This window comes from Acidovorax radicis, from assembly GCF_020510705.1.
GTDB classification, from domain to species: domain Bacteria; phylum Pseudomonadota; class Gammaproteobacteria; order Burkholderiales; family Burkholderiaceae_C; genus Acidovorax; species Acidovorax radicis_A.
This window is the reverse complement of sequence record NZ_CP075184.1, coordinates 4,669,166-4,780,268: the sequence shown is the minus strand read 5'-3', so window position 1 is coordinate 4,780,268 and position 111,103 is coordinate 4,669,166. Positions and strand designations below refer to the sequence as shown.

Annotated in this window: 110 protein-coding genes and 1 pseudogene (1 of these 111 only partly in view); 65 read left to right on the top strand and 46 right to left on the bottom strand. The window is 65.7% G+C overall.

Annotation, left to right across the window (positions count from 1 at the left end; translation table 11 throughout):
• On the top strand, positions 1–176 hold the final stretch of the coding sequence (locus KI609_RS21945; RefSeq protein ID WP_226445638.1) for a MarR family winged helix-turn-helix transcriptional regulator. The gene continues 331 nt to the left of window position 1, outside the view; 176 of the gene's 507 nt are visible here — the last part of the coding sequence; its start codon lies off the left edge, out of view; the stop codon is at positions 174–176.
• 87 nt (positions 177–263) lie between these two features.
• Here the strand turns inward: KI609_RS21945 and KI609_RS21940 are convergent, their stop codons facing one another.
• Positions 264–629, bottom strand: a complete 366-nt coding sequence (locus KI609_RS21940) for a DUF4148 domain-containing protein (RefSeq protein WP_226445637.1) — start codon at positions 627–629, stop codon at positions 264–266.
• 148 nt (positions 630–777) lie between these two features.
• Positions 778–2,466, bottom strand: a complete 1,689-nt coding sequence (locus KI609_RS21935; protein ID WP_226445636.1) for an adenylate/guanylate cyclase domain-containing protein — start codon at positions 2,464–2,466, stop codon at positions 778–780.
• 229 nt (positions 2,467–2,695) lie between these two features.
• On the opposite strand from KI609_RS21935, the gene KI609_RS21930 reads away from it, so the two are divergent.
• A complete protein-coding gene (locus KI609_RS21930) occupies positions 2,696–3,412 on the top strand; it encodes a Crp/Fnr family transcriptional regulator (protein WP_226445635.1) in 717 nt (238 codons plus the stop codon).
• A 118-nt stretch (positions 3,413–3,530) separates the two neighbouring features.
• Here the strand turns inward: KI609_RS21930 and KI609_RS21925 are convergent, their stop codons facing one another.
• Positions 3,531–4,511, bottom strand: coding sequence for a LysR substrate-binding domain-containing protein (locus tag KI609_RS21925; protein ID WP_226445634.1), 981 nt, complete (start codon positions 4,509–4,511; stop codon positions 3,531–3,533).
• A gap of 107 nt (positions 4,512–4,618) precedes the next feature.
• On the opposite strand from KI609_RS21925, the gene KI609_RS21920 reads away from it, so the two are divergent.
• The 4 genes from KI609_RS21920 (at position 4,619) to KI609_RS21905 (ending at position 9,136) form a co-directional block, all read left to right on the top strand.
• Positions 4,619–5,584, top strand: a complete 966-nt coding sequence (locus KI609_RS21920) for a tripartite tricarboxylate transporter substrate binding protein BugE (protein WP_226445633.1) — start codon at positions 4,619–4,621, stop codon at positions 5,582–5,584.
• 196 nt (positions 5,585–5,780) lie between these two features.
• Positions 5,781–6,716: an N-formylglutamate amidohydrolase gene (locus KI609_RS21915; protein WP_226445632.1), complete on the top strand. Its 936-nt coding sequence runs from the start codon at positions 5,781–5,783 to the stop codon at positions 6,714–6,716.
• Between the two features lie 226 nt (positions 6,717–6,942).
• A complete protein-coding gene (locus tag KI609_RS21910; protein WP_226445631.1) occupies positions 6,943–7,617 on the top strand; it encodes a response regulator transcription factor in 675 nt (224 codons plus the stop codon).
• 64 nt (positions 7,618–7,681) lie between these two features.
• Positions 7,682–9,136, top strand: coding sequence for a sensor histidine kinase (locus KI609_RS21905; RefSeq protein WP_226445630.1), 1,455 nt, complete (start codon positions 7,682–7,684; stop codon positions 9,134–9,136).
• A gap of 60 nt (positions 9,137–9,196) precedes the next feature.
• Here the strand turns inward: KI609_RS21905 and KI609_RS21900 are convergent, their stop codons facing one another.
• The 3 genes from KI609_RS21900 to KI609_RS21890 all read right to left on the bottom strand — a co-directional run bounded on the left by KI609_RS21900 (position 9,197) and on the right by KI609_RS21890 (position 11,570).
• The gene (locus KI609_RS21900) at positions 9,197–9,910 is read right to left on the bottom strand and encodes an SPOR domain-containing protein (protein WP_226445629.1); all 714 of its coding nucleotides are present in this window, start codon (positions 9,908–9,910) and stop codon (positions 9,197–9,199) included.
• A gap of 80 nt (positions 9,911–9,990) precedes the next feature.
• Positions 9,991–10,911 (bottom strand): biotin--[acetyl-CoA-carboxylase] ligase, encoded by a 921-nt coding sequence (locus KI609_RS21895; RefSeq protein WP_226445628.1) that lies wholly within the window; start codon positions 10,909–10,911, stop codon positions 9,991–9,993.
• Positions 10,908–11,570, bottom strand: a complete 663-nt coding sequence (locus KI609_RS21890; RefSeq protein ID WP_226445627.1) for an SET domain-containing protein — start codon at positions 11,568–11,570, stop codon at positions 10,908–10,910. Before KI609_RS21890 ends, KI609_RS21895 begins: the two co-directional genes overlap by 4 nt.
• A gap of 157 nt (positions 11,571–11,727) precedes the next feature.
• Here KI609_RS21890 and KI609_RS21885 point away from each other — a divergent pair, with 157 nt between their 5' ends.
• From KI609_RS21885 to KI609_RS21865, 5 genes are all read left to right on the top strand, one after another.
• Complete coding sequence (locus KI609_RS21885; protein ID WP_226445626.1) at positions 11,728–14,649, top strand: DNA topoisomerase III; 2,922 nt, start codon at positions 11,728–11,730, stop codon at positions 14,647–14,649.
• The gene (locus tag KI609_RS21880) at positions 14,649–14,894 is read left to right on the top strand and encodes a hypothetical protein (RefSeq protein WP_226450564.1); all 246 of its coding nucleotides are present in this window, start codon (positions 14,649–14,651) and stop codon (positions 14,892–14,894) included. Before KI609_RS21885 ends, KI609_RS21880 begins: the two co-directional genes overlap by 1 nt.
• A gap of 90 nt (positions 14,895–14,984) precedes the next feature.
• On the top strand, positions 14,985–15,338 hold the full coding sequence (locus KI609_RS21875) for a DUF4124 domain-containing protein (RefSeq protein ID WP_226445625.1): 354 nt from the start codon (positions 14,985–14,987) through the stop codon (positions 15,336–15,338).
• A gap of 92 nt (positions 15,339–15,430) precedes the next feature.
• Positions 15,431–16,414, top strand: coding sequence for a glycerophosphodiester phosphodiesterase family protein (locus KI609_RS21870; protein ID WP_226445624.1), 984 nt, complete (start codon positions 15,431–15,433; stop codon positions 16,412–16,414).
• A gap of 288 nt (positions 16,415–16,702) precedes the next feature.
• Positions 16,703–17,035, top strand: coding sequence for a DUF2834 domain-containing protein (locus tag KI609_RS21865; RefSeq protein WP_226445623.1), 333 nt, complete (start codon positions 16,703–16,705; stop codon positions 17,033–17,035).
• On the opposite strand, the gene KI609_RS21860 is transcribed toward KI609_RS21865, so the two are convergent.
• On the bottom strand, positions 16,996–17,943 hold the full coding sequence (locus KI609_RS21860; RefSeq protein ID WP_226445622.1) for an AraC family transcriptional regulator: 948 nt from the start codon (positions 17,941–17,943) through the stop codon (positions 16,996–16,998). The two genes, KI609_RS21865 and KI609_RS21860, sit on opposite strands and share 40 nt — an antisense overlap.
• Positions 17,944–18,053: 110 nt before the next feature.
• Here KI609_RS21860 and KI609_RS21855 point away from each other — a divergent pair, with 110 nt between their 5' ends.
• From KI609_RS21855 to KI609_RS21825, 7 genes and pseudogenes are all read left to right on the top strand, one after another.
• The gene (locus KI609_RS21855) at positions 18,054–18,815 is read left to right on the top strand and encodes a tyrosine-protein phosphatase (RefSeq protein WP_226445621.1); all 762 of its coding nucleotides are present in this window, start codon (positions 18,054–18,056) and stop codon (positions 18,813–18,815) included.
• Between the two features lie 411 nt (positions 18,816–19,226).
• The gene (locus tag KI609_RS21850; RefSeq protein ID WP_226445620.1) at positions 19,227–20,207 is read left to right on the top strand and encodes a tripartite tricarboxylate transporter substrate binding protein; all 981 of its coding nucleotides are present in this window, start codon (positions 19,227–19,229) and stop codon (positions 20,205–20,207) included.
• Between the two features lie 113 nt (positions 20,208–20,320).
• Positions 20,321–21,082, top strand: a complete 762-nt coding sequence (locus KI609_RS21845; RefSeq protein ID WP_226445619.1) for a 3-oxoacyl-ACP reductase — start codon at positions 20,321–20,323, stop codon at positions 21,080–21,082.
• A 330-nt stretch (positions 21,083–21,412) separates the two neighbouring features.
• Positions 21,413–21,946, top strand: a complete 534-nt coding sequence (locus tag KI609_RS21840) for a GNAT family N-acetyltransferase (protein WP_226445618.1) — start codon at positions 21,413–21,415, stop codon at positions 21,944–21,946.
• 430 nt (positions 21,947–22,376) lie between these two features.
• Positions 22,377–22,988, top strand: a complete 612-nt coding sequence (locus KI609_RS21835) for a type I restriction enzyme HsdR N-terminal domain-containing protein (protein WP_226445617.1) — start codon at positions 22,377–22,379, stop codon at positions 22,986–22,988.
• Between the two features lie 34 nt (positions 22,989–23,022).
• Entirely contained in the window at positions 23,023–23,985 is a 963-nt protein-coding gene (locus KI609_RS21830) for an IS5 family transposase (protein ID WP_226450145.1), read from the top strand.
• Between the two features lie 262 nt (positions 23,986–24,247).
• Positions 24,248–25,021: pseudogene (locus tag KI609_RS21825) on the top strand (class I SAM-dependent DNA methyltransferase); the annotation flags it as partial.
• A gap of 20 nt (positions 25,022–25,041) precedes the next feature.
• Here the strand turns inward: KI609_RS21825 and KI609_RS22980 are convergent.
• From KI609_RS22980 to KI609_RS21770, 11 genes are all read right to left on the bottom strand, one after another.
• Positions 25,042–26,961 (bottom strand): AAA family ATPase, encoded by a 1,920-nt coding sequence (locus tag KI609_RS22980; RefSeq protein ID WP_226445616.1) that lies wholly within the window; start codon positions 26,959–26,961, stop codon positions 25,042–25,044.
• Positions 26,958–28,187 (bottom strand): exonuclease subunit SbcD, encoded by a 1,230-nt coding sequence (gene sbcD / locus KI609_RS21815; RefSeq protein ID WP_226445615.1) that lies wholly within the window; start codon positions 28,185–28,187, stop codon positions 26,958–26,960. The genes KI609_RS22980 and sbcD overlap by 4 nt, the downstream gene beginning before the upstream one ends.
• Before the next feature lie 129 nt (positions 28,188–28,316).
• Entirely contained in the window at positions 28,317–29,432 is a 1,116-nt protein-coding gene (locus KI609_RS21810; RefSeq protein WP_226445614.1) for a PDDEXK nuclease domain-containing protein, read from the bottom strand.
• 134 nt (positions 29,433–29,566) lie between these two features.
• On the bottom strand, positions 29,567–30,160 hold the full coding sequence (locus KI609_RS21805; RefSeq protein WP_226445613.1) for a flavin reductase family protein: 594 nt from the start codon (positions 30,158–30,160) through the stop codon (positions 29,567–29,569).
• A 43-nt stretch (positions 30,161–30,203) separates the two neighbouring features.
• Entirely contained in the window at positions 30,204–31,226 is a 1,023-nt protein-coding gene (locus KI609_RS21800; RefSeq protein WP_413463448.1) for a M20 family metallopeptidase, read from the bottom strand.
• A gap of 140 nt (positions 31,227–31,366) precedes the next feature.
• Positions 31,367–32,305, bottom strand: a complete 939-nt coding sequence (locus KI609_RS21795; RefSeq protein WP_413463350.1) for an alpha/beta hydrolase — start codon at positions 32,303–32,305, stop codon at positions 31,367–31,369.
• Positions 32,302–33,312: an ABC transporter ATP-binding protein gene (locus KI609_RS21790; RefSeq protein ID WP_226445610.1), complete on the bottom strand. Its 1,011-nt coding sequence runs from the start codon at positions 33,310–33,312 to the stop codon at positions 32,302–32,304. Before KI609_RS21790 ends, KI609_RS21795 begins: the two co-directional genes overlap by 4 nt.
• Entirely contained in the window at positions 33,309–34,298 is a 990-nt protein-coding gene (locus tag KI609_RS21785) for an ABC transporter ATP-binding protein (protein ID WP_226445609.1), read from the bottom strand. The genes KI609_RS21790 and KI609_RS21785 overlap by 4 nt, the downstream gene beginning before the upstream one ends.
• Positions 34,298–35,215 (bottom strand): ABC transporter permease, encoded by a 918-nt coding sequence (locus KI609_RS21780; protein WP_226445608.1) that lies wholly within the window; start codon positions 35,213–35,215, stop codon positions 34,298–34,300. The genes KI609_RS21785 and KI609_RS21780 overlap by 1 nt, the downstream gene beginning before the upstream one ends.
• A 35-nt stretch (positions 35,216–35,250) precedes the next feature.
• Complete coding sequence (locus tag KI609_RS21775; RefSeq protein WP_226445607.1) at positions 35,251–36,225, bottom strand: ABC transporter permease; 975 nt, start codon at positions 36,223–36,225, stop codon at positions 35,251–35,253.
• A 166-nt stretch (positions 36,226–36,391) separates the two neighbouring features.
• Positions 36,392–37,978, bottom strand: a complete 1,587-nt coding sequence (locus KI609_RS21770) for an ABC transporter substrate-binding protein (RefSeq protein WP_413463447.1) — start codon at positions 37,976–37,978, stop codon at positions 36,392–36,394.
• Between the two features lie 571 nt (positions 37,979–38,549).
• Between KI609_RS21770 and KI609_RS21765 the strand changes: the two genes are divergently transcribed.
• The 7 genes from KI609_RS21765 (at position 38,550) to KI609_RS21735 (ending at position 43,625) form a co-directional block, all read left to right on the top strand.
• The gene (locus KI609_RS21765; RefSeq protein ID WP_226445605.1) at positions 38,550–38,936 is read left to right on the top strand and encodes a VOC family protein; all 387 of its coding nucleotides are present in this window, start codon (positions 38,550–38,552) and stop codon (positions 38,934–38,936) included.
• Between the two features lie 284 nt (positions 38,937–39,220).
• Entirely contained in the window at positions 39,221–39,829 is a 609-nt protein-coding gene (locus KI609_RS21760; protein WP_226445604.1) for a class I SAM-dependent methyltransferase, read from the top strand.
• 8 nt (positions 39,830–39,837) lie between these two features.
• Positions 39,838–40,638, top strand: a complete 801-nt coding sequence (locus KI609_RS21755; protein WP_226445603.1) for a tRNA-uridine aminocarboxypropyltransferase — start codon at positions 39,838–39,840, stop codon at positions 40,636–40,638.
• A 68-nt stretch (positions 40,639–40,706) separates the two neighbouring features.
• Positions 40,707–41,582: a PA4780 family RIO1-like protein kinase gene (locus KI609_RS21750; protein ID WP_226445602.1), complete on the top strand. Its 876-nt coding sequence runs from the start codon at positions 40,707–40,709 to the stop codon at positions 41,580–41,582.
• 165 nt (positions 41,583–41,747) lie between these two features.
• The gene (locus KI609_RS21745) at positions 41,748–42,260 is read left to right on the top strand and encodes a GNAT family N-acetyltransferase (RefSeq protein WP_226445601.1); all 513 of its coding nucleotides are present in this window, start codon (positions 41,748–41,750) and stop codon (positions 42,258–42,260) included.
• 162 nt (positions 42,261–42,422) lie between these two features.
• The gene (locus KI609_RS21740; protein ID WP_226445600.1) at positions 42,423–42,674 is read left to right on the top strand and encodes a hypothetical protein; all 252 of its coding nucleotides are present in this window, start codon (positions 42,423–42,425) and stop codon (positions 42,672–42,674) included.
• A gap of 375 nt (positions 42,675–43,049) precedes the next feature.
• Positions 43,050–43,625: a DUF1439 domain-containing protein gene (locus KI609_RS21735; protein ID WP_226445599.1), complete on the top strand. Its 576-nt coding sequence runs from the start codon at positions 43,050–43,052 to the stop codon at positions 43,623–43,625.
• A gap of 80 nt (positions 43,626–43,705) precedes the next feature.
• Here the strand turns inward: KI609_RS21735 and KI609_RS21730 are convergent, their stop codons facing one another.
• Both KI609_RS21730 and KI609_RS21725 read right to left on the bottom strand, forming a co-directional pair.
• A complete protein-coding gene (locus tag KI609_RS21730; protein ID WP_226445598.1) occupies positions 43,706–44,407 on the bottom strand; it encodes an aspartate/glutamate racemase family protein in 702 nt (233 codons plus the stop codon).
• Positions 44,408–44,553: 146 nt separating this feature from the next.
• The gene (locus KI609_RS21725) at positions 44,554–45,477 is read right to left on the bottom strand and encodes a LysR family transcriptional regulator (protein ID WP_226445597.1); all 924 of its coding nucleotides are present in this window, start codon (positions 45,475–45,477) and stop codon (positions 44,554–44,556) included.
• A 147-nt stretch (positions 45,478–45,624) separates the two neighbouring features.
• Between KI609_RS21725 and KI609_RS21720 the strand changes: the two genes are divergently transcribed.
• Positions 45,625–46,455, top strand: a complete 831-nt coding sequence (locus tag KI609_RS21720; RefSeq protein ID WP_226445596.1) for an SDR family oxidoreductase — start codon at positions 45,625–45,627, stop codon at positions 46,453–46,455.
• 16 nt (positions 46,456–46,471) lie between these two features.
• Here KI609_RS21720 and KI609_RS21715 read toward each other — a convergent pair whose 3' ends face one another.
• Positions 46,472–47,455, bottom strand: coding sequence for a LysR family transcriptional regulator (locus tag KI609_RS21715; protein ID WP_226445595.1), 984 nt, complete (start codon positions 47,453–47,455; stop codon positions 46,472–46,474).
• A 158-nt stretch (positions 47,456–47,613) separates the two neighbouring features.
• Between KI609_RS21715 and KI609_RS21710 the strand changes: the two genes are divergently transcribed.
• The gene (locus KI609_RS21710) at positions 47,614–48,525 is read left to right on the top strand and encodes an oxidoreductase (protein WP_226445594.1); all 912 of its coding nucleotides are present in this window, start codon (positions 47,614–47,616) and stop codon (positions 48,523–48,525) included.
• Between the two features lie 105 nt (positions 48,526–48,630).
• Here KI609_RS21710 and KI609_RS21705 read toward each other — a convergent pair whose 3' ends face one another.
• The 3 genes from KI609_RS21705 to KI609_RS21695 all read right to left on the bottom strand — a co-directional run bounded on the left by KI609_RS21705 (position 48,631) and on the right by KI609_RS21695 (position 50,578).
• Complete coding sequence (locus tag KI609_RS21705) at positions 48,631–49,047, bottom strand: hypothetical protein (RefSeq protein WP_226445593.1); 417 nt, start codon at positions 49,045–49,047, stop codon at positions 48,631–48,633.
• A gap of 96 nt (positions 49,048–49,143) precedes the next feature.
• Positions 49,144–49,812: a glutathione S-transferase family protein gene (locus KI609_RS21700; protein WP_226445592.1), complete on the bottom strand. Its 669-nt coding sequence runs from the start codon at positions 49,810–49,812 to the stop codon at positions 49,144–49,146.
• On the bottom strand, positions 49,805–50,578 hold the full coding sequence (locus tag KI609_RS21695) for an NIPSNAP family protein (protein WP_226445591.1): 774 nt from the start codon (positions 50,576–50,578) through the stop codon (positions 49,805–49,807). Before KI609_RS21695 ends, KI609_RS21700 begins: the two co-directional genes overlap by 8 nt.
• Before the next feature lie 141 nt (positions 50,579–50,719).
• Here KI609_RS21695 and KI609_RS21690 point away from each other — a divergent pair, with 141 nt between their 5' ends.
• On the top strand, positions 50,720–51,721 hold the full coding sequence (locus tag KI609_RS21690; RefSeq protein ID WP_226445590.1) for a helix-turn-helix transcriptional regulator: 1,002 nt from the start codon (positions 50,720–50,722) through the stop codon (positions 51,719–51,721).
• 11 nt (positions 51,722–51,732) lie between these two features.
• On the opposite strand, the gene KI609_RS21685 is transcribed toward KI609_RS21690, so the two are convergent.
• Both KI609_RS21685 and KI609_RS21680 read right to left on the bottom strand, forming a co-directional pair.
• Positions 51,733–53,415: a methyl-accepting chemotaxis protein gene (locus KI609_RS21685; RefSeq protein WP_226445589.1), complete on the bottom strand. Its 1,683-nt coding sequence runs from the start codon at positions 53,413–53,415 to the stop codon at positions 51,733–51,735.
• A 356-nt stretch (positions 53,416–53,771) separates the two neighbouring features.
• On the bottom strand, positions 53,772–54,446 hold the full coding sequence (locus tag KI609_RS21680) for a TetR/AcrR family transcriptional regulator (protein WP_226445588.1): 675 nt from the start codon (positions 54,444–54,446) through the stop codon (positions 53,772–53,774).
• Positions 54,447–54,557: 111 nt separating this feature from the next.
• Between KI609_RS21680 and KI609_RS21675 the strand changes: the two genes are divergently transcribed.
• The 5 genes from KI609_RS21675 (at position 54,558) to KI609_RS21655 (ending at position 59,151) form a co-directional block, all read left to right on the top strand.
• The gene (locus tag KI609_RS21675) at positions 54,558–54,986 is read left to right on the top strand and encodes a VOC family protein (RefSeq protein ID WP_226445587.1); all 429 of its coding nucleotides are present in this window, start codon (positions 54,558–54,560) and stop codon (positions 54,984–54,986) included.
• Positions 54,987–55,033: 47 nt separating this feature from the next.
• Positions 55,034–55,693 carry a glutathione S-transferase family protein gene (locus KI609_RS21670; protein WP_226445586.1) on the top strand — a complete coding sequence of 220 codons (660 nt, stop codon included), beginning with the start codon at positions 55,034–55,036 and terminating at the stop codon, positions 55,691–55,693.
• Positions 55,694–55,727: 34 nt separating this feature from the next.
• The gene (locus KI609_RS21665; RefSeq protein WP_226445585.1) at positions 55,728–56,216 is read left to right on the top strand and encodes a DUF1579 domain-containing protein; all 489 of its coding nucleotides are present in this window, start codon (positions 55,728–55,730) and stop codon (positions 56,214–56,216) included.
• A gap of 150 nt (positions 56,217–56,366) precedes the next feature.
• Positions 56,367–57,806, top strand: coding sequence for an MFS transporter (locus KI609_RS21660; protein ID WP_226445584.1), 1,440 nt, complete (start codon positions 56,367–56,369; stop codon positions 57,804–57,806).
• 262 nt (positions 57,807–58,068) lie between these two features.
• Positions 58,069–59,151: a pirin family protein gene (locus tag KI609_RS21655; RefSeq protein ID WP_226445583.1), complete on the top strand. Its 1,083-nt coding sequence runs from the start codon at positions 58,069–58,071 to the stop codon at positions 59,149–59,151.
• Between the two features lie 476 nt (positions 59,152–59,627).
• On the opposite strand, the gene KI609_RS21650 is transcribed toward KI609_RS21655, so the two are convergent.
• Positions 59,628–60,092 carry a universal stress protein gene (locus KI609_RS21650; RefSeq protein WP_226445582.1) on the bottom strand — a complete coding sequence of 155 codons (465 nt, stop codon included), beginning with the start codon at positions 60,090–60,092 and terminating at the stop codon, positions 59,628–59,630.
• Between the two features lie 311 nt (positions 60,093–60,403).
• Here KI609_RS21650 and KI609_RS21645 point away from each other — a divergent pair, with 311 nt between their 5' ends.
• Positions 60,404–60,874 (top strand): FKBP-type peptidyl-prolyl cis-trans isomerase, encoded by a 471-nt coding sequence (locus KI609_RS21645; protein WP_226445581.1) that lies wholly within the window; start codon positions 60,404–60,406, stop codon positions 60,872–60,874.
• A gap of 13 nt (positions 60,875–60,887) precedes the next feature.
• Here the strand turns inward: KI609_RS21645 and KI609_RS21640 are convergent, their stop codons facing one another.
• Both KI609_RS21640 and KI609_RS21635 read right to left on the bottom strand, forming a co-directional pair.
• A complete protein-coding gene (locus KI609_RS21640) occupies positions 60,888–62,021 on the bottom strand; it encodes a thiolase family protein (protein ID WP_226445580.1) in 1,134 nt (377 codons plus the stop codon).
• A gap of 51 nt (positions 62,022–62,072) precedes the next feature.
• Positions 62,073–62,909: an SDR family NAD(P)-dependent oxidoreductase gene (locus KI609_RS21635; protein ID WP_226445579.1), complete on the bottom strand. Its 837-nt coding sequence runs from the start codon at positions 62,907–62,909 to the stop codon at positions 62,073–62,075.
• Positions 62,910–63,044: 135 nt separating this feature from the next.
• Here KI609_RS21635 and KI609_RS21630 point away from each other — a divergent pair, with 135 nt between their 5' ends.
• Positions 63,045–63,638, top strand: coding sequence for a TetR/AcrR family transcriptional regulator (locus tag KI609_RS21630; RefSeq protein WP_226445578.1), 594 nt, complete (start codon positions 63,045–63,047; stop codon positions 63,636–63,638).
• 73 nt (positions 63,639–63,711) lie between these two features.
• Here KI609_RS21630 and KI609_RS21625 read toward each other — a convergent pair whose 3' ends face one another.
• Positions 63,712–64,281 (bottom strand): response regulator, encoded by a 570-nt coding sequence (locus tag KI609_RS21625; RefSeq protein ID WP_226445577.1) that lies wholly within the window; start codon positions 64,279–64,281, stop codon positions 63,712–63,714.
• Between the two features lie 474 nt (positions 64,282–64,755).
• A complete protein-coding gene (locus tag KI609_RS21620; protein ID WP_226445576.1) occupies positions 64,756–65,625 on the bottom strand; it encodes a gamma-glutamyl-gamma-aminobutyrate hydrolase family protein in 870 nt (289 codons plus the stop codon).
• Between the two features lie 307 nt (positions 65,626–65,932).
• Between KI609_RS21620 and KI609_RS21615 the strand changes: the two genes are divergently transcribed.
• Both KI609_RS21615 and KI609_RS21610 read left to right on the top strand, forming a co-directional pair.
• Complete coding sequence (locus tag KI609_RS21615) at positions 65,933–66,283, top strand: HPF/RaiA family ribosome-associated protein (protein WP_226445575.1); 351 nt, start codon at positions 65,933–65,935, stop codon at positions 66,281–66,283.
• Between the two features lie 158 nt (positions 66,284–66,441).
• Complete coding sequence (locus KI609_RS21610) at positions 66,442–67,758, top strand: IS4 family transposase (protein WP_226445574.1); 1,317 nt, start codon at positions 66,442–66,444, stop codon at positions 67,756–67,758.
• Between the two features lie 151 nt (positions 67,759–67,909).
• Here KI609_RS21610 and KI609_RS21605 read toward each other — a convergent pair whose 3' ends face one another.
• Positions 67,910–68,908, bottom strand: a complete 999-nt coding sequence (locus KI609_RS21605) for a ChbG/HpnK family deacetylase (RefSeq protein WP_226445573.1) — start codon at positions 68,906–68,908, stop codon at positions 67,910–67,912.
• Positions 68,909–68,923: 15 nt separating this feature from the next.
• Here KI609_RS21605 and KI609_RS21600 point away from each other — a divergent pair, with 15 nt between their 5' ends.
• The gene (locus KI609_RS21600) at positions 68,924–69,238 is read left to right on the top strand and encodes a GtrA family protein (RefSeq protein ID WP_319003118.1); all 315 of its coding nucleotides are present in this window, start codon (positions 68,924–68,926) and stop codon (positions 69,236–69,238) included.
• Here the strand turns inward: KI609_RS21600 and KI609_RS21595 are convergent.
• The 5 genes from KI609_RS21595 to KI609_RS21575 form a co-directional block, all read right to left on the bottom strand.
• The gene (locus KI609_RS21595; RefSeq protein WP_226445571.1) at positions 69,216–70,769 is read right to left on the bottom strand and encodes an ArnT family glycosyltransferase; all 1,554 of its coding nucleotides are present in this window, start codon (positions 70,767–70,769) and stop codon (positions 69,216–69,218) included. The two genes, KI609_RS21600 and KI609_RS21595, sit on opposite strands and share 23 nt — an antisense overlap.
• Entirely contained in the window at positions 70,769–71,860 is a 1,092-nt protein-coding gene (locus tag KI609_RS21590) for a glycosyltransferase family 2 protein (RefSeq protein ID WP_226445570.1), read from the bottom strand. The genes KI609_RS21595 and KI609_RS21590 overlap by 1 nt, the downstream gene beginning before the upstream one ends.
• Positions 71,857–72,411 carry a phosphatase PAP2 family protein gene (locus tag KI609_RS21585; RefSeq protein ID WP_226445569.1) on the bottom strand — a complete coding sequence of 185 codons (555 nt, stop codon included), beginning with the start codon at positions 72,409–72,411 and terminating at the stop codon, positions 71,857–71,859. The genes KI609_RS21590 and KI609_RS21585 overlap by 4 nt, the downstream gene beginning before the upstream one ends.
• Before the next feature lie 297 nt (positions 72,412–72,708).
• Positions 72,709–73,674 carry a PDR/VanB family oxidoreductase gene (locus KI609_RS21580; protein ID WP_226445568.1) on the bottom strand — a complete coding sequence of 322 codons (966 nt, stop codon included), beginning with the start codon at positions 73,672–73,674 and terminating at the stop codon, positions 72,709–72,711.
• On the bottom strand, positions 73,671–74,726 hold the full coding sequence (locus KI609_RS21575) for an aromatic ring-hydroxylating oxygenase subunit alpha (protein WP_226445567.1): 1,056 nt from the start codon (positions 74,724–74,726) through the stop codon (positions 73,671–73,673). Before KI609_RS21575 ends, KI609_RS21580 begins: the two co-directional genes overlap by 4 nt.
• Positions 74,727–75,022: 296 nt before the next feature.
• Here KI609_RS21575 and KI609_RS21570 point away from each other — a divergent pair, with 296 nt between their 5' ends.
• The 7 genes from KI609_RS21570 (at position 75,023) to KI609_RS21540 (ending at position 82,081) form a co-directional block, all read left to right on the top strand.
• On the top strand, positions 75,023–75,790 hold the full coding sequence (locus KI609_RS21570) for a GntR family transcriptional regulator (protein WP_226445566.1): 768 nt from the start codon (positions 75,023–75,025) through the stop codon (positions 75,788–75,790).
• 152 nt (positions 75,791–75,942) lie between these two features.
• Positions 75,943–77,127: an ABC transporter substrate-binding protein gene (locus KI609_RS21565; protein ID WP_226445565.1), complete on the top strand. Its 1,185-nt coding sequence runs from the start codon at positions 75,943–75,945 to the stop codon at positions 77,125–77,127.
• A gap of 241 nt (positions 77,128–77,368) precedes the next feature.
• Entirely contained in the window at positions 77,369–78,241 is an 873-nt protein-coding gene (locus tag KI609_RS21560) for a branched-chain amino acid ABC transporter permease (RefSeq protein WP_226445564.1), read from the top strand.
• Between the two features lie 129 nt (positions 78,242–78,370).
• Positions 78,371–79,342 carry a branched-chain amino acid ABC transporter permease gene (locus KI609_RS21555; protein WP_226445563.1) on the top strand — a complete coding sequence of 324 codons (972 nt, stop codon included), beginning with the start codon at positions 78,371–78,373 and terminating at the stop codon, positions 79,340–79,342.
• Positions 79,343–79,508: 166 nt separating this feature from the next.
• Positions 79,509–80,369, top strand: coding sequence for an ABC transporter ATP-binding protein (locus tag KI609_RS21550; RefSeq protein ID WP_226445562.1), 861 nt, complete (start codon positions 79,509–79,511; stop codon positions 80,367–80,369).
• Positions 80,362–81,093, top strand: coding sequence for an ABC transporter ATP-binding protein (locus tag KI609_RS21545; RefSeq protein ID WP_226445561.1), 732 nt, complete (start codon positions 80,362–80,364; stop codon positions 81,091–81,093). The genes KI609_RS21550 and KI609_RS21545 overlap by 8 nt, the downstream gene beginning before the upstream one ends.
• Before the next feature lie 4 nt (positions 81,094–81,097).
• Complete coding sequence (locus KI609_RS21540) at positions 81,098–82,081, top strand: tripartite tricarboxylate transporter substrate binding protein (RefSeq protein WP_226445560.1); 984 nt, start codon at positions 81,098–81,100, stop codon at positions 82,079–82,081.
• An 86-nt stretch (positions 82,082–82,167) separates the two neighbouring features.
• Here KI609_RS21540 and KI609_RS21535 read toward each other — a convergent pair whose 3' ends face one another.
• Positions 82,168–83,100, bottom strand: coding sequence for a LysR substrate-binding domain-containing protein (locus tag KI609_RS21535; protein ID WP_226445559.1), 933 nt, complete (start codon positions 83,098–83,100; stop codon positions 82,168–82,170).
• 293 nt (positions 83,101–83,393) lie between these two features.
• Here KI609_RS21535 and KI609_RS21530 point away from each other — a divergent pair, with 293 nt between their 5' ends.
• The 8 genes from KI609_RS21530 (at position 83,394) to KI609_RS21495 (ending at position 90,141) form a co-directional block, all read left to right on the top strand.
• Positions 83,394–84,053, top strand: a complete 660-nt coding sequence (locus KI609_RS21530) for a substrate-binding domain-containing protein (RefSeq protein ID WP_226445558.1) — start codon at positions 83,394–83,396, stop codon at positions 84,051–84,053.
• 34 nt (positions 84,054–84,087) lie between these two features.
• On the top strand, positions 84,088–85,122 hold the full coding sequence (locus KI609_RS21525; protein ID WP_226445557.1) for an amidohydrolase family protein: 1,035 nt from the start codon (positions 84,088–84,090) through the stop codon (positions 85,120–85,122).
• Between the two features lies 1 nt (position 85,123).
• Positions 85,124–85,807 carry a 4-carboxy-4-hydroxy-2-oxoadipate aldolase/oxaloacetate decarboxylase gene (gene ligK / locus KI609_RS21520; protein WP_226445556.1) on the top strand — a complete coding sequence of 228 codons (684 nt, stop codon included), beginning with the start codon at positions 85,124–85,126 and terminating at the stop codon, positions 85,805–85,807.
• An 86-nt stretch (positions 85,808–85,893) separates the two neighbouring features.
• A complete protein-coding gene (locus KI609_RS21515; protein ID WP_226445555.1) occupies positions 85,894–86,898 on the top strand; it encodes a Bug family tripartite tricarboxylate transporter substrate binding protein in 1,005 nt (334 codons plus the stop codon).
• Between the two features lie 33 nt (positions 86,899–86,931).
• On the top strand, positions 86,932–87,861 hold the full coding sequence (locus KI609_RS21510; RefSeq protein WP_226445554.1) for an amidohydrolase family protein: 930 nt from the start codon (positions 86,932–86,934) through the stop codon (positions 87,859–87,861).
• Between the two features lie 4 nt (positions 87,862–87,865).
• Positions 87,866–88,306, top strand: coding sequence for a protocatechuate 4,5-dioxygenase subunit alpha (gene ligA / locus KI609_RS21505; protein ID WP_226445553.1), 441 nt, complete (start codon positions 87,866–87,868; stop codon positions 88,304–88,306).
• A 2-nt stretch (positions 88,307–88,308) separates the two neighbouring features.
• A complete protein-coding gene (locus KI609_RS21500) occupies positions 88,309–89,175 on the top strand; it encodes a class III extradiol dioxygenase subunit beta (protein WP_226445552.1) in 867 nt (288 codons plus the stop codon).
• Positions 89,176–89,187: 12 nt separating this feature from the next.
• Positions 89,188–90,141: a Gfo/Idh/MocA family oxidoreductase gene (locus KI609_RS21495; protein ID WP_226445551.1), complete on the top strand. Its 954-nt coding sequence runs from the start codon at positions 89,188–89,190 to the stop codon at positions 90,139–90,141.
• Positions 90,142–90,219: 78 nt separating this feature from the next.
• On the opposite strand, the gene KI609_RS21490 is transcribed toward KI609_RS21495, so the two are convergent.
• Together KI609_RS21490 and KI609_RS21485 are read right to left on the bottom strand one after the other, a co-directional pair.
• Positions 90,220–90,825 (bottom strand): ATP-dependent Clp protease proteolytic subunit, encoded by a 606-nt coding sequence (locus KI609_RS21490; protein ID WP_226445550.1) that lies wholly within the window; start codon positions 90,823–90,825, stop codon positions 90,220–90,222.
• 134 nt (positions 90,826–90,959) lie between these two features.
• On the bottom strand, positions 90,960–92,273 hold the full coding sequence (locus KI609_RS21485; RefSeq protein ID WP_226445549.1) for a flavin-dependent oxidoreductase: 1,314 nt from the start codon (positions 92,271–92,273) through the stop codon (positions 90,960–90,962).
• Between the two features lie 254 nt (positions 92,274–92,527).
• Here KI609_RS21485 and KI609_RS21480 point away from each other — a divergent pair, with 254 nt between their 5' ends.
• From KI609_RS21480 to KI609_RS21470, 3 genes are all read left to right on the top strand, one after another.
• Complete coding sequence (locus tag KI609_RS21480) at positions 92,528–92,773, top strand: hypothetical protein (protein ID WP_226445548.1); 246 nt, start codon at positions 92,528–92,530, stop codon at positions 92,771–92,773.
• A 158-nt stretch (positions 92,774–92,931) separates the two neighbouring features.
• Entirely contained in the window at positions 92,932–93,543 is a 612-nt protein-coding gene (locus KI609_RS21475; protein ID WP_226445547.1) for a YdeI/OmpD-associated family protein, read from the top strand.
• Between the two features lie 64 nt (positions 93,544–93,607).
• Positions 93,608–94,627, top strand: coding sequence for an aldo/keto reductase (locus KI609_RS21470; protein ID WP_226445546.1), 1,020 nt, complete (start codon positions 93,608–93,610; stop codon positions 94,625–94,627).
• Between the two features lie 170 nt (positions 94,628–94,797).
• Here KI609_RS21470 and KI609_RS21465 read toward each other — a convergent pair whose 3' ends face one another.
• Positions 94,798–95,739, bottom strand: coding sequence for an OmpA family protein (locus KI609_RS21465; RefSeq protein WP_226445545.1), 942 nt, complete (start codon positions 95,737–95,739; stop codon positions 94,798–94,800).
• Between the two features lie 60 nt (positions 95,740–95,799).
• On the bottom strand, positions 95,800–96,177 hold the full coding sequence (locus KI609_RS21460; RefSeq protein WP_226445544.1) for a DUF4398 domain-containing protein: 378 nt from the start codon (positions 96,175–96,177) through the stop codon (positions 95,800–95,802).
• Between the two features lie 670 nt (positions 96,178–96,847).
• Here KI609_RS21460 and KI609_RS21455 point away from each other — a divergent pair.
• Positions 96,848–98,005, top strand: a complete 1,158-nt coding sequence (locus tag KI609_RS21455) for a mechanosensitive ion channel family protein (protein ID WP_226445543.1) — start codon at positions 96,848–96,850, stop codon at positions 98,003–98,005.
• 184 nt (positions 98,006–98,189) lie between these two features.
• Here the strand turns inward: KI609_RS21455 and gap are convergent, their stop codons facing one another.
• Together gap and tkt are read right to left on the bottom strand one after the other, a co-directional pair.
• Positions 98,190–99,188: a type I glyceraldehyde-3-phosphate dehydrogenase gene (gene gap, locus KI609_RS21450; protein ID WP_226445542.1), complete on the bottom strand. Its 999-nt coding sequence runs from the start codon at positions 99,186–99,188 to the stop codon at positions 98,190–98,192.
• A gap of 88 nt (positions 99,189–99,276) precedes the next feature.
• On the bottom strand, positions 99,277–101,370 hold the full coding sequence (gene tkt / locus KI609_RS21445) for a transketolase (protein ID WP_226445541.1): 2,094 nt from the start codon (positions 101,368–101,370) through the stop codon (positions 99,277–99,279).
• Positions 101,371–101,495: 125 nt separating this feature from the next.
• Between tkt and KI609_RS21440 the strand changes: the two genes are divergently transcribed.
• The 5 genes from KI609_RS21440 to pyk all read left to right on the top strand — a co-directional run bounded on the left by KI609_RS21440 (position 101,496) and on the right by pyk (position 106,493).
• On the top strand, positions 101,496–101,870 hold the full coding sequence (locus tag KI609_RS21440; protein ID WP_226445540.1) for an S-adenosylmethionine decarboxylase family protein: 375 nt from the start codon (positions 101,496–101,498) through the stop codon (positions 101,868–101,870).
• Positions 101,871–102,004: 134 nt separating this feature from the next.
• Positions 102,005–102,751 carry a nucleotidyltransferase family protein gene (locus KI609_RS21435; protein WP_319003146.1) on the top strand — a complete coding sequence of 249 codons (747 nt, stop codon included), beginning with the start codon at positions 102,005–102,007 and terminating at the stop codon, positions 102,749–102,751.
• Positions 102,748–104,145, top strand: a complete 1,398-nt coding sequence (locus tag KI609_RS21430) for an aminopeptidase P N-terminal domain-containing protein (RefSeq protein WP_226445539.1) — start codon at positions 102,748–102,750, stop codon at positions 104,143–104,145. Before KI609_RS21435 ends, KI609_RS21430 begins: the two co-directional genes overlap by 4 nt.
• Positions 104,146–104,159: 14 nt before the next feature.
• Positions 104,160–104,945 carry a CPBP family intramembrane glutamic endopeptidase gene (locus KI609_RS21425; RefSeq protein WP_226445538.1) on the top strand — a complete coding sequence of 262 codons (786 nt, stop codon included), beginning with the start codon at positions 104,160–104,162 and terminating at the stop codon, positions 104,943–104,945.
• A 111-nt stretch (positions 104,946–105,056) separates the two neighbouring features.
• Positions 105,057–106,493, top strand: a complete 1,437-nt coding sequence (pyk, locus tag KI609_RS21420; RefSeq protein WP_226445537.1) for a pyruvate kinase — start codon at positions 105,057–105,059, stop codon at positions 106,491–106,493.
• Here the strand turns inward: pyk and KI609_RS21415 are convergent.
• Both KI609_RS21415 and KI609_RS21410 read right to left on the bottom strand, forming a co-directional pair.
• On the bottom strand, positions 106,426–107,028 hold the full coding sequence (locus tag KI609_RS21415) for a phosphatase PAP2 family protein (RefSeq protein WP_226445536.1): 603 nt from the start codon (positions 107,026–107,028) through the stop codon (positions 106,426–106,428). The genes pyk and KI609_RS21415 overlap by 68 nt on opposite strands.
• Complete coding sequence (locus KI609_RS21410; protein ID WP_226445535.1) at positions 107,015–107,764, bottom strand: phosphatase PAP2 family protein; 750 nt, start codon at positions 107,762–107,764, stop codon at positions 107,015–107,017. Before KI609_RS21410 ends, KI609_RS21415 begins: the two co-directional genes overlap by 14 nt.
• A gap of 79 nt (positions 107,765–107,843) precedes the next feature.
• On the opposite strand from KI609_RS21410, the gene KI609_RS21405 reads away from it, so the two are divergent.
• From KI609_RS21405 to fba, 3 genes are all read left to right on the top strand, one after another.
• Positions 107,844–108,548 (top strand): response regulator transcription factor, encoded by a 705-nt coding sequence (locus tag KI609_RS21405; protein ID WP_226445534.1) that lies wholly within the window; start codon positions 107,844–107,846, stop codon positions 108,546–108,548.
• Positions 108,545–109,933, top strand: coding sequence for a histidine kinase dimerization/phospho-acceptor domain-containing protein (locus tag KI609_RS21400; RefSeq protein WP_226445533.1), 1,389 nt, complete (start codon positions 108,545–108,547; stop codon positions 109,931–109,933). Before KI609_RS21405 ends, KI609_RS21400 begins: the two co-directional genes overlap by 4 nt.
• 78 nt (positions 109,934–110,011) lie before the next feature.
• Positions 110,012–111,076, top strand: a complete 1,065-nt coding sequence (gene fba / locus KI609_RS21395; protein ID WP_226445532.1) for a class II fructose-bisphosphate aldolase — start codon at positions 110,012–110,014, stop codon at positions 111,074–111,076.
• The last annotated feature ends 27 nt before the right edge of the window (positions 111,077–111,103 follow it).

The window sequence follows — 111,103 nt, the reverse complement described above, 5'->3', positions numbered from 1 at the left end:
GCGATGCACGCGCGCGCCGTGTGTGTTTCACACAGACCGGTCTGGCGTGGCTACAGGGATTTCGGGAGGCCGTGACGCAGGCCGAAGCGGAGTTTCGCGCCGAGGTGGGCGACGAAGTGGCCACCGTGGTGGCCATTGGGCTGGAGGCCTATGCAGGCGGTAACGATGGTGCCTGAGATCGTGAACACGCTTTGAGGGCCTGACGGGCTCCGCGTCGGCCACTGGCCGAGGGCGCTCATCATGGGCCGTGCGGTCTCTTCGCTTCAGTTGGCCGTGTTGACGGCACGTGCACCGGCCAGGGTGCTGGTGTCGCCACCGAGGCGGCGCACTTCTGCCTGGAACTCAGCGCCACTGCGTGCGCGTTGGTACTGGGCCAGGCGTGCCGCGTAGTCGGAGTTGGTGTCCGCATAGCCTTCGCCCGTGTTCATGCCGCTCAGGCCAGCACGGTTCCACAGGTTCAGGTCGGCTTGCACTTCAGCGCGACTCAGGCTCGGGCCTTGGGCCACCAGCTCGGGGCCCACCCATTCTTCGGTCAAAGGGCGGGCGGTGGCGGCAGAGGCAGCGCCTGCAAAAGTGGCAGCAGCCACAGCGGCGATGGTGAACAGGGTTTTGGTAGATGTCTTGGTCATGGCAGTACTTCCTTGGGAGTGATTCCTGCAGTGCGAGATTGCGTTCTGCATGGGGGGAAGTTTGTGCTTTTGACGACCGCGCGTATGTGCCAAAACGCACAGGTTTTGCCATGTCGATAGGGCCCGCACCGCGCGCTCCGCCCGTGCGTCAGGCCGATGCCCGCGGCTCCGCTGCCTTGAGCGACTTGCCCCACAACCGTGACGGCTGCTTCACGTGCAGCACTTGCAAAGGCACTGAGCGCCCCCGCACCTGCACCTGCTCCGGGGCGCCCAGCACATCGGCCACGCCGGCCAGCCGCGCCGCCTGCAGCGACATCACCAGCCGGGCGCCGACCACTTTGGAGTGGTCTTGCAGGCGGCTGGCGGTGTTGACCACTTCGCCCACGGCGGTGAAGGTGGTGGTGTCTTCATACCCCACGCGGCCCAGTGCCACGCGGCCGGCGTGCAGGCCCATGCCAAAGTCCAGCGCCAGGCCAAACTGGGCGTCGAGGGTCTTGCTCCACGCGTCCATCCGCTGCTCGATCAGCACGGCGGCCTGCACGGCCTGCTGGCACGCGGTGGCCAGATCGGTATCGAGGCCAAAAATCGCCATCACGCTGTCGCCAATGAACTGGTTGGCCATGCCACCGCTGTCTTGCACCGCAGCGCCCACCTGGCCGAAATATTGGTCCAGCATCCAGGCCAGGTCAAACGGCCACTGGCGCTCTGCAATCCCCGACCAGCGCCGCAAATCCACAAACAAAATGGCCACCTGCCGTTCTTCGCCCAGGCGAGCGGACGGCAACGCCTGGCTGGGCTGAAACAGCGGCGTGACGCGAAGGTCGCCTTGCGGGCGCAGCTGGCACGCCAGCCGCACGCCGGGCGGTGCCTGCACGCGCAGCAGCGTGGCCCGCTCATCGGGGCCGGGCGCCGGCAAATGGACGGCCGGCCCGTCAACCCGCACGCGGCAGGTGGAGCACCGCGCCCGCCCGCCACACAGCGACAGGTGCGCAATGCCTTGCGCGCGGCTCGCCTCCAGCACGGTGAAACCCCGTGGCACCTGCACGGCGCGGTCGGGGTAATGCAGGGTGATGTGGCCGCCGCCGCCGCGCTGTTGCCGCCACGTATGCCAGGCCCAGCGCGAGGCCAGCAGTGCGAGCAGGGCGGCGGCCCAGCCCCAGCGCAGCCAGTCCGTCAGGCGGCTGGCATCGGCCGCTGCCTGGGCCGTGCGCCCGGACGGCGGGGTGGGCCATGCCTGCAGATGCGATGCCAGTTCGCGTGCCATCGACAACAGCCCCAGTGCGGCCAGCACGGGCAGCAGCACCGCGCCTGTCAACAACACCGGTTGCCAGCGCTGCCAGCCGGGCCGCATGCGCAGGGCCATGTGCAGGCCCAGGCAGCCGTGCGTCCAGGCCATCACCAACAGCAGCATTTGCGGCACCAGGTTCTCGGGCCGGGCCAGGGCGCGGGCCATGTGTTCGTAGGAGGGCGCTGCGCCCATCGTCTCGAACGCCCAGCGGGTGCCCACAAAATGGCCCACCAGCAGCAACGGCACGCACAGGCCCAGGGCCAGCCTGAGCGCTTCCACCCACGGCATGCGCAGGCGGCGCCGCTGCCACACCGCCGCACAGGCCAGCACCACATGGGTCAATGCGGCGCCATACAGCAGCGCCGTGCCGGGCAGCGAATGCCAGAGGGCGCTCACGCCGCCGCGCAGCGTATTGGCCAGGTCCAGCGACACCAGGCCGCTGGCGTGGTTGCCCAGGTGCTGCGCCACATAACACCACAGCACCAGGCCGCTGCCCCACCGCGCCGAGCGGGGGGTGGGCCAGGGAGGGCGTGTGGCGGTGCGGGTCATGAAGGCTTGGCCATGTTGGCGGGAAAGGTGGTGTGGATGGTCAGACGCTCCGCTTCACCGCGCAGCCATCTCGCTGCGTCGCTGCAGGGTGGCCTGGCTTGGTGTCGTGGTGTCTGCCGTGGCGTCAACGGGGGGCACTGGCGGCGTTGTCCGCAGGCGCGGCCGCTTGTGAGCATAATCCGCCCTCTTTGCAGCCCACCTTGGGCGTGCCAGCCCTGCATTTGGTTCCATGAATACTTCCACGTCCCCTCGCTCCAGCCTGGCATTGCGCCGCATTGCCCTGTTGGACGGGCTGGGGGACGAGTGCCTGGCCCGCGTGGCGGCCGAATGCGACTGGCGCCAGGTGGAGGCGCGCACGCCGCTCTTCACGCGCGCGTCGCCCGGGGGCGAGGTGTATTTTCTGTGTTCGGGGCGTGCCCGCATCACCACCTATTCGACCCAGGGGCGCGAGGTGACCTTCCGCGATTGCGAGGCGGGCGAGCATTTTGGTGACCTCTCGGCCATTGATGGCCAACCCCGCTCGGCCGATGTGGTGGCGCTGGAACCCTCGTTGCTGGCCGTGCTCTCGGCCCCCGCCTTCATCGCCATGCTGGCGCGTGAGCCCGCAGTGGCCATGCGCATGATGCGCAACCTCACGGCGCTGGTGCGCCGCCTGACCGAGCGTGTGATCGACCTGAGCACGCTGGGCGTGCAAACCCGGCTGCACGCCGAGCTGCTGCGCCTGGCGCACACCGCAGGCGTTCAGGGCGACAACACCGCCCGCCTTGACCCGGCCCCGGCCCATGCGGTGCTGGCCAGCAAGATCAGCACCAACCGCGAGCAGGTGACCCGCGAGATCAGCGTGCTGACCAAACGGGGCCTGCTGCGCAAAGAGGGCCCGCATGTGCTGGTGGTGGCCGACGTTGCCGGGCTGGCCAGTCTGGTGGCGCAGGTGCGCGGCGACTGAGCGGCGGCAGCGTGGCACGGGGGGAACCACCTCCGCCTGAGGCACCATCAGATACCTGTTGCTTCTTTATTGATAGCTTTTAGCGCTTTGTGGATAAGCGCTACAGGCCATTTTGGCTCTAAGAATTGCCAGGGGCCACAACGGCGGCCGGGTCCGCCGCACCACTGCCGTCTGCCGGCAGCGCTGCCTGCCCGGCACCTTGCAGCAGCCATTGCCGAAAACACTGCAGCGCGTGCAACTGCGTGCGCCCTTCGGGGTAACAAAACCAATAGCCCACGTCGCTCTGGTAGCCGCCGCGCAGCGGGGCGTCGGCCAGTGGCTCGCGCACCAGTCCGGCGGTGATTTCGTCCTGCACCAGACAGCGCGGCACCAGGGCCAGGCCCATGCCCGCCATCACGGCGCGGATCATGGTCTGGAACTGGTCGAACTGCGGCCCGCCCAGCGGGTCGATCAGCCCCACCACGTTGTGGGTTTCGCTCCAGCGCAGCCAGGCCTCGGGCACGGTCACATGGCGCAGCAAGGTCTGCCTGGCCACATCGCGCGGCGTGTGAAGGGGCCAGTCGGCCACCTTGGTGCGCGGGGCGATGAGCGCTACGTCGTTGCCAGTGATGTAGTGCGCATGGGCGCCGGGCCAGTGGCCGTCGCCGAACAGGATGGCGCAGTCCAGCTCGGGCCGGGTGAAGTCGTAGCTGTGCACATAGGGCACAAAGTGCAGCGTGATTTGCGGGTGTAGCTGCTGGAACTGCGGCAGGCGCGGGATGAGCCACTTGGCCGCAAACGTGGGCAGGCTGGACAGGTGCAGCGCGCCGCCGCCGTCGTCGCTGGTGATCAGCTCCAGCGTGGCGGCCTCCAGCTGCGCCAGCACGCCGCGCACGGCCTTCTCATAGCGTTCGCCCGCCGGGGTCAGCGCCAGGCGTTTGCGACTGCGCTCGAACAGCGGCACGCCCACCCAGGTTTCCAGCTCCTTGATTTGTTTGCTGACCGCACTTTGCGTGAGGTGCAGGGCCTCGGCCGCGCGCGAGATCCCCCCAAACCGGGTGACGGTGGAAAACGCCCGCAGCAGGTGCAGGGGCGGAGAGAGCCGGCGCAAGGAGGACATGCTAAGTTGTCAAATCATTCCAAATTGGAATGTTATCAGGCATATCCATTGCTTGGTAGAGGGCGTTGATTCTATTAACCTCAATGCACTTCATAGGAGAAATGTCCATGCAACGCCGTCACATGCTTTCAGCGCTGGCCGCCGTATCTTTCGTTCCTGGAATATCTTTTGCGCAAGAAGGCAAACCGCTGCGCGTGATCATTCCGTTTCCACCAGGGGGCGCCACCGACATCACGGCCCGTGCCCTGCAGGACGCGCTCACGCGCCTGCTCAAGCAGCCGGTGGTGCTCGACAACCGTGGCGGTGCAGGCGGCTCCATCGGCATGGCCGAGGTCGCGCGCGCCCCGGCCGACGGCCTGACCCTGGGGGTGGCCACGCTGTCTACCCATGGCGTGAACCCTGCGGTGTACAGCAAGCTGCCCTACAACCCCACCAAGGATTTCGTGGGCGTGACCGAGATCGTGAAGGCCCCGGGCGTCATCGTGATCAACCCCACCACCGTGCCGGTCAAGAATTTCGCTGAACTGGTCAGCTACCTCAAGGCCAACCCGGGCAAGGTGTCATACGCCACGCCCGGCAACGGCACCATTGGCCACATGTGGGGCGAGCTGTTCAAGAGCAGCACGGGCACCTCGATGGTGCACATCCCCTACCGGGGTGCGGGCCCGGCCCTCAATGACGTGCTGGCGGGGCAGGTGGCGGTGTACTTCGACCAGGTGGCCTCTTCGCTGCCCTATGTGAAGGCGGGCAAGCTCAAGGCGCTGGCGGTCTCGTGGCCCCAGCGGCTGGACGTTCTGCCCGACGTGCCCACCTATGGCGAGCTGGGCTACAAGCAGGCCAACGAGCCATCGTGGTTTGGCCTGGTCGCACCCGCAGGCACCCCTGCGGCTGCGGTGGAGCGAATTCAGCAGGCCGTGGCCCAGGCACTCAAGGAGCCCGCCGTGCGCGAGCGCCTGGCCGGCCTGGGGCTTTACCCCTCGGGCACCACGCCTTCGGATTTCACCGCCCAGATTGCCCGCGAGATCGACAAGATGAAGCGGGTCGCGGCCTACGCCAAGGTAGCCCTCGACTGATTTTCCCCACCCGGGCCCCGAGCCCGGGACGGCCACAGCCGGGATGTTTTAGACCGTGTTCACGATCTCTCAGCGGCTCCCGCGAGATCTTGAACCCGTTCTTGGACCATGAATTGCCCCGCTTTCAGGGATAACCATAGTCACATCCCGGTCTGGGCGGCTAGGCCGGCCGCCCTCCTTTGCGCACACTCTGCCTATGCATGCTGCCTTGAAACTGATCCACCAACGCTTCCAGCACGCCGAACCTGGCGTGACCGGTTCGCCCGGCCTTGCCACCACGGCGGCCGATGCCCCCCTGGTGACGAGCCTGCCCGGCACCACGCCGCTGGTGCTCGACTCACCACACAGCGGCACGTGTTACCCCGCCGATTTCGGCTCGGCCTGTGACCTGCCCACGCTGCGCCGCGCCGAAGACACGCACGTCGAAAAGATCTACGCCTTTGCCCCTGCGCTGGGCGTGGCCTGGGTCGAGGCCCACTTCCCCCGCATCTATCTCGATGCCAACCGCGACACCACCGAGCTGGACACCACGCTGCTCGATGGTGCCTGGGCTGATCCGCTCTCCACCGACCCTGCCGTGCTCAGCAAGGTGCGCCTAGGCAAGGGCCTGATCTGGAAGTTCACCGACGAGGGTGAGCCGATCTACAACCGACTGCTCACCGTGGCCGAGGTGCGTGCCCGCATCGAGCGTTGCTGGCGCCCCTACCACGCAGCGGTGGCGCAAGCCATTGACGCCGCCCATGCCCGCCACGGCTACAGCCTCCACATCAACTGCCACTCCATGCCCGCCGTGTCGGCCAGCCATGCCACCGAGTTTCCGGGCCTGGTGCACGCCGATTTTGTGATCGGCGACCGCGACGGCACCACCGCCAGCCCGGCCCTGTCGGCGCTGGTGTGTGAGCACCTGCGTGGCTGCGGCTACAGCGTGGAATACAACCACCCTTACAAGGGGGTGGAGCTGGTGCGCCGCTACAGCAACCCGGCCCAGCACCGCCACAGCATCCAGATCGAGATCAACCGCAAGCTCTATATGGATGAAGCGACCCTGGCCCAGTGGCCCGAGGGCATGGCCCGGCTGCAGGCCGACCTGCAGGCGCTGGTGCACAAACTGCTGGCTACCGACCCCCGGTGACGTCGCCCTGACGCCAGCGCGAGGAGGCTGCTGCCGTGGTGCGCTGGCAGCGGCTCTTATCGGGCGGGCGTCGGCCCCTCGCCCCACACAGGGACGAGGGGCTGCGTGGGTGGCACGCCGGGCGCGGGCGGGATGCCGATAGGGCGCCAACGCGGGCGCGGCGGCGCCTAAAATCGCGGCACAGGCGCGGCGCCAGACCGCAGCCATCCCACCAGGAGACTCCCCCATGCGCATCCTCATTGCCGAAGACGACCAGGTGCTGGCCGATGGCCTGCTGCGCACGCTGCGTGCCTCGGGCGCCGTGGTGGACCATGTCGCCAGCGGCAGCGAGGCCGACGCGGCGCTCATGACCAACAACGAGTTCGACCTGCTCATCCTGGACCTGGGCCTGCCCAAGATGCATGGGCTGGAAGTGCTCAAGAAGCTGCGCGGCCGGGGCTCGGCCCTGCCGGTGCTCATCCTCACCGCGGCCGACAGCGTGGAAGAGCGCGTGAAGGGCCTGGACTTTGGCGCCGACGACTACATGGCCAAGCCCTTCAGCCTGCAAGAGCTGGAAGCCCGCGTGCGCGCCCTCACACGCCGGGGCATGGGCGGCACCAGCAGCGCCATCAAGCACGGCCCGCTGGTCTACGACCAGGCCGGCCGCGTGGCCACCATCGACGGCAAGATGATCGAGCTGTCGGCGCGCGAGCTGGGCCTGCTGGAAGTGCTGCTGCAGCGCGCCGGCCGCCTGGTGAGCAAGGAGCAACTGGTCGAGCGCCTGTGCGAGTGGGGCGAAGAGGTGAGCAACAACGCCATCGAGGTCTACATCCACCGCCTGCGCAAGAAGATCGAGGGCGGGCCCATCCGCATCGCCACCGTGCGCGGCCTGGGCTATTGCCTTGAGAAAATTGCAAGCTGACTATAAAAATGATAGCTGCTTGCGCTTTGTGGATAAGCGCTAGAGGCCAAAAAGGCTTGAAACCTTGAAAATCTTCCAGCGCGAGCAACGCTCCCTGTTCGGCGAAATCCTTGACTGGATGCTCACGCCGCTGCTGCTGCTGTGGCCCGTGAGCCTGGCGCTTACCTGGCTGGTGGCGCAGGGCCTGGCCAACAAGCCGTTTGACCGGGCGCTGGAGTACAACGCCCACGCCCTGGCCCAGCTGGTGTCAGTGGCCGGCAACAAGGCCCAATTCAACCTGCCGCAGCCCGCCAGCGAGATTTTGCGGGCCGATGACTCCGACATCGTCTATTACCAGGTCATCGGGCCGGGCGGCGAATACCTGTCGGGCGAACGCGAGCTGCCCGAGCCGCCCACCGAAGAAGTCCCCCTGACGGGCGAAGTGCGCTTGCGGGACGCCGAAATGCGCGGCATCGATATCCGCGTGGCCTATATCTGGGTGCGGCTGCCGCTCAACGGCACGCCCTTGGCATTGGTGCAGGTGGCTGAAACCCGCGAAAAACGCAGCGTGCTGGCCACCGAAATCATCAAGGGCGTGATGCTGCCGCAGTTCGTCATCCTGCCGCTGGCGGTGCTGCTGGTGTGGCTGGCGCTGGCGCGGGGCATTCAGCCGCTCAACCAGCTGGAGCAGCGCATCCGCGCGCGCAACCCCGACGACCTCTCGCCGCTGGATGACCACGCCGTGCCGCTGGAGGTGGCGCCGCTGGTGTCATCGGTGAACGATCTGCTCACGCGACTGAACGATTCGCTGGCCACGCAAAAGCGGTTTCTGGCCGACGCCGCCCACCAGCTCAAGACACCGCTGGCGGGCCTGCGCATGCAGGCCGACCTGGCCCAGCGCGAGGGCACCAGCACCGAAGAACTCAAACGCTCGCTGCAGCAGATCGGGCGCTCCAGCATCCGCGCCACGCACACCGTCAACCAGTTGCTGGCGCTGGCCCGGGCCGAGGGCAGCGGCGTGGGCATTGCGCGCCAGCCCTGTGACCTGGCGCGGCTGGTGATCGAGGTGGTGCGCGACTCGGTGCCCCGCGCCCTGGACAAAAAGATCGACCTGGGCTACGACGGCGCCGAGCCCGGCTCGCCCGGCGTGCTGGTCGATGGCAACCCCACGCTGCTCAAGGAGCTGGTGCGCAACCTGGTGGACAACGCCATCAACTACACGCCCTCCACCCCCGACAAGCCCGGCGTGGTCACGGCCCGCGTGCTGGCCGACACCTTTGGCCATGTGCTGCTGCTGCAGGTCGAAGACTCGGGCCCCGGTGTGCCCGAGTCAGAGCGTGACCTGGTTTTTCAGCCGTTTTATCGCGCCCTGGGCAGCGAGGCCGACGGCTCGGGCCTGGGCCTGCCCATCGTGCGGGAGATCGCCCGCAAACATGATGCCGAGGTCATGCTCGAAGACGCCCGACCCGGCCACCACCCGCCGGGCGCCTGTTTCACGGTGCGTTTTGCGGCGCGGGATGACGTGGTGGCCGGCAGCTGAGGGCGGGCGCAGGGGCGCACAACACTGCCGCTGGCGACAGCGCGCCAGCCGGGGCTCGGCTCAACCGCAGGCGCGCAGGGTCTTGCCTGACAGTGCCGGGCGCAGCGCATCGAGCTGCGGGCGCAGCGCATTGTTCACGGCCGGCAGGCGCAGGGTGAAACCGCCCACCTCGGGGCGTTCCTGAATCACGCGCGCCGTGCGCACGCCCTTGTTGTTCAGGTTGGTCAGTTCACGCTCGGCAGCTTCCTTGGTCGAGAAGCGGCCCAGCGACAGGCCGTATTCCCAAGAGCCGCCCGCGCGGTCGAAATCCACGTTGCGGGCGCGCAGCTCGGTGCGTTTTTTGTCCAGCGCTTCGAGATCGTCAAAACGCCCCATGTAAACCATCCAGCGCCCGGGCAATGGGGTCGGATCCAGCACCCAGCTGCCACGCGGCAGCGCAGCGGCTGCCGTGCGCAGGGCCTCGGCCTGGCGTTCGTCAAACACCCCGGCCTGCAGGCACTCGGTGGGGTCGGGGGCGGGCGGTGGTGCCTCGGCCACTGCCGGTGTGGGGGCGCTGGGGGGGGCCGAAGGGGCCGCTGCCGGGCTGGAGGCCGCAGCACCCTTGCCGGGGTTCACCTTCAGGATCTGCAGCGTCTCGGGCCGGATCTGCTGGTCCATGCGCTGGGGTTCCGACTGCTCCTGGGGGGCCAGACCCCATTGGCGCAACAGCCCTTGGGACCACGCATAATAGCCCGCGTTGGCCAGCAGCACCACGATCACGGCAAAACGCAGCATAGGGGCTTGTCTTTCATTCTTTTCGTTCAGGTGTTGCTTGCAGCGCACAGCCTACACAACCGGCGCGGTCCCGGCCAACGTCACCGTGGAACCGGCTTTGCCGGGCCGCCGGTGGCGTCCCCCTCGGGGCTGAGGCGGGCTGCCAATACGGGGCGCACGCTGATCTCGGAGCTGGTGATGGCCTGCATGCCGCCGGCGGTGTGCACCAGCAGCGCACCATCCTCGCCCACCCCATGGGCCATGCCCGCCGTGCCGTCGCTCAGCGTGACGGCGCGGCCCTGCAACACATCCCGCGCGGCAAAACGCGGCTGCATGGGGCCAAAGCCATACCCCTCGAACGACTGCAGCATGGCCACCAGCGGTGGCACGATGCGCAGCAACGCCGTGGGGGCATCCAGCCCCGGCTCCACATCCTGCAGGCTGCCGGGCGGCATGCTCATGCCCTCGGGGTTGCGTGGCAAGACGTTGATGCCGATGCCCACCACCACGTAACGGGGCGTGCCTGCGGTGCTTGTCGGGGTGGGCGCGCCGGGGCTGCTTTGCGGTGCCACGAAGCTGGCGGTCTCCACCAGAATGCCGCCCAGTTTGCGGTCACCACCCCCTGCGCCACCGCCACCGAGCCACAGGTCATTGGGCCATTTGAGGCCCACCCACGCAGGTTGGCCGGCGCCCCGCGGTGGCAACACAGGTTGCAGGCTTTCTGCCACGCTCACCCCCACGGCCAGTGACAGGCCCGACCAGTCGCGGGGCGCCAGCGGCAGGCCCAACGACATCATCAGGGACGCCCCGGTGTCGCTTTGCCACACACGCCCCAGCCGCCCGCGCCCTGCGGTCTGTTGCTCGGCCACGAGCAAGGTGGGCTCACACTGCCCGGCCCGCGCGCGGCGCATGAGCTCGGTGTTGGTCGAGTCAATGGACGGCAGCACCTCTACGGTAAAGCCGGGCAGTTGCGGTGATACCACCTCCCACAGCGCCTCGGCAGGCCAGCGGATGGGGGTCATTGCTTGCGCCCTTTTTTTGCGGCGGGTTGGCCGGTCTTGGCGGCCTGCTTGGCGCTCTTTACTGCCTTGGCGCCCTTGGTCGGGGCTTTTGCAGGGGCTTTGGCGGGCGTTTTCTTTGCTTTCTTTGGCTTGGCAGCGGCCTTGGAGGGTGGCAGTGGCACGGGCGGCGCCCAGCCGCGCTTGGGCGCCAGCAGCGTGCCCCGGCAGTTCTTGCTGCCACACCAGCAGGGGTACTCGGCTTTCAGCTTGGGCGTATAGCGCTCTTCAATGATCAGGCCGTAGTCGTAGTTCAGCTCTTCGTCCGCCTTGATATTGCGCAGCGCCGTGATGAAGATGCGGCCGCCCTGCTCGTCGGCGTAGCAGTTGGGGTTGCAGCTGTGGTTGATCCAGCGCGACGAGTTGCCGCCGAACTTTGCGTCGATCACGTGGTCTTCATCCACATGAAAGTAAAACGTGTGGTTGGGTTGCAAAGGGTCGTGCGGGTGCCGGTCCTGGGCTTCCTGCCAGCCAATCACTTCGCCCGTGTACTCCACAAGGACTTCGCCCTCTGCAATATCCTGCACGGCAAACACACCCTTGCCATGGACGCCCGAGCGCCGGGTCTGGATGCGGCGGCCCGATGCAAGGGCGGGGGCGGCGGGCGATGCGGAGCGGGGCATGGCAAAAACTCTGTTAACTTGATGGTGCACACATGTGTGCGTGCGCGTGTATGTGTGTACGTGCGCGTGAGACACGAATTGTAGAAGCGCTTGGGCCGGACCCCAGCGTGCTGACTCCAGAACACCAGAACGAACGACGACAGGCGAGAGCCCCAAAATGACCAAGACCCTGGTAATTGCAGAAAAACCTTCCGTCGCGCAAGACATCGTGCGCGCGCTGACCCCTGTGGCCGGCAAGTTCGACAAACACGAAGACCACTTCGAGAACGACCGCTATGTAGTCACCAGCGCCGTGGGCCACCTGGTGGAGATCCAGGCGCCTGAAGAATTCGACGTGAAGCGCGGCAAGTGGAGCTTTGCTCACCTGCCCGTGATCCCGCCGTACTTTGACTTGAAGCCCGTGGACAAGACCAAGAGCCGCCTGAACGCGGTGGTCAAGCAGGCCAAGCGCAAGGACGTGACACAGCTCATCAACGCCTGCGACGCGGGCCGCGAGGGTGAGCTGATCTTCCGCCTGATCGAGCAGTACGCCGGTGGCAGCAAGCCCGATGGCAAAGGTCTTGGCAAACCGGTCAAGCGCCTGTGGCTGCAGTCCATGACGCCCCAGGCCATCCGCGACGGCTTTGATGCGCTGCGCAGCGAGCAGCAGATGGCGGGCCTGGCCAGCGCGGCCCGCAGCCGGTCCGAGGCCGACTGGCTGGTGGGCATCAATGGCACGCGGGCCATGACGGCGTTCAACTCGCGCGATGGTGGGTTCTTCCTGACCACCGTGGGCCGGGTGCAGACGCCCACGCTGTCGCTGGTGGTGGAGCGCGAGGAAAAGATCCGCAAGTTCATCAGCCGCGACTATTGGGAAATCCACGCCACCTTTGGCGCCCAGGCCGGTGAATACCCCGCCAAGTGGTTCGACCCCAAGTGGAAGAAAGGCGAGGATGCCGAAGCCAAGGCCGACCGCGTTTGGTCTGCCGCCGAGGCACAGTCAATAGCCAACGCCGTGCGCGGCAAGCAGGCCACGGTCACCGAAGAGAGCAAGCCCACCACCCAGGCGTCGCCCCTGCTGTTTGACCTGACCAGCCTGCAGCGCGAGGCCAACGGCAAGTTCGGCTTCTCGGCCAAGACCACGCTGGCCCTGGCGCAAAGCCTGTACGAGCGCCACAAGGCCCTGACCTACCCACGTACCGACTCGCGCGCGCTGCCGGAAGACTATTTGCCGGTGGCCAAGCAGACCTTTGAAATGCTGGCCGACAGTGGCATGCGGCATCTGGCGCCCCACGCGCTCACGGCGCTGAACAACAACTACGTGCGCCCGTCCAAGCGCATCTTCGACAACAGCAAGGTCAGCGATCACTTTGCCATCATCCCCACGCTGCAGGCACCAAGCGGCCTGAGTGAAGCCGAGCAAAAGCTGTACGACCTGGTCGTGCGCCGCTTCATGGCCGTGTTCTTTCCGAGCGCTGAATACACCGTCACCACCCGCATCAGCACCGTGGCCCCGCACAGCTTCAAGACCGAAGGCAAGGTGCTGGTCAAGCCGGGTTGGCTGGCCATCTACGGCAAGGAAGCCGCTGAAGAAGTCGAAGGCGGCAAGGACGGCGATAAGGGCCAGAACCTGGTGCCGGTCAAACCCGGCGAAAGCGTCAACACCGTCGCCGTGGACCCCAAGGGCCTCAAGACCAAGCCCCCCGCACGCTACTCCGAAGCCACGCTGCTGGGCGCCATGGAAAGCGCGGGCAAGCAGATCGACGATGAGGAACTGCGCTCTGCTATGCAGGAAAAAGGCCTGGGCACGCCTGCCACGCGCGCGGCCATCATTGAAGGCCTGCTGACCGAGAAGTACATGCTGCGCGAAGGCCGCGAAATCATCCCCACGGCCAAGGCCTTCCAGCTCATGACGCTGCTGCGCGGGCTGGAGGTGGAGGAGCTCTGCCGCGCCGACTTGACCGGCGAGTGGGAGTACAAGCTCTCGCAGATGGAAAAGGGCCTGCTCAGCCGCGAAGACTTCATGGCCGAGATCGCCGCCATGACCGAGCGCATGGTCAAGAAGGCCAAGGAATACGACCGCGACACCATCCCCGGCGACTACGCCACGCTCGAATCGCCTTGCCCCAACTGCGGCGGTGTCGTCAAAGAGAACTACCGCCGTTTTGCCTGTGTGGGCAAGCCCGGCGCCGAAGGCTGCGGCTTCAGCTTTGGCAAATCGCCCGCAGGGCGCACCTTTGAAACCGCCGAGGCCAACGCTCTGCTGCGCGACAAGAAGATCGGCCCGCTGGAAGGCTTCCGCTCCAAGGCGGGCTGGCCCTTCACGTCCGAGATCGTCATCAAGTACGACGACGAAGCGCACAACTACAAGCTCGAATTCGACTTTGGCGACGACAAGAAGGGCGAAGAGTCTGGCGAGATCGTGGAGTTTGAAGACGCCGCGCTCGGCCCTTGCCCCATCTGCGGGTCGGACGTGCACGAGCATGGCAGCAACTACGTGTGCAGCAAGGCCGTGCCCACCGCCGCGCAGCCCACGCCGAGCTGCACCTTCAAGAGCGGCAAGATCATCCTGCAGCAGCCCGTGGAGCGCGAGCAGATGCACAAGCTGCTGGAGACCGGTAAGACCGACCTGCTCGACAAGTTCGTGAGCATGCGCACGCGCCGCAACTTCAAGGCCCACCTGGCGTGGGACAAGGAAGCGGGCAAGGTCAACTTTGAATTTGCACCCAGCAAGTTCCCACCCCGCCCGGGCGCTGCGGCCAAAACCGCCGCCGCCAAGGCAGGCAAGACCACCGCAGCCGCCAAAAAAGCCCCTGCCAAAAAGGCCGCAGCCAAGTCCACCGCCGCCAAAGCCCCGCGCAAGGCCGCCGCAGGCAAGGCCCCCAGCGCCGCCCTGGCTGCCGTGATCGGCGCCGAGCCCGTGGCCCGGCCCGAGGCCGTCAAGAAGATGTGGGAATACATCAAGGCGAACAACCTGCAAGACCCCAAGGACAAGCGCACCATCGTCGCCGACGACAAGCTGCGCGCCGTGTTCGGCAAAGACTCGGCCGGCATGTTCGAGCTGGCAGGCATCCTGGGCAAGCACCTGGGTGGCGAGTGATGACACCGCGCGGGGCTCTTGCTGCAGCGGCAGCAGCATCTGCTGCTGTTCCTGCCGCAATCGCCCTCCGGCGCACGGTGCGGGCGGCATGGGTCGCCGTGGCCGCCGCCGGGGTGTTGGCCGGTTGCAGCAGCGCGCCCGCTGCATCGTCTGCGGGTGATGCAGCCCGCACGCAGCAGGGCGCCAGTGGCGTCACCGTGTTTGGTGAAATCGATGTGGGCGTCGCGCGGCAACGCACGCGCTGACGCGCTTGGCCAAGGGCGTCAGCTCGCGCGGTGCCTTCACCGTGTTCCTGGACGGCGTCATCCATAGTCCCATAGTCACCTCTCCAACCCATGCGCAGCCGTACCGAACGCACCGTCCTCACCGCCATCGCACTGATCCTGGTGGCCGCTACTGCGGCTGCATGGTGGACCTCCGACCAGTGGGGGCCCCACGCAGGCCCCTGGGCGGCGCAGGCCTGGAAGAAGATCACCCGCCCGGGCCCCGACACCCTGCCGCCTGACAAAAGAGCCGCCGCCCAGCGCAGCGCCGCGGCCACCTCCGGCCCCCACGGCGCCGCATCGGCCCCCGCGCCTCAGCCCCGCAAATGTGTGCATAACGGCCGCACCGTGTACACCGACCAACCCTGCCCACGCGGCAGCCAGGAGCTGGTGGTGGACGGCGCCGTCACCTCGCTGCCGCCATAGTCCGCAGGCGGGCCAGCCTAGGCGCTGGTGTCACCAGATTGCCATGGGGCATCGCTAGAGTGGGCGTTTTTTTGCCAATGGAACCGTTCACCATGCACAAAGCCCTTTCTCTCGCCGCAGCCTGCCTGTGCGCCGTTGTCCTTGCCGGATGTGGTGGCAACGACGACGTCCCCGCGCAGCCCCAGGTCATTGCGCACCGTGGCGCCAGCGGCTACCTGCCAGAGCACACCCTGGCGGGCTACGAGCTGGCCATCCGCATGGGCACCGACTTCATTGAGCCTGACCTGCAGATCAGCAAGGACGGCGCGCTGGTCGCCATCCACGACGACACCTTGAACCGCACCACCAACGTGGCGGCGCTGTTTGCGCAGCGCAATGGCGGCTACAAGGTGGCCGACTTCACGCTGGCTGAAATCAAGACCTTGACCGTGGTGCCCACCGGCACCGGCAAGACCAGCTACCCCGGCTTTACCCCCAGCGCCGCCAGCCCCTTCACCGTGCCCACTTTTCAAGAAGTGGTGGACTTTGCCAAAAAACAAAGCAGCACCGTGGGCCGCGAAGTGGGCATCTACCCCGAAGCCAAACAGGCCGACCCGGTGATGGAAGACGGCATCTTGAAGACGCTGAACGCCAACGGCTACAACGCCAGCAGCAAGGTCTTCATCCAGTCGTTCAGCGACGTCACGCTGCGCAGCCTGCGCACCAAGCAGATCGCGCAGAACAACAAGATGCCGCTGATCCTGCTGGGCGTGGCCACCACCGCTGCTGACGGCACTGTGCGCATGGGTGTGACGGGCGGCACGGGCGTGCAGTCACTCACGCTGAAGGAAGTGGCCACCTTCACGGAAGGTGTGGGCGTGCTCATCAACAACACCACCTACCCCGTCACCAAGACCTTCATCGACCAGGCCCACGCCGCAGGCCTGAAGGTGCACGGCTGGACCTTTGCCCAGGCCGACGCCACCCTGGCCGCCGCAGAGTTCCGCAAACACCTGGACATGGGCATGGACGGCATGTTTGCCAACTACCCTGATCTGGGCGTGACTGCGCGCAACGCGTACGTGCAGGGCAAATAACAGCGCCTGAGTGGCGCCATACCGGCGCCGCTGTGCCGCCTCCCCCGCTGCGGCCCACTGCGACTCTGTGGGGCCTGCCGGCCCTGCGGTGCCGGTGCACTTTGTTCCGTCACGTGCCGCGCAGCCTGCAACTGCGCACGGACCACCTGCACCTGCACCTGCACCTGCACATCCGCGCGCCTCGCAGCGCATGTCGCATTTTTCCTATCCGGCAGGGGGCTCCCTGCGTCCAATCGCGGCATTGATTCACTACAACCAGCCCCCCGGTAAGTGGGGTGGACCGAACCGATGCAAAAGCACCTGCGCGTCTTCTTTCTGCTGCTGTCCTTTGTGGGCCTGGTGGTCCCCTGGTACTTCAATGGGGTGTACTTCTTGGCTGGCGGCAGCGTGATGCCCGACGTCTTCTGGCGAGACGCCTTTGCCAATGCGCTGACCACTGGCATCACCTTCGACGTGTACCTGGCCGCCGTGGCGTTTGCCGTCTGGGTGGCGGCAGACCGCAGCCTGGGCGCGTGGCGCTGGGTTTGCATTGCAGCCTGCTTTGGCATTGGCCTGGCGTTTGTGATGCCGCTGTACCTCGCTTACCGCCTGCGCGCTGGTTCGGGTGGTTCTGTCCGTTGAGGCGTCTCGGCCTGCTGCGTCTGTGCACCAATCTGCAAGGGCCAGTGCGCAGTGAGTGGGCTGCGCGTGCCTTGCACCAGGGCCTGCAGCGGGTGGCCCGCCAGCCTGCGCACATCGCGCCCCATGTGCGACTGGTCGTAGTAGCCCTGGTCGGCGGCCAGCTCAGCACCCTGGCGGCCCTGCGCGTTGGCCAGGGCGTGCCACAGCGTGCTGTTGAGCCGTGCAATCACCTGAAACTGCTTGGGCGCCATGCCCCAGTGCGCCACAAAGCGCCGTTCAAACTGCCGCGTGCTCAGGCCAGTGCGCCGGCCCACGCCCGTGGCGTCGGCGCTGGCCGCCTGCAGCAAGGCCAGCGCCTGCTGCCGCCGCGCCTCGCACGGTGACGGTAGGGCGACCACCTGCCGTACAAACTGGCAGAGCACCCCCAGCCGCGCGCCATCGTCCACTGCCGCCCGCACACCGTGCTCCACCTCGGCCCATTGGGGGCCCACCAGTTCCGCCAGCGGCCGCAGCGTGTTTGCCAGCCCCCATGCGCTGGCAAACAGTGCCGCCGCAGCCTCCGGCTGCAGCACCAACCCCACGGCCCGCACGGGCCCGCCGTGTTCGTACACCGTGGCCGTGGTGCTGGCGCTGATCCAGGCCGCTGGCGGCACGGGCTCGCCCCGGCAATGCACCTGCCCCGCCAGCCTTACCACCAGCATGCTCGACACCATCGCAGGGAAATGTGACTGCGCCAGCTCCGCAGGCGCATCGACCACCACCGCTGCCATCAGCCAGGGTTGCAAATTAAAGGGAACGGGCACAAAACGCTGCATGCCCGGATTCTGCACACCGGCGTGTTGGCGGTGGCGTATGGGCAGAGGGGGTTGCCAGACCGGCAGGCCTGCAGACCAGCGGGCCGCTGCCATCCCTGCCTCCAGCCGCCCGCGCGACATGCGCCTGCCGCACCGCCCGACTATCCTTGTTGTTTCAGCACCCCACCCACCACACAACCCTCCGCACATCCGCGCCACGCACCATGCAGCAAGCCCCCACCCGCTCCCTTCCCCTCGCCGGCGCCAGCAACTTTCGCGACCTGGGCGGCTACATCGGCCTTGGCGGGCAGCGGGTGAAATGGCGGCGCATCTTCCGCTCCGACCACCTGGCGGGCCTGACGCCCGAAGACCAGGCCCTGCTGGCCGAACTGGGCGTGGCCCGTGCGGTGGACTTTCGCGGCAAGGCCGAGAGCGCGGCCCATGCCTACGCGCTGCCCGGCGTTGCCTACCACCCGCTGGCCATCGAGCCCACCGTGGTGCAGCGTGCGCTGGAGCTGCAACGCACTGGCCGCCAGCTCACGGCACAAGACGCTGTGGTGCTGATGCAAGACACCTACCGCGGGTTTGTGCACGACAACGCCCCGCGCTTTGCCGCACTGTTTGGCCTGCTGCTGGCCAGCGACGCGCCTACGGTGTTCCACTGCACCGCTGGCAAAGACCGCACCGGCTTTGCCGCCGCCCTCATCCTGCTGACCCTGGGCGTGCCACGCGATGTGGTCATGCACGACTACCTGCTCACCAACAGCCTCTACCGCCGCCCCGAAGGCATGGGCAGCCACGCGCCCGAAGAGGTGCTGGCTGTGCTGTGGCGCGTGCAAGAGGAGTTTCTGGAGGCGGCGCTGCACGGTGTCGAGGTGGAATACGGCGGCGTCAGTCGGTACCTGGAGCGAGCGCTGGGCATCAATGCGGCTGCGCAACAGCGCCTGGCCGCGTTGTATCTGGAGCCTTTTCCGTCTGCCGCGTGAGCGGGGCGCCTTTGAACCTGTTTACGATCTCGCAGGGGATCGCGTTGGAGCGCAATGGGGATGAGTGGATGCTTCGGGTGCGCAGCATGGGCTCGTGCCCATGCAAGCAGCCGGGGCGTCCAATCGCCCGATTTCGCTGCAACCCTTCGGGCAGTGGTCTTTGCGGGCGGTCTGCGGCGTTGCGGCCCTTGCCGATAGCACAGGCTATCGGCTGCGCACCGCGCCTTGCATCCCATCCCGCAAAGACCGCTGCGCGACCCCTGGGAGATCGTAAACAGGCTCTGGGGGCCCAGGCTCGTGGGTTGGCGCATGCCGGTAGAGGTAGCATCGTTGCCGACCCGCTTGGGCGCGCCGATGCGCTGTGCATCTGTGGCACCGCCTCTTTTCAACCCTATTGAGAGAACCCCATTCATGCGCCATCGCCGCCTCATCCTTTCCGCCGCTGCTGCTTGCCTTGCCTTGGGGTTGGCCACTGCCGCACAAGCGGCATGGCCCGAGAAACCCATCAAACTGATCGTGCCCTTCCCGGCCGGGCAGGCCACGGATATTTTTGCAAGAGCGCTTGCCGAGCAGCTGGGCGCGCGACTGGGGCAACCGGTTGTGGTCGAGAACAAGGGCGGGGCTGGCAGCAACATTGGCAGCGAGTTTGTCGTGCGCTCGGCCCCGGACGGCTACACATTGCTCGTCGCCGGAAGCGCGATGGCCGTCAACCAGACGCTGTACAAAAAGGTGAGTTTTGATCCCACCAAAGACCTCGTCGGCATCTCGCTGATCGCCAAAGTGCCCCTTATCTTCCTGGCCACCCCAGCGTCCGGCATCACCAGCCTGAAAGACCTGGTCGCCAAGGCCAAGGCCGCGCCCGGGCAGCTCAACTACGCCAGCGCAGGCATCGGGGGCACGCAGCATCTGTCGGGGGAGATGCTGAAGGCCCGTGCAGGCGTGTTCATCACCCACATCCCATACCGTGGCAGCGGCCCCGCGCAAGCGGACTTTCTGGGCGGGCAAATGCCGCTGATGGTGGACTCCGTCACCGCTGCCATGCCGCACATTCAATCCAAGCGCGCGGTGCCGCTGGCCGTCACGTCCATCCAGCGCTCGTCGCAGTTGCCCGATGTGCCCACCGTCGCTGAAAGCGGCATACCGGGCCTCAAGAACTTCGAAGCGGTGGGCTGGCTGGGGCTGATGGCGCCCAAAGGCACCCCCACCGAGATCACCCAGCGCCTGAACCGCGAAGTGACAGAGCTGCTGCGCAGCGAACCCCTGGCGCGATTCATCCGTGAACGCGGCTCAGAGCCCGCACCCACCACGGGCGCCGAGTTTGACCGCTTCATCGCGAGCGAAATCCGCCAGTGGGGCGCGGCGGTCAAGGCCTCCGGGGCATCGGTCGATTAAGACGGCGCCGGGGCGGCAACCCCACGCGCTGCGCCAGCCTTGCCAAAACGCAGAAAGGCACCACGCGCAGCGCATTCAAAAATCAGCGTCAACGACACACAAAGGGTTTACACATGCAGCTCTCTGAGCAATGGGTTTTGGTGACAGGCGGCGCACGCGGCCTGGGGCAGTCCATCACACGCGCGCTGGCGCGCGAAGGGGCGGGCGTGGTCATCAACTACCACCGCAGCCAGGCCGCCGCAGAGGCCCTGGCCCAAGAAATCGGCCCCCGCGCAGTCGCACTGCAGGCCGATGTGACCGATGCCGCCGCCGTGCAGCGCCTGTTTGCCCAGGCGCACGAGCGCACCGGTCAGCCCATCAGCGCCGTGGTCAACAACGCACTGGCGCAGTTTCAGTTTGACGGCGACGCGCGCCCGCAAATTGGCGACATTGCTTGGGAGCGCTTTGCGCAGCAGATCGACGGCGCCGTGAAAGGCGCGCTCCACACCATCCAGATGGCCCTGCCCGCCATGCGCGCGCAGGGTTTTGGCCGCATCGTCAACGTGGGCACCAACCTGTTTCAAAACCCCGTGGTGCCCTACCACGACTACACCGCCGCCAAGGCCGCGCTGCTGTCGCTCACCCGCACCGCCTCGCACGACCTGGGGCCCCACGGCATCACCGTCAACATGGTATCGGGCGGGTTGCTGCGCACCACCGACGCCAGCAGCGCCACGCCCGAGGCCGTGTTTGACCTCATCGCCAGCATGACCCCGCTGCGCCGCGTAACCACGCCCGCCGAGTTTGCCGACGCCGTGTTGTTCTTCCTCTCGCCCTGGGCGCGCGCCGTGACCGGGCAGAACTTGATTGTGGACAGCGGGCTGGTCAAAGGCTGAGGCCGTGATGTGGCATCTGCAGAAGGTGCAGCAGATGCAGTATTCGCAGCAGGTGCAGCAGGTGCCACCTCACGGGCCGGTGCCCGGCACCCGGCGCTTTGTATCGGCGCACGCCCCACAGGGGCACATGCCAAGCACATCGGTCAGTCAGTCGGTCGGTCGGTCAGTACGACCCTGCTGCAAAAGCCCTTGGCGCCTTTGGTGCCCGCTGCCACAAAGCGCCCGCCAACGCCCGTACCCTGCGCTCGGCAGTTCGCCCCCCGTGCCGCGCTGCCGCGCGCGCCTGTTTTTGCCATTAACCCCTCGTCAACGTTGTTGGAGACCCTTGTTGTGACCACCCCCAACGCAGCCCCGTCGCTGCACATCCGGCCCGCTACCGTGGCCGACACCGACACCATCCTGCATTTCATCCGCGAGCTGGCTATTTACGAAAAGGCGGAGCACGAGGCGCTGGCCACGCCCGCGCACATCCACCGCACCCTCTTTGGCCCGCAGCCCCGTGTGTTTGGTCTGATCTGCGAGCTGGGCGGCCAGCCCATCGGCTTTGCGGTGTACTTTTTTAACTACTCCACCTGGCAAGGGCAACACGGCTTGTATCTGGAAGACCTCTACGTCACGCCCGAGCAGCGGGGCGCAGGCGCGGGCAAAGCGCTGCTGCAGCGCCTGGCGCACATCGCGCTGCAGCATGACTGTGGCCGGTTTGAATGGAGCGTGCTGGACTGGAACACACCGTCCATCCAGTTCTACGACAGCCTGGGCGCCAAGCCGCAGAGCGAATGGATTCGCTACCGCATGACAGGCCAGGCGCTGCACGACCTGGCGGCGCAAGGCGCCGGTGCGATGCCTGCCGCTGACCAGGGTTGATGTCACGTCACGTCAAACACCCAGACCGACATCCAGCCCCCCAGCGCCATGCCGATCAGTGTGGCCACGGTGTGACGCTGGCGCCAACAGATATGGTTTTGATAGCTGCTAGCGCTTGCTAGATAAGCGCTAGAGGCCAATTTGGCTTAAACCTGCGAAGGGTGGGGCACCGCAAGCCACCGCCCTGCGCGGGCTCGCCCTATGCATCCGGCTTGATATCCAAAGGTTTCCTTGGGGACACGGCGTGGTCTTCACCTGCATCACCCGCAAAGAGTTTGAAACCTCGGGCCTGGCAGAAACCATGCGACCCGCATTACGTCATCTACCAAGACGAAATGCTCGAACACGCCGATCCGGAGGAGTTGCAGCAGCGGCTCAGTCACAATCATCGGCTACGCAAAATCGTCTTGAAGATGCACCGGGAACCACAGTGACAACAGCCGCCAAAACAAAAAACGAAATCACCGTCCAACGCAACGACAAAGGCCAGATATTCAGCCACGTACGCAGCAAATGGGTGTTCGAGACGCCCGAAGAGCGGGTGCGCCAGGAGTGGTTGTGTGTGTTGGTCAACGAGTACGGTTATGCCACCGAGCAAATGGGCGAGGAGCTGGACCTGACTGGCCGGGGCTCTGCGCAGGCCCGCGCTGACTTGGTGATCTGGCGGAGCAAGGACGACAAGCAAAAGGGCAACACGCCTCTGATGGTGATTGAGTACAAATCGGACAACATCACGATTTCCCCGGCGGACTACGCGCAGGGTGAAATGTATGCCCGGCTGTGCGAAGCGCCGTTCTTTGTCACCCACAACAACAAGGAAAGCCGCTTCTGGCGCGTGCGCAAGGACAAGGTGCCGGGCTATCTGGAAGAAATTGAATCCATCCCGCATGCGGATGCCAGCGACAAGCAAATCACCGCCATGCTGGAGCGGCTCAAGGTATTCCGCGAAGATGAATTTGCCGACCTGTTGCACCGCTGCCACAACATCATCCGCAACCGCGACCACCTAGGGAAATCCTGCAAAACCTCGTGGTCAGTCTGATAGACCCCGGCCAGTCATGGCATCCTCGCAAGCCATGAAGCAAAGCAGCCTTGACCTGAACCTGAGCACCAAGAAGACCCGCAAACAGGAACTGCTGGCCCAGATGGATCGGGTGGTTCCCTGGGCTGCATTGCTCGATGTCATTGCCCCGTATTACCCCGAGGGCAAGAACGGCCGCCCACCCTTTGCCCTGGAGACCATGCTGCGCATCCACTGCATGCAGCAGTGGTTTACCTTGTCGGATCTGGCGATGGAGGAAGCCCTCTTTGACACCCCGATCTACCGGGATTTTGCAGGGCTTGATGCCCATGGACGAATGCCTGACGAGAGCACCATTTTGAGGTTTCGCCACCGGCTGGAGAAGCACAAGCTGGCCGAGCAGATTCTGGCCACCGTCAACGAACTGCTGGCAGCGCAGGGCTTGCTGCTCAAGGCGGGCACTGCGGTAGACGCCACGTTGATCGCAGCGCCCAGCTCTACCAAGAACAAGGACAGAAAGCGCGATCCAGAGATGCACTCAAGCCAAAAGGGCAATGAATGGCACTTTGGCATGAAGGCCCACATTGGCGTGGACGCGGACTCAGGACTGGTGCACACCGTCATCGGAACCTCGGGCAACGTGGCCGACGTTGTAGAAGGCAACAGCTTGCTGCACGGGCAAGAAAAAGACGGGTTTGGTGACGCGGGCTATCAAGGCGTTCACAAGCGCCCGGATGCCAGGGCGGGCGTGACGTGGCACATAGCGATGCGCCCGGGCAAGCGCAAAGAGCTGGACAAAGAGCACAACCTCGTTGACGCGCTCATAGACCAGATGGAGAAGATCAAGGCAAGCATCCGGGCCAAGGTGGAGCATCCCTTTAGGGTGATCAAGCGGCAGTTTGGATATGTGAAGGTGCGCTACCGGGGATTGAAGAAGAACACACTGCAGCTCAAGACGCTGTTTGCGCTGTCCAACCTGTGGATGGTGCGCCACCAATTGCTGGGGGCGCAGGCATGAGTGCGTCCGCAAACAGCCGTGCAGCCGCAGCGGCTGCGCAAGCGGCCCCCACAAGGGGCACCAAACAAGACGGAACCGCAGGAAAGACGGTCTCCATTGCGCCAGCTGAAAAACTCAGTCTCGTAGCACGCGCGAAACCGAGTTGTTCAGAACATCCCTAGACCCTGCCGCCGCTTTTGATGAAATTGCAAAAATCCTGTTCGTCAAAACCGGCGTTGAGCGTGATCTGAAAAAGCGCAAAACCCGCGCCAACTTGTTCTCGGTGGATTACCTCGAAAACCTGCCATTCGGTGACCCCATCAACTCGCTCTTTGACGAAACCAAGAAGACCTACAAAGCCGACAAGATTTTTCTGCCCGAAGAAAAGATCAACCTCAAAACGCCGACTGCACTGGCCATCATCAAAGAGCTGGAGCGCTACAACCTGTCCGATACATCAGAAGACATCAAGGGCATTGCCTTTGAGCGCTTTTTGGGGCGTACCTTTCGTGGCGAAATTGGCCAGTATTTCACCCCCCGCCCGATTGTTGAATTCATCATCCACATGCTGGAGCCCACCGAGGGGCAAGTCGTGTGCGATCCGGCATCGGGTTCGGGCGGGTTCTTGATTCGCTTTTTTGAAATCGTCCGCCAGCAAATCCATGCCGGTGTGGATATGGAGTACGCCGCATTCAAGGCCGAAGTCGAGGGCAACAAGAGTCTGACGGAAGCCAAGCGTGCCGAAATGCTGCGTGAAAAATACGACGCATTGCAACGCGAGCTGAACCAGACCATTGAAGGCACCCGCATGTGGAAGCTGGCCAACCGCAGCATTTACGGCACCGATGCCAATGAGCGCATGGCCCGCACCAGCAAAATGAACATGATCATGCATGGCGACGGCCATGGCGGTGTGCACCACCACAACGGCTTCTTGAACGTGAATGGCATCTTTGAAGGCCGCTTTGACACCATCCTGACCAACCCACCCTTTGGCTCCAACGTCGAACCCACCGACAAGGTGCAGGACAGCGATGTGAAGCTGGACGACGAAGTGGAAAAGCTGTACCAGCGCCGCTACAAAGCTCCGTTCAGGGGCTCGATGCAGGCAGACCACTCGGCCTGCCACTGCGCGATGCGGTGTGTGGTGGTTTGCTGCTGCTCCAGGCGCTCGGCCAGCCGGGTCTTGCTGGTGGCCAGCGACTCCGCCACGGTCTGGCCTTGGGTGGTCAGCGCCTCTAGCTCGGACTGTTTTTGCTGCAGCGCGGCTTCGGTGGCCGACACGTCCAGGGTCTGGTAGGCATCGATGGCGGGGTGCGCCGTGGCGCCGCACAGCGGGCAGGGCTCGCCGGGCTGCAGTGCGTGGCGGTGCTGGTCCAGGCTTTGGATGCGGCGCTCTTGCTCCAACAGCTGGCGCTTGTCGGCCACCTGTTCCTTGAGGGTGTTGTACTGCGCGCGCAGCGCCAGGCGCGCGGCCTCCTGGCTGGCGGCGGCGGCTTCCATGCGCTGCACTTCTGTGCCCAGCGCGGTGTGCTGGTCTGCCAGCTCGCGGCGCTGCTGGGCCAGTTGCACGGCCTGCCGCCACGCGGCGACGTGGCCTTGGGCGTGTTGCCAGCGCTCGCGCAGGGTTGCAAGGCTGTGGCCGCCCAGCTGTTGGGTGTGCTCTGCCTGGGCGGTGCGCAGTGCCCCGGCGGCGGTGGCCTGGGCTTGCGTGGCGGCCTCCACGCGCGCGCTCAGGTGGGTGACGTGGTCGCTGCGCTGGGCGATGTCGGCCTGCAGGGCTTGCCGCGCCTGGGTTTGCTCGGTCAGCCGCGCCTGCAACGTTTGCTGCTGCAAAAACTGCTGACGCCATTCGCCCAGGCGCTCGCCCAGGTGGGCGTGCTGTGCGTGGGTGGTGCAGTAGTCGGTGTGGCGCTGCTGCGCGGCCTCGGCCTGCGCCAGCTCGGCCTGCGCTGCGTGGGCCACGCGCTTGGCCCACTCGGCGGCGGTGTGGTGGTGCTGGGCGTGTTGTGCGGATTGGCGTTGGTGCTGCGCCTGCAGGCTGGCCAGCAGGGCATCGCTGCCTTGGCAGGCGGCTTGTGCCTGGTGCCACGCGGCATGGGGTGCGCGCAGGGCCTGGGCGGGCTCGCTGTCGGCCAGGCGTTGCAGGTCGGGGGCGGCGGCCTGCAGTGCGGCGGTGGCTTGCTGCTGGCCGGTGGTGGCGGCCAACACGGCCTGCGCGCTGTGGTCCACGTCGATGTGCCACTGGCGTTGCGTGCTGGTGTGGACGTGCGCCTGCTGCACCTCGGCCAGCGTTTGCGTCCATGCTTGCAGCTCGGTCTGCATGGCGGCGCAGCGCTCGGCGGGCAGCAGCTCCACGCCGTCGGCGCGGGCCTTGAGCTGGTTCAGTTGCTCGCGGGCGTCACGGGCCTGCTCGAACACCCGGCGGGAGATGTCGCCATAGATCTCGGTGCCCGTCAGCTCTTCAAGCAGCTCGGCACGGTCGTTGGCGCTGGCGTTCAGAAACGCCGCAAACTGGCCCTGCGCCAGCAGCATCGATCGCGTGAAGCGCCCAAAGTCCAGCCCGGTGATGTCGGCCACGCGCCGCAGCTTGTCATTGCTCTGGCTGCTGAGGATGGTGCCCAGGCCCGTGGCGGGGTCGACCTGGGCCAGCTCCACCTTGGGGTCTTGCAGAGCGCCGTCCACCTTGTCGCGGGCGCGGCGTTGGCTCCAGAAGGCGCGGTACACGGCGTCCTTCACTTCAAACTCCACCTCGGCCAGACAGTCGGCGGTGTGGCGCGTCATGATGTCGTTGGCCGACTTGGAGACGCTGGCCAGGCGCGGTGTCTGGTGGTACAGCGCCAGGCAAATCGCATCGAGCAGCGTGGACTTGCCCGCGCCCATGGGGCCGGTGATGGCGAACAGGCTGTTCTCGGTGAACGGCGGCTGGGTGAAGTCGATGGCCCATTCTCCCTTGAGCGAGTTGAGGTTCTTCAGGCGCAGTTTCAGGATCTTCATGCGGCGCCTTCGGTAATGCTTTGGACGATGGCGCGGTAGCGCTGCTCCAGCGCCTGCTGCAGCTCAGGCGCAAGGGCTTCGGCGGCCAGGCGGCGGGCAAACACGTCGTGGGGGCTCAGCTCGTCCAGCGTTTCGTTTGCGGCGGACGCCAGCGCAGCGGCGGCACTGGTGCGCTGGCGGCGCACGCGCAGCACCTCCACGGGCAGGCCTTGCGTCATGGTGTTGATGCGCTCGGGCAGGTCTTGCAGGTAGTCGTCTTCGGCCACGGTCACTTCCAGCCACGCGGGCTGCTCGGCCGTGCCTTCTGCGGCTGCTGCGGCAATCGCATTCGGTAATGTGGCGAGGTTGCCGCTGACCGATATGAGCGCCTGAAACCGGGGCACGGGCAGCGGGGTGATGCCTGCGAGCCCGGTGGCGTCCAGGTCCACCAGCAGCACTTCCTTTTGCTGTTTGGCCTCGTCAAAACCCAGCGGTATGGGCGAGCCGCAGTAGCGGATGTGCTCCAGACCCCCCACCTTCTGCGGCTTGTGGATGTGCCCGAGCGCGATGTAGTCCACCGGGGGGAATGCGGCAGTGGGGAAGGCATCGAGCGAGCCCACATAGATCTCGCGCACCGACTCGTTGCTGCTGGCGCCCACGGTGGTGAGGTGGCCGGTGGCGATGAGGGGCACAGACCGCCCCAACGCCTGTTGTAGCGTTGCCTGGCGCGCAAGCCCCGCCTGGTGCACGCCTTGGTAATAGGCCTGGATGGCTGCTTGCAGGGACTGTTGCTTGTCCTGTGCGCTTTGCCCGGCCTGGCTCTGCAGCACATCACGCGGGCGAATAAAAGGCACGGCGCAAACGATGCACCCAGCCTGCCCATCGCGCTGGGGCAGCACGACCAAATGGTCGGCGGGGTTGCCCACGGCCGCGACCACCGTGGTGTCCAGCACTGCCAGCAGGGCGCGGTTTTCGCCCAGCGTAGCGACGGAGTCGTGGTTGCCGCCCAGCAGCAGCAGCGCCACGCCTGCGTGGTGCAATTTCACCACCAGGTGGCTGTACAGCTCGCGCGCATAACTGGGCGGCGAGCCGGTATCAAAAACGTCGCCCGCGATCAGCACCGCGTCCACCGCGTGCGCATCGATCTGGCTGAGCAGCCAGTCGATCAGCGCCTGGTGTTCGGCCTGTCGGCTCTTGCCCATGAAGTGCTGGCCCAGGTGCCAGTCGGAGGTGTGAAGGATGCGCATCGGGGTGGGCCGTGGGGTGGGGTGTGGCGGGGATTTGGCGGCTGCTGCAAGCCCGCACTGAATGAACTGAACGAGCCGAATACTATGCTTTTGATAGCTGCTAGCGCTTGATGGTAAAGCGGTAGCGGCCTATTTCTTCTCAATATCTGCCCATTCCGCCAGCTTTTGCTGCAACTCTTCCTTGCTGGGCAGATAGAGCTGGTATTCCCTGGCGTGGATGTTGGCGCCCTGGGGCAGGGTGATTTCGACCAGCGCCTCGTGCTTCTTTTTGCACAGCACGATGCCGACCGTGGCCGCTTCGGTGTCGGTCTTGACGTGGCGGTCAAAGTAGTTGACGTACATCTGCATCTGGCCCAGGTCCTGGTGCGTGAGCTTGCCGAGCTTGAGGTCGATGAGCACATAGCAGTGCAGCAGGCGGTTGTAGAACACCAGGTCCACAAAGAAGTGCTCATCGTCGAAGGTGAAACGCTTTTGGCGCGCCTCGAACAGAAAGCCTTTGCCCAGCTCCAGCAGGAAGCGTTCGATCTGGCTGATGATGGCCGCTTCCAGGTCGGATTCCGAGAACCGCGCCTGCTCGGACAGGCCCAGGAACTCCAGCACCAACGGCTCCTTGAGCAGGTCGCTGGCGCGGCTGACGGTGTGCCCTTGCTGCGCCAGCTGGCGAATGCCGTCCTTGTCGCGGCTCAGGGCCAGGCGCTCGTAGAGCCCGCTCTGAAACTGGCGCTTGAGGTCCCGCAAGGTCCATTGTTGCTGGGTGGATTCGATTTCGTAGAAGCTGCGTTCCTCGGCATTCTTGATGCCCAGCAGGAAGACGTAGTGGGACCAGCTGAGGGTGAAGGGGCGTTCAGATTGTCCAGACGCTGTCTGGCCCATCTGAAACGGCGCGGCGCCAAGCGCAAGCGACGATTGTCCAGACACTGTCTGGACAATCGTCACGCGCTCCCGGTACGCCAGGTAGAAGCTGCGGCAATAGGCGATATTGCTGCGCCCGAAGCCTTTGCCGAACTCTGCGGTCAGTCGCTCGGACAAAAGACTGAGCAAGGCATCTCCATAGCCGGCCCGCTGCTCCCCCTGCTGCTCAAACTCGACTATGTGCCGCCCGATCTCGAAGTGGGTGTGCACCTGCACCAGGTCGACACCGCGGGCGATTGTGCTGCGGGCCGACTCGATCAGCGTGCGGATGCTGGCAAAAAGCGCTGACTCCGGGTCGGTCAGGGCAGAGGCAGCGCGGGGCGTCTTCGTCATGGCGGGTCCTCAAGCAGGGGGGGAATACGCAGATGGCTGTATTTTTACACAGTGTTTTGCTTGCCAGCCTCATCCGCCCCGCGCACTCCGGACACCCACGCATTGCTCGTGCATCACCCGCACATCGCCACCGCTCACACCCTGACAGAAGCCCCCGTCGCATAAAACTGCCCACCCGCCACGTAGTGCAGCGTGCGCAGTGCATCGGGCGCGGTGTCGAACTCCCAGTGCCCGTTGCGGAACACGCGCTCGTCCGCCCAGGCGGCCACCACTTCGCCGATGAACAGGTCGTAGGTCTGCTGGTTGTGGGGCTCGGGGATGACGCGGCACAGCAGCCAGGCGGCGCAGCCTTGCACCAGCGGGGTGTCGGCGTGGCCGGGGGCGTGGAACAGCTCCACGCCGTGTTGCTGCAGTTTGTCCGGGTGGGTTTTGGCGCTGTCGGTGCCGATGGCCACGGTCATCGCCGCCATGGGCAGCGTGGGCAGCTGCAGCGCGAACTCGCCGCTGGCCTCTACCAGCTCGCGCGTGCGGGTGGCCTTGTCCAGCACCACCGTCACCTTGGGCGGCGCAAAGTCCAGCGCACAGGCCCAGGCTGCGGCCATCACGTTGTGCTGGCCAGCGTGCGCGGCCGACACCAGCACGGTGGGGCCGTGGTTGAGCAGGCGGTAGGCCTTGTCAAGCGGGACGGGGGTGAAGTGCTCTGGGGTTGCTGTGGTGATGGTGGGCATGCGGGCGTTGCTGGATGGCGCTGGTGGTTTCCCCCCCCCAAGCCTACGCCAGATGCGCCAGCAGATGGCGCCAGAAGTTCAGGCGCGCTTCGAGCGTGGAGACCAGGATGTGCTCGTGCAGCGTGTGTGCACCGTCGCCATCGGCGCCCAGGCCGTCGAGCGTGGGCACGCCCAGGGCCGAGGTGAAGTTGGCGTCGCTGCCGCCGCCGGTCATGGGCGCGTCTTCGAGCGTGAAGCCTGCGTGGCGGGCCGAGTCTTGCGCGCGGGCCAGCAGGGCCTCCACGGCGTCGCTCTTGACCATGGGCGGGCGGTTCACCTCCACATCGATCTCCAGCTCCATGTCGGCACCGACAGGGCGCAGCGCCTGCATCTTGTCGACCAGCTCGTCGGCGGCGCTCAGGTCGGGCAGGCGAAAGTCCACCACGCAGCGGCAGCGGTCGGGCACGGTGTTGGTGGCGGTGCCGCCTTCGATGGTGCCCACGCTCACGGTGACGCCACGCGCGTAGTCGGTCATGGCCTCCAGCGCCAGGATCTGGTGCGCCATCTCGCGGATGGCGCTGCGGCCTTTTTCGTGCTGGACGCCGGCATGCGCGGCGCGACCCTTTACGCCCAGGCGCAGCATGCCCGTGCCCTTGCGCGCCGTCACGCATTTGCCGCCGTTGGCGCGCGCGGGCTCGCACACCAGGGTGTAGCGCGCGTTGCGTGCAAACGCCTCGATGTGCGGGCGCGAGGCGTGGCTGCCGGTTTCTTCGTCGGGCACGATGACAAAGTCCACCGGCAGCGCGGTGGCGCCCGCAGCGGCCAGGTCGCGCAGCGCGGTCAGTGCCAGGTAGATGCCGGCCTTCATGTCATAGCCACCGGGGCCATAGAAGCGGTCGCCTTCGATGCGGCACGGGTTGGCCTGCAGCGTGCCGATGGGGTGCACGGTGTCCGAATGGCCCAGGATCAGCAGGCCCGGCCGCGCATCGCCCGCAGCGCGGTTGCTGATGTGCAGCAGCGGCCCCACGCTGGGGCCGAACGGAGTCACCGTGGCCTGCAGGCCTGCGTCGAGCGCATAGCTTTGCATGACCGCAACCATGCGCGCCAGGCCGTCGGGGCTGCTGGTGGGCGATTCGCATTGCATCCATGCGGTGATGCCGTCAATAAGGGATTGGGTGGTGGGTGAGGTCATGGCGACAGGCTCGAAGAAAAGGGGTGTGGGTGAGGTCAGGCGGTGTGTCGGCCCGCCAAGGCGGCCAGTCGTGCGGCGTCGGGCAGGCGGTGGTGAAACCACAGGTGCGCGCACACGGCCGACATGGCTTCGCCGTCGTGGCCGATGCCTGCGATGGAGTGCAGCTGCCAATGAAACGGCAGACCCCGGCGCGTGGCCTCGGCCTGGGCCGTGGCGAAGTAGTTGAGCGCGCGCGCATGGCGGTGCGGGCCCTGGCGCAGCGCAGCGGGCTCGGACGGCAGGTGCGGGTCGTTGGTCTCGGTGTCCTGGTCGCCCGCCAGGATGGTGAGCGGGGTGGCGAACAAACGGGCCAGGCTGTCGGCATCGGCGGGTGTGCCGCCCAGGCCTTCGGGGAACGGCAGATCGAGCAGCGGCAGCGTGTACCAGCCCGGGTTGCCCGCCGCGATCTGGGTGAACACACCCGGTGTCAGCACGCTCAGCAGGCGGTGCACAAACTGCCCGCCGGCCGAATGGCCGAACAGAAACAAGGGCTGGCCTGCCAGCACGCCGCAGGCTTTCAGGTCGTCCACCAGCCGGGTGACCACGGTGTACGACCAGGTCCCGGGCGCGGTGGTGGCGGCCGTGTCGGCCAAAGCGGCGCGGTCGGTGGTGGCCAGCAGGTTGCCGTTGTTGTAGCTCACCACGTCGGGCCATTGTTCGTTGGAGAACGTGGGCGCGATGATGACCAGGCCATGCTCGTCGGCCGCAGGAATCCAGAAGTCGCGGTAGTCGTCACCGTTGCGCATCACGCCGTGTTGCACCAGCACGATGGGGCTGTCAGGCGTGGCGTGCGCGGGGCGGTAGGTGTTCAGGGTGATGGTGCGCGCATCGGGTGCGGCGCCGTTGCCGTATTCGACCGCATGGCGGCCCACGCGCATCACGGCGTCGCGCAGGTTTTGAAGGCGTTGTTCTTGGGTCATGTCAGGCGGGCTCAAGGGGTCGTGTGGTTCAGGTGGCAGGCGGACCAGTGGCCGGGTGCAATGGCCTCCAGCGGTGGCACTTCTTCGCGGCAGCGCGCCATGGCATGCGGGCAGCGGGGGTGAAAAGTGCAGCCCGATGGGGGATTCAGCGGCGAAGGGATTTCGCCCTGAATCGGCACGAACACGCGCTTGCGGCGCTCGAGGTTGGGCACCTCGGCCATCAGCGCCTGCGTGTAGGGGTGGTTGGCGCGCGCAAAGATCTCGGCCGTGGTCGAAATCTCCACAATCTTGCCCAGGTACATGATGGCCACGCGGTCAGAGATATGACGCACCACGCCCAGGTCGTGGCTGATGAACAGGTACGTCAGGCCGTGCTGGGCGCGCAGGTCCATGAACAGGTTGATCACCTGCGCCTGGATCGACACGTCGAGCGCCGCCACGGGTTCATCACACACCAGAAACTTGGGCGACACCATCAGCGCCCGGGCAATGCCCACGCGCTGGCGCTGCCCGCCCGAGAGCTGGTGCGGCAGCCGGTTGCGGTACTCGGCCGCCAGGCCGACCTCGGCCAGCGCCTTGTCGATGCGCGCCGGGATCTCGCCAGCGGGGGCGAGCTTGTGCACATGCAGCGCCTCGCCCAGGATCTGGTGCAGTCGCTGGCGTGGGTTGAGCGAAGCCTGCGGGTCTTGAAACACCATCTGCACGCCCAGCGTATAGGCCAGCTTGTCGGCGCGGTTCAGGCCGTCCACATTGGCGCCCTGGTACAGCAACTCGCCCTCGGTCTGGTGGTGCAGGCCGGCCACCACGCGCCCGAGCGTGGACTTGCCGCAGCCCGATTCGCCCACCAGGCCCAGCACCTCGCCGGGCGCGATCGACAGGCTCACGCCGTTGACGGCGTGCACGGTGCGCGGTTGGGGCTTCTTGCCCACCAGCTCCAGCGCGCGCCCGATCAGGTCTTGTTTTTTTGTGAAGCGCTTGTGGACATTGCGCAGCTCAATAACGGGAGGGAGGGTCGTACTCATGCGGCAGGGTCCAGGGCAACGAGGGGGGCAAAGCAGCGGTAGGTGCGCTCACCGACCACGGTGCGGCCGGGTTCGCTGGTGGCGCACTGTGGCAGGGCCTGTGCACAGCGCGGCGCAAAGGCACAACCTGCCGGGCGGTTGCTCAGCATCGGGGCCATGCCGCTGATCTGCCGCAGGCGCTCGCCGGGCTGAATGGCGCCGGGCAGCGAGTCGAGCAGGCCGCGTGTGTACGGGTGGGCGGGGTTGTCCAGCACCTGCGCCACCGGGCCGGACTCGACGATCTTGCCCGCATACATCACGGCCACCTGGTCGGCCAGCTCGGCGATCACGCCCAGGTCGTGGGTGATCCAGACCAGCGCCGTGCCGTGTGTGCGGCAGATCTCCTGCATGCGGTACAGGATCTGGCCCTGGATCGTCACGTCAAGCGCCGTGGTGGGCTCGTCGCAGATGATGAGCTCGGGCTGGTTGAGCATGGCAATGGCAATGGCCACGCGCTGGCGCATGCCGCCCGAAAACTCGTGCGGGTAATTGCGCAGGCGCGATGCCGGGGCCGGGATGCCCACCATGTCGAGCGCCTCCACGCAGCGCTGCAGGGCGGCAGCGTGCGAGACCTCGGGGCGGTGCGTCTGGATCGCTTCGAGCATCTGCTCCTCGATGCGCAGCACCGGGTTCAGCGTCATCAGCGGGTCCTGAAAGATCATGGCGATGCGGTCGCCGCGCAGCTGGCGCATCTGCTCTTCGCTCAGGTTGCGCAGGTTCTGGCCCTTGAACAACACCTCGCCGGCGATCACCTCGCCGGGTGGGTCGATCAGGCCAAAGATGGAGAAACCGGTGACCGATTTGCCCGAGCCGGATTCGCCGACCAGGCCCACGATCTCGCCGGGCTGTATGGACAGGTCCACACCGCTGACGGCGGGCCAGGCGCCTTCTTCGGTGTGGAAAACGGTGTGCAGGCCACGCACTGCAAGCAAGGGTTGGGTGGTCATCATGTGCCTTTGGGGTCAAGCGCGGCGCGCAGGCGGTCGGCAATCACGTTGATCGTCAGGATGAGCAGCAGCAGCGCCACGCCCGGGAACATGCTGATCCAATAGTCACCCGACAACAGGTACTGAAAGCCGTTGGCAATCAGCAGGCCCAGCGAGGGCTCGGTGATGGGAACGCCCACACCGAGGAACGACAGCGTGGCTTCGAGCACGATGGCGTTGGCGATCTGGATGGTGGCGAACACCATCACGGGCCCCAGGCAGTTGGGCAACAGGTGGCGCAGCATGATGCGCCAGGCCGGAAAGCCCAGGTTCTGCGCCGCCTCAATGTATTCCTTGCGCCGCTCTTGCAGTGCCCGGCTGCGCATGATGCGCGCGTAGTGCGCCCACTGCACGATCACGATGGCGATCACCACCTTGTCCACACCCCGGCCCAGCATGGCCAGCAGCACCAGCGCCACCAAAATGGCGGGGAAGCCGAGGACGAAGTCCACGATGCGCATCAGCACCGTGTCGACAAAGCCACCCACATAGGCCGCGATCAGGCCGATGAGGCTGCCGATGACGGTGGCCAGCGCCACGGCGCTCAGGCCCACCGTCAGGCTGATGCGCAGCCCGTAGAGGATGGCGCTGAGCATGTCGCGGCCCTGGCTGTCGGTGCCCAGCCAGTAGCGAAAGCCGTCCATGCTGGCCGAGCCGGGCGGCAAGCGGCCGTCCATGAGGTCGAGTGCGGCCAGGTCGTAAGGGTTCTGGGGCGCCAGAAAGGGCGCCAGCAGCACGATGGCCAGCAGCAGCACCAGCGCAATCGCCGAGCCCTTGACGGTGGGGTGGCTGCGCAGCTGCTTGAGGATCGCGCGCCTGCGGGGCGTGTCGGTCAACGGGGTGTTGCCTGCGGTCGGGGGGGATTCTGGAGTGTGCATAAAACGTGTGTGTGCGCTTGTCGTTTTCGCTCTTTTTATTCGGACGCCTGCAGTTGCACGCGCGGGTCGAGCGCGGCATACAGCATGTCCACCAGCATGTTGATCATCACGAAGATGAAGGTCACCAGCATCACGTAGGCCACCACCACAGGGCGGTCGAGCTGGTAGATGCTGTCGATCAGCAGCTTGCCCATGCCGGGCCAGGCAAACACCGTTTCGGTGATGGTCGAGTAGGCGATCAGCGAGCCGAACTCCATGCCGATCACCGTGACCACCGGGATCAGGATGTTGCGCAAAATGTGCCGCGTGAGAATGCGCCGGGGCCTGAGGCCCTTGGCGCGTGCGAACTTCACGTATTCCTGCGTCTTGGCATCCACCACGCCCGTGGCCGTGAGCCGCAGCACCAGCGCAATATTGGCCAGCGACAGGTTGATGGCGGGCAGCATCACGTGCGACCAGCCATCGGCCGTCAGCAGCGACAGCGGCACGCCCAGCACCGTGACCGTGTCACCCCGGCCCGCAGCGGGCAGCCAGTGCAGCCACACGGCAAAACACAGGATCAGCACCATGCCCTGCCAGAAGTTGGGCAGCGAGAACCCGAGCACCGAGCCCGCCATCAGCCCGCGCCCCGTGGGCTTGTCGTTTTTCAGGCCCGCGATCAGCCCCAGCGGAATGCCGATGATGATGGTCAGGGAGATGGCGACAAACACCAGCTCCATCGTGGCGGGGATGCGCTGCACGATGAGCTCGATGGCCGGAATGCCATGCACGAACGAGGTGCCCAGGTCGCCATGCAGCGCACGCGTGAGAAACCCCGTGTACTGCAGCCACACCGGCAGGTCCAGCCCCAGCCGCTCGATCATGGCCTGGCGGTCGGCCACGCTGGCCTCGGGGCTCACCAGCAGCTCGATCGGGTCGCCCACCGCATACACGGCAAAAAACACGACCACCGAAACCGCCAGCAAAACAAACAGGCTCTGCACGAGCCTTCGCAAAATGAAGACGAGCACTCAGGCGTCCCCTCAAGTAATGTTGAAAACCCTTGCCACCCAACCGCAGCCACAAAAGCCGCCGTGGTGGTGGCTGCGGTTGCGGTGGCTGTGGTGGCAAACCGCCCCACCAAACAAAAACGGGGCGCACGCATGGCACCCCGTTGCCAACGCTAACCCCTGACGGTCAGTTCTTGACCTTGACCGAGGTGGCCAGCGTGTACTGGTCGCGGCGGCCTTCGTATGTAAGGCCCTTGCGGAAGGCCCAGATGCTGCTTTCAAAGTGCAGCGGAATCAGCGGCACGGCGTCGAGCGCCATCTGCGTGGCTGCTTCCAGGCCCTTTTTGCGCTTGGCGGCATCCACCGTGTTGGCCGCTGCCAAGTACACCTTGTCGAACTCGGGGTTGGTGTAGCCACCGTAGTTGCTGGTGCCCTGGCCCTTGGGCGAGTCGAGCGACGCGATCCACAGCTGGAACAGTGCCGACGCTTCACCCGTTTCTGCAGGCCAGCCGCCCATGGGCAGGCTGAACTCGCGCTTGGCGCGCTTGGGGAAGTAGATCGAGGCGGTCATCGCGTCCACGCTGGTCTTGATGCCCACCCGCGTGAAATACTGCGCCACGGCCTGGGCCACCTGGCTGTCGTTCACATAGCGGTCGTTGGTGGACGACAGCGTCAGCTCAAACCCGTTGGGGTAGCCGGCTTCGGCCAGCAGCTTCTTGGCGCCTTCGGGGTCGAACTTGATCTCGGGCGCCTTGGGCAGCGCGCCAAACATGCCGTCGGGCATGTACTGGAAGGCCGGGGTGGCCATGCCGTCCATGATGCGTTGCACGATGGCCTTGCGGTCGATCGCCATGTTCATGGCCTTGCGCACACGCAGGTCCTGCAGCGGGTTCTTGCCGTCGGCGCTCTTCACAAAGGGGCTGGGGTTGCGGGCAATGTCGGGCTGCAAAAACACCAGGCGTGTGGAGGGCGTGGCCACAAAGGCGAACTTGGGGTTTTCCTTCACACGCGCCAGGTCGCGGGCGGCGGGGTTTTCGATCACGTCGTAGTCACCCGACAGCAGACCCGTCAGGCGCGGGCCGGCGCTGGGCACGGGCACCATCTTCACGGTTTTCCAGTGCGGCTTCTCGCCCCAATAGTGCTCGTTGCGCTCGAGCTGGATGCCGGTGCCCTTCACGTACGACTTCATCAAAAACGGGCCCGTGCCAATGGCCAGCTTGCCCGAGTTGAAATCGGTCACCGTGGGCCAGGCGCTCGTCACGCCGCAGCCTGTCTTGGGGGCGAATTGCAGCTTGCCGTGCTGCACGATGCTGGCGGAGATGATGGGCAGGTTGCGCGCCATTTCGGCGGGCAGCAGCGGCAGTGGCTCTTCCGTCTTGATGATGACGGTCAGGTCATCGGGCGTCTTCACATCGGTGATGCGCTTGGTCGTGTCCATGTACGACTGCGACACGTTGGTCTCGTTGTTGAGCGTGCGGCAGATGGTGAACAGCACGTCCTGCGAGGTAAACGGCTGGCCGTTGGAGAACTTCACGCCTGGGCGCAGCTTGAATTCCCAGGTCTGGTCGTCCAGGTTCTTCCACGACAGGGCGAGCGAAGGCACCAGTTCCATCTTGGCGTTGCGCGCCACCAGCGAGTCATACACATGGGCCGAGAACGCATCGTTGGCCGTCATCTTGTGATAGTGCGGATCGGCCGCAGTGGGCTCTGCCGCCAGGGCGATGGTGAGCGATGTGGGCTGCGCCTGCGCGACGCCGGCCAGGCCTGCTGACATTGCCACGCCGCCCGCCAGGGCGAGCGCGGTCTTTCGGATGCCGATGTTCATTTCAGTTTCCTTGGTTCATCAAATACGGGGTCGGTGCGCAGCGGGCTGCTCAGGCTTCACAACGGCGTTCCAGGCAATGCGCTGGAGCGGCGCCGCAGAGAACGCAAGGGTTTTCCACGGACTGAAATCTGGGCCCGCGCAAGAGCGCACCGGTGCGGTCGAACCTAACACGTTTCATGCCAGTTACAACTTGGGCACCGGTCTCCAACGGCGTTGCCGGTGCTCTCCATTCTGCGCAGAGCCTTGATGCAAGCGCCAGTCTCTTTGATGGTGAGGACGCTTACTTAAGTGCAAACCCTAGGGGGTCTGCGTGCACCTTTTTCGCACAGGCCAAGAAAAGGTGGCGCCGAGCCCCTGTCTCAGAGGCCCTCGTGTGGGGCGGCAATGGCATGGCCTGCCCGTTCTGGCCGGTGCGGGGTGGCTGTGGGTCATGCCCGCGACAAGCGCCTGCACCGCACGCCCGATAACATTCGCCGCCTCATCCCGCCCCCCTGTGGGGCCCCCAAAAGGAGACAACCCTATGTTCAGTCACATCATGGTCGGCGCCAGCGACCTCGAAAAATCCCGCCAGTTCTACGACGCCTTGCTGGGCACCCTCGGCATCGCGCCCGGCGTGGCCAACAAGAACCGCTATTTCTACCGCAGCCCCCAGGGCACCTTCGGCATCACCACGCCCATCAATGGGGAGCCAGCCTCCTTTGCCAACGGCGGCACCATCGGTTTTGCGATGCAGTCGCCCGAGCAAGCGGATGCCTTCCACGCGGTCGGTGTGGCCCACGGCGGCACCACCTGCGAAGACCCACCGGGCTGGCGCGAAGGCCCTGGCGGCAATCTGTATCTGGCGTATCTGCGCGACCCGGACGGCAACAAGCTTTGCGCCTTGCACCGCCCCCCCAAGGCGGCATAAGGCGTGCCGGTGGCGCGCCATGGCGCCGAATTCCATGCGTACAATTGCTCACTATTTGATAGCTGTTTGCGCTTTATAAATAAGCGCTAGCGGCCTATTTGACTTGAAGAGGCAGCGCGTGGCACGCAGGCCCGCATCGGGCGGTGTGGCCGCCCTCCGGGCGGGGCCGATGGGCGGGTGGGGGATACTCGGGCGCTCGTATTCACGGGCTTCTGCCCGCTGCGCCCCCGTTTTTTGGGGGCCACGGCGGCACGCAGCCCTTTTCACGCACAAAGGACGCGTCATTGAAATCCGCCAGCGCCACCACCTTCGACGAGGCGTATTACCAGCGCTTTTATTTCGACAAGAAAACCAGCGTGGTGGACCCCGAGCACATGGAGCGGCTGGGCACCTTTGTGTGCAGCTACCTCAAGTACCTGCGTGTGCCCGTGCTGCGTGTGCTGGATGTGGGCTGTGGCATCGGCCTGTGGAAGGGCATCGTCGAGCGGCACTTTCCTGGCGCCAGCTACCAGGGCGTGGAGTTCAGCCCCTACCTGTGCGAGCGCTTTGGCTGGCAGCAGGGCTCGGTGGTGGACTATGCGGCCAGCGAGCCGTTTGACCTGGTCATCTGCCAGGGCGTGCTGCCCTATCTGAACCCGCCGGACCTGAAGGCCGCGCTGCACAACCTGGGGCGCCTGAGCAAGGGCGCACTCTATGTCGAAGCCGTGTCGCGCGAGGACTATGAGCGCGACGTCATCGACGAAGACCTGACGGATGGGCGCGTCTTTCGCCACCGTGCCGAGCTGTACCGGCGCGGCCTGGGCGAGGGGTATCTGGAGCTGGGCGGAGGCGTGTGGCTCAGCCGCCGAGCCGAGGTGCCGTTGTTTGCGCTGGAGCAGGCGAGCGGGCTGTGACGGCGGCCATGGTTGTCCCCTGCGCTGCCGCCACCCCTGCGGCGGGCGGCCCGCGCGCTGAGCCCGCAGCGCCCCACGCCGTGTCTCGCCTGCGCGCAGAGCGCCTGGCACGCAGCGCCAAACCTTTCCTGGCACGCGGCGGCCCCAAGGGCGAGCGCTGCCCCGGCTGCCGCCTGGTGCCCAGCCACTGCTTGTGCGCGCTGCATCCCACCGTGCCCACACGCGCTGCCGTGTGCCTGCTGATGGCCGACATCGAGCCCCTCAAGCCCAGCAACACCGGCTGGCTGATTGCCGACGTGGTGCCCGACACCTTTGCCTTTGGCTGGGCGCGCACCGAGGTGGCTCCCGGCCTGCTGGCGCTGCTGGCCGACCCGCAGTGGCAGCCGTATGTGGTGTTCCCCGGCGAGTTTGTGGCACCCGAGCGTGTGGTGGCCGAACTGGTGCCCCGAGCCGGGGTCGAACCGGCGCAGCCCCGGCGCCCGCTGTTCATCCTGCTTGACGCCACTTGGCCCGAGGCGCGCAAGATGTTCCGCAAAAGCCCGTACCTGGATCGCTTGCCGGTGCTGAGCCTGCAGCCCGAGCAGATTTCTCGCTACCAGTTGCGCCGCTCGCGCCGGGACGACCATTTCTGCACCTCCGAAGTGGCGTCGCTGTGCCTGGACCTGGCAGGCGATGCACACGCCGCACAGGTGCTGCAGGCCTACCTCGACGTGTTCACCCACCACTATCTGCAAGCCAAGCACCAGTTGCCGCCGGACTTCGACGGGGCGGCGCACCAGGGGCTGCGTTCGCTGGGCATGGCGGCGTGAGGTGAGCCCGGCACCCCTTGGTGGTCGGTGCCGCGAGGGGGATTGCGCCGCGAAGGCAAAATGCAGCCATGAAAGCACCCCCCCGCCTGCAGTCCCTCATCGAGGAAGGCCTGATCGACACCGTGGTTCGCCAGCTCATGAGCGGCAAGGAGGCCATGGTTTTTGTGGTGCGCAGCGGCGACAACACCCTGTGCGCCAAGATCTACAAAGAGGCCAACAACCGCAGCTTCCGCCAAGCGGTGGACTACACCGAAAACCGCAAGGTCAAGAATTCACGCTCGGCCCGCGCCATGGCCAAGGGCAGCAAGTTTGGCCGGCAAGAGCAAGAGGCCGCCTGGCAAAGCGCCGAGGTGGATGCGCTGTACCGCCTGGCCGCCGCCGGCGTGCGCGTGCCGCAGCCCTATAACTTTCACGACGGCGTGCTGCTGATGGAGCTGGTGACCGATGCCAACGGCGACGCGGCCCCGCGCCTGAACGATGTGAGCTTTACGCCCGAAGACGCACGCACCCATCACGCCACGCTGGTGACCGAGGTGGTGCGCATGTTGTGTGCGGGCGTGGTGCACGGCGACTTGTCGGAGTTCAACATCCTGCTGGCGCACCTGCCGGGAGTGGATGGCGCACCCGGCGCGGAGGGCCCCGTCATCATCGACCTGCCCCAGGCCGTGGACGCTGCGGGCAACAACCACGCCCAGCGCATGCTGCTGCGCGACGTGGCCAACCTGCGCGACTTCTTCGGGCAGTTCGCGCCCGAGGTGCGCACCACCCAATACGGCCCCGAGATCTGGAGCCTGTACCAGCGGGGCCTGCTGAGCAACGAGACCCCGCTCACCGGCCGCTACGCGCCCGACCATGTCGATGTGGACATGCAGGCCGTGCTGCGCGAGATCGACGATGCGCGCGACGAAGACGCCGCGCGCAGGCTGCGCATGGCGGCGGGCTGACCACGCGCCAGCCGCCCTACCGTCCCGCCAGTCCCGCCGTCCCGCCGTCCCGCAGCTGGGCGTGTAGGCGAATGTGCGGTGGTGGGTGGTGTGGTGGTGTGGTGGTGCCCGTGGGTGTGCAGGCACGGGGCTGCCTGCGGTACCATCGCGCCCCTTCCGCCCTCCATGCACCCGGCCCCCGACATGACAGCGATCTCCATCCGCCCCTTTCGCCCCGCCGATGCGCCCGCCCTGCGCGCCCTGTTCCACGCGGCGGTGCATGGCCGCGCGCAGGCGCACTACACGCCTGAACAGCGGGCCGCCTGGGCGCCGCCGCAATACGACGCGGCGCAATGGGCCGAGCGCATGCAGGCCCTCCAGCCCTTCATTGCACAGGTGCAGGGCGCTGACGCCCTGGCGGGCTTTGCCGACCTGCAGGCCAACGGGTACATCGACATGTTCTTCGTGGCCCCCGCATATGCGCGCCGGGGCGTGGCCCGGGCGCTGATGGCACACATCCACGCGCAGGCTGCGCTGCGCGGCATCGCCCAGCTGCACGCCCACGTGAGCCTGACCGCCGAGCCCTTTTTTGCCGCGCAGGGCTTTGTGGTGCAGGAGCGCCAGCAGGTGGAGCGTGCAGGCGTGGTGCTGTGCAATGCGCGCATGGCGAAGTCGCTGGCAGTGGGTGGCGACTCCTGATTTGATAGCTGTTGGCGCTTGTTCATCAAGCGCCAATGGCCTGTTTGGCTTGCTATCCGCCCACGGTGCCATGTTCGCGCCTGCCGCTGTTGCCTTACAGTAGCCGCCCCCGCGTTCGCAGAACGCAAGCCCACCCACACATCGCCCCAAGGCGGCATCCCCATGACCAAAGACCTGGCCCGACAGAACGAACTCAAACCCATGACCCTGTGCGAGCCCTGCCAGGGCATCCAGCGCAACTGGCGCAAGGCCCCCGGCCATGCCGAGCTGGTGCAGCGCGGCAACCGCAAGGAAGACCGCGAGCAGGGCTCCGTCACCATCACCCGCTATGTGTGCGACCGCTGCGGCACGGCGTGGGAGTATGAGAACGACAAGGACAACCAGAAAGTCGGCTGGTCGGTGGTGGGCCGCTGAATATCAAAAGCCATCAAGAGGCCATCAAAAACAATAGCTGCCAGTGCTTTCTGAATAAGCGCTGGTGCCCGATTTGATCTGATGGTTGATGGGTCTCGGCGCCTTTTGGGGGCAGAGGCCCCAGCCCCATTCGCGGCCTTGGGGGTGAGTTCGTGGGCGCTGGCCGCGAACGAATTCACGCAGGAATGAATTGGATGGGATATCCAGTCCATTCAAAGGCCCAAAGCAAAGGCTGAAAGGCCCCAAGGCCGCGTCTTTCCATTGAATGAATGGATGAGGGCGAACTGCGCGATGCACAAATATCGCCGTGGCAACGACAGTCACGGCACCTTTTCAACGCATCCGTGTCCCACACCCCTTCAAGGAGAGACCCCCATGCCGCACCGCCGACGATTTCTGGCCACCGCCACCCGCGCACTCACCTTGGGCGGCGGTGCCTTGTGGCTGCTCGGGCGCGGGGTATGGGCGCAGCCCAGCTACACCGTGCCGCTGGCGCAGCTGCAAGAGATGGTGGCCACCAAGTTTCCGCGCAGCGTGCCCGTGCAGGGCTTGTTCGACCTGAACCTGCAGGCGCCACTGCTGCGCCTGCTGCCCGAGGTGAACCGCCTGGGGGCGGCCATGGCGGTAGACGTGGCGGGCCCTGCGCTGCGGCGCAGCCATGCGGGCAGCTTTGATGTGGAGTTTGCGTTGCGCTACGAGGCCAGCGACCGCACCCTGCGGGCCTACCAGATCCGGCTGGGGCGGCTGGCGTTTCCCACCCTCCAGCCCGCCGTGACGGAGCTGCTCAACGCCTACGGCCCGGTGCTGGCCGAGCAGTCGCTGCGCGAGGTCACGCTGCACCAGCTGCGCCCGCAGGACACGGCGGTGTTCGACGGCCTGGGCCTGCAGCCGGGGCCCATCACGGTGACGCCCAAGGGGCTGGCCGTGGCCTTTGTGAGCAAGCAGCCCTGATCCTGCTGCCGCCGCACATATCAAAAACCATAGCTGCCAGCGCTTGATGGATAAGCGCTAGCGGCCAAAAAGGCTTGAAACTAGCTCGCCTCCACCGCCCGCCGCAGGGCCGCACGGGCCAGCAGCCGCGTGGAGTCGAGCGTGGGCAGCGGCGAGTTGGCGTCGCTGAGGATGAGCGGGATCTCGGTGCAGCCCAGCACCACGGCATCGCAGCCGTCCTCGCGCTGCAGGCGGGCGATGATCTGCTGGAACGTGGCCACGCCCTCGGGGCGGATCACGCCGGGCACCAGCTCGTCCATGATGATGCGGTTGATCTCGCTGCGCTCGGCCTCGGTGGGGCGTACCCATTGCAGGCCCTGGGCCTGCAGCGCATCGGGGTACACGCTGCTGTCCACCAGCCAGCGCGTGCCGGTCAGCGCCAGGCGCCGGTGGCCGCGCGCCGCCGCCTCGGCCGCCACCACCTCGGCGATGTGCAGCCAGGGCAGGGGTGAATGGGGCTGCACCAGGTGGAACGCCTGGTGGATGGTGTTGTCGGGGCAGATCAAAAAGTCAGCGCCTGCGCGGGCCAGCTTGTGGGCCGAGGCGAGCATGAGGCCGGCCACGCCCTGCAGGTCGCCCCGGTCCAGGCAACGCACATAGTCGGCCAGCGAGGGCGTGTGCAGCGAGACCTCGGGGTGCGCATGGGGCTCGCCGAGCAGCGCGGCGCCTTCCATGCAGACGGTGCGGTAGCAAAGAGCGGCCCCTTCGGCGGAGCAGCCCACGATGCCGATGTGTTGGGGCATGAAGTTGGTCCAGATGGCGTGGAATAACGAAGAGGAAGAGGGCCCATTATTGCCAGCCCATCGTTGCGCCCCGGTGCCCCGGTGATCCGTGGTGCCCCGCATAGCGCACAACTCGCCAAACGGCCGCAGCACCAACGGGGCAGCGTTCAATCACCGCGCACCCGCTGCGCAAAACCGCGCTGCGCAAACTGCTCCACCACAAAGTCCACAAACACCCGCGTGCGCGCGGGCAGCAGCAGCTTGCTGGGGTAGTAGAGCGATGTGGGCCCCGCGTCGGCCCACCAGCCGGGCAGCACGCGCACCAGGTCGCCGCGTGCCAGCCAGGGCTGTGCAAAAGGCATGGGCAGCACGGCGAGGCCCAGGCCCATCAGCGCGGCCTGGCACATGGCCTCAGGGTCGTCGAACACGATGCGCGGGCGCAATGCCGCCGCTGCGGCGTCGCCCGCCTTGTTGCGCAGCGTGGTGACCGGCACGCGCCCCGTGCGAATGGCGCGCCGCGCAATGCCGTCCCAGTGCGCCAGGTCGGCCGGGTGCCGCGGTGCCTTGCGGCCCTTCAGCAGCGCGGGGGCCGCCACCACCACCAGGTGGATGGGCCCCAGCGTGCGCGCCACCATGTCGGGGTTCAGGTTCAGACCACCGCCAATGCCCGCGTCAAAGCCCTCGCCGATCAGATCGACCTGGCGGTTCTCGAAGCGCCAGTCGGGCTGGATGGCCGGGTAGCGCTGCAAAAAATCGGCGAGCAGCGGCACGATGTAGGCGCGGCCAAAGGCCTGGCCCATGCTGACCTTGAGCGTGCCCGCAGGCTGCTGCTCGGCCTCGGCCGCGTGGTCCACCGCATCGGCCAGCGCGGTCAGCGGCGCGCTGATCTGCCCGAGCAGGCGCTGCCCGCCCTCGGTGAGCGTAAGACGCCGCGTGCTGCGCTGAAACAGCCGCACGCCCAGGCCCGCCTCCAGCCGCGCCACGTTCTTGCTCACGGCGGCAGGCGTCAGGCCCATGAGCCGCGCGGCGGCCGAGAAGCTGCCGGACTCGGCGGATTTGACGAACGATTCAAGGTGGCTCAAGGGTTGCATGGCTCGTATTTTCAACCCATGGTTGAAAGAGATCCAGCCCATTAATGGCTACCGCAAAGGCAATGGTTTGTCGACACTGAAGGTGTTTCTGGCTCCAGTTCCTTTCTGTTCCTTATTTTTCTATGCCCTTCTATTTGGAGAAACACCATGTCGACTGATTCCGCTTCTACTTCTTCCGCGTCTTTCACTTCTGCCACTTTGGCTTCGTCCACCCCCTCTACGCCCACCCCCGGCGTTCTGGCCGGCAAAGTGGCCTTCGTCACCGGTGGAGCGCGCGGCATCGGCGCGGCCATCGTGCGGCGCCTGGCGCGCGACGGGGCTGCGGTGGCCTTCACCTACAGCAGCTCCGAAGCGCCCGCCAAGGCGCTGGCTGCGGCCATTGAAGCGGCGGGTGGCCGTGCCCTGGCGCTGCATGCGGACAGCGTGGATGCCGCAGCCCTCACGCAGGCGGTGGACCAGGCCGCACACACGCTGGGCCGCCTCGACATACTCGTCAACAGCGCTGGCGTGGCGATTGCGGGTGCGCTGGACAGCTTTGCGCTGGCCGACTTCGACCACACGCTCAACGTGAACGTGCGCGCCGTGTTCGTGGCCACCCAGGCCGCCGTGCGCCACATGGGCCAGGGTGGCGCCTATGGCCGCGTCATCACCATCGGCAGCACCAACTCCGACCGCGTGCCATGGGCCGGCTTCAGCGTGTATGGCATGAGCAAGGCCGCCATCGTGGGCCTTACCAAAGGCCTGGCACGCGACCTGGGGCCGCGTGGCATCACCGTGAACAACGTGCAGCCCGGCCCCGTCAATACCGACATGAACCCTGCCGACGGCCCCATGGCAGGCGACATGCACGGCCTGATGGCACTGAGCCGCCACGCCCACCCCGACGAGATCGCGGGCATGGTGGCCTACCTGGCGGGCCCCGAGTCGGGCATGGTGACGGGCGCCAGCCTGCTCATCGACGGCGGCTTCGCGGCCTGACCGGTCCGCGCGGCGGTCACTGCGCCGTCTTGCGTGCGCGGGGCTTTTTCTGAACCGCAGGGCCGTGGGCCGCCAGCTCCTGCGGCGTGAGAGCGTAGGCCGGGTTGTCCGCCACCATCTCCACCGCCAGGTCGATGAAGGCCCGCACCCGCGCGGGCAGCGCGGTACGGCTGCCGTAGTACACGTACAGCGCCAGGTGCTGCGCCACATGCTGGGGCAGCAGCGGCACCAGCTGGCCGCTGCGCACCAGCGACGCGGCCGTGACGCCCACCAGCTGGCCCACCGCGTGGCCGCCCAGCACCGCGCGGGCCTCGACCTCGATGTCGTTGGTGCAGAACGCGGGGTGCACCGTGCGCGCCACGATGTCGTCGCCCACCTGGAACTCCCATGGCATGGGTTTGCCGGTGGATGGGTGCCGAAACCCGCTGCAGCGGTGCTGCGCCAGGTCGTCGATGCTGGCGGGCGTGCCGTGGCGGGCGATGTAGGCGGGCGCTGCGCACACGATGAGCTGCAGCGTGAGCAGCCGCCGCGCCACCACGCCGCCCTCGGGCGGGTAGCCCGAGCGGAAGCCCACATCCACGCGGTCTTCCACCCAGTTGCCGATGCGGTCGTCCAGCTGCACATCGGGTTCGACCTGCGGGTGGCGGCGGCAGAACTCGTGCAGCACCGGCCAGATCACCTCCAGCACGATGGAGCGCGGCGCCACGATGCGCAGCGGCCCGGCCATCTCCTCGCGCCCGCGCCGCACGCCCTGCACCGCCTGCTGCAGCGTGGCCAGGCCCGGCTGCGCCGACGCCAGGAACTGCCGGCCTTCCTCGGTGAGGCTCAGGCTGCGCGTGGTGCGGTGGAACAGCCGCACACCCAGGTGCGACTCCAGCTGCACCAGCAGCTGGCTGGCCGCCTGGGGCGTGATGCCCTGCGTGGCGGCCGCCTGGCGCAGGCTGCCCAGCTCGGCGGCCTTGACAAAGTTGGCGACCGCGCGCAGTTCATTGATGGCCATGGTGGTCGGGCATTGTGTGCGATGTTGTGTGCGATGGATTGGCAAGCAATGCTTGCAAATGAATCCAGAAATTATGGGCTAGTCGCCTGGCAATGGGTTGCCTAAAGTCCACCGCCATGGGCACTGCCCATTGCTCAACACCACCTCAAGGACCTGCCATGAACGCCGCACACGCCACCCCCACTACAGCCACCACCACCACCCGTTCTTCGTACCCCCGCGTCTGGATGATCACCGGCGCCTCGCGCGGCATTGGCGCGCGCATTGCCGAGGCCGCGCTGGCCCAGGGCGATGCTGTCATCGCCACATCGCGCAATACCGCATCGGTCGCCCAGCGCCTGGGCGCCCACGACGCTCTGCTGCCCCTGGCGCTGGACGTGACCGACGAAGCCCAGGCGCAGGCCGCCGTGCAGAGCGCACTGGCGCATTTCGGCCGTATCGACGTATTGGTCAACAACGCGGGCTATGGCCTGCTGGGCGCGGTGGAAGAGTCCACGGCCGACGAGGTGCGCCGCCTGTACGAGACCAATGTGTTCGGCCTGCTGCACGTGACACGCGCCGTGCTGCCCACCATGCGGGCGCGCCGTGTGGGGCATGTGATCAATATCTCCTCGCTGGGCGGCGTGCAGTCGTCCGCCGGGTTTGGCCTTTACTGCTCTACCAAGTTTGCGGTCGAGGGCATCACCGAGGCGCTGCACGCCGAGCTGGCGCCGCTGAGCATCCACGCCACGGTGGTGGAACCCGGGTATTTTCGGACCGAGTTCCTCGATACGGCCTCGTTGGTGGTTTCACCCCGGGTGCTCGACGATTACGCGGCCAGCGCTGGCGCGGTGCGCGAGGCGGCCCGCCGCATCAACCGGAACCAGCCCGGCGACCCCGTGCGCCTGGCCCAGGCCGTGATGCAGTTGGTGGCAAGCCCCACACCGCCGCTGCGTCTGCCGCTGGGCACCGACACGCTGCAGACCATTGCCGACAAACATGCTTTTGTTGCGCAGGAAACGGCGCAGTGGCGCGCTGTGGCTGCGTCCACAGACTTCCCCTCCAACGCACCGGAGCAGGGGCAGTCTTGACTAAACCGGGCGCGCAAACTCCATCACCCAGTTCACCTCCCAGGTGGCGCCGTCGTCGTCGGAAAACGCCTGCTGCCAGCGCGGCGCGCCGGTGTGCATTTGCGATCATTCAAAGCGCACGCGGATGGGCCGGCCTTCCAGGGTGTCGGTGCCGTCGAAGCGTCCAACGCCCTCGTAAAAACCTCCCACCACCGGGGGCTGCAGCAGGCCGGTGGCGGGGTCGATGCCTCCGGTGGTGTTGTCGAGCCAATAGATGCTCCAGCGCTGCGACGGCGGGTTGAACACGCGCAGCGACATGCCCACGAAGCCGGGCTTCCAGGTGGCGGGGATGAAGTCGTCGTAGTTGCCCATGCCACCGGGCAGGGGCCGTGCGGTGCCGGTGGCGTCAAACACCTCCCAGTCGGTGCAGCCCGCCAGGCGCCGCACCAGGCGCGTGTTGTGAATGCGCCAGGGCCCCATGAGGAAGTCGAAGTCGCGCGCTGCAGGGTGGCCGTCGGCCGTGGGGTGGGAGGTGTTTTGCATGGTGTGATGTCGTGAGGGTTTCGTGGGTTGGAGGAGGTGAATTGGGTGAATGAGGTGGATGAGGAAAGCGCGGGTGCCGATGGCCCAGGGAGGGCGTCAGGGCGCCAGGGCTTTGTCGGGGTGCACCCAGCTGGGCAAGGCGCTCAGCGAGTCCAGCCACCGCGCCACGTGCGCAAAGTCTTCTGCGGCGATGCCGGTCTCGGCCAGCCAGAACAGGTACGCAGAGCAGGCCAGGTCCGCGATGGTCGGGCCCGAGGGCAGCAGGAACTCTGTAGACGCGAGCGTTTGGTCCAGCGTGGCCAGGTCGGCGGTGGCACGGGCGCGCAGATAGTCCAGCACGTCGGCGGGCTGCGGTGCCCACCGCAGTGCAAACCGCAGGTTAGGCACGCTGAAGCCGATGCGGTTGCTCTCCCAGAACAACCATTCCACAACGGTGCCCCGTTCCGCAGGCGCGCCACCAAAGCGGTGGGTGTGCTGCGCGAGGTGGATAAGGATGGCGTTGGACTGGCAGTGCGCGCCCCCGGTTTCATCGACGAGCACCGGCACCTCGCCAAACCGGCTGGCCGCAACAAAGGCTGCGGGGCGCGGGGCCCGGGGCGTGTCGAGCGAAATGCATTGGTAGCGGTGTGCCGTGGCTGACAGCAAAAGCAGCGACCGGACCTTGTACGAGTGGCCCGACCCCACCGCTCCATACAGCAGCAACGAGGGGGTGGTGGGCGCTTGCGCTGGCGTGGTGGTCGGCATGGCGCGTTGACGGTCAGGCATGGCACGCCGACCGCCCAGTGGGCTGCAGCCGGTGGGTTTCGGGCGCGCGCGATGGCAGCAGCCAGGGCGCCAGACCTGCTGCCACATCGCGCGCCCAGGCACCGCTGTCGGCAAAGGACTGCAAGGCGGTCTCATCGGTGAACAAGGCCAGGCCCAGCAGCACCTGCTCGCCCTCGCGCACCGGCAATCGAGGAAAGGTGTTGGCGCTGGGCTCGGTGCAGTACCAGGCCACCTGGCGTGCGCCGCCGCGCTGCAGCGTGGGTGCCATGCGGCGGCGGCAAAAATCCAGCAGCGCGGGCGTGGCAGCCTCGCGCAGGGTGAACACGGTGGCGTCGAGCGAGCCCGGCGCAGGTTCGCTGGCGCCGGGGGCTGGGCGCGCATGCTGCGGCAGTGCGGCGGCCGCACCGGGCCATGCCGGGCGAAGCAACAGCACGTTGTCCGAATCGACCATCGTCGCGTTGGCCGCATCGCTGTGCGCCGCCCACACCGGGCCGCCGTAGAACGCCTCCAGCGCGCGGCGGCGTGCTGCCATGTCGGCAAAGCCGCGCAGCCAGACAAACAGATCGGGCTGATCCAGGTCGCGGAACTGGCCAATCACGCGCATGCCCTGCGCCTCCTGGGCCTCGATGAACGCGCGGTCGAACAGGTCGATGAGCACGTCGCGTTGCCTTGAGTGCAGCGTGTACTGGCGCAGTTCAATGACATGGCAATCGTCCAACGAGGGCGTGGGGCTGCCGTGCGGCGTTGCCAAGGCGGTGTCGGGCATGGGGGCTCCTGGTGGTGGTGTGGGGCAGCGCAGAGTCAGGGGCGCAGTCTGCGCTGAAATACCTGCCACCGCATGGCAGGTATTTCGGATATCGTTGGGTTTCTTTTTTGGGTTGCGTGGGCACTCGCCTCGGGTGCCACCGTGCTCTCCACCCTTGCCACCATGCGTGCCAGCCGTCTCCTTTCCCTTCAGATGCTGCTAGAAACCCAGGGCCGCATGAGCGCGCAGGCGCTGGCCGATGCGCTGGAGGTGTCGGTGCGCACGCTCTACCGCGACGTGGACCAGCTCAGCGCGGCCGGTGTGCCCATCTACGCCGAGCGGGGGCGCAACGGGGGCTTTGCGCTGCTGCCGGGCTGGAAGACCACGCTCACGGGCCTCACGCCATCGGAGGCGCAGGCCGTGTTCCTGAGCGGTCTGCCGGGCCCCGCGCAGGACCTGGGTCTGGGCGGCGATGTGGCGGGAGCGCGTCTGAAGTTGCTGGCGGCACTGCCCGCCGCCTGGCGCGATGACGCGCAGCGCGTGAGCGCCCGCCTGCACCTGGACCCGGTGGACTGGTACCGCGAGAGTGACCCCACGCCGCACCTGCCCACGGTGGCGGCTGCCGTATGGAGCGGCCACCAGATCACCCTGCGCTACGAGGGCTGGGCGCGCACGGCAGAGCGCACCGTGAGCCCGCTGGGCCTGGTGCTGAAAGCGGGCGTTTGGTACCTGGTGGCTTTGCCTATGGGAGCCGACGCGCGCGGGCCACGCACCTACCGGGTGTCGAACATCCTCGCGGCCACGGCGCTCGACCAACCGGCCAAGCGCCCAGCCCGCTTTGACCTGCCGGGCTACTGGGCCGCGTCGATCCGGCGTTTCGAGTCAGGGCTGTACACGGGCGATGCCACGCTGCTGGCCACGCCCGAAGGGCTGCAGGGCCTGCGCGCACTCAGCAGCGCCGTGGCGCGTGCTGTGGCCGCCGCCCCGCCGTCGCGCCGCAAGGACGGCCGCACGGCCGTGACGATCCCCATCGAGTCGGTGGAGCATGCCTGCGGGCAGATGATGCGGCTGTCACCCCAGGTGGAAGTGCTGCGGCCCATGGCGTTGCGCCGCGCGCTGGTGGCTCGGGTGCAGGCCACAGCGCGGCTGTACGGCGCGCAGTAGCGGTGCCCTGACTAAGCGGCTTTCAGCGCCTTGGGGAACGGAGCCCGAACGCCCAGGGGCTGCATCTTCACGGCGCCTGGCCGCTGTTGCGGCGGGCGCTGCACATCCGCTACGGTGCGCACGGACTCTTCCACGCGGAACACCGCCACGGATTCCACCAGGCCATGGGCCTGCTGGTTCAGCGTGTGCGCGGCAGCCGCCATCTGTTCCACCAGCGCCGCATTTTGCTGGGTGGACTGGTCGAGCTGGGCCACTGCACTGCCGATCTGCCCGATGCCCACGCTCTGCTCGCGGGTGGCGGCGCTGATTTCACCGATCAGGTCGGCCACGCGGTTCACCTCGCCCACGATCTCGGTCATGGCGGAGCCTGCGGTGTGCGCCAGTGCGGACCCTGTCTCCACCTTCTCCACGCTGGCCTCGATGAGCGACTTGATTTCCTTGGCCGCCTGCGCGCTGCGCTGGGCCAGCGTGCGCACTTCGCTCGCCACCACCGCAAAGCCCCGGCCCTGCTCTCCAGCCCGGGCGGCCTCCACCGCTGCGTTCAGCGCAAGGATGTTGGTCTGGAACGCAATGCTGTCGATGACGCCGATGATGTCGCCAATGCGGCGCGAACTGGTGGTGATGTCATCCATGGTGCTGACCACCTGGGCCACCACCGTGCCGCCGTGTTCTGCGGCCTCGCGCGCTGCCGATGCGAGCTGAGCCGCTTGCTGCGCGGTGTCGGCGTTCTGCTGCACCGTGGCGGTCATTTCTTCCATGGAGGCCGCGCTTTGCTGCAGATTGCCGGACTGCTGCTCCGTGCGGTGTGAGAGGTCTGCATTGCCCGTCGCAATCTCCTGGGAGCCCGCTTCAATGGCCGTGGCCGATGAGCGCACGCGCCCCACGATGCTGGCCAGGGCGACCTGCATGTCCCCCAGCGACGCGAGCACGCTGCTGGCGGGCGCCGTGGCGCTGCCGGACACGGTGCCCAGGTCGCCTGACGCAACGCGCCGCGCAGCCGCGCTGAGTTGCACAGGGTCTGCTCCCAGAGACCGCATCAGGCTGCGGTTGATGAGCGCAGCCAGCGCCGTGGCCGCCAGAATGGACACCACGGTAGCCAGGATGAGCATGAGGCGTTTGTTGCCAAACTTTTCAGCCGCGTGGCTGATTTCCTGGTCTGCGGAGGCAGCGACGGCTTGCGTGTATTCAGTCGTATTGCTGATCAACTGCTTCAGGAGCGGCTGGCATTCGGTGTTCATCTTGGCGATCGCCTCGTCCTTCTTGCCATCCCGCGCGAGGCCCACGATGCCCAGCGCCACGGGGCCGTAGCTGCGCTCGATGGTCTGCAGTTGCTGGAACAGCTCGCGCTCCCTTGCGGGGGCTTGTGCTGCATTGGCCAATGCCTCGCGCAGTTCTGCCATCTTGGTCTGCACGCGCTCGTGCGCTGCCATGACCGCGGAGGTCTCCGCCTGCAGGTCTGCGGCGCTGGTCAGCAGGATCAGGTTACGGGCCGCAATGGCCCGTGCATTGGCCGCCTCCTGGATGTCGCGCGCCACTCCGCCCCGGTGGAATTCGCTATCCACAAAGCGTTGGAAGTCTTCGCGTGCGTCGCCCAGGCTGCGCAGCGATAGGAGGGAGACGGCGATCAATATCGCGATCAGCACAGAAAAGGCGAACGCCAGCTTTTTGGTGACGGTTTTTTGATGGAAAGCCATGGAAATTCCGGATGAATGTCGGGCAAGACAGAAGCGTCGTACGACGCACTGACAAACGTTTGCCGAGAAAGAGAAAAGGTGACGGGTGCAGCGCGTTGCAACTGCTTGTATCAATTTGTGAATTGTCAGTCACAAAGCGACACCATCGTGTAGCCCCCGTTCGACAACCTGCTCTGCCGAGGGGAATCAATTCTTGTTACAAACCAGCGAATGTGAATCAGTGCTACAGGACGGAGGGCGGGTGAACCCGGTCTGCCAGTGCGGGGGCGCGCTGCTGAGCCACTGAGGCCGCCGACAACAGAGCTGCCCGATAAGCAATGCGGAGCGTGTGCGTGTGGCCTCGTTGGGCCGCGCGCTCACAGCCCCCGTTCCACCATGTCGAGCAGCCGCTGGCTCAGCAGGTCCAGCATCTGCTGGGGCGTGCCGCGCAGCGGCCCGTCGATGGCAAGCAGCGCCATGCCGTGCACCGTAGACCAGGCCAGGTATTCGGCGCCCGGGCGGCGCGCGGGTGGCAGGGCGCCAGCAGTGACCAGATCGTCCAGCGCCGCGCTCAGGTGCTGGAAGGGGTTGAGGCCCGTGGCGCCGCCCATGGCGGGGTCGGGGGTTTGTTGCACCGTGAAGCGCCCGCCAAACGCGGTGCGAAAGAGCCCCGTCTCGGCGTGCGCGAACCGCAGGTAGCCGGCGCCCACGGCGCGCACCCTGGCGTGGGCCTGCGCGGTGGGGGTGCCGGTGGCGGGCAGCTGGGCCAGCTCGGCCTCCATGGACCGCGCGGCGGCGGCCACGGCAGCGGCGCGCACGGCGCCCAGCAGGTCGTCGCGGTTGGCGAAATGGCGGTAAGCCGCATTGGGCGCCACACCCGCGCGGCGCGTGGCCTCGCGCAACACCACCGCATCCGGCCCGCCCTGGCGCGCCAGTTCGATGCCCGCGTCCAGCAGCGCACGGTGCAAATCCCCATGGCGGTAAGTGGTGCGTGCGGTGCCTGCGGTGGGCGCGCGGGAGGTGGCGGCTTTGTTGCGGGTACTTACGGTCATGGGTGGTTTGGATGTGGACACTGTCCATTATCTTTGCTATTGTTTGTGGACGGTGTTCACAATTGCGCGCCGAAACGGTTGCCGACCCGCCAACCCTCCCAGGAGACCCCCATGAAAGTCGAGCCCTACCTGATGTTCGAAGGCCGCTGCGATGAAGCGCTGGAGTTCTACCGCCACGCTTTGGGCGCCCAAGTCACCATGCTCATGCGCTACAAGAACAACCCCGAGCCTGCCGCCGGCGAGGGCTGCGCCGACGGCAGCGGCCCAGGCCCCACGCCCGAGATGGTCATGCACGCCTCGTTCACCGTGGGCGACACGCAGATCATGGCGTCTGACGGCATGGGCTCGGGCCATGCAAACTTCCAGGGTATCTCGCTGGCGCTGAGCCCCGCCAACGCGGCCGATGCCAAACGCTATTTCGACGCGCTGGCCGATGGTGGCAAGGTGCAGATGCCCCTCACCAAGACCTTTTTCTCGCAGGCGTTTGGCATGGTGGCCGACCGCTTTGGCGTGCCTTGGTTGGTGGTCGCCCCCGAATGAGTGCGACTGCCATCCACACCACCTCTACCACTCCCACAGGAACCCGCATGCTCGCCCTCTACGGCCACCCCTTTTCCTCCTACACCCAGAAGGTGCTGATCGCGCTCTACGAGAACGGGACGCCGTTTGATCTGCTCAATCTCGACCCCGCTGAGCCCGTCAGCCATTCCGCCGATTGGCTGCGCCACTGGCCGCTGGCGAAGTTTCCGGTGCTGGTGGACGGAGACCACACGGTGGTGGAGAGCAGTATCGTGATCGAGCACCTGCAGCTCGCGCACCCGGGGCCCATGCCGCTGATTCCTGCCGACCCCCGGGCGGCGCTGGACGTGCGCTTCATGGACCGCTTCTTTGACCTGCACGTGATGGCCCCGGTGCAGCACGCGGTGAACGCCGCGCTCACCGGCAACGCCGAGCGCAAGGCCGAAGGCGTGGCCTGGGCCACCGAAAAGCTGGAGAAAGCCTACGCCTGGCTGGAGTGCATGTGGACAGGGCGCACCTGGGCAGCGGGCGAGTCGTTCTCGCTGGCCGACTGCGCTGCGGCGCCCTCGCTGTTCTATGCCGACTGGACGCACTCCATCGCAGCCACTTACCCGCAGCTGCGCGCCTACCGCGCACGGCTGCTCGCACGCCCCTCGTTTGCACGCGCGGTGGAGGGCGGGCGCCCTTACCGCCACTACTTTCCGCTCGGGGCGCCCGACCGCGACTGAACAGCGCCCTGACGGCGACACCAGGAGACTCCCCATGATGAACCCCGAACCCCACGCCATGCACCGCTGGCTGCAGCAGCTGCTGGGCGGCTGGACCTGCGAGTCCCTGGCCGACATGGGTCCGGTCGAACCCCCTGCGCAAAGCCGGGGCACCGAGCATGTGCGCGCACTGGGCAACCTGTGGGTGCTGTGCGAAGGGGCGGGCTCCATGCCCGGCGGGGGTGGTGAGGCCCGCATGCTGATGACGCTGGGCTACGACCCGGACCAGCAGGCGTTTGTCGGCACCTGGGTGGGCTCGATGATGACGCATATGTGGGTGTACCGTGGCACGCTGGATGCGGACCAGAAGGTGTTGACGCTGGAGACCGAAGGCCCCAGCTTCAAGGCCGACGGCGCCACCGTGCGCTACCGGGACGTGATCACCGTCATCAGCGCTAACGAGCGGTCGCTCACCTCGTTCGGCCAGCAGCCAGACGGCAGCTGGAAGCAGTTCATGCAAGCCAAGTACACCCGAACCCCCTGAGTCGCTGCGCGGCTTCCCCCTTGGAGGGGGGCGCACCCGGTGGACTGGCAGAGCCAGCTCCACGGGCGCACTGGCATGGCACTTCGCCAGTCGCCAGCGCAACGCGCATGACACACTGCGCTGCCAATCTCTTTTGACTTCCACCGTCCCATGACCCTCCGCATCGAAGGCCGCGCACGCTGGCCCGCACTCATCCTGCTGTGCCTCGGCGAACTCATGATCGTGCTCGACACCACCATCGTGAACGTCGCGCTGCCCAGCATCAAGGCCGACCTGGGCTTCACCGAAACGTCGCTGGTGTGGGTGGTCAACGCCTACATGCTGACCTTTGGCGGCTGCCTGCTGCTGGGTGGGCGGCTAGGCGACCTGTATGGACACCGGCGGCTGTTTCTGGCGGGCATCACGCTGTTCACCGTGGCATCGCTGGCCTGCGGGCTGGCCCACACGCAGGGGCTGCTGGTGGCGGCACGTGCGGTGCAGGGCGTGGGTGGCGCCGTGGTGTCGGCCGTGGCGCTGTCGCTCATCATGAATTTGTTCACCGAGCCGGGCGAGCGTGCGCGGGCCATGGGTGTCTATGGTTTTGTGTGTGCCGGTGGCGGAAGCATTGGCGTACTGCTGGGCGGGGTACTCACCAGCGCGTTGAGCTGGCACTGGATCTTTCTGGTCAACATCCCCGTCGGCGTGGCCATCTACCTGGCCTGCCTGGCGCTGCTGCCGGGCGGCAAGGGGCAGGCTCATGGGCAGCGGCTGGACGTGGCGGGCGCTGTCACCATCACCGCGTCGCTGATGCTGGCGGTGTATGCCATCGTCAACGGCAACGAGTCGGGCTGGGCGTCGCTGCAGTCGCTGGGGCTGCTGGGTACGTCCGCCGTGTTGTTGGCGGCGTTTCTCTTCATCGAATCGCATGTGGCCGCGCCGCTGGTGCCGCTGGCCTTGCTGCGGCTGCGCAATCTGGCCATCTCCAACGTGGTGGGCGTTTTGTGGGCGGCGGGGATGTTTGCGTGGTTCTTCCTGTCGGCGCTTTATATGCAGCGGGTGCTGGGCTACGACGCGATGCAGGTGGGGCTGGCGTTCTTGCCCTCCAACCTCATCATGGCGGGTTGCTCGCTGGGGCTGTCGGCCTGGGTGGTGATGCGCTATGGCATCCGCAGCACGCTGGGCTGGGGGCTGCTGCTGGCCACCGTGGGCCTGGCGCTGTTTGCGCTGGCACCCGTGGACGGCCGTTTTGTGCTGCATGTGCTGCCCGGCATGCTGTTGCTGGGCGTGGGGGCGGGCATTGCGCTCAACCCACTGTTGCTTGCCGCCATGGGGGATGTGAAGCCCGAGGACTCGGGCCTGGCCTCGGGCGTGGTCAACACCGCCTTCATGATGGGCGGCGCTTTGGGCCTGGCCATCCTGGCCAGCATGGCCGATGCGCGCACGGTGGCCTTGCGCGATGCCGGTGCGACCGCGCAGACCGCCTTGCAGGCAGGCTATCAGCTGGCATTCTGGGCGGCAGCCGCAGGGGCGCTGGTGGCTGCGCTGTTGGGCGGCCTGGCGCTGCGCCCCGCGCCACGGCAGGTGGTGGAGGCGCGGGCAACACACCCGTGAGTCCGTGAACGATAGGGCGTGATGTGCGTGGAAAATGCTCTTAATGCTTTTAAATTGATAGCTGCTTACGCTTGTTAAATAAGCGCTTCAGGCCAATTTCACCCAAATATCAAGGTGCCGACGCGGGGCGGCTGCAGCGCCATTGTCCTGCCTCACGCACCGCACTGTTCCACCCGGCGCACTTTCGCTGCGGCACTATTGGCCCCATATTCCGCCAGCATGCCGTCCGATAGTGGCGGTGCACAACACGAGGAGCCTTCGTATGTCGTCGTCCACACCTGCCGCTGCCGCCCTGGTGCCCATCGTGCGCGCCCAGCTGCTGGGCCCGCAGTGGCCCACGCTCGACCCGTTTCTTTTCTGCGCCCACCACGACGACGCCTACCCCGCAGGCAACGCCGCGTTGGGCCCGGCCGTGCCCATCGAAGACCGCCAGATCGGCAGCGACTTCAGCCGCAAGGACGGCTGGAGCATGTACCACGGCGACACCGTGCCCGGCTTTCCAGGCCACCCGCACCGGGGCTTTGAAACCGTGACCCTGGTGCGCAAGGGCCTCATCGACCATTCCGACTCGCTGGGCGCCGCCGCGCGCTTTGGCGGAGGCGATGTGCAGTGGGTCACAGCGGGCAAGGGCATCGTGCACTCCGAGATGTTCCCGCTGCTCAACGCCACAGAGCCCAACCCGCTGGAGCTGTTTCAGATCTGGCTGAACCTGCCCGCCAAGAACAAGATGGTCGAGCCGCACTTCACCATGCTGTGGAACGAGCGCATCCCGCGCCTAGTGCACCACGATGCGGCGGGCCGTGCCACCACGGTGACGGTAGTGGCCGGCGCGCTGCCCGGCGCGCCCGATCCGCTGTCGCCGCCGCCCGAGTCGTGGGCCTCACAGTCCGAGGGCGACGTGGCCATCTGGACGCTGCGCCTGGAGCCCGGCGCCGAATGGACGTTGCCTGCAGCGAAAGGCGAGAACACGCAGCGCATGCTGTACTTCTTCGTGGGCGACAGCCTGCGCGTCGGCCCGCAAGACGTGGACCGCCACGCCGCGCTGCAGGTGCGGGCCACCGAGGACTGGACCCTGACCAACACTGGTACCACCGCCGTCGAATGCCTGGTGCTGCAGGGCCGTCCGATCGGTGAAACGGTGGCGCAATACGGCCCCTTCGTGATGAACACGCAGGCCGAGATCATGCAGGCCATGAACGACTACCGCCGCACCCAGTTCGGTGGCTGGCCCTGGGCCGAGCAGGATCCGGTGCACGGCACCGAAGCGCGGCGGTTTGCGCGCTATCCGGGGCAGACGGAGGAAGAGGTGCCTTGCTCTGCTGCCGCGCCTGCGGTGGCGGTCTGAGCGTTGTGGGCGCCTGACGGGCGTCTACCAGGTCGCCGAGCCCGAGGGCAGACCGCTCCACGCAGGTCGTCGGTCCTGCCGGCATGGAGACCCGGAACCTCCCCCTTCTCCAAGGTCGAAGCGGCACCACAAGGCGATCCTTGGGCTTCAGCACCACGCTCGACCTTGCCGTGGAACCGGCTTTGGTGCTTGCAACGAGTGCCGGTGTGCACCGTTGCCAGTGCCGGTTTCTCCAGGGTGTGTGTAGGGATGGCGGCCGTAGGTGGGCAGCGTGGTCAGGGTTCAGTGCGCCCGAAGTGCATCCGGATGGCAACCCTTCACTGGCAGCCAGGCGCTGCACTTCGATGCCAGGGGGCATAGTGGCGGACATGCACGCCACGCGCACCGAAGAGATTGCGCACCGCCACGCGCACGACGCGCATTGGCCCAGCATGATGCGGTTGCGTGCCTTGCGCCGCTGCGGTGGAAGATCGGCCTCAGCCTGGCGGCAAGGCGTCCGAGCCGCGCACCAGCAACACAGGGACTGGACAGGTGCGCACTACTTGCTCGGCGTCGCTGCCCAGCAGCATGCGGCCTATGCCGCGCCGCCCGTGTGTGCCCAGCACCACCAGGTCTGCCGACCATGTTTTCACCTGCTCCAGCACCAGGTCGGCCAGGCGGTGGCTCAGGCCTTCTTCAAGCACCATGTCCGCCGCGACTCCTGCGGCCAGTGCCTGCTGGCGGCCGTCGTCCAGGATTCTTTTCCCATCTTTTTGCAATGTGTCATAGACGTCGCCGCTGAAGGCTCCATAGGCGCCCATGGCCATCGTCAATGACAGCGCATCGACCATGTGCAGCAGGCGCAGCTGTCCGCCTGTAAGGCCCGCCAAGCGTATGGCTTCCGCCAGACCCTGCAGGGACGTGGGACTGCCGTCGATCGGCACCAGGATGCGTTGGTACATGGCTTTCTCCTTGGGGCCCCACATGTGTTGGCGGGGCCTGGAGAGTTTGCCCTTTTTACCGATCGGGCACCACTGCCGGGTGCAAGGCGGCCTATGCGACCTGCTGGGTCAGGGCGAGCCCCGGGCATCTTTTGTGACCAGGTTGCAGCAGGCCCGCGACAGCGGGCCGTGGTCGTGGTTGAGCAGGCGCGGGGCGTGGAGGCAGCCGTGCACGGCGGGCCGGCCCGCCGCGCCGGGGCCGCACGCGGGTTCGCCGACAATGGCGGCTTGCGATGGCGCGACGGGCGCGCCATCCCACCGAAACGACCAACATGAACATCACCAAAGACTCCGCCGTCACCATCACCTACAAAGTCACCACGCCGCAGGGCAAGCCGCTGGATGGCGGCAGCCTGTCGTACCTGCACGGTGGCTATGAGAACATCTTCCCCAAGGTTGAAGCCGCTCTCGACGGCCAGACTGTGGGCTTCAGCACCGCGCTGGACCTGGCCGTGGAAGACGCCTTCGGCGCGCGCGATGAAAGCCTGGTGCGCACGATCCCCAAAGCCGAGTTCCCCCCGGGCGTGAAGGTCGGCGGCCAGCTGCAGGGCGTGGGCAGCGACGGCCAGCCCGCCGTCTTCAACGTCGTCAAGATCAAGGGCCCCGAAGTGCACCTGGACGGCAACCACCCGCTGGCGGGGCAGGCGCTGAAGTTCAGCTGCAAGGTCACCGACGTGCGCGCTGCCAGCGCAGAAGAAATTGCGCACCGGCATGTGCACGGGGCGCACGGACACCAGCACTGATCACGGCAGATTGCTACACGGCCCCCAGCACCGTCGCAATCCCCTGCCCGCCGCCTATGCACTGCGTTGCCAGCGCATAGCGGCCCTTCTCCCGCTGCAGCAGCGCCGCCGCCTTGCCGGTGATGCGCGCGCCTGTGGCGCCGAGCGGATGGCCGATGGCCAGGCCGCCACCGTCAAGGTTGATCGCGTCCTCGCGCAGGCCCAGTTCGCGGATGCAGGCCAGGGCCTGTGATCCAAACGCTTCGTTGATTTCCACCACATCCAGGTCTTGCGCCGCAATGCCTGCGCGCGCGAGTGCCTTGCGTGTGGCGGGCACCGGGCCCATGCCCATGTAGGCGGGGTCCACGCCTGCGGTCGCCATGGCCAGGATGCGAGCCAGGGGCGCGAGGCTATGGCGCGTGGCGTAGGCCTCGGTGGTGACCAGAACGGCCACGGCGCCGTCGGTCAATGGCGATGAGGTGCCTGCGGTGACCATGCCATCGTCCCTGAACGCAGGGCGCAACGCGGCCAGGGCTTCGGGCGTGGTGCCGGGGCGGATGCAGCCGTCCTGCGCCACCATGTCGCCGGATGCCAGCGTGATCGGCACGATCTCCGCCTGCAGGCGACCTGCGTCGCGCGCGGCGGCCGCCTTGCGGTGCGATGCCACGGCCAGCGCCTCCTGGTCGGTGCGCGTCACCGCGTAGCGTTGCGCCACGTTCTCGGCCGTCTCGCCCATGCTGATGTAGGCGTCGCTGTGTTCGTACAGCGCGGGGTGGGGCGAGAAGTTGAAGCCGCCCTGCGGCACCATGGTCATCGACTCGACGCCGATGCACAGGTATGCCTCGCCCAGGCCCGCCTCGATCTGCGCGGCGGCGATGTGGAGGGCCGACATGGACGAGCCGCAGAAGCGGTTGACCGTCATGCCGCCCAGCTCCTGCGGCAGGCCCGCGAGCAGCGACACGATGCGCGCGATGTTGTTGCCCTGCGCCGCCTCGGGGTAGGCGCAGCCGGCAATCACGTCTTCGAGCGTGGCGGGGTCAATGCCGGTGCGCTGCAGCAGGCCGGTGACCACCTGCGCGGCCAGGGTGTCAGGGCGCATGTCGGCCAGCGCGCCCTTGCGCGCAAAGTGAAAGGGCGAGCGGGCATAGGCGGTGATCAGGGCTTTCATGGCGATGCCTTTCGGGGGGATGGTGTGGCGCTTGGTGGAGTGTGTTGCGGGTTAGGCGGCAGCGGCGGCCTGGTAGCGGCGTGCCGGGTCGCGCAGCGACAGGAAGGGGCCCAGCGCGCGGCGGGCGTCTTCCAGGGCGGTCCATTCGTGCACGGCTTCTAGCGACGGGATGGTCACCTCCTCACCCTGGTCCAGGCCCGCCAGCGCTGCGTCCACCATGGTGTCCACGTCCATCAGCATGTCTTGCGGCAGATGGGCGATGGGCGTGCCCGCGCGGTCCCAGATCTCGGTGCGTGTAGCGCCCGGCAGCACCGCCTGCACGCGCACGCCGTGGCGGCCCAGTTCGACCTGCAGTGATTTGGAGAGGTTGAGCACATAGGCCTTGGTGCCGCTGTAGGTACCGCTGAACATCTCGGGCACCAGCGCCAGCACCGATGCGATGTTGATCAGCGTGCCCGCCTTGCGCGCCACAAACCCCTTGGCCACGGCCGCTGCAAGCCGCGTGGGCGCCACCACATTGAGCGCAATCATGCGTTCCACCGCATCGATGTCCGAGTCGAGGAACGTGCCGCTCACGGCCATGCCTGCGTTGTTGAGCAGCAAGGTGATGCTGGCGTCCGACTGCAGGCGCTGCTCCACGCGGAACCGGTCGGCGGGGTTGGTCAGGTCGGCCTGCAGCACCTCGGTGCGCACGCCGGTTTCGCGGGCCAGGCGGTCGGCCAGAGCCGTCAGGCGCGCAGTGTCGCGGGCCACCAGCACCAGGTCATAGCCGCGCCGGGCCAGGCGGTCGGCATACACCGCCCCTATGCCGGACGATGCGCCGGTGACAACAGCCGTGCCCAGGGAGGGCATAGAGGTGCGGGATGAATGGGATGCAGCAGTGGACATGAAAGGCTCCTGAAGAAAACAGAAAAAGGCGAAAGATGTTTTACATGATGATCATCATGTTTGAATTATATGACGACCATCATTTAAAATGTCAAGCAGGTGATTTCAGACAGCGCAGCAAACAAAGGGAATGCGATGAAAGTCAGCAAGGAACAGATGGCAGAAAACCGCGAGCGCATCCTGGAAACGGCCGCGCAGCTGTTCCGCGAGAAAGGTTTCGATGGCATTGGCGTGGCCGACCTCATGAAGAGCGCGGGGCTGACGCACGGCGGCTTCTATGGCCACTTTGCATCCAAGGACGACCTCATGGCGCAGGCCGCCGAACGCGCGCTGGGCAAGCTGTACAACGCTTGGGCTGCGCTGGCGCGCGACGCTGCACACAACGGGCAAGACCCGCTGGGTGCGGTGGAAGCCGCTTACCTGTCAGCCCGACATCGCGACGCGCCTGGCCACGGCTGCCTGTTGGCCGCGCTGGGCAGCGACGCCGCGCGCCAGGGCCCTGCCGTGCGGCAGGCCGTGACCGATGGGGTGCAAAAACAGGTGGACGCCCTGGCTACGCTGATGCCCGGCCGTACCAAGGCGGCCAAACGCCAGCGCGCGCTGGCCGACTACGCGAGCATGGTCGGCGCCATGGTGCTGGCGCGCGCGGTGGACGATCCGGACTTTTCGGACGAGATCCTGCAGGCCACGGCGGCGGCGCTGCGCGTCTGTGCACCACCTGCAGCTTGACGTCCCGGATTACGTTGTATGTGATCGCGGCTGAGAAAGCGGCGCGATCGGCCTGCATGTCAGGGGGGCGTAGTCAGGGCGCGGTGGGCGTGGCTGGAGCGGCCGCAGTGGGCGAGGACGTTGACGCGGCGTCCACCCTGCGTCGGGGGGTGTGCTGCCCGTCGAGCAACACCTCAATGCGGGCAAAGATCTCATGGCGCGAGAACGGCTTTTTCATGAAGTCGTCCGCGCCGATGCGGTTGGCATAGAACTGCTCGGTAGCGTGCTCGTTGCCGCTGATCATGATCACGGGGATGTGTTGCCAGGCGGGCATCTTGCGGATGGTGCGCAGCGCGTTGAACCCGTTCATGCCGGGCAGAATGATGTCGAGGAAGATCAGTTCGGGCGGGTCCTGTTCGATCAGTGCGAGGCCTTGCTCGGCGTCCAGGGCCTCGCGGGTGTCGTAGCCTGCCGAGCGCAGTGCCTTGCGCAGCACGGCCACGACGGTCGGAGAGTCGTCGATGATTAGCACCTTGACGCCTTTGCGCGCGTTGACGCGTTTGCGCTGGCGCCGCTCCACGGGTGCTGGTGGCGATGTCGGGGTGGCTTCGGGCCGGCCCGTCGGCTTGCGCACGCTGCCCAAAAACCTGTCGAAGATACTCATGGTGCTGTCTCGTTTCTTTCGTTCTTGCGGGTCGTCCGGCGGGGTGAATGAAGCGGTTGTTCGAGCGGGTCGCAAAGAACCTTCCTCCTCATACCTCCTCGTTCCCCCGCAAGGCGGTTGCACAGGGTGTGAGTATTCCAGATGCGCCATCCCTCCCTGGCGCCGCTCTTGCCTGATTCTGATTCGCAACACCTCTCAGATCGACCCCGTTCGCCCTGAGCCCGCCGAAGGGCAGTTCCCAACGAGCGCTCTGGCGTCGACAAGCTCAGCCCGAACGGGTTGGTGAGATGTCTGAGACGCACGGCTCATTCAGCAAATTTGATAGCTGCAGGCGCTTTATAGGTAAGCGCTAGAGTCAAAAAAACACCCGAAATTTATGCATCGAAGGTGCGCAACGGAGCCGTGAAAGCAAAGGTCGGAAACCCGAAGCGCCTCATTTGTCTGAGATGGCGGGCGCACACGCGTGGGGGCAGCTCAACCCTGTTTGGTGAGCGCCCTCCGCAGCAGCCGCGATGCGCGGTTGCGCAGCGTGGGGGCCGGGGGGCTTGGCGGTGGCCGATCGCGCGAGAGCGTGCAGGCGGCCAGAAAGTCCTGCAGGATGGCGGTGTCGTCCAGCACATTCGTCGCCCCGTTGTGAAACTCCGGGTGCCACTGCGTGGCTGCGATGTAGCTGCGGCCCGGCGCAGGCTGCAGGCGGATCGCTTCAGGCACGCCGTCGGGCTCGCTCAGCGCCTCCACCACAAAATCGGGCGCCACGCGTTTGATGCCCTGGTGGTGAATGCTGTTGACGCGCGCGCGCGGCTTGTCGGGGTAGAGCTGGGCCAGATGGGTGCCGGGCACGATATGGATGTCGTGAAAGTGCTGGTCGTACGTTGTGGCATTGCGGTGCTGCTGGGCACCCGGGTGCTGGGTCTGAAGGTCTTGGTAGAGGGCGCCGCCAAACGCGACGTTGATGAGCTGCAGGCCGCGGCAGACGCCAAAGATGGGTTTGCCGACCTGGGCAAAGGCTTTCACTACGGCCAGGTCATACAGGTCGCGCACGCGGTCGCCCAGCCATTCTTCGCGCAGCGGCTCCTCGCCGTAGTTGCCGGGCCAGACATCGGCCCCGCCATGCATGACGACGCCATCCAGCCATTCGGCGTAGTGGTCCAGCGTCACGTCGCCACGCGCCGTGGCCCCGGTGGGGCAGGGCACCATGACCACGACGGCGCCGGCCGACATGATCCAGTGGGCGATGGATTGCTCGACGTATTGCAGCGTTTTGCCCGTGAACAGGGGGCGAGCGGGGTCGGCGTGCTGAAAGCAGGCGGACAGGCCAATCTTGAGGCGGCGGTCGTTGGACATGGGGTAAGGGTTGCGGGCAACTCGGGCTCAGGGGCGGTGGTTGCAATGCAGGTGTTGAAGGCGTTCCTCAATTTGTAGCACCAGCGCGCCCCGCCGTCTGTAGGAAAGTGCCGTGCAAGGCCGCACGCGTGGCGAATACGCCCATTGCGAGCCCGTTGCAAACACAGGCGCGACAAAACCCGCGCACTCACAGGTTCTTACCGAAGCCCCCTCCAAAGGTGCGACGATGGAGGTTCGCGGGACGGTTGTCAGCCGTTGCTGGCGTGGCGGCCCCGTCCTCCCGGAATCCACCTCAAGGAGCATCACTATGCAAGTACAAGTCAACACCGATGACCACATCCACGGCGGCGAATCGCTCGCGCAATGGATCACGGATGAGTCCAAGAGCCGGTTGTCGCGCTTTCAGGACCATGTGACGCGGCTGGAGGTTTTTCTGTCCGATCTGGATGCGGGCAAGTCGGGCGCGCAGGACAAGCGCTGCCGCATCGAGGCGCGCGTGACCGGTCGCCAGCCCGTCACCGTGACCGACGATGCCGACAAGATGGCCAACGCCTTCATTGGCGCCGCAGACAAGCTGGCCCGCGCGCTGGACGCTGACCTGGGCCGGTTGAAAGACCGCCATGGCCGCGACACGATTCGCACGGTTGCCGAAGAGTAGTTTTTAACGAAAATGGCTGCCAGCGCTTATTTATCAAGCGCTTGCAGCTATATTTTAGATAGCAAAATGCGCCCTTTGGGCCAATGCCAGTCAGTTAAGCCCAGGCGAGGCTGAATGCCTGTAAAAAGGGAACGTGTTCACCACGATCCCTTTTTCTTTTGTCTGCTCGACTGCAAACCATCTTCAATGAGACCTTGGCCGAGTTGCCCGCTGGCGGCATGGCTGAGTTGAGCGCCTTGATCGATCCGAGCTGGATCGCGCAAGCATTGCAAGCCACAGGCAAGGCCTCGATCCGGCGTCGCAAGCTGCCCGCTGAGCATGCCGTGTGGCTGGTGATTGGGCTGGCCCTGTTGCGCCAGATGCCGCTGTGGCAGGTAGTTCAAGAGATGGCACTGACCGTGGACGGACAGGACTTGCCCGCACCCAGTGCCAGCGTGCAGGCCCGCCAGAGGCTGGGCGCCGAGCCGCTGGCACACTTGTTTGGCCTGCTCACCCAGGCCTGGGGACGCGCCCACCCGGTGCACCCCGACAGCTTGCGCGTGCTGGCCGTCGATGGCGTGGTTTGGTCGGCTCCCGACAGCGCGGACAACCGCCAGGTGCTGGGCAGCGGACACACGCAGTACGGCCCGCAGCCCTGGCCCATGGTTCGCGCGGTGTGCCTGCTGGACACCGACAGCCACGAACTGCTTGATGCTCAACTGGGCGACTACCACCAAGGGGAGCTGACGCTGGCTGCTGGACTGTGCGGGCTGGATGACTCGATCACGCTGTTTGACCGCGCGTACTTTTCTGCAGCCTTCTTGCTGGACTGGCAAAGTGCAGGAAGCGAGCGCCATTGGCTCATGCGCGCCAGGGACAACCTGCGCCACGAAGTGGAGCAAACCCTGGGTGAGAGCGACTGGCTGATCCGTATGCCTGTGTCGCAAAGGGCCAGACAGCTACGCCCCGAGTTGCCCAGCCATTGGCAGGCCCGTATGGTGCAGACGCTGGTCGATGGCAAACCCAGGCGCTTCATCACTTCCATGCTGGACGCCCAGCGGTTTGATGCACAGCAGCTGGTGCAGCTGTACCGCCAGCGCTGGGAGATCGAGCTGGGGTTTCGTGAGATCAAGCAGTCACTGCAGCAAAGCCACAGCGTGCTGCGCAGCCGCCAGCCCGAGCTGGTCATGCAGGAGGTCTGGGGTGTCCTGATCGCCCACACACTGCTGCGCAGGTGCATGCGGCTGATGGCGCAGCACGCCAAGGTGGAGCCCGTGCGCATCAGCTTTCACACGGCGCGCCATGCCATCGTCGGGGTGCTGCGCAGCGTGCACCTGGCGCGCGCTGGTGTGGTGCCGCAGCACCTGCAGTGGCTGATGGACGAGGCAAGGCACTTCGTGCTGCCGCCACGCAGGCAAGGCCGAAGTTTCCCTCGCGAGGTCAAGCGCTCCACGCGCAGCAAGTACCCTCCAAAGAAAATGCCAGCCAGGGCTTAACTGACTGGCATTGACCTTCGGGTGGCTTTTTTCATGGGCCAACGGGCCCATGGGATCTGGCCCCCTTGTGTTGCGCTGCCGTTGAAACGCTGCAACGCCGAACAGCCCCGGCCCGGGTCTGTCAGCCCACGCATCGCCGTGGCGTGTTGCCTCAAGCCGGGAGGCCGCCGTGCCCGCAAGTCGCAGCGCTTCGCCGGAGCGTTTGGCCCAGGGGTTCGAGGCGGATGCCTTCCTGCCTGAGCAGCGCGCCCAATGGGTGGCCAGACAGCACCCGGTATTCATGCTGGCGCGCCTGGGTGAGAGGGGCCTGGGGGTGGGTGCCCACGCCGGGGTGGCACATCCACAGATCACCGCTGCGGCTGGCCACCAACCAGTGCTGTGCCCAACGGGCGTAGCTTTCTTCACCGCCGGTGAAGTCGTAGACCCCCAGCAGGTGATCGTTCTGGCGAAAGCCCTGTGCCCGCGCCTGTCGCGCCAGTGCGGCAGCCCCCAGGGTTTCCAAGAGCCAGGGTTTCAGCGCTTCCCGCCAGGGCCTTGCTGGCGTTTGTGGCCTATTGGCGCCATAGCGCGCGGTGTTTCTCAGCCACGGCAGACACCCCGCGTAACGCTTTTGCAATTGAGCCAGTAGTTCATCCCGCACGACCGGAAACTGGTGAACATGCTGATGCCCATCCACGTACGCGGGCGGTTGGCCTGTGTGGTGCTCGAATGCGTCGAGTTGGGCCTGGATTTCAGCGCGCACCTGTGTGCGATCGAGCGTGCGCAACCAGCTGCGCACGATGAGCGAACCAATCCCCTGTGGCCGCAGGAGGATCGGGTGCTGCGTCAGATCCAGGTGCAGGCCGGTCTCGGTCTGGCAGGGGTCAAGGCCCCGAAGTTTGGGAGCCCACTGGGCCCAGGCGGGTGCGCCCACCATGCAACTGATGGCTTGTGTGCGTCCAAGCAGCGCGAGCTGCAGCGCAGCCTCACAGACGCCGGCATGCAGGCCGAAGTCGTCCACGGCGATGCACAGCGAGCGGCTATGCTCAGCGACTTCATGCGCTCCCCAATCCACATTCGCTCCGTCAAGGTCGGCATCGGCAGGCTCCTCAATGCGCACGGGCACATCGCCTGGTTTGTTCTGGTGGGGACCGCTGCTGCTGCCGTTCATTGGGGGGTGGTGGTGATGTTGGTGGAGCATGCTGGCTGGCGGCCATTGCTGGCCAATGTGCTGGGCTGGCTGATCGCCTTCAGCGTTTCCTTTTCAGGGCACCACCGCTGGACGTTCCGTAGCCATGGTGCACCATTGTGGCGGTCTGCGCTGCGGTTTTTTGCCATCTCCGCCGGGGGATTCAGCATCAACGAAGTGGTGTATGCCCTGCTGCTGCATTGGAGCGGCCTGCGGTATGACCTGGTGCTTGGCGGTGTGCTCGTCGCAGTGGCGGGTGGCACGTACCTGCTCAGCCGCCACTGGGCGTTCAAACGCAACCCAGCGCGCTAGCCATCGCGGGGCTGCTGGTGTCGACACGCCACAGTGTGGTTCCGTTGTGGTGCCGCATGTCGGTTGCCGCCGCCAGGAACGGGTAGCGATCCGGCGCGGAGGTCGGACCCAGCACCCAGGTGGTGGGTGATCGGCACAGCAGCGCGGGCAGTGCATCGGGCAGTATGAGCCGGCCATCCGCTGCGGCTTTGTCGAACTGGCCGGCATCGGCCAACTCCTTGCGTTGATTGTCTCGCCGGTGAAGATCGGGGTCATCCCAATGGTCAGAGAGGGTGACGGGTGTTGTCAGCCGTGCATAAAACGGCAGATCGAAATAGTAGCTGTCGAGCATGACAATGGGCTCCTCGGGGGAGCGCTGAGCCTTTAGCACCACGGCAAAATCCTGTGTGGACTTGTTGTAGTGTGTGGGGTGCGCGGTGAGCCAGGTCAGCATGCCCAGCGACAAAACGCTTGCCAAGCCCGCACCGCCCCACCATAGGCGCAAGGCCCCACGCGACAACGGCCCATTCGATAGAAACCCGTCTGCTGCCATGAATGCCAGCGGCGGGACCGCCGGCAGCACGTAGCCCAGCAACTTCGATTTCGGTAGCGAGAAGAAAGCCACCACCAGGATGGGCCAGACCAGCATGAGCAGCCGAATGGCCTGCTGCGTGGCGGATGCGGCGTCTTTGGGCCTGACGGACCGCACCAGCCACGGCAGCCAGGGCAGAAAACTGATGCAGAGCACCACGGGATAGAACCAGAACGGCATCACGTTGTTGAACCCGCCCTGCGCGAATCGCTTGAAATGCTGGACGACAAAGAAGTAATCCAGAAAATCAGGAAACCGCTGCTGCATGGCGACAAACCAGGGAGCCGTCAGGACCAGAAAGATCAATATTCCTGGCCACCACAACAGTGAAAACAGGCTGCGCCACCGCCTTTGCAGAACGAGCCAGACGAAGATCACCATCGCTGGAAGCACGAAGCCGATCAGCCCTTTGGCCAGCACACCGAGGGCCGCCATGGTCCAGGCGCCCGTCAGTACCGCACGCCAGGGTTTGCCGTGATCGGCCAGCAAAACCGCATGGGCCAGCAGCACGATGGTGGCGCTGATGCAGCCAGCCACCAGCATGTCCAGGTTGGCAAACTGCCCCGCAACGAGCCACAGCGGCTGGGCGAGCAACACCACGAGACCGGCGCGGGCCGCCCGCTCGCCGGACCATCGGCGGGTGAATGCATACATGGCGGTGGCGCCGAGCGCTGCGCCGAGCAGCGATGCCACGCGGGCCGCCCATTCATGTGGGCCCCAGAGCCACATCGAAGCGGCGGTGATCCAGTAGAAGAGCGGCGGCTTGTGGAAGTAGGGCAGGCCGTTGAGTGTGGGCGTGAGCCATTCACCGGAGCGCAGCATTTCCCAGGCCACGCCGACATAGCGCCCCTCATCGGGCAGCATCAAGGGGCGTGCCCACAAGGTGAAAGTGACCCAGGCCACCATGCAAAGGACACTCGCTGTGAGCCCATAACCGGCGATGCGTTGAAGGGTCTTCATCAATCGGCCTTTTTGAGGCCGCGGCCCAGTTCACGCTTGACGATGTAGACAGGGCGCGCCTTGACCTCTTCGGCGATGTGGCCCACGTATTCGCCCACAACCCCGAGCGAAAGGAGCTGGATGCCCGAGAACCCCATCAGGCCGACCACAATGGTGGTCCAACCGCTGACGTCGTGGCCGGACACCATATAGGCTGCGGTCAAGTAGGCGCCATACAGCAGGGCAAAAAAAGCCAGCACGAAGCCCAGCAAACTGACGGCGCGCAGCGGCCAGGTGGTGAAGGCGGTCAGGCCATCGATCGACAGCCGAATCAGACTCCAGGCGTTGTACGTCGTCTTGCCGTGCAATCGCGCGTCTGGCGCATAGGGGACGGCCACCGCATCGAAACCGACCCATGCGTAAAGGCCTTTCATGAAGCGGTTGCGCTCTGGCAGTGAGAGCAGGGCCTTCACGACGGAGCGATCCATCAGCCGGAAGTCGCCAGCGTTGGCGGGCACTTGGAATCGGGCTGCGACATTCACCAGGTGGTAGAACCAGCGAGTCCCCAGGCGTTTGAAGGGACTTTCGTCGTCTCGGTCTTCTCGCAGCGCATAAACCACGTCACGGCCCTGGCGCCAGTGCTGCAAGAAGGTGGGGATGAGTGCGGGGGGGTGTTGCAGGTCGGCATCCATCATCACGACGGCGTCGCCTTGCGCTGCCTCCAGCCCGGCTGTCAGTGCGGCCTCTTTGCCAAAATTGCGTGACAGCAGGAGGGCTCGAAACCCAGGCGCTTGCGCCCACTTGGCAAGCACCAGGCTGCTTGAATCCGAGCTTCCGTCGTCCACCAAAATCACCTCCCACGAACTGCAGCACGCCTGGAGCGTGTCGCGAAGCTGCGGAAGCAATTGCTCCAGGTTGCGTACTTCGTTGTGGCACGGAACGATGCAGGAGACAGAGCCGAATTCGCGCGATGCTGATGCCGTCTGTGCGAGGGCGTCGGTGCACACGTCGAGATGGATGTCACTTGTGACCCCGAGCGGAATCTTGCAGGGCAACGGAGAACTGACCTCTGTGGGCTGTTTGGCACGAGCCACGCGGGGATTTCCGGTCATGTGGGCACCTTGGCGTTGGCCGATGGCAGTGGGTCGGTGAATGAGAGCCGCCATGCGAGCCAGCCGCTTGCGGCGCCTGCCAAGGCACCGGCCATCACGTCGGAGGGGTAGTGCAGCCCGAGATACACGCGGCTCCAGGCGATGAGTGAGGCAGCAAAAACGGCCAGCACGGCCAGAGCGGCCCAGTGCGCCTGCCGCATCATTAACAAAACGACCGTTGCAAGCGCGAAAGCGACACTCGCATGCGCGCTGGGTAACGAATGGGTTGCTGCGTGCGGCAGCCACTGTTTGCCCAAGCCCGCAACAAATGGCCGGTCGACCGGGATGAAATGCTTGCCCATCCACGCCAGCAACCAGGCGATGGCCATCGCGACAAGCATGCGAAGCACGCGCTGCCTGGTTTGGTGATTGCCCGTGATGAACGCCCCGGCGATCACCCCCGCCAGCAGTTGTGGCAGTGGGTGGGTGGCAAAAAGAGCCAGAGCCGTTAACCAATGCGGCGACGTCGTCGAACCATTGATCGACAGGAAAAGAGCAGCGTCGAGAGACATGGTGACAGCTTGGGTGCGGCAGTGGCGACCGCGGCATTGTCAACATGAAGTCTTAGCTGACTCTTAGCAAATCACGGTGTTGGCCGCTGCGACCACGCGCTGCGTCCCATGGCGGCGGTTTTCTCGTTCTGTGGGGTGGGGTCTGCGCTGGACGCCACGACCGGAGGGCGCCCGGTGAGCCAAGGCGGCGCTGGGCGCGTTGTGTGCACTTGCGCGAGTGGCGTTGGGGTGCGGCGCACCCGCCACCACGCACCCCTTGCCCATGACTGATTCAACAGGGTTGAAAAATGTGCGGCTCTACAAATCCAGCACCAGCAGCTTGCTGCGCGCGCGCGAGCAGCAGGGCATGAACTGCTCGTTGGCGGCTTTTTCTTCGTCGGTCAGGTACATGTCGCGGTGGTCCACCTCGCCCTCCAGCACGCGCGTCAGGCAGGTGCCACACACGCCCTGCTCGCACGATGTGAGGATGTCGATGCCCTCCTTGCGCAGCGCCTCCACCACCGACACATCGGGCGCAATGGGGTAGATCTTGCCGGTGCTGGCAATGCGCACGTCAAAGCCCTGGTCGCCCGAGGTGTCCTGCGCGGGGGCGCCAAAGTATTCGAGGTGGATGTGGTCCTGTGGCCAGCCCAGGGCCTTGGCGGTGGTCACCACATGGTCGATGAAGCCTGCCGGGCCGCACACATACAGGCGCTTGTCAGGGCCAGGAGCGGCCAGCACGGCGGCGGTGTCCAGTTTTTGCTCGGGGGCGCCCGCATCAAAGTGAAAGTGGGCGTGGAGTGCAATCGCCGATGCGGCAATTTCGGCGGCAAATGCTGTGCGCTCGGCCGAGCGGGTGCAGTAGTGCAGTGCAAAGTCGGCACCCGTGCGCGCCAGCCGGTCGGCCATGCACAGCAGCGGCGTGACGCCAATGCCGCCCGCCAGCAGCAGGGTGCGCTGTGCAGGGTGCAGGGCAAAGTGGTTGCGTGGCGTGCTGATGGTGATCACGTCGCCCTCATGCACGCTGTCGTGCATGGCGACCGAGCCGCCGCGCGATGCCGCGTCGCGCAACACGGCGATGCGGTAGCGGTGCGACTCGTGCGAGGCGTTGCACAGCGAATACTGCCGTGTCAGCCCACCAGGCATGTGCACGTCGATGTGCGAGCCCGCGCTGAAGGGCGGCAGCGCAGCGCCATCCACGCGCGCCAGCTCATAGCTGGCGATGCCTTCGGCTTCGGTCTGCTTCTTGACGACGCGGACCTGCAGGGTCTCCTGCGCGGTCATGCGGCCACTCCCTGTGCTGCGACAGGTGCGCGCTCGGCGGTCAGCAGGCGGTCCAGGATCTTGCGCGACTGCACGCCACCGGCATCGATGTTGAGCATGAGCAGCTTGCGGTCGGGGTAACGCAGCAGGTTCTCCTGCTGCAGCTCCAGCATCTGCTGGTCTTCGGCAAAGATCTTGCCCTGACCGTCACGGATCTGGGTGGTGAGCGATGGGTCCTGCGGCTTGAAGTTGCGCGCCATGCCCCAGAAGTAGTGGATGGAGGTGTCGGTCTCGGGCGTGATGAAGTCGACCACGATGCTCGATGCCTTCTTGTCGGCCGGCGCGTCATAGCCGCCATGGCCTGCCAGCGCCACGCCCACTTCGATCAGCACATGGCTGGGCGGCGTGAAGTGGCAGATCTGCCAGCGGTCCACCAGCTGGTCGTCGGGCAGGCCGTTCATGCGCAGCGCCATCTTCCAGAACGGCGGGGCCTCGATGCCTTCCATGAAGCGGCTGGTGATCACCTCGTCGCCCTCCACGCGCGTCTTGCAAGGCACCTCGTCGATTTCCTTCTGGCCGATGCTGGTGGAGTGCACATAGGTCTCGTGCGTGAGGTCCATCAGGTTGTCGATCATCAGGCGGTAGTCGCAGGCAATGTGGTACAGCCCGCCGCCATAGGCCCACTCGGGGTTGTTGGCCCAGGGCAGGTGGTGGATCTTGGCGGGGTCGGCTTGCGCAGCGTCGCCCGGCCACACCCAGATGAAGCCATAGCGTTCTTCCACCGGAAAGCTGCGCGAGCGCGGAAACCCCTGCACGCGCTGCCCGGGCATGGAGACGGCTTTGCCGTCGCACCCCACGCGCAGGCCGTGGTAGCCACACATCAGCTCGCCATCACACACTTTGCCCAGCGACAGGGGGGCGCCCCGATGGGGGCAGAAATCATCGAGCGCGGCCACTTTGTCGGGCGCCGGGCGATAAAACACCATTTTTTCGCCGCAGATGGTGCGACCCAGGGGCTTGTCGGCGATTTCGTCGGGGGTGCAGGCGACATACCAGGCGTTCTTGGGGTACATAGTTGTCTCTCTCCAGTCGTGGGGTAGAACTTCAGCAGTGCCTGGGGTGGGCCCGCTTGAGGGTTTTGCTGAATTGTCCAAAAACGGTCCGTCGTTGTATACATAAAAAACAAACACAACAGCTATATCGCCTTGGCATATCTGGTAAGTTGTTGTTTTGTATGATTTCTATTGGGTGGGGTGATGAATTATTGGTTGGTTCTGTATACATTCAGCCGTTGCGATTTCATTGCCCTTTCGTGCCCATCTGCGTCATCGCCGTGTCGCTGCCGAGCCCTTTTTTTTGACCACCTTCCATGCATCTGAATGAAGACGCGTTCCCACCCCTGGCTGCCGAGGCAGGGGTTTCGCAGGCCGTCAAGGCCCAACTGAGGTTGCGTGAGATGGTGCTGGCGGGCGAGCTGCCCGGCGGCGCGCGGATCGCCGAGTTGACGCTGGTGGACAAGCTGGGGGTTTCGCGCACGCCTGTGCGTGCAGCGCTCATGCGCCTGGAGCAGGAAGGGCTGCTGCACAGCTTGCCGGGCGGGGGTTATGCGGTGCGCACGTTCTCAGAGAGCGACGTGGCAGACGCCATCGAACTGCGGGGCACGATGGAAGGCTTGGCGGCGCGTCTGGCTGCCGAGCGCGGTGTGGCGCCGGCCGTGATGGCCGAGGCGCACGCGTGCCTTGATGCCATTGACGCCCTATTGGTGCCGGCCACGCTGGATGATGAGGGGTTTTCCGGCTATGTGGCGCTCAATGCGCAGTTTCATTCGCTGCTCAGCCGCATGATGGGCAGCGATGTGATCGCGCGTGAGCTGGACCGGGTCAAGGGGCTGCCCTTTGCGTCGCCTTCGGCCTTTGTGGTGGTGGAGACCGGGTCCACCCAGGCGCGCGACATGCTCGTGGTGGCCCAAGACCAGCATCGCCAGGCGCTCGACGCCATCGAGCGGCGCGAAGGCGCGCGCGCCGAGGCACTGATGCGCGAGCACTCCCGCATCACCCGGCGCAACCTGCTGGCGGCCGTGCAGGCCCCGCAGGGGCAGGGGCTCCCGGGCGTGCAACTGATACGCGATCGTTCCTGAGTCTGGGTGCTGTGCGGTATCGCCGTCCCGTGCTTCGGGATATTGCATTTGGTGATACCTGAATGCTCAAATTCCCGCTTGTGCAATAGCGCAGCCCCCGCCAAACTCCGCGCAACAATTGCTGTATACAAAGACTTTCACAGGAGACAACGATGCAAAAACGCCACCTTCTTCGTGCTTCGGCCGCTGCGGCCATGGCATTGGCGACCGGACTGGCCGTGCTGCCCGCATCGGCGCAAGACAATGTGTTCAAGATCGGCCTGATCCTGCCCATGACGGGCCAGCAAGCCACCACCGGCCGCCAGATCGAAGCGGCTGCCCGGCTTTACATGGCACAGAACGGCGACACAGTGGCTGGCAAGAAGGTGCAGCTCATCGTCAAAGACGACACCAGCCTGCCTGACGTGACGCGGCGCATGGCGCAAGAGCTGGTGGTGAACGAGAAGGTCAATGTGCTGGCCGGCATGGGCATCACGCCGTCGGCCATGGCGACCGCACCGCTGGCCACACAGTCCAAAACCCCTCTGGTGGTGATGGCGGCCGCAACGTCCAGCATTACCGAAGCATCGCCGTACGTGGTGCGCACCAGCTTCACGCTGCCGCAGGTGTCGGTGGCGCTGGCCGACTGGGCACCCAAGAACGGCATCAAGAAGGTGGTCACGCTGGTGAGCGATTACGGCCCCGGCATTGATGCCGAGAAATATTTCAACCAGCGCCTGGCTTTCAACGGCGGCCAGGTCACTGAGGCGCTGCGGGTGCCGCTGCGTAACCCCGACTTCGCTCCTTTCTTGCAAAAAGTGCGTGATGCCAAGCCCGATGCCCTGTTCGTTTTTGTGCCATCGGGTGCGGGTGCGGCGGTGATGAAGCAGTTTCTGGAGCGTGGGCTCGACAAGGCCGGCATCAAGCTGATCGCCACCGGCGATGTGACCGATGACGACCAGCTCAACGACATGGGCGACGGCGCGCTGGGCGTGGTCACTTCGCACCATTACTCGGCCGCGCACCCCTCGCCGCAGAACAAAAAATTTGTCGAAGCCTTCGAAAAGGCCAACAAAGGCCTGCGCCCCAATTTCATGGCCGTGGGTGGCTACGACGGCATGCGCGTGATCTATGAAGCGCTCAAGACCACCAAGGGTGCAGGCGGCGGCGATGCGCTGCTGGCGGCCATGAAGGGCCAGGTCTTCGAGAGCCCGCGCGGCAAGGTGTTCATCGACGCGCAGACGCGTGACATCGTGCAGGACGTTTATCTGCGCAAGGTGGAGCGCGTGAACGGCCAGCTGTACAACGTGGAGTTCGACATGATCAAGGATGTGAAGGACCCTGGCAAAACCAAGTAGCCCCCTGAGGCGCTGCGCGCCTTCCCCCTACAGGGGACGCCGCCCCTGCGGCGGGGCGGCCCTTGCACGGCGGCACTGGCCCAGGGCGCGCCCGTAGTTGCGAGCGGGGGTCTCTCTAGATCCACTCGGGCTGAGCCTGTCGAAGCCGAGGCGGGGAGCTTGAGTGCAGCGCCTTGGCAGTTCGTGGCACCTCCACTGCCTCAGTGCGGTAGTCCATTTTTGTCTTCATTGAAGTGTTTTCATGCTGACCATTCTTTTTGACGGCGTTGCCTACGGCATGCTGCTGTTCATTCTGGCGGTGGGTTTGGCCGTGACCATGGGGCTGATGAACTTCATCAACCTGGCGCACGGGGCTTTCGCCATGGCGGGGGGCTACATCACGGTGCTGCTGATGCAGCGGCTGAATGTGCCGTTTCTTGTGTGCCTGCCCCTGGCCTTCCTGGGCTCGGCCTTGCTGGGTGGGGTGCTGGAGCGCACCCTGTACCGGCCGCTCTATCACAAGTCCCATCTGGACCAGGTGCTTTTCTCGATCGGTCTCGTGTTCATGGCCGTGGCCAGCGTGGACTATTTTGTGGGCTCCACGCAGCAGATCATGCAGTTGCCCGAATGGCTCAAGGGCCGCACCGAGATCGGTGAGGGCGCGTTGATGCTGGGCATGGGGCACTACCGCCTGTTCATCATTGCGGTGTGCGCAGCGCTCACTGTAGGCCTGCAATATGTGCTCACCAAAACCCGCTTCGGCAGCCGCCTGCGCGCCAGCGTGGACGACCAGCGCGTGGCGGCCGGCATGGGCATCAACGTGAACATCGTGTTTTTGTCCACCTTTGCCTTTGGCTCTGGCCTCGCGGGCTTGGGCGGTGCGCTGGGCGCTGAAGTGCTGGGGCTCGACCCGAGCTTCCCGCTCAAGTTCATGATCTACTTTTTGATCGTGGTGGCCGTGGGTGGCACCTCGTCCATCACCGGCCCGCTGCTGGCCGCGCTGCTGCTGGGCATTGCCGACGTGGCGGGCAAGTACTACATCCCCAAACTCGGCGCTTTCATTGTGTACAGCCTCATGATCGTGATCCTGATCTGGCGCCCGCAAGGTCTATTTGTGCGCAAGGGAGGCAAATAAATGAAGCACCCCCTGAGCCGCTTCGCGTCTTCCCACCTCTCCTGCGGGAGGGGGACGCACCCGGTGGCCTGGCAAAGCCAGTTCTACGGGTGCACTGGCCTGCGTGCCCACTTCGCCGGACACTGAACAATGACCCCCGCAAACTCTTCCCCTGCCGCAGATTCTTTGCTGCGTGTCCGGCGTTTTCGCTGGTGGGAGCCCCTCTTCTGGCTGCTCGCTTTTGTCGCACCGTTTGCACTCCCCAGCCACGCACTCATCATCAATGAAATCGCCATCGTGGCGCTGTTTGCCCTGTCGCTGGATTTGATTCTGGGCTATACCGGCATCGTCTCCTTGGGCCATGCGGCCTTCTTCGGCCTGGGGGGCTACGCGGCGGCCCTGTTTGCCAAACATGTCATGCCCGACCCGCTGGTGGGTTTGGCGGTGGGCATCGCAGCGGCTGCTGTGCTCGGGGCTTTGGCGTCTCTGACTATCATGCGGGGAACGGACCTGACCCGCCTCATGGTCACGCTGGGCGTGGGCCTCGTGATGCTGGAGCTTGCCAACAAGCTCGACTGGCTGACCGGCGGAGCCGATGGCCTGCAGGGCGTGGTGATGGGCCCATTGCTCGGCCGCTTCGACTTCGATCTGTATGGGCGCACGGCGGCGTGGTATTCGCTGACCGTGCTGGTGGTGTTCTTTCTGATCGCCCGGCGCATCGTGCAGTCACCGTTTGGTGCCACGCTCAAGGCGATCCGCGACAACCGGCTGCGTGCCATGGCCATCGGCATCCCGGTCACCGTCAAGCTCGCGCAGGTCTACACGCTGGCCGCTGCGCTGGCCGGTGCCGCCGGGGCGCTGCTCACGCAAACCACGGGCTTCGCGTCGCTCGACCTGTTCGAGTTTCACCGTTCCGCCGATGTGATGCTGATTCTGGTGATCGGCGGCGTGGGTTGGCTCTATGGTGGCATCCTGGGCGCCATAGGTTTCAAGCTGCTGCAGGACGTGATCTCGTCGGTCACGCCGCAATACTGGACCTTCTGGATCGGCCTGTTCCTGGTGGTGCTGGTGCTGGTCGGACGCGAGCGGTTGTTCCGCCCCTGGAACTGGTTTAGGAAATGAAACACCCCCTGAGTCGCTTCGCGCCTTCCCCCTCTCTCTACGCGCTGCGCGCTAGGGGAGGGGGACGCAGCCAGCGCGGCGGGGCGGCCCTTGCGTGGCTGCCCGCGCAATGCGTCGCGCCAGTTTCACGGGTTGCGTGCTGTGCGCAGTGCAATGGATCACTGACATGAATATCTCTACCTCCACCACCGTGCTATCGGCCCAGGGTCTTGTCAAGCGTTTTGGCGGCATCACCGCCACCAACAACGTCACGCTGAACCTGAAGCAGGGTGCGCGCCATGCGCTCATCGGCCCCAACGGCGCGGGCAAGACCACGCTCATCAACCTGCTGACCGGCGTGCTGGAGCCCACCGAAGGCTCCATCACGCTGGAAGGCCAGGACATCACGCGCCTGGCGCCGCACCAGCGCGTGCAGCGCGGCATGGTGCGCACGTTCCAGATCAACCAGCTGTTCGATACCCTCACGCCGCTGGAGACGCTGGCGCTCACCGTGTCGCAGCAGCAAGGCCTGGGCGGCAAATGGTGGCAGCCGCTGGGCGCGCGCCGCGCCGTCACCGAGCGCTGCGAGCAGTTGCTGGAGCAGTTCCACCTCACCTCCGTCATGGCCGAGCAAACGCGCGTGCTGGCTTATGGCAAGCGCCGCCTGCTGGAGATCGCCATTGCGCTGGCCTGCGAGCCGCGCGTGCTGCTGCTGGACGAGCCCGTGGCCGGTGTGCCGGCGGGCGAGCGTGAGGAGCTGCTGCAGACCGTGGCGGCACTGCCCGCCGATGTGTCGGTGCTGTTGATCGAACACGATATGGACCTGGTTTTCAGCTTTGCCAACCGCATGACGGTGCTGGTCAACGGCACCGTGCTCACCGAGGGCGACCCCGACACCATCGCCAACGACGCGCAGGTGAAGGCCGTGTACCTCGGCCATGGGGAGTCATCGAGTGACGCCGGGCCGCCCCAAGGCACGAGGGCCCCCTTGGGGGGCAGCGAACCACGCGCAGCGGGGAGCGTGGGGGCGGGAGGTTTGCATGTCTAAGACAGAACTCTTGCGCATCGAGGGCCTGAGCGCAGGCTATGGCGAGGCCGTGGTGCTGCAAGGCGTTTCACTGGCCCTGCCCGAGGGTGACACGCTGGCCCTGCTGGGCCGCAATGGCACGGGCAAGACCACGCTCATCAACACGCTGGCCGGCGCCACGCGCCAGCACGCGGGCACGGTGAGCCTGGCGGGCGTGGCGCTGCACAAGCTGCCCCCGCATGAGCGCGCAGCGGCCGGCATCGGCTGGGTGCCGCAAGAGCGCAACATCTTCAAGTCGCTCACCGTGCACGAGAACCTCACGGCCGTGGCGCGCCCGGGCCGCAAAGGCTCGACCGCTCGGCAATGGACGCCCGAGCGCGTGTACGAGATGTTCCCGCGTCTGGCCGAACGCAAGACCAATCTGGGCACGCAGCTGTCCGGTGGCGAGCAGCAGATGCTCGCCGTGGGCCGCGCGCTGGTGCTCAACCCACGCCTGCTGCTGCTCGACGAGCCGCTCGAAGGCCTGGCGCCCATCATTGTGGAAGAGCTGCTGCGCGCCATCCGCCGCATCACGCGCGAAGAGGGCCTGTCGGCCATCATCGTGGAGCAGCACCCCCAGGCCATCCTGGCCATCTCCGACCGCGCGGACGTGCTGGACCGAGGCACGGTGGTGCATGCCGGCACGGCTGCCGAATTGAGCGCGCAGCCCGAGCTGCTCGACCGCTTGTTGGGTGTTGCGAGGTAAGTCTATGGCCGTTGACCGCCGTACCCTTTTTCTCTGGCTGGTCGCCAGCCTTGGCGCTGGTGTGGGCCCTGTGTCTGCTCAGACCCGCTTTCCGTCACGCCCACTGCGCATCGTGGTGCCCAATGCGGCCGGTGGTGCGGCTGACATCACGGCACGCACAGTGGCGCAGAAGATGGCGGGCCCGCTGGGGCAAAGTGTGGTCATCGACAACAAGCCCAGCGCCGGAGGCGTGGTGGCCGGCGACCTGGTGGCGCGCGCTGAGCCAGACGGCTACACGCTGCTGCTGGTGAGCAGCGGCACGGCGGTCAGTGCGGCACTTTTCAGCAAGCTGCCGTTTGACACGCTCAAGGACTTTGCTCCCGTGTCGTTGCTGGCCACCTTTGATCTCGCGGTGGTGGTGCGTGAGGGTGGGCGCTTCAAGACCCTGGCCGATTTGCTGGCGTATGCGCGTGCACATCCGGGCCAGCTCAATATCGGCACCCCCCAGATTGGCACCACGCAGCACCTGGCGGCGGAGCTGTTCAAGGTGACGGCAGGTGTGGATGCGCAGGTCGTCCCCTTCAATGGCACACCGCCCGTCATCACCGCGCTGCGGGGCGGCGAGATAGACGTGATGATCGACATCCTCGGTGGGCTCATGCCCCAGATCGGCGCCAAGGCTTTGCGCCCCCTGGCCGTGATGGGGGCCGAGCGCGCCCCCCAACTGCCTGATGTGCCTGCGTTGCGCGAAAGCGCGGGTCCGTGGACCGGGTTCAACGTGACCTCGTGGAACGGCCTGGCCGTGCCCGCCAAAACACCCGCTGCGGTGGTGGATCGCTTATCGCGCGAGGTGCAGGCCGCACTGGCGCAGCCCGAGGTCAAAAAACGCCTGCTGGAGTTGAACCTCAACGCGCAAGGCAGTACACTTGCGCAATTGCGCGACCGGCTTGCCGCCGATGTGCAGCGCTGGAGCGATGTGATCGTGCGCGCGAAGATCGCCAAACAGTAGCCGTAGCGCAGGGTGGCTGCGACGCGCCACGCGCTGCGGTCCATTTGCAGCCGACGATTTCCAAGTCCGGCAGGCTCCTGGAAGGGTCACGGCGCCCTGTAAAGCGCCTGCAAGGTGGTGCGAATCAGCTCCGCCATCGCCTGCTGCGTGAGTGTGGCGGGGCGCTGTGAGCTCACGGCCAGAAACAGTTTGCTGCGCAAAAGCCCCATGTCGGCACCGTCGACGCTGGCCGCCTGGATCGGCCGGGTGAAAAACACCTCGGGTTTGCCCGACGTGGTGACCGCATTCATGGGCAGCACGGCACAGCCAGCACCATCGGCCACCAGGTCCAGGATGGCGGCCACACCGTCGATCTCCAGGCTGATCTGGGGGCGCTTGCCGCGTGCGGCCAGTTCAGACTCCACGAGCATGCGAATGGAATTGGGCCGTGTGGGGATGACCAGCGGAAAGCGGGGCAGCTCGTCAAGCGCCAGCGGTGCGGGGTCCACCGTGGCCGCCCCTGCGGGCCGCCGCTGCACCAGGAACAGGTCTTCCTCCAGCAGCGCCGTGGTCTCGATGCCCGGCGCGGGCGTGGTGTTGTAGAGCAGCGCAATGTCGAGCAGCCCGGTGGTCAGCGACTCGCGCATGGCCACCGACAGCCCCTCGCTGATGGCCAGCGCCGCGTCGGGCATCTTCACGCGGAAGGCGCGGGTCAGCGGCACGGTCAGCACCTTGGCAATGCTGGGCGGCAGGCCGATGGCCACACGCCCGGCCAGGGCGCCGCGCACGCGGCCCAGCTCCTCGCGGGCGCGTTCCACCTGGTGCAAGATGCCGCGCCCGTGCTCCAGCAGCAGCTTGCCCGCCTCGGTGGGCGTGGCGCCCCGGCCATTGCGCACCAGCAGGTTCTGGCGCAGCTCCACCTCCAGCAGGCGCACCTGGCGGCTCAGGGCGGGCTGGGCAATGTCCAGCACCACCGAGGCGCGGGTAAAGCTACCCAGCTCGGCCACCCGCACAAAGTATTCGATCTGCTTGAGGTCCATGGGGAAATGCTCTCTGCTATTTGCAATAGCTTCACGTCAACGATCACGGAATGATATATCTGGTAGTGCCGGTGCCGCCTTCATGTTTGGGCTGCCGCTGCCCACAATCGGCGGCATGTATACAACTGCACGCACCGCCTGGGCCACCCGCAGCCCGGCAGGAGACAACGCATGACGCAGCCCGTCCAGACTCACGCAAACAAGAATGCATCTCAGGCCCACGCTCTGGGGCGCATTGGTGGCACAGCCCCTGATGTGCGTGAGGCTTTACTGTGATCCGAGGCATTTCTTCCATGGCCACGCGCCAGGTGCTGGCCGATCTGGTGGCCGGTTTTGCGCAGCAATCGGGCACGCAGGCCGCCATCGAATCGGTGGGCGGCGTGGACGCGGCCAAGCGCGTGGCGGCCGGTGAGGCGTTCGACGTGGTCATCCTGGCCTCCGACGCCATCGACAAGCTTTTGGCCGCAGGCCATTTGCTGCCCGGCAGCAAGGTGGACTGGGTGCACTCCGGCGTGGCCGTGGCCGTGCCTGCAGGCGCGCCGCTGCCCGACCTGTCGAACGAAGACGCCGTGCGCAATGCCGTGCTGGCCGCGCCCAGCATCAGCCTGTCCACCGGCCCCAGCGGCGTGGCGCTGAGCAAACTGTTTGAGCGCTGGGGCATTGCCGATCAGATCGCCCCGCGCATGGTGCAGGCGCCCCCCGGCGTGCCCGTGGGCTCGCTGGTGGCCAAGGGCGAGGTGGCGTTGGGCTTTCAGCAACTGAGCGAGCTGCTGCACGTGCAGGGCATCCAGATCGTGGGCCCGCTGCCACCGGCCATCCAGATCACCACCACGTTTTCAGCGAGCATTGGCGCGTTGTCGCAGCAGCCGGAAGCCGCCCGCGCCTTGCTGGCCTACCTGGCCTCTCCGGCCGCTGCCGAAGCCAAACGCAAGCAGGGCATGGAGCCCGCCTGACCGATCACAAGAACACCTTTCAGGAGCACCAAAAATGAGCCTCATCATCGACTGCCACGGCCACTACACCACGGCCCCCAAGGCGCTGGAGAACTGGCGCAATGCACAGATCGCCGGCATCAAAGACCCGGCGGCCATGCCCAAAGTGTCCGACCTGCACATCAGCGACGACGAGCTGCGCGAGTCCATCGAGACCAACCAGCTCAAGCTGATGAAAGAGCGCGGCAGCGACATCACGCTGTTCAGCCCGCGCGCCAGCTTTATGGCCCACCACATTGGCGACTTCAATGTCTCCAGCACCTGGGCGGCCATCTGCAACGAGCTGTGCTACCGCGTCTCCACGCTGTTCCCCGACCACTTTGTGCCCGTGGCCATGCTGCCGCAGTCGCCCGGTGTCGATCCGGCCACCTGCATCCCCGAGCTGGAAAAGTGCGTGCATGAATACGGTGCCGTGGGCATCAACCTCAACCCTGATCCTTCTGGCGGCCACTGGACCAGCCCCCCGCTGACCGACAAGCACTGGTACCCCATCTACGAAAAAATGGTGGAGTACGACCTGCCCGCCATGATCCACGTGAGCACCAGCTGCAACGCGTGCTTCCACACCACCGGCGCGCACTACCTGAACGCCGACACCACGGCCTTCATGCAGCTGATCCAGGGCGACCTGTTCAAGGACTTCCCCACGCTCAAGTTCCTGATCCCGCATGGCGGCGGTGCGGTGCCTTACCACTGGGGTCGCTTCCGAGGCCTGGCGCAGGAGATGAAGAAGCCGCTGCTCGACGAGCACCTGATGAACAACGTGTACTTCGACACCTGCGTGTACCACCAGCCCGGCATCGACCTGCTCAACACCGTGATCCCGGTGAAGAACGTGCTGTTCGCCAGCGAAATGATCGGCGCGGTGCGTGGCATCGACCCCACCACCGGCAACTACTACGACGACACCAAGCGCTACATCGAGGCGTCCAAGATCCTGAGTGCCGAAGACAAGCACCAGATCTACGAAGCCAACACGCGCCGCGTGTTCTCCCGACTCGATTCACGCCTGAAGGCAAAGGGGCTCTGACATGTTTGAACTTGGCGTTGTCTACCGCAACATCACACGCGCTGATCGCGCAGCTGCCGACGGCTTGGCCGCTCTCGGCTCGGCCACCGTGCACGAGGCCATGGGCCGCGTGGGCCTGCTCAAGCCCTACATGCGCCCCATCTACGGCGGCCAGCAGGTCAGCGGCACAGCCGTCACCGTGCTGCTGCAGCCCGGCGACAACTGGATGATGCATGCGGCGGCCGAGCAGATCCAGCCCGGCGACATCGTGGTGGCGGCTGTCACGTCGGAGTGCACCGACGGCTACTTTGGTGACCTGCTGGCCACCAGCTTTCAGGCCCGTGGCGCCCGCGCGCTCATCATCGACGCCGGTGTGCGCGACGTGAAGACGCTGCAGGAGATGAACTTCCCCGTCTGGAGCCGCGCGATCAGCAGCAAGGGCACCATCAAGGCCACGCTGGGCTCGGTCAACATCCCCGTGGTGTGCGCCGGTGCACTGGTCACGCCGGGCGACGTGATCGTGGCCGACGACGACGGTGTGGTGTGTGTGCCCGCCGCCCGCGCGGCCGAGACCCTGGCCGCCGCGCAAAAACGCGAGAGCTTTGAGGGCGAGAAGCGCGCCAAGCTCGCCAGCGGCGTGCTGGGCCTGGACATGTACAACATGCGCCCCGGCCTGGAGAAGGCGGGCCTCAAGTACATCGATTGAGCGGTTTTTCAGTCTTTTGGGCTGCAAGCGCCAGTCAATCATGTGCTTGCAGCTATGTAATTAATAGCAAACAGCTTCTTCTTTCCATGCGTTGTTCCGTGTCTCCCGTTTCTCTCTCCCGCCGTGTGGGCCTGGCCGTGGGCCTGGCCACAGCCCTGGGCTGTGTGCCCCAGTTCGCATCGGCGCAGGCGTTTCCGTCCAAGCCCGTGCGCATCATCACGCCGTTCCCCGTGGGCGGTGGCCCGGACGGCGTGGCCCGCCTGGTGGCCGACAAGTTGTCCAAGAGCTGGGGCCAGCCCGTGGTGGTCGAGAACCGTCCCGGTGGCAACGGCTTCATCGCCATCGATGCGTTCAAGCGCGGCGCCAAGGACGGGCATGACCTGATCGTGCTCGACAACGTGCACCTGGCCGCCTACCCCAGCCTGTTCAAGAAGCTGCCGTACGACACGGCCAAGGACTTCGACACGCTGCTGCCGCTGTTCAAGACCTATTTCTTCTTCACGGTGGCCGCTAACAGCAAATACAAAACCGTGGGCGACATCGTGGCCGACGCCAAGGCCAACCCCGGCAAGCTCAACTACGGCTCCTGGTCCATCGGCAACCCGGTGCACCTGGGCTCCGAGCTGTTTGAAAGCGCCACCGGCACGCAGATGGAGCACGTGCTCTACAAAGAGACCACGCAGCTCTACACCTCGGTCTCCACCGGCGAGCTGTCGTTTGCGCTGGGCAGCGCCGCCACGGCCGGGCCGCTGCAACGTGCGGGCAAGCTGCGCTTTCTGGCCGTCACCGCGCCGCAGCGCCTGGCCAGCTTTCCGGATGTGCCCACCGTGGGCGAATCGGGTGGCCCCAAGGGCTTTGAGGTGACGGGCTGGAACGCCATCGCAGTGCCGCCCGGTCTGCCCGCTGCCGTGACCGACAAGATCCGCAAGGACATCGAGCAGGCCCTGTCCGGCACCGATGTGCAGGAGAAGTTCAAGAGCTTTGGCTACGAGCCCTTCCCCACCACGCGCGCGCAGTTCGCCCAGTTCGTCAAGGACGAGAGCCAGCGTTTTGGTGACGTGATCAAGAAGGCCAACGTGTCCCTCGACTGACCTGCCCCACCCAGCAACCAAGGACCCACGCCCATGAGCGAATTCACTAAGACCCCCGGCTGGCTGGACTGGTACGCCGGCCCTAGCAAACCCCGCTTCCAGGTGCCCGCGGGCGCTGTGGACGCGCACTGCCATGTGTTCGGCCCCGGGGCAGAGTTCCCCTACGCGCCCGCGCGCAAGTACACGCCCTGCGACGCCAGCAAACACCAGCTGTACGCGCTGCGCGACCACCTGGGCTTTGCGCGCAACGTGGTGGTGCAGGCCACCTGCCACGGTGCGGACAACCGCGCGATGGTCGATGCGCTGGTGCACTCCGGCGGCAAGGCGCGGGGCGTGGCCACCGTCAAGCGCTCGGTCACCGACCAAGAGCTGCAGGCCATGCATGACGCCGGTGTGCGCGGCGTGCGCTTCAACTTCGTCAAGCGCCTGGTGGACTTCACGCCCAAGGACGAGCTGATGGAGATTGCCGCGCGCATCGCCAAGCTCGGCTGGCACGTGGTGATCTACTTCGAGGCCGTGGACCTGCCCGAGCTGTGGGACTTCTTCACTGCACTGCCCACCACCGTGGTGGTGGACCACATGGGCCGCCCCGATGTGAACAAGCCGGTGGACGGACCGGAGTTTGAGCTGTTCCTGAAGTTCATGCGCCAGCACCCCAATGTGTGGAGCAAGGTGAGCTGCCCCGAGCGCCTCTCCGTAACTGGCCCCAAGGCCCTGAACGGCGAGCAAAATGCCTACACCGATGTGATCCCGTTCGCCCGCAAGGTGGTCGCAGAGTTCCCCGACCGCGTGCTCTGGGGCACCGACTGGCCGCACCCCAACCTCAAGGACCACATGCCCGACGACGGCCTGCTGGTGGACTTCATTCCGCACATCGCCCCCACGGCCGAGCTGCAGCAAAAGCTGCTGGTGGATAACCCCATGCGCCTTTACTGGCCTGAAGAAGTGACAAAGAAAGGCTGATGCCATGCCACTCGACAAACCCTACCTGGACGTGCCCGGCACGACCATCTTCGATGCGGAGCAAAGCCGCAAGGGCTACTGGCTCAACCAGTTCTGCATGAGCCTGATGAAGGCTGGCAACCGCGAGCGTTTCAAGGCCAACGAACGCGCCTACCTCGATGAATGGGCGATGACCGAAGAGCAGAAGCAGGCCGTGCTGGCACGCGACCTGAACTGGTGCATCCGCCTGGGCGGCAATATCTATTTTCTGGCCAAGATCGGCGCCACCGATGGCAAGAGCTTCCAGCAGATGGCGGGCAGCATGACCGGCATGACCGAAGAGGAATACCGCAACATGATGATCAACGGCGGCCGCTCGGCCAATGGCAACCGCGTGATCGGCGAAGACGGCGACGCACAGGCACACCGCCAGCCACAAGGCGCTGCCGGCAAGAAAGGAAACTGACCATGGCCAAGATCACCGCCTCCGTGTTCACGTCGCACGTGCCTGCCATTGGCGCTGCGCTGGACCTGGGCAAGACGCAGGAAGACTACTGGAAGCCGCTGTTCGCGGGCTACGACTTCTCCAAGCAATGGATGAAGGACAACAAGCCCGACGTGATCTTCCTGGTCTACAACGACCACGCCACGGCTTTCAGCCTGGAGATGATTCCCACGTTCGCCATCGGCACGGCCGCGCAGTTCCAGCCCGCCGACGAGGGCTGGGGCCCCCGCCCGGTGCCCGTGGTGCAGGGCCGCCCAGACCTGGCCGCGCACATCGCGCAGTCGGTCATCCAGCAGGACTTTGACCTCACCATCGTCAACAAGATGGACGTGGACCACGGCCTCACCGTGCCGCTGTCTCTGATGTGCGGCCAGCAAGACCCGAAGACGGGCGCCTGGCCTTGCCCGGTGATCCCGTTCGCCGTCAACGTAGTGCAGTACCCGGTGCCCAGCGGCCGCCGCTGCTACAACCTGGGTCAGGCGATCCGCAAGGCCGTGGAAAGCTACGACGAAGACCTGAATGTGCACATCTGGGGCACGGGCGGCATGAGCCACCAGCTGCAGGGCCCGCGCGCAGGTCTCATCAACAAAGAGTTTGACAACGTCTTCCTCGACAAGCTCATCAACGACCCCGAGGCCGCCGCCAGTATCCCGCACATCGACTATGTGCGCGAAGCGGGCAGCGAAGGCATCGAACTCGTGATGTGGCTCATCGCCCGAGGCGCCATGGCCGATGTGGCCGGTGGCAAGCCACCCAAGCTGGCGCACCGCTTCTACCATGTGCCCGCGTCCAACACCGCCGTGGGCCACCTGATTCTTGAGAACACCTGAAAGGACACACCCATGACCATCAAAGTCGCACTCGCCGGCGCTGGCGCCTTCGGCATCAAGCACCTGGACGGCATCAAGAACATCGACGGCGTTGAAGTCGTCTCCCTCATCAGCCGCGACCTGGCCAAGACCCAGGAAGTGGCCGACAAGTACGGCATCAAGCACGTCACCACCGATCTGAAGGACAGCCTGGCGATCAAGGAGGTGGACGCCGTGATCCTGTGCACGCCCACGCAGATGCACGCCAGCCAGACCATCGCCTGCCTGGAAGCGGGCAAGCATGTGCAGGTCGAGATCCCGCTGTGCGATGTGCTGGCCGATGGCGAGAAGGTCATCGCCCTGCAAATGCAGACGGGCCTGGTGGCCATGTGCGGCCACACCCGCCGCTTCAACCCCAGCCACCAGTACGTGCACAAGAAGATCACGGCGGGCGAGTTCAACATCCAGCAGATGGATGTGCAGACCTACTTCTTCCGCCGCACCAACATGAACGCGCTGGGCCAGGCCCGGAGCTGGACGGACCACCTGCTGTGGCACCACGCTGCCCACACGGTGGACCTGTTCGCCTACCAGGCCGGCAGCCCCATCGTGAAGGCCAACGCCATCCAGGGCCCTATCCACCCCACGCTGGGCATCGCGATGGACATGAGCATCCAGCTCAAAGCCGCCAACGGTGCCATCTGCACGCTGTCGCTCTCGTTCAACAACGACGGCCCGCTGGGCACCTTCTTCCGCTACATCGGCGACACGGCTACCTACATCGCGCGCTACGACGACCTGGTGAATGGCAAGGAAGAGAAGATCGACGTGAGCAAGGTCGATGTGAGCATGAACGGAATCGAGCTGCAGGACCGCGAGTTCTTCGCCGCCATCCGCGAAGGCCGCGAGCCCAACGCCAGCGTGGCACAGGTGCTGCCGTGCTACCAGGTGCTGCACGACCTGGAGCTGCAGCTCAACGCAGGCTGATTGCAAGCCCAATTGGCTGCTGGCGCTTTTATATCAAGCGCCAGCAGCTATGCATTTGATAGTTAGGGGTGCCTGGCATCACCCCTTCAATGCCGCCTTGTGCTCGATGATGCGTGAGACCAGGCCGTAGTCCACCGCCTCTTCGGCCGACAGCCAGCGGTCGCGCTCGATGTCTGCCAGCACCATCTCCAGCGGCTTGCCGGTCTGCCTGGCGATGGTGGCTGCAATCCGCTCACGCGCTTTCACCATCTCGCGCGCCTGGATGGCGATGTCGCTGGCCGGGCCGCCGGCGCCACCGCTGGGCTGGTGGATCAGAAAGCGCGTGTTGGGCAGGCAGAACCGCCGCTCGCGCGGCGCGGCCAGGTAGAGGTGCGTGGCCGCGCTGCCCACCCAGCCGGTGCCAATCATGTTCACCGGCGCAGTGATGAAGCGCACCAGGTCGTGGATCGTGTCGCCCGACTCCAGATGCCCGCCGGGCGAGCTCACCAGCATGTCGATGGGCTCGGCACTCTCGGCATCCAGCGCAATCAGCCGCCGCGCCACATCGGCGGCCAGGGTGTCGGTGATGGTGCCAAAGACCAGCAGGGTGCGGGCCTTGAAGGCTTTTTCTTCCAGGTAAGACGTGCGCGGTTCGGCGCCTTGGGTAGGGGCTGAAGCGGGTGTGGTGGTATCTGGCGTGTCCATGGGGCAAGTCCTTGCGAGTGATAGGACTGCCTTGACGAACGAGACACGCCGGGCGTGACATTTCTCTGCGTTTGCATATTCAGGCCAGCGCTGCATGGCGGACCCACTGGCCCGCACTGCGCCCCTCGGACTGTTCAGCCTGCGGCCGCGCGTTGCCCTGGCGCGATGGTGGGTGGCGCCGCGTTCAGCGTCTCGATCGCAAACCCCGCCGCCGCCTTGTAGCGCGCCATGAAGCCCTCGCGCTCTTCGCGCGGCAGCACGTCGTCGATGTGGTCGAACACACCGCCACAGCGCTCGTCCACCAGCCCCAGCAGACCGAACGGGCCGGAGCCCCGGTTGCGCAGCACCAGCGCCGAGATGTCTTTGCACAACTTGTCGTCGTAGGCGCTCAGCGCCTGCGGGCCCACGCCATGCGCAACGAGCTGCGCCCCCAGCACGCGCGCGTCCACGATGGCCTGGCTGGCCCCATTGGAGCCCACGGGGTACATCACATGCGCCGCATCGCCCAGCAGCGCCACGCGGCCGTCCACCCAGGTGGGCACAGGGTCGCGGTCAATCATGGGGTACTCAAACACATCCTTGGCGCCGCGCAGCATGGCGGGTACGTCCAGCCAGCTGTAGTTCCAGCCTTCAAAGTGGTGAATGAACTCCTCCAGCGCCACGCGCCGGTTCCAGTCGCCTTGCTGCCAGCCGCCCTGGTTGTCCACCGTGATCTCGGCAATCCAGTTGATGGTGGCCAGGCCCGTGGCCGGGTCAGGCGGCGTGATGGGGTAGAACACCACGCGATGGCGCAGCGAGCCCACGCCCACAAACGAAGCACCCGTTCGCACCGGCACTCCCGGCGCGGTGCCCCGCCACATGATGGCGCCGCCCCACTGGATGGGCGGCTGCGTGGGATGCATCTGTGCCCGCACGGCCGAGTGCAGGCCATCGGCGGCAATCAGCAGCGAGCCCGCCACCTCCCGGCGCTCACCGTTGCGGGTTTCGATGACTGCCGTCACGCCCTCCGCATCCTGCCGGTAGCCCACCACGCGTTGCCCCAGTTGCACGGCGCCGTCGCCCAGGCGCTCTTTGACGGCGTTGAACAGCATCATCTGCAGCTGGCCCCGGTGCACCGAATACTGCGGCCAGTGGTAGCCCGCCTCCAGGCCACGCGGCTCGGCGTACACCTCGTTGCCGTTGCGTCCCACCAGCGCCCATTCGCGCGCCTGCAGGCCAATGGTGTCCAGCACGTCGTTGCCAAACCCCAGGTCGTGCAGCTCCCGCACGGCGTTGGGCTGAAGGTTGATGCCCACGCCCAGCGGCTGCAGCTCGGGCACCGATTCAAAGACGATGCAGGGCACGCCGATCTGGTGCAGGGTCAGGGCAGTGGCCATGCCACCGATGCCGCCGCCGGCGATCAGCACGGGGCGGGGCGAAGGGGTGTGTGAAGTAGGTGCGCCAGACATGCCGAGATTGTCCATGCAATGGCCGAAGGGGCTTGGGCCTTTGAGGGAATTTGAGATGCAGGCGCGGATGGCGCTGTGGCGGCCCTCACCGTCCGATGCAGCCCCGGCAGTCGGGATCAGACCCGTGGGACCTAAAATGCGCCCCACCGTCTTTTTTGCTGCCTGCACTTTGGGTTCGGCGAAATGGCCCCCTTCAATCCACAGGCTCGTGCTGGCTTGATGTCGCGCTCTAGCCAAACCCCAAAAGCCCCTCTATGCCCGCGACCGAAATCACAGTGACTGCCGCTGGCAAAGTAGCAGGCCTGGACATGCTGATCCCTACCGGGCAAGAAGGTGCGCACTTCGCACATATCCAGGATTGGCTCACTGCCAAACTCCAGACGAAGAAGGCCGTGCGAGACGTGAGCACACAGGTGCTGGTCAAAGGTATCAAGCAGTGGGCGGCCTTCGAGGAAAAGTCGGGCTCCAAAAAGATCCTGACTGTTTTCAAAATCACCTAGTTTCCAGCCGGAGCCCATCGGTGGAGTCCGTCACCCTGCCGACGGCTTGGTGCCGGGTTTCAGCGGTCTTGCGGTCATTGCGCCGAAGGATCTGGCGGCGGTGAATGCCACGCGAACAGGGGTAGGCATCGCCACAGATGTTGGTAACAATGCCCTGCATGACCTCCGCCACTTTCTTCGCCGCTCCTGAAGCCTTTCGCCGCTGGCTGCAAGCACATGCCGCGCATTGCCCTGAGCTGCTCGTAGGTTTTCACAAAGTCGCCTCTGGCCACCCCTGCATGACCTGGTCCGAAGCGGTGGACGAGGCCCTGTGTTTTGGCTGGATCGACGGTGTGCGTCGGCGCATTGATGAGCACATGTATTCCATCCGCTTCACGCCGCGCAAGCCGTCATCCATCTGGAGCGCGGTGAACATTGCCAAGATGGAGCAGTTGCAGGCCGCGGGCCGCATGACGCCTGCCGGTCTGCAGGCCTTTGCGCACCGCAAGGCCCACAAGTCTGCGATCTATTCGCACGAGCGAGCGGCGCCCGCCGAGCTGCCCGCGCCGCAGCTGCGGGAGTTTCAGCGGCACAAGAAGGCGTGGCAGTTTTTTGAAGCCACGCCGCCGGGCTACAAAAAAACCATGCTGCACTGGGTCACGTCGGCAAAACGGCCTGAAACGCAGGCAGCCCGGTTGGCCCGGCTTGTGGCGGCCTGCGTGGCGGGCGAGCGGCTGGATCTGTGGGCCAAGCGGCTGCCGTCGTCTGCTGCGCCTGCCGTGCTGCCATAGCGCGACCGCTCTCCACAAGCCCGACTGGTCTGGTGGGCTGCCATGCTTGGCGTAAGCTTGCGCCATGCAACAAAGAACCCTTGGACCTTTCAGTGTCTCGGCCATCGGGCTGGGCTGTATGAACCTCTCGCACGCCTACGGCGCACCGGTGTCGGCCGCGCAGGGCGAGCGTGTGTTGCTGGCTGCGCTGGACGCGGGCGTGACGCTGTTTGATACGGCCACGCTGTATGGCTTTGGTGCCAACGAGACGCTGGTGGGCCGCGTGATGAAGCCGCACCGCAGCCGCTTCACGCTGGCCAGCAAGTGCGGTATGCAGGGCGTGGATGTGAATGGCGATGGCAAGCTGGTGCGGGTGATCGACGGGCGCCCGGCCACGCTGCGCCAGACCTGCGAAGACAGCTTGCGCCGCTTGCAGACCGACGTCATCGACCTGTATTACCTGCACCGCTGGGACAAGAGCGTGCCGATTGAAGACAGCGTGGGCGCTCTGGCCGACTTGGTGCGCGCGGGCAAGATCCGCAGCATTGGCCTGTCGGAAGTGTCCGCCGCCACGCTGCGCCGCGCGCATGCCGTGCACCCCATTGCAGCGCTGCAGACGGAGTATTCGCTGTGGACGCGCAACCCCGAGATTGCGGTGCTTGAGGCTTGCCGCGAGCTGGGCACAGCGTTCGTCGCTTTCAGCCCGGTGGCGCGTGGATTTCTGTGTGGTGACCTGCACGATGTCGGCACGTTGGACGCCAAGGACATCCGCCGCGCCATGCCGCGTTTTGCGCCCGACGCATATGTGGCCAACCTGAAGCTGCTGGGTGGCTACATGGACGTGGCGCGCGAGGTGGGTTGCACGCCCGCGCAGCTGGCGCTGGCGTGGTTGCTGCACCGGAGCGAGCACATCATTCCGATCCCCGGCACCACGAGCGTGGAGCATTTGCACGATGACCTGGGCGCGGTGGATGTGCGGTTGAGTGCGGCGGTGATGGAGCGCCTGAACGGCCTCATCAACGAGCGCACCGTGGTGGGCAATCGCTACAACCCACAAAATGCGAGCGAAGTGGATACCGAAACGTTTGAAGACCGCGCGGCGTAAGCGGCGCGGTCTTCGTTGCGTTTATTGATATAGGCCGCAGAAACCGGCGTGGCTCAAGCCAGTGGCCGCCGCGCAAGGGCCGCCCCGCCGCGCTGGCGGCGTCCCCCCGCCCCAACGCGCAGCGGTGCGAGAGCGGGGAGAAGACGCGCAGCGTCTCAGGGGGGTGTACTTTATCTGCCGCGCAGCGTGCCCTTGTCGTCGGCAATCACGATCTCGACACGGCGGTTCATCGCGCGGCCTTCGGGCGATGCGTTGTCGGCCACGGGGTGCGCCTTGCCATAGCCACGGGCGCCGATGCGGCTGGTGTCCACACCGCGTTGAACCAGCGCATCGCGCACAGCCATGGCGCGTCGCTCGGACAGATCCTGATTGTACGACTCAGAACCCACGCTGTCGGTATAGCCCTCGATCAACAGTTTGCGATCAGGGAACTGCTTGAGGAAGTGGGCCAGCTTGTCCAGGCGCGGGCCGGCTTGTGCTGACAACTCGGCCTTGTTGAAGGCGAACAGCACGTCGCCCAAGGTGACGAGCAAGCCGCGTTCGGTTTGCTGCGCTTCCATGTCGCGCAGCTGCGCTTGCAGTGCGCGCACCTGGTCTTGCGCCGCGCTGGCTTGCGCCATGGCGGCCGTGGCGTTGGCCTGTTGCTGTGCGGCACGCTGCTCTGCGCTCATGGCTTGCTGCTGTGCCAGCTGTGCATTGCGCGCCTGGGCATCGGCTCGCATGCGGGCCTGGTCAGCCTCCTGGGTGCGGGCCTCCAGGCGAATGCGGTCTGCATCGCCACCGGCTTGTTTGATGTTGGCGTCCAGCTGGCGCGAGCGGGCGGTGTTGGTTGCAATCTCGGCGCGTTGGGAGGCAAGGTAGGCCAGGTGGTTGGTCTCCGATGCGTCGTGGTCATCGGCCCACTGGCGGTCGGCCTTGGCCAGCGCATCGGTCGCTTGTTTGAGTTCGAGCTGTGCGTACTGGTTAACGGCAGGGTCGCCGGCAGCGGTACTCACGGCAGTGCGGGCGCTTTCAAGGGTGGGCAGCGGGGCGGTGCTGGCGCAAGCGGCGAGCAAGCCCACGGCAATCAGGCTGGTGCACAGGGCGGTGGTGCGGTGAAACAAATGGCGCATGGTGTGTGGTTCCTTCTAAAGTCGGTGTCGGGCGCGGTGGCAGGGCGTGGGCCTCAGCCTTTAGCGGGGTGAGCGACGGTTGATTTCGTCTTGCAGCGTGCGAATGCTGTCTTGCACCTGCTTGAGGTTGTTGGCGTTCTGCGCGGCATCGGCGCGGGTTTCGGCCACGCGGGCGTCCACCTCGGCTTCTTCAGACAGGCGGCGCGCCATCTTGTAGTTTTTTTCAGCCATGGCCTTGTCGGCCTGCATGAGCTTGTCGCGTGCCTTTTGGATATCCACGGGCGCGTTGGCCGACACCTCTGGCTCTGCAGCGACGCGGTTCACCGTGGTGCGGCTCACTGCCATCTGCTCGGTGGGCTTGGGCGTGGACGAGCAGGCTGCCATGGCGCCCAGCGTAAGGACCACAGCGGTGGTACGGATCAATGCGATTGTGTGCATGGTGTTGTGACTCCTCTGAAAAATGGGGTGGCCCTTTTGGGCGCTTTTGGCGCTGTGCCGTGCGCACGTTCGGCGTAACGATCAGACGTGCGATACATACACAGCGGTACACAGCGTGCTGCAGATGCAGAAGGGCCGTCGGTACAGGTGGCGCATCAGCAACCAGTGCCGGTGGTTGGCCAGCCGGTGGGCTGGCGTGTCCTCATTGTGGTGACGCCCCCCGGCGGCAGGCGTAGGCTCGGCCTCTGTATCGGTGTCGTCCACGTCTTACGACGCAACGCTTGCCAACGGTTGCAATGGCGTGGGCGTACATGGGCGTACATGGGGGTCCACGCGGCGGTGCACTGCGCCACAGATATCGGGCGCTTTGTATTTTTTGGACGCATTCCTTGGCGGGTGCCGCAACCCATGTCGCAACCCATGCCTCGATGCATCAGGGGAACTCTGCGGGCCCTGGGTTCTCGATCAATACAAGCGTGTGCGCCCGCAGGCCGGTCAACACAGCCGCTTGGGTGAGGGGCAGGGCCCAAGGCGCTGCGCACCCGCGCCCGCTTAGCTGGCTGGCAGGTCGTTTGCGAACGGCTGCTTTTTCTGATCGCCGTGTTTTTTAGCCGGCGCTCCAGCGCCAACCTTCATTCCCCAACCCCTTCAAAAAAGGAGCATTTGTCGCATGCAAGATTTCGCATTCTCGACCTGGGTTCAGGAGACCTCATTTCTCGGCATTCCCTTGTGGAACCTGATCCTGGCCGTGACGGCTGCGGCGGCCACCTATGTGGCGATCCAGATGGTGCTGCATGTGCTCACCCGCCGTGCCGAGAATTGGGCGGCACAGACCCCCAACGCCACGGCGAAGGCGGTGGCCGATGTGTTGGCTGGCACCAGCCGCTTTCTGGTGCTGATGGTGGCACTGCTTGTGGGCGCCAGCCTGCTGCAGTTGCCGGGGCGATGGGAAAACCGCTTGAATCAGCTGTGGTTTGTGGCTGTGGCCTTGCAAATGGGCATGTGGGGTATGCGCGCCATTGGGCTGGGCGTGCACCGGTATGTGGATCGCCATGCCAGTGCCGGCATGACGCAGGTCAGCGCCTCTGCCACGTTGCTGTCGTGGGCGCTGCGCACCTTGTTGTGGAGCGTGGTGCTGCTGGCGATCTTGTCGAACGTAGGGGTGAACATCACCGCTTTTATCGCCAGCCTGGGTGTCGGTGGCATTGCGGTGGCGTTGGCGGTGCAAAACATTCTGGGCGACCTGTTTGCATCGCTCGCCATCGCCGTGGACAAACCCTTTGAAGTGGGCGACTTCATCGTGGTGGGCGACATCTCGGGCACGGTGCAGGTCATTGGCCTCAAGACCACCCGCATCCGCAGCCTGCAGGGTGAGCAGGTTGTCATGTCCAACACCGAGCTGCTCAAGCGCACCATCAGCAACTATCGGCTGCTGGAGACGCGGCGCATTGTGTTCGGCTTTGGCGTGACGTTTGACGCCACCCCCGAGCAGGCAGAAGCGGTGCCGCAGGTGGTGCGCAAAATCATTGAAGGGCTGCCGCAGCTGCGTTTTGACCGCGCGCATCTCAAAGCAGTGGGCGCGCATGCGCTGGAGTACGAAGTGGTCTATATCGTGCAAGACCCAGGCTATGCGGTGTACATGGACATGCAGCAAGCGATCAACCTCGCGATGTTGCGAGAGTTCAAGGCCTTGGGGGTGGCATTTGCGCTCCCCGCGCGCACGGTGCACATTGCCTCGGCGTCTACCCCGGCTGTGGGCTCGCAGTCGGGCGTGGCGCCTGGCGCGCCCATCCTGCCTGCCGTGTCTACCGCGTCTAGCGAGCAATAGGCGGACCAAGGTGTGTTGTGCGTCCGCGCTGTGCCCGCTATTCCCCGCTGTGGCGCGGGAGTCGTGTGCATGCACGTCTCGCTGGCACCCATCCATCGGGCGAAAAAAAGGCCGGCAACCCTTGCGGGTGGCCGGCCTGAACGGGTAGTTGCAGTCTTAGCGCTTCTTCAAAATACCAGCTATCTTACTTGGCGACGACGCGCACCATCTCCAGGCACTTGTTGGAGTAGCCCCATTCGTTGTCGTACCAGCTCACGATTTTCATGAAGGTGCCGTCCAGCGCGATGCCTGCATCGGCGTCAAAAATCGACGTGCGGGTGTCGCCGCGGAAGTCGGTGGCCACCACCTTGTCTTCGGTGTAACCCAGGATTCCCTTGAGCGCGCCTTCGGACTGGGCCTTCATCTCGGCCTTGATTTCGTCGTAGGTGGCGGGCTTTTCCAGCTCCACCGTCAAATCCACCACCGACACATCGCTGGTGGGTACGCGGAACGACATGCCGGTCAGCTTCTTGTTGAGGGCTGGGATCACCACGCCCACGGCCTTGGCAGCGCCAGTGCTCGAAGGAATGATGTTTTCCAGAATGCCGCGGCCGCCGCGCCAGTCCTTGTTGCTCGGGCCGTCCACGGTTTTTTGGGTGGCGGTGGCTGCGTGCACCGTGGTCATGAGGCCGCGCTTGATGCCCCATTTGTTGTTGAGCACCATGGCCACAGGCGCCAGGCAGTTGGTGGTGCACGAGGCGTTGGAGATGATGGCCTGGCCTGCGTAGGTGTTGTGGTTCACGCCGAACACGAACATGGGCGTGTCGTCCTTGGACGGGGCCGACAGGATGACCTTCTTGGCGCCTGCATCCAGATGCTTTTGGGCCGAGACCTTGTCCAGGAAGAGGCCGGTGGATTCGATCACCACATCGGCGCCGACTTCGTTCCACTTGAGGTTGGCGGGGTCGCGCTCTTGGGTCAGGCGGATTTTCTTGCCGTTGACGATCAGCGTATTGCCTTCGACCGACACGGTGCCCTGGAAGCGCCCATGCACCGAGTCGTACTGCAGCATGTACGCGAGGTACTCGGGCTCCAGCAGGTCGTTGATGCCAACAACTTCGATGTCGCTGAAGTTCTGGATGGCCGAGCGCAGCACGTTGCGGCCGATGCGGCCGAAACCGTTGATACCAATCTTGATCGTCATAAGGTGTCTCTCCAAGGTTGCAAAGTCGAAATCAGGAATCTGCCGCCGCGCGCCCGCTGGCGGCGGGGCACAGCGGGCAGGGTGAGTTTTACCGGGCCTTTTTGGCAGGCTTGAGCCGTGCCGCGCCGATGGCGACCAGCACCGCATCGGCCACGTTTTCTTCGGTGAAGCCGAAGTGCTTGAACAGCACCGGTGCCGGGGCCGATTCGCCGTAGGTGTCGATGCCGACCACGGCGGCGCAGCCGTATTTCCACCACCCATCGGTCACGCCCATTTCCACGGCCACGCGGGGCACGCCAGCGGGCAGCACGCTGCTCTTGTATTTGGCGTCTTCGCGGTCGAACGTGGTGGTGCTGGGCATGGAGACCACGCGCACGGCGATCTTCTTGTCAGCCAGCAGGCGCTGGGCCTTGAGGGCCAACTGCACTTCAGAGCCCGTGGCGATGATCACGGCCACGGCCTTCTTCTTGATGCCGACATCCGCAGGTTCGGACAGCACATAGGCGCCGCGCGAGATGTCGCCCAGGTCGCGCTTGGGGGCGTAGGGCAGGTTCTGGCGCGAGAGCAGCAGGGCGGTGGGCTTGTCGCGGTTGGACAGGGCCACGCTCCAGGCCACGGCGGTTTCGGCCGTGTCACCGGGGCGCCACACATCGAGGTTGGGGATCAGGCGCAAGCTGGCGGCGTGCTCGATGGACTGGTGGGTGGGGCCGTCTTCGCCCAGACCGATGGAGTCGTGCGTGAACACGTGGATCACGCGCTGCTTCATCAGCGCGGCCATGCGGATGGCGTTGCGGCTGTAGTCGCTGAACGTGAGGAAGGTGCCACCGTAGGGGATGAACCCGCCATGCAGCGCAATGCCGTTCATGACGGCGGCCATGCCGAATTCGCGCACGCCGTAGTTGATGTGGCGACCACCGATCTTCTTGCCACCTTCGACCTCGGTCTGCACCACGTGGCCTTGCATGTCAAAGCGCAGGTTGGGCGTGCTCTTGGTGTTGGTGAGGTTAGAGCCCGTCAGGTCGGCGCTGCCGCCCAGCAGCTCGGGCAGGGCGGCGGTGAAGGCTTCCAGCGCCAGCTGGCTGGCCTTGCGGCTGGCCACGGTCTCGCCCTTGGTGTGCGCGGCCACCACGGTGTCCACGGCCACTTGCGCAAAGTTGGCGGGCAGGTCGCCCTGCATGCGGCGGGTGTATTCGGCAGCCAGCTCGGGGAAGGCCTTGCTGTAGGCGGCAAACCGTTCGTTCCAGGTGGCTTCAGCGGCAGCGCCAGCGGCCTTGGCATCCCAGCCGGCGTACACCTCTTCGGGGATCACGAAGGGCTCGCTGGTCCAGCCCAGGGCTTCGCGCGTGAGCGTGATTTCTTCGGCGCCCAGAGGCTCGCCGTGGGCCTTGGCGGTGTTCACGCGGTTGGGGCTGCCCTTGCCGATGTGTGTCTTGCACACGATGAGGGTGGGGCGCTCGGTTTGCTTCTTGGCTTCGGCGATGGCCTCGGCCACCTTGTGGGCGTCATGGCCGTCGATGGGGCCAATCACGTTCCAGCCGCAGGCCACAAAACGCAGCGGTGTGTTGTCGGCAAACCAGGGGGCGACCTGGCCGTCGATGCTGATGCCGTTGTCGTCATACAGCGCGATCAGCTTGTTGAGCTTCCAGGCGCCAGCGAGCGACACGGCTTCGTGGCTGATGCCTTCCATCAGGCAGCCATCGCCCAGGAAGGTATAGGTGTGGTGGTCCACCACGGCATGGTCCACATCGCCAACCTTGCGGTTGAACTCGCTGGCCAGCAGTTTTTCTGCGAGTGCAAAACCTACGGCATTGGTGATGCCCTGGCCCAGGGGGCCGGTGGTGGTTTCCACGCCAGGGGTCACGCCCACCTCGGGGTGGCCTGCCGTCTTGCTGTGCAGCTGGCGGAAGTTCTTCAGCTCGCCGATGGGCAGGTCGTAGCCGGTGAGGTGCAGCAACGCGTACAGCAGCATCGAGCCGTGGCCGTTGGAGAGCACGAAACGGTCGCGGTCAAACCAATGCGGGTTGGTCGGGTTGTGCTTGAGGTGGCGGCCCCATAGCGCCACGGCCATGTCGGCCATGCCCATGGGGGCGCCGGGGTGGCCGGAGTTGGCTTGTTGAACTGCGTCCATGGCCAATGCGCGGATCGCATTTGCCATCTGTTGAGATTGCTGGGTGGTGGCCATGGGGGAATGGTTCAAGAGGGGTGGTTCAGGGGAAACCCGGTATTTTACCGGCGCCGCTTTGGACGCCCCCGAATGGCGGTGTTTGACGCGTTGCGCGCCATGCCAATGCACTACAGTGCAACCCCATGCACGGACTGCACCTCACTGCCGATCTTCATGGTTGCCGATGCGCGCCCCACTGGCTGCTCGACGCTGACGCGCTGGGCCGCGCGTGCACCGAGGCGGTGCTGGCGTCGGGCCTGCAGGCGGTCGCCCAGCTTTTTCATGCCTTTCCTTCCACGGTGCATGGCCCTGGCGGTGTCACGGCCACGGTGCTGCTGGCAGAGTCACACCTGTGTGTGCACACCTGGCCTGAGCAGCGCGCTGTGACGCTCGATGTGTATGTGTGCAATTTCGGCGCCGACCATTCGGGCAAGGCGCATGCCCTGATGAATGCCTTGCTGGCGCTGTTTGATCCCGTCACCGTGGAGCGCCATGCGCTGGAGCGGGGGGCGCCATGAAGCGCGCGGCATCTTCTTCTCCCACGCCTCATCCTCCTCCTCCTTCTTCCTCTTCCTCTTCTTCTTCTTCTTCTTCTTCTTCTTCTTCTTCTTCTTCTCAAGCCCCTGTGCAACCAACACTGCAAGTGCCTGCCATGCTGCTGGCCGCCGGGCGCGGCGAGCGCATGCGACCTTTGACCGACACCATACCCAAGCCCCTGTTGATGGTGCGGGGCCTGCCGCTGCTGCAGTGGCACCTGCAAGCGCTCCACGAGGCGGGGGTGGATCAGGTGGTCATCAACACCGCGTGGCTGGGTGCGCAGATCAGCGACCATTTCTTGAGTGTTTTTGGCCTCCAGCGCTTATCTGATAAGCGCAAGCAGCTATCAATTTCATACTCGCACGAAGGCGCCGATTTTGGCGATGCGCTGGAGACGGCTGGCGGCATTGCGCGTGCCCTGCCCCAGTTGGGCCCGGTGTTCTGGCTGGCGGCGGGTGATGTGTTTGCCCCCGATTTCGTCTTTGATGGCGCCGCCGTGTCGGCCTTTATCGCCAGCGGCCACCTGGCCCACCTGTGGCTGGTGCCCAACCCCGGGCACAACGCGCGCGGTGACTTTGGCCTGTCGGCCGATGGGCTGGCGTTGAACCTGCCCGCTGACGACCCCTCGCCGCGCTACACCTACAGCACCATCGCCCTGCTGCGCGCGGAGTTGTTCGCGCCGCCCTGGTGCGACATACCGGCGGGCAACCCGGCAGGCATCAAAGCCCCACTGGCCCCGCTGCTTCGGCGTGCGATGGACAATGGCCGCGTCAGCGCGCAGGTCTACACCGGCCGCTGGACGGATGTAGGCACGCCCGAGCGGCTGGCCGAACTCAATCTCACCTCTTCAAACGTGCCATGAACACCACTGTGCCCGCCTCTGTTTACGCCCAACGTCGCGCGCGACTTGCTGCCCAGTTGGGCGCAGGGGGCGTTGCCATCGTCCCGACGGCGCCGGAGCGACAGCGCAACCGGGACAGCGATTTTCTGTTTCGCCACGACAGCTATTTTTATTACCTGACGGGCTTCACCGAGCCGGGGGCTTGCCTGGTGCTGGCACAAGGGGGGCAAAGCACCCTGTTTTGCCAACCCAAAGACCTGGAGCGTGAGGTGTGGGATGGCTACCGGCTGGGGCCTGCGGCTGCGCCGCAAGCGCTGGTCGTGGATGCGGCCTTTTCGATGGCCGAACTGGATGCCCGGTTGCCGCGCCTGCTGGAGAACGCGGCCTGTGTCTGGTATCCCTTTGCCACCCACAGCGGCCTGGCGGCACGGGTGGAAGGGTGGCTCAATACCGTGCGGGCGCGGGTGCGCTACGGTGCGCTGTGCCCCGCCGCCCAGAACGACCTGTGCACGCTGCTCGACGAGATGCGTCTGTTCAAGGACGTGCACGAGCAGGACATCATGCGCCGCGCCAGCGCCATCAGCGCGCAGGCCCACATCCGCGCCATGCAGCGCTCGGCCTGCATGCTGCGCGCCGGGGAGGATGTGCGCGAATACCACCTCGACGCAGAGCTGCTGCACGCGTTCCGCGACGCCGGCTCGCAGTACCCCGCCTACGGCTCCATCGTGGCGGCGGGTGCGAATGCCTGCGTGCTGCACTACCGCGCCGATGCGGCCCCCGTGCGCGACGGCGAGCTGGTGCTGATCGACGCAGGCTGCGAGCTGGACAGCTACGCCAGCGACATCACGCGCACCTTCCCCGCCAACGGAAAATTCACGGGCCCACAGCGTGCGCTGTACGACCTGGTGCTGGCCAGCCAGGAGGCCGCCGTGGCAGCCACCAAGGCCGGTGCGCGCTTCAATGACCCGCACGACGCCACCGTAGCCGTGCTCGCGCAGGGCATGCTGGACCTGGGCCTGCTCGACAAGAACAAGGTGGGGTCGGCGCAGGACGTGATCGACAAGCGCGCGTACTTCCAGTTCTACATGCACCGCACCAGCCATTGGCTGGGCATGGACGTACACGACTGTGGCAGCTATGTAGAGCCTGGCGAGGCAGGCCAGGCCAGCGAGAGCAAGGATCCGCTTTCGGGCGAGACCATCACCAACCGCCCCAGCCGCGTGCTGCGGCCCGGCATGGTGCTGACCATCGAGCCGGGCATCTATGTGCGCCCCGCCGAGGGCGTGCCCGAGCAGTTCCACAACATCGGCATCCGCATTGAAGACGATGCCATCGTCACGGCCACAGGGTGTGAGCTGATCACGCGGGGCGTGCCCGTGAAGGCCGACGAGATCGAAGCGTTGATGCGCGCCTGAACGCGGGCAAATCCATGGCCATGGACAACGTTGTCGGGGCAGAGGCGGCGCACGCTCCAGCGCAACCCGCGAAGTGGCGACTGGGCGGCACGCTGTGGTTGCTGGGCATGCCCGGCGTGGTGGCGGTGGTGTGGGCGCTGCTGCCACCGTTGAAGGCCAACGAGGCGCTGCTGCCGTTGCCGCTCTGGGCGGTGGTGCTGCTCAGCGGGCTGCAGACGGCCGTGCTGTTGGCGCTGGCTGTGGCGGTGGGCGTGTGGCTGGCGCCCCGCGTGGGCCTGCGGGCGCCCGTGGTGTCTTCCTGGCTGGTCGGCCAGCCCATCGGCCCCGCGCTGCGTGTCCAGTCCCTGCCTGGCATCGTGGGCGGTGTGGTGGGTGCCGCGTGGTTGTGGGTGCTGTCCCAGGTGGCGCCCGCAGCGCTCCAGCCGTCGGACCCTGCCAGCGCCATGCCGCTGGTGGTCAAGCTGCTGTATGGCGGCATTACCGAAGAGCTGCTGGTGCGCTGGGGCGTGATGACGCTGCTGCTGTGGCTGGGCTGGCGCGTGGTGCAGCGCGGTCAGGGCCAGTCGGGCAAGGTGCTGGTGGCTGTGGCGGTGCTGCTCAGTGCGCTGCTGTTTGCGCTGTGGCATCTGCCTGCTGCGCAGGCGCTGGCGGGCGCGTTGACGGTGCCCGTCGTGGTATTCGTACTGGTGGGCAATACGGCCTTTGGCTTGGTGGCGGGCTGGCTCTATGCGCGCCATGGTCTGGAGGCGGCAATCGTTGCCCATGTACTGGCGCATCTGTTGTCGTACCCGTTGCTCTGATGGGCCCCGGGCCACAGGGCGGATGCAAGGGTAACTCGCCTGTAACCGCTTCGTGTGAGAATTGAAACTCGATTACATCCACTCCAACGAACGAGAGAAAGAGACAAACCCATGCCTACCCGCCGCGCCACCAAGATTGTTGCCACCCTGGGCCCTGCATCCAGTGACCCGGCGCTGCTGGAGGCCATGATCCGCGCGGGCGTGAACGTGGTGCGGCTGAACTTCAGCCACGGCAAGGCGCAGGACCACATCGACCGCGCCGCCACCGTGCGTGCCGCCGCCCAGCGCGCAGGCCGCGAGGTGGCCATCATGGCCGACCTGCAGGGGCCGAAGATCCGCGTGGGCAAATTTGCTGAGGGCAAGGTGCAGCTGGAGCCGGGCGCCAAGTTTGTGTTGGATGCATCGCGCACCGAACTGGGCGACATCGAAGGTGTGGGGCTCGACTACAAGGAGCTGCCACGCGACGTGAAGGCGGGCGACCTGCTGCTGCTCAATGACGGGTTGATCGTGCTCACGGTGGATGCCGTGCGCGGCGAAGAGGTGCACACCACCGTCAAGGTGGGTGGCGAGCTGTCCAACAACAAGGGCATCAACAAGAAGGGTGGGGGCCTCACGGCACCGGCCCTCACGGCCAAGGACATGGAGGACATCCGCACGGCGATGAGCTTTCAGGCCGACTATGTGGCGGTGAGCTTTCCCAAGAACGCGACCGACATGGAAATGGCGCGCCAGCTGTGCAACGTGGCCGCGTCCGAGTACCGCCATAAGCCGGGCCTGATCGCCAAGATCGAGCGTGCCGAGGCCATCCCGCACCTCGAAGCCATCCTGCGCGTGAGCGACGGCATCATGGTGGCGCGTGGCGATCTGGCGGTGGAAGTGGGCAACGCAGCGGTGCCCGCACTGCAAAAGAAGATGATCCGCATGGCGCGCGAGCTGGACAAGGTCGTCATCACCGCCACGCAGATGATGGAAAGCATGATCACCAACCCCGTGCCCACGCGGGCCGAGGTGAGCGATGTGGCCAACGCCGTGCTGGACGGCACCGACGCCGTGATGCTGAGCGCCGAGACGGCTGCCGGCCGTTACCCGCTTGAAACGGTGGAGGAAATGGCCACCATCTGCGCTGCCGCCGAGGCTGCCGAGGACCACCATCTCGATGCGGATTTCACAGGCCAGACCTTTGGGCGCATCGACCAGTCCATTGCCATGGGCGCGCTATTCACGGCGCACCACTTGGGCGCCAAGGCCATTGTGGCCATGACCGACAGTGGCTCCACCGCATTGTGGATGAGCCGGCACGGCATCGATATCCCGATCTATGCGCTCACGCCCAAGGTTTCCACACAGCGCAAGATGGCCATGTACCGCAACGTGCGCCCTTTGCTCATGGACACCAGCGCTGACCGCGACACCGCTCTGGAACAGGCCGAGCGCCATCTCAAGATCCGCAACATCGTGCAGAAGGGCGATGTTTACGCCATCACCTGTGGCGAGCCCATGGGAGCCCCCGGTGGGACCAATATGCTGAAAATCTGCGTGGCCAGCTAGGGCGCTGCGCCCGTTGTGCCATGGCATGGGCGCCCCATGCACAAAGCAATCCGGTGATCGCTCCCGCCAGCACATCGGACGGGAAGTGAACCCCGAGGCACACACGGCTCCAAGCCAGTGCAATGGCCGCAGCCCATGCCACCCACGCCAGCAGGGAGAGTCTGCGGGTGGGGGTCGCTCTTCCGATGGTCAAGGCTGCAGCCAGCGCAAAGGCCCCAGCCGCGTGCATGCTCGGAAAGCCCGCCCGCGCGGCATGGTCGATCCATTGCACACCGATGCCCAGTTGTGCGGGCCGAGGGAGCGGAAAACCCCGCCGCAGAAGCTGTACGCCCACCCATGCCAGGGCCATGGCCACCAGTGCCATGGCCAGTTCTCGCCGCTGCGCGGCCGTGCCGGCCAGCCAACTGCCCGCCAGCACACCGCCCAGCACGATGGGCAGCTGCTGCGACACCCACTGAGCCGCGGTCACCACGGCGGGTGACGTTGCCGCATCTGCGTTGACTGCGTAGAACAGCGTGAGATCAAGGGGAAACATGGGGCGCCTGTGCGGGCGGCGTCGTGTTCGCAGCGGCGCTAAATCGGGGGGGCAGCGCGTGTGCTGCCAGGTCACACAGCCACCCGGTGGTCCAGCACAACCAGCCCGTCCACAGCGTATGGCTCATGAAATGGGCGCCGCGCATCTGTTGTGAGCCCCCCAACACGAACCCGGCCAGCAGCGATCCCGCCAGCCACCAGCGTGCGGCCGTTGGCGCCTTGCGGCGCAGCGCGAAGTACCCACCCAAAAAGGCAAACCCTGCGGACGCATGGCCAGCGGGAAAACACCGACCGCCGCCACCGTCCAGCACACCCAGGGCCCAATGGGAAACGTGGCGTGCCACACCGCCAAATTCCGCCAGGTCCCAGGGGCAGCTGGTGGTGCTCAGATTCTTGGTGATGCTGACCACGGCAAGTGCCAGCAGGGCGCTTACGGCCATCTGTAGGCGCTCGTGTGCGTCAATGCGGCGCAGAAAACCTTTGGGCCACCAGACGCCAAGGGCCAGCAGCGTGACCAGCACCCAGCCCAGACGGCGGGCGCCTTCATGCAGGACGTGGACAAAGAACCATTGGTCCCGCAGGGGGAAGCCGTCAGACGAGCCAAAGGCGTGGGCCAGCGCCAGATCCTTCCCGATGGCATCCCAGGCCACCACACAGGCCAGCGCCCCGAGGGTCCACAAAAGAAAGGGGCGGCGGCGGGCGGTGGGTGGCGTAAGGGGGGGCGAAGTAGGCTGCATGACGCGCACGATAGGGATATGTACTTAACACTGTCTTAATCATGGTCTGTTGATGGGGCGGCGCTGCGACAATGGCCGGATGCGAATACTCGTGGTCGAAGACGATGTGGGCATTGCCTCAGGGTTGCGCGCCAACCTGCAGCAGCGGGGCTATGCGGTGGACATGGCCGATGGCATCGCCAGCGCGTGGAGTGCTCTGCGGATGGAGCGATTTGATGCTGTGCTGCTGGATCTGGGGCTGGCTGACGGTGACGGCAGTGAATTGCTGCGGCGTTTGCGCTCGAGCCCGGTGCCTGGTAGCGGTCAGCCGCAGGCACTGCCGGACCCGTCGATCCCCGTGCTCATCGTCACGGCGCGTGACCAGGTGCACCAGCGCATTGCGGGGCTTGATCAGGGCGCTGATGACTACCTGGCCAAGCCGTTTGATGTGGATGAACTCGACGCCCGGTTGCGCGCCTTGCTGCGGCGAGCGGCAGGCCGCGCGGCGCCCACCATCCGCTACGCCGACATCGAAGTGGACCCGGCCGCACGCACGGTCCGTGTGCAGGGCCGGCCCGTCGATATGTCGCCCCGCGAGTTTTCTGTATTGTTGGTGCTTCTGGAGGCCCGCGGACGGGTGTTGTCGCGCCAGCAGATCGAAGAGCGCTTGTACAGCTGGGACGCGGCCATAGAAAGCAACGCGGTAGAGGTTCATATCCACCACCTGCGCCGCAAGCTGGGGAGCGCCTGCATACAGACCATGCGTGGCGTGGGCTATTTCATGCCGCAGGATCTGCCCGCATGAATGCCGCGACGATGGGCTTGGATGCGATTTCACGCCGCCCGTCCCTTACACGCCGGTTGTTGTTGTGGTCGTTGGGCGCCCTTGTGCTGGTGTGGGGTAGCTTCGTGTTCATCGGGTATCAGACAGGCGTACATGAGGCCGACGAATTCACCGATGGGTATCTGGCCAGCGCGTCGGAGCTGCTGCTCAACCTGCGGGCGACCGAAATTGTCGATGGCGCGCAGGGGACTCAGCGGACGGCTACGCCATGGCTCAAGGCGCATGATTACCAGCAGTCCATCAGTGTCGCGCAGTGGGATGCCCAGGGGCAGCTGCTTTCGCTGCATGGCACATCCGTCGCGCCCGTGTTTTCTTCGGCGGAGGGGTTTGATACCTTGACCCTGGGCCCGGATCACGTGGCATGGCGTAGCTTTTCTCGGTGGGATGTCGCGCATGACCGCAAGATCATGGTGATGCTGCAGCTGCAAGAGCGCGACCAACTGGCGAAGGACATCGCAGACCAGATGATTGAACCCGGCTTGTGGCTGCTGCCCGTGGTGTCGCTTGCGCTCGGATTGGCGCTGCGGCGCGGGTTGCGGCCGCTGTATGCCCTTTCCTCTGACGTGGCGGCACTCGACCCTACTAGCACGCAACGCCTGGCCTCGCGCCATGCCTGGAATGAATTTGAATCGGTGGTGGCATCGATCAATACCCTGCTCGACCGCCAGCAGGCGGCGATGGTGCGTGAGCGCCGACTGGCCAACGAGGTCGCCCACGAGCTGCGCACCCCGTTGTCCTCCATCGCCTTGCAAGCCAGCGCTTTGGCGGGAGAACTCGATGAGCAGGGCCGGGCACAGGCGCTTGCGCGTATTGGGCAAGACGCGCTCAGGGCCGGCCATGTGCTCAACCAGTTGCTGGCCTTGGCCCGGGCCAGCCGGGCTGAGCTGCACGAAGCCAAGTCGTCCATGGACCTGTGTGCCTTGGCGCAGCGTGTGTGTGCCGACTATGCCCAAGCCGCCTGGCAGCGTGGCGACGATATTGCGTTGGTGGCGCCGCCGGCTCTGGTGGTCATGGGCCATCCGGTGCTGCTCGATATCGCGCTATGCAATCTGGTGGAGAACGCCCTCAAACACACCCCGCATGGCACCCATATTGCCGTGCAGCTGGGGGCTTCAGAACAAGGTGATGCCTGGTTGCAAGTGTGCGACGACGGTGGCCGCCGCCCCGAAGATGGCGCCGGGAGCGCCAAGGGACATGCGGTGGATAGCCTGCATCTGGGGCATGAGATCCTGCGCCGTGTGGCCGAGGTTCACGGGGGGCAGTTTGGTGTGGCGCCCGCGCCTGCGCCCTTTACCACCTGTTTTCGGTTGGATTTGCCGCATATCCCCGCCGCGAGCCCCGGTTAAAATTTCGGGTTACCAAGCGGTTACCACCGCAATGCCTGGCCTCAAGCGCCTTCCTCAACCTGAACGGACCCTACGACCATGCCCCTCGTTTCGATGCGCGAACTGCTCGACCATGCTGCCAGCAACGGCTATGGCATTCCTGCCTTCAACGTCAACAACCTGGAGCAGGTGCAGGCTGTGATGGCCGCTGCAGATGAAGTGGGCGCCCCGGTGATCCTGCAGGCCAGTGCGGGCGCACGCAAGTACGCGGGGGAGGCTTTCATCAAGCATTTGATCCAGGCGGCGGTCGAAGCCTTTCCCCATATCCCTCTTGTAATGCACCAGGACCACGGGAGCTCGCCCAAGGTGTGTCAGGGCGCTATTGACCTGGGCTTTGGCTCGGTGATGATGGATGGCTCGCTGATGGAAGACGGCAAAACCCCGGCGTCTTTTGAGTACAACGTGGATGTGACGCGCAAGGTGGTGGACATGGCCCACAAGGTGGGCGTTACCGTCGAAGGGGAGCTCGGTTGCCTTGGCAATCTGGAAACCGGTGAAGCGGGCGAGGAAGACGGCGTGGGCGCCGTTGGCAAGCTTGACCACAGCCAGATGCTCACGGACCCCGAAGAAGCCGCAGTGTTCGTCAAGGCCACCCAGCTCGATGCCCTGGCGATCGCCATTGGCACCAGCCACGGCGCTTACAAGTTCAGCCGCAAGCCCACAGGCGACATCCTGGCCATCAGCCGCGTCAAGGAAATCCACCAGCGCATTCCCAATACCCACCTGGTGATGCACGGTTCTTCGTCTGTGCCTGCCGAGTTGCTGGCCATCATCAACCAGTACGGTGGCAAGATGAAGGAAACCTACGGCGTGCCTGTCGAGGAAATCCAGGAAGCGATTAAGCACGGTGTGCGCAAGATCAATATCGACACGGATATCCGCCTTGCCATGACCGGTGCTGTGCGCAAGTTTCTGTTTGAAAACCCCGACAAGTTCGATGCCCGCGAGTGGCTCAAGCCCGCCCGTGAAGCCGCCAAGCAGGTGTGCAAACAGCGCTACCTGGAGTTTGGTTGCGAAGGCCAGGGTTCCAAGGTCAAGGGGTACACCCTGCAGGTGATGGCGTCCCAATACGCTACGGGTGCCCTGGCACAAGTGGTGAACTGAGCCCCGCTCCGGTGCCAAAAAAAGCCC

Coding starts and splice junctions, on each gene's coding strand:
- KI609_RS21940 (WP_226445637.1), bottom strand. CDS start 629: ATGACCAAGACATCTACCAAAACCCTGTTCACCATCGCCGCTGTGGCT.
- KI609_RS21935 (WP_226445636.1), bottom strand. CDS start 2,466: ATGACCCGCACCGCCACACGCCCTCCCTGGCCCACCCCCCGCTCGGCG.
- KI609_RS21930 (WP_226445635.1), top strand. CDS start 2,696: ATGAATACTTCCACGTCCCCTCGCTCCAGCCTGGCATTGCGCCGCATT.
- KI609_RS21925 (WP_226445634.1), bottom strand. CDS start 4,511: ATGTCCTCCTTGCGCCGGCTCTCTCCGCCCCTGCACCTGCTGCGGGCG.
- KI609_RS21920 (WP_226445633.1), top strand. CDS start 4,619: ATGCAACGCCGTCACATGCTTTCAGCGCTGGCCGCCGTATCTTTCGTT.
- KI609_RS21915 (WP_226445632.1), top strand. CDS start 5,781: ATGCATGCTGCCTTGAAACTGATCCACCAACGCTTCCAGCACGCCGAA.
- KI609_RS21910 (WP_226445631.1), top strand. CDS start 6,943: ATGCGCATCCTCATTGCCGAAGACGACCAGGTGCTGGCCGATGGCCTG.
- KI609_RS21900 (WP_226445629.1), bottom strand. CDS start 9,910: ATGCTGCGTTTTGCCGTGATCGTGGTGCTGCTGGCCAACGCGGGCTAT.
- KI609_RS21895 (WP_226445628.1), bottom strand. CDS start 10,911: ATGACCCCCATCCGCTGGCCTGCCGAGGCGCTGTGGGAGGTGGTATCA.
- KI609_RS21890 (WP_226445627.1), bottom strand. CDS start 11,570: ATGCCCCGCTCCGCATCGCCCGCCGCCCCCGCCCTTGCATCGGGCCGC.
- KI609_RS21885 (WP_226445626.1), top strand. CDS start 11,728: ATGACCAAGACCCTGGTAATTGCAGAAAAACCTTCCGTCGCGCAAGAC.
- KI609_RS21880 (WP_226450564.1), top strand. CDS start 14,649: ATGACACCGCGCGGGGCTCTTGCTGCAGCGGCAGCAGCATCTGCTGCT.
- KI609_RS21875 (WP_226445625.1), top strand. CDS start 14,985: ATGCGCAGCCGTACCGAACGCACCGTCCTCACCGCCATCGCACTGATC.
- KI609_RS21870 (WP_226445624.1), top strand. CDS start 15,431: ATGCACAAAGCCCTTTCTCTCGCCGCAGCCTGCCTGTGCGCCGTTGTC.
- KI609_RS21865 (WP_226445623.1), top strand. CDS start 16,703: ATGCAAAAGCACCTGCGCGTCTTCTTTCTGCTGCTGTCCTTTGTGGGC.
- KI609_RS21860 (WP_226445622.1), bottom strand. CDS start 17,943: ATGGCAGCGGCCCGCTGGTCTGCAGGCCTGCCGGTCTGGCAACCCCCT.
- KI609_RS21855 (WP_226445621.1), top strand. CDS start 18,054: ATGCAGCAAGCCCCCACCCGCTCCCTTCCCCTCGCCGGCGCCAGCAAC.
- KI609_RS21850 (WP_226445620.1), top strand. CDS start 19,227: ATGCGCCATCGCCGCCTCATCCTTTCCGCCGCTGCTGCTTGCCTTGCC.
- KI609_RS21845 (WP_226445619.1), top strand. CDS start 20,321: ATGCAGCTCTCTGAGCAATGGGTTTTGGTGACAGGCGGCGCACGCGGC.
- KI609_RS21830 (WP_226450145.1), top strand. CDS start 23,023: ATGAAGCAAAGCAGCCTTGACCTGAACCTGAGCACCAAGAAGACCCGC.
- KI609_RS22980 (WP_226445616.1), bottom strand. CDS start 26,961: ATGAAGATCCTGAAACTGCGCCTGAAGAACCTCAACTCGCTCAAGGGA.
- sbcD (WP_226445615.1), bottom strand. CDS start 28,187: ATGCGCATCCTTCACACCTCCGACTGGCACCTGGGCCAGCACTTCATG.
- KI609_RS21810 (WP_226445614.1), bottom strand. CDS start 29,432: ATGACGAAGACGCCCCGCGCTGCCTCTGCCCTGACCGACCCGGAGTCA.
- KI609_RS21805 (WP_226445613.1), bottom strand. CDS start 30,160: ATGCCCACCATCACCACAGCAACCCCAGAGCACTTCACCCCCGTCCCG.
- KI609_RS21800 (WP_413463448.1), bottom strand. CDS start 31,226: ATGCAAAGCTATGCGCTCGACGCAGGCCTGCAGGCCACGGTGACTCCG.
- KI609_RS21790 (WP_226445610.1), bottom strand. CDS start 33,312: ATGAGTACGACCCTCCCTCCCGTTATTGAGCTGCGCAATGTCCACAAG.
- KI609_RS21785 (WP_226445609.1), bottom strand. CDS start 34,298: ATGACCACCCAACCCTTGCTTGCAGTGCGTGGCCTGCACACCGTTTTC.
- KI609_RS21780 (WP_226445608.1), bottom strand. CDS start 35,215: ATGCACACTCCAGAATCCCCCCCGACCGCAGGCAACACCCCGTTGACC.
- KI609_RS21770 (WP_413463447.1), bottom strand. CDS start 37,978: ATGTCAGCAGGCCTGGCCGGCGTCGCGCAGGCGCAGCCCACATCGCTC.
- KI609_RS21765 (WP_226445605.1), top strand. CDS start 38,550: ATGTTCAGTCACATCATGGTCGGCGCCAGCGACCTCGAAAAATCCCGC.
- KI609_RS21755 (WP_226445603.1), top strand. CDS start 39,838: ATGGTTGTCCCCTGCGCTGCCGCCACCCCTGCGGCGGGCGGCCCGCGC.
- KI609_RS21750 (WP_226445602.1), top strand. CDS start 40,707: ATGAAAGCACCCCCCCGCCTGCAGTCCCTCATCGAGGAAGGCCTGATC.
- KI609_RS21745 (WP_226445601.1), top strand. CDS start 41,748: ATGCACCCGGCCCCCGACATGACAGCGATCTCCATCCGCCCCTTTCGC.
- KI609_RS21740 (WP_226445600.1), top strand. CDS start 42,423: ATGACCAAAGACCTGGCCCGACAGAACGAACTCAAACCCATGACCCTG.
- KI609_RS21735 (WP_226445599.1), top strand. CDS start 43,050: ATGCCGCACCGCCGACGATTTCTGGCCACCGCCACCCGCGCACTCACC.
- KI609_RS21730 (WP_226445598.1), bottom strand. CDS start 44,407: ATGCCCCAACACATCGGCATCGTGGGCTGCTCCGCCGAAGGGGCCGCT.
- KI609_RS21725 (WP_226445597.1), bottom strand. CDS start 45,477: ATGCAACCCTTGAGCCACCTTGAATCGTTCGTCAAATCCGCCGAGTCC.
- KI609_RS21720 (WP_226445596.1), top strand. CDS start 45,625: ATGTCGACTGATTCCGCTTCTACTTCTTCCGCGTCTTTCACTTCTGCC.
- KI609_RS21715 (WP_226445595.1), bottom strand. CDS start 47,455: ATGGCCATCAATGAACTGCGCGCGGTCGCCAACTTTGTCAAGGCCGCC.
- KI609_RS21710 (WP_226445594.1), top strand. CDS start 47,614: ATGAACGCCGCACACGCCACCCCCACTACAGCCACCACCACCACCCGT.
- KI609_RS21705 (WP_226445593.1), bottom strand. CDS start 49,047: ATGCAAAACACCTCCCACCCCACGGCCGACGGCCACCCTGCAGCGCGC.
- KI609_RS21700 (WP_226445592.1), bottom strand. CDS start 49,812: ATGCCTGACCGTCAACGCGCCATGCCGACCACCACGCCAGCGCAAGCG.
- KI609_RS21695 (WP_226445591.1), bottom strand. CDS start 50,578: ATGCCCGACACCGCCTTGGCAACGCCGCACGGCAGCCCCACGCCCTCG.
- KI609_RS21685 (WP_226445589.1), bottom strand. CDS start 53,415: ATGGCTTTCCATCAAAAAACCGTCACCAAAAAGCTGGCGTTCGCCTTT.
- KI609_RS21680 (WP_226445588.1), bottom strand. CDS start 54,446: ATGACCGTAAGTACCCGCAACAAAGCCGCCACCTCCCGCGCGCCCACC.
- KI609_RS21675 (WP_226445587.1), top strand. CDS start 54,558: ATGAAAGTCGAGCCCTACCTGATGTTCGAAGGCCGCTGCGATGAAGCG.
- KI609_RS21670 (WP_226445586.1), top strand. CDS start 55,034: ATGCTCGCCCTCTACGGCCACCCCTTTTCCTCCTACACCCAGAAGGTG.
- KI609_RS21665 (WP_226445585.1), top strand. CDS start 55,728: ATGATGAACCCCGAACCCCACGCCATGCACCGCTGGCTGCAGCAGCTG.
- KI609_RS21660 (WP_226445584.1), top strand. CDS start 56,367: ATGACCCTCCGCATCGAAGGCCGCGCACGCTGGCCCGCACTCATCCTG.
- KI609_RS21655 (WP_226445583.1), top strand. CDS start 58,069: ATGTCGTCGTCCACACCTGCCGCTGCCGCCCTGGTGCCCATCGTGCGC.
- KI609_RS21650 (WP_226445582.1), bottom strand. CDS start 60,092: ATGTACCAACGCATCCTGGTGCCGATCGACGGCAGTCCCACGTCCCTG.
- KI609_RS21645 (WP_226445581.1), top strand. CDS start 60,404: ATGAACATCACCAAAGACTCCGCCGTCACCATCACCTACAAAGTCACC.
- KI609_RS21640 (WP_226445580.1), bottom strand. CDS start 62,021: ATGAAAGCCCTGATCACCGCCTATGCCCGCTCGCCCTTTCACTTTGCG.
- KI609_RS21635 (WP_226445579.1), bottom strand. CDS start 62,909: ATGTCCACTGCTGCATCCCATTCATCCCGCACCTCTATGCCCTCCCTG.
- KI609_RS21630 (WP_226445578.1), top strand. CDS start 63,045: ATGAAAGTCAGCAAGGAACAGATGGCAGAAAACCGCGAGCGCATCCTG.
- KI609_RS21625 (WP_226445577.1), bottom strand. CDS start 64,281: ATGAGTATCTTCGACAGGTTTTTGGGCAGCGTGCGCAAGCCGACGGGC.
- KI609_RS21620 (WP_226445576.1), bottom strand. CDS start 65,625: ATGTCCAACGACCGCCGCCTCAAGATTGGCCTGTCCGCCTGCTTTCAG.
- KI609_RS21615 (WP_226445575.1), top strand. CDS start 65,933: ATGCAAGTACAAGTCAACACCGATGACCACATCCACGGCGGCGAATCG.
- KI609_RS21605 (WP_226445573.1), bottom strand. CDS start 68,908: ATGAACGGCAGCAGCAGCGGTCCCCACCAGAACAAACCAGGCGATGTG.
- KI609_RS21600 (WP_319003118.1), top strand. CDS start 68,924: ATGTTGGTGGAGCATGCTGGCTGGCGGCCATTGCTGGCCAATGTGCTG.
- KI609_RS21595 (WP_226445571.1), bottom strand. CDS start 70,769: ATGAAGACCCTTCAACGCATCGCCGGTTATGGGCTCACAGCGAGTGTC.
- KI609_RS21590 (WP_226445570.1), bottom strand. CDS start 71,860: ATGACCGGAAATCCCCGCGTGGCTCGTGCCAAACAGCCCACAGAGGTC.
- KI609_RS21585 (WP_226445569.1), bottom strand. CDS start 72,411: ATGTCTCTCGACGCTGCTCTTTTCCTGTCGATCAATGGTTCGACGACG.
- KI609_RS21580 (WP_226445568.1), bottom strand. CDS start 73,674: ATGACCGCGCAGGAGACCCTGCAGGTCCGCGTCGTCAAGAAGCAGACC.
- KI609_RS21575 (WP_226445567.1), bottom strand. CDS start 74,726: ATGTACCCCAAGAACGCCTGGTATGTCGCCTGCACCCCCGACGAAATC.
- KI609_RS21570 (WP_226445566.1), top strand. CDS start 75,023: ATGCATCTGAATGAAGACGCGTTCCCACCCCTGGCTGCCGAGGCAGGG.
- KI609_RS21565 (WP_226445565.1), top strand. CDS start 75,943: ATGCAAAAACGCCACCTTCTTCGTGCTTCGGCCGCTGCGGCCATGGCA.
- KI609_RS21560 (WP_226445564.1), top strand. CDS start 77,369: ATGCTGACCATTCTTTTTGACGGCGTTGCCTACGGCATGCTGCTGTTC.
- KI609_RS21555 (WP_226445563.1), top strand. CDS start 78,371: ATGACCCCCGCAAACTCTTCCCCTGCCGCAGATTCTTTGCTGCGTGTC.
- KI609_RS21550 (WP_226445562.1), top strand. CDS start 79,509: ATGAATATCTCTACCTCCACCACCGTGCTATCGGCCCAGGGTCTTGTC.
- KI609_RS21545 (WP_226445561.1), top strand. CDS start 80,362: ATGTCTAAGACAGAACTCTTGCGCATCGAGGGCCTGAGCGCAGGCTAT.
- KI609_RS21540 (WP_226445560.1), top strand. CDS start 81,098: ATGGCCGTTGACCGCCGTACCCTTTTTCTCTGGCTGGTCGCCAGCCTT.
- KI609_RS21535 (WP_226445559.1), bottom strand. CDS start 83,100: ATGGACCTCAAGCAGATCGAATACTTTGTGCGGGTGGCCGAGCTGGGT.
- KI609_RS21530 (WP_226445558.1), top strand. CDS start 83,394: ATGGCCACGCGCCAGGTGCTGGCCGATCTGGTGGCCGGTTTTGCGCAG.
- KI609_RS21525 (WP_226445557.1), top strand. CDS start 84,088: ATGAGCCTCATCATCGACTGCCACGGCCACTACACCACGGCCCCCAAG.
- ligK (WP_226445556.1), top strand. CDS start 85,124: ATGTTTGAACTTGGCGTTGTCTACCGCAACATCACACGCGCTGATCGC.
- KI609_RS21515 (WP_226445555.1), top strand. CDS start 85,894: ATGCGTTGTTCCGTGTCTCCCGTTTCTCTCTCCCGCCGTGTGGGCCTG.
- KI609_RS21510 (WP_226445554.1), top strand. CDS start 86,932: ATGAGCGAATTCACTAAGACCCCCGGCTGGCTGGACTGGTACGCCGGC.
- ligA (WP_226445553.1), top strand. CDS start 87,866: ATGCCACTCGACAAACCCTACCTGGACGTGCCCGGCACGACCATCTTC.
- KI609_RS21500 (WP_226445552.1), top strand. CDS start 88,309: ATGGCCAAGATCACCGCCTCCGTGTTCACGTCGCACGTGCCTGCCATT.
- KI609_RS21495 (WP_226445551.1), top strand. CDS start 89,188: ATGACCATCAAAGTCGCACTCGCCGGCGCTGGCGCCTTCGGCATCAAG.
- KI609_RS21490 (WP_226445550.1), bottom strand. CDS start 90,825: ATGGACACGCCAGATACCACCACACCCGCTTCAGCCCCTACCCAAGGC.
- KI609_RS21485 (WP_226445549.1), bottom strand. CDS start 92,273: ATGTCTGGCGCACCTACTTCACACACCCCTTCGCCCCGCCCCGTGCTG.
- KI609_RS21480 (WP_226445548.1), top strand. CDS start 92,528: ATGCCCGCGACCGAAATCACAGTGACTGCCGCTGGCAAAGTAGCAGGC.
- KI609_RS21475 (WP_226445547.1), top strand. CDS start 92,932: ATGACCTCCGCCACTTTCTTCGCCGCTCCTGAAGCCTTTCGCCGCTGG.
- KI609_RS21470 (WP_226445546.1), top strand. CDS start 93,608: ATGCAACAAAGAACCCTTGGACCTTTCAGTGTCTCGGCCATCGGGCTG.
- KI609_RS21465 (WP_226445545.1), bottom strand. CDS start 95,739: ATGCGCCATTTGTTTCACCGCACCACCGCCCTGTGCACCAGCCTGATT.
- KI609_RS21460 (WP_226445544.1), bottom strand. CDS start 96,177: ATGCACACAATCGCATTGATCCGTACCACCGCTGTGGTCCTTACGCTG.
- KI609_RS21455 (WP_226445543.1), top strand. CDS start 96,848: ATGCAAGATTTCGCATTCTCGACCTGGGTTCAGGAGACCTCATTTCTC.
- gap (WP_226445542.1), bottom strand. CDS start 99,188: ATGACGATCAAGATTGGTATCAACGGTTTCGGCCGCATCGGCCGCAAC.
- tkt (WP_226445541.1), bottom strand. CDS start 101,370: ATGGCCACCACCCAGCAATCTCAACAGATGGCAAATGCGATCCGCGCA.
- KI609_RS21440 (WP_226445540.1), top strand. CDS start 101,496: ATGCACGGACTGCACCTCACTGCCGATCTTCATGGTTGCCGATGCGCG.
- KI609_RS21435 (WP_319003146.1), top strand. CDS start 102,005: ATGCTGCTGGCCGCCGGGCGCGGCGAGCGCATGCGACCTTTGACCGAC.
- KI609_RS21430 (WP_226445539.1), top strand. CDS start 102,748: ATGAACACCACTGTGCCCGCCTCTGTTTACGCCCAACGTCGCGCGCGA.
- KI609_RS21425 (WP_226445538.1), top strand. CDS start 104,160: ATGGCCATGGACAACGTTGTCGGGGCAGAGGCGGCGCACGCTCCAGCG.
- pyk (WP_226445537.1), top strand. CDS start 105,057: ATGCCTACCCGCCGCGCCACCAAGATTGTTGCCACCCTGGGCCCTGCA.
- KI609_RS21415 (WP_226445536.1), bottom strand. CDS start 107,028: ATGTTTCCCCTTGATCTCACGCTGTTCTACGCAGTCAACGCAGATGCG.
- KI609_RS21410 (WP_226445535.1), bottom strand. CDS start 107,764: ATGCAGCCTACTTCGCCCCCCCTTACGCCACCCACCGCCCGCCGCCGC.
- KI609_RS21405 (WP_226445534.1), top strand. CDS start 107,844: ATGCGAATACTCGTGGTCGAAGACGATGTGGGCATTGCCTCAGGGTTG.
- KI609_RS21400 (WP_226445533.1), top strand. CDS start 108,545: ATGAATGCCGCGACGATGGGCTTGGATGCGATTTCACGCCGCCCGTCC.
- fba (WP_226445532.1), top strand. CDS start 110,012: ATGCCCCTCGTTTCGATGCGCGAACTGCTCGACCATGCTGCCAGCAAC.